This is a genomic window from Mucilaginibacter koreensis (assembly GCF_054783355.1).
In genome coordinates, this window is record NZ_BAAGQS010000001.1 from 1787279 (window position 1) to 1902621 (window position 115343).

100 protein-coding genes (2 of these 100 running past the window's edge) are annotated in these 115343 nt (G+C 45.4%); 48 read left to right on the forward strand and 52 right to left on the reverse strand.

From position 1 onward, the window contains the following. On the reverse strand, window positions 1-719 hold the 5' portion of the coding sequence (locus tag ACYVNW_RS08120; protein WP_460679349.1) for a quinone-dependent dihydroorotate dehydrogenase. Its footprint begins 325 nt before the window's first position; 719 of the gene's 1044 nt are visible here — the first part of the coding sequence; the start codon lies at window positions 717-719; its stop codon lies beyond the left edge, outside the window. An 84-nt stretch (window positions 720-803) separates the two neighbouring features. Here ACYVNW_RS08120 and ACYVNW_RS08125 point away from each other — a divergent pair, with 84 nt between their 5' ends. Further along, window positions 804-1553, forward strand: a complete 750-nt coding sequence (locus ACYVNW_RS08125; RefSeq protein ID WP_460679350.1) for an SGNH/GDSL hydrolase family protein — start codon at window positions 804-806, stop codon at window positions 1551-1553. Window positions 1554-1917: 364 nt separating this feature from the next. On the opposite strand, the gene ACYVNW_RS08130 is transcribed toward ACYVNW_RS08125, so the two are convergent. The 6 genes from ACYVNW_RS08130 to ACYVNW_RS08155 all read right to left on the reverse strand — a co-directional run bounded on the left by ACYVNW_RS08130 (window position 1918) and on the right by ACYVNW_RS08155 (window position 8518). Next, on the reverse strand, window positions 1918-2448 hold the full coding sequence (locus ACYVNW_RS08130; protein WP_460679351.1) for an acyl-CoA thioesterase: 531 nt from the start codon (window positions 2446-2448) through the stop codon (window positions 1918-1920). Between the two features lie 65 nt (window positions 2449-2513). Continuing rightward, entirely contained in the window at window positions 2514-3770 is a 1257-nt protein-coding gene (locus tag ACYVNW_RS08135) for a type IX secretion system plug protein (RefSeq protein ID WP_460679352.1), read from the reverse strand. Window positions 3771-3892: 122 nt separating this feature from the next. Next, entirely contained in the window at window positions 3893-5818 is a 1926-nt protein-coding gene (locus ACYVNW_RS08140; protein ID WP_460679353.1) for an ABC-F family ATP-binding cassette domain-containing protein, read from the reverse strand. Between the two features lie 436 nt (window positions 5819-6254). Then, window positions 6255-7238: an aldo/keto reductase gene (locus ACYVNW_RS08145; RefSeq protein ID WP_460679354.1), complete on the reverse strand. Its 984-nt coding sequence runs from the start codon at window positions 7236-7238 to the stop codon at window positions 6255-6257. Between the two features lie 3 nt (window positions 7239-7241). After that, the gene (locus tag ACYVNW_RS08150) at window positions 7242-7649 is read right to left on the reverse strand and encodes an EVE domain-containing protein (protein ID WP_460681005.1); all 408 of its coding nucleotides are present in this window, start codon (window positions 7647-7649) and stop codon (window positions 7242-7244) included. 101 nt (window positions 7650-7750) lie between these two features. Beyond that, window positions 7751-8518, reverse strand: coding sequence for a glycosyltransferase family 2 protein (locus ACYVNW_RS08155; protein WP_460679355.1), 768 nt, complete (start codon window positions 8516-8518; stop codon window positions 7751-7753). Window positions 8519-8604: 86 nt separating this feature from the next. On the opposite strand from ACYVNW_RS08155, the gene ACYVNW_RS08160 reads away from it, so the two are divergent. After that, window positions 8605-8796: a hypothetical protein gene (locus ACYVNW_RS08160; RefSeq protein ID WP_460679356.1), complete on the forward strand. Its 192-nt coding sequence runs from the start codon at window positions 8605-8607 to the stop codon at window positions 8794-8796. A gap of 159 nt (window positions 8797-8955) precedes the next feature. After that, on the forward strand, window positions 8956-11103 hold the full coding sequence (locus tag ACYVNW_RS08165) for a T9SS type B sorting domain-containing protein (RefSeq protein ID WP_460679357.1): 2148 nt from the start codon (window positions 8956-8958) through the stop codon (window positions 11101-11103). Between the two features lie 12 nt (window positions 11104-11115). Here the strand turns inward: ACYVNW_RS08165 and holA are convergent, their stop codons facing one another. After that, the gene (holA, locus tag ACYVNW_RS08170; RefSeq protein WP_460679358.1) at window positions 11116-12138 is read right to left on the reverse strand and encodes a DNA polymerase III subunit delta; all 1023 of its coding nucleotides are present in this window, start codon (window positions 12136-12138) and stop codon (window positions 11116-11118) included. Between the two features lie 67 nt (window positions 12139-12205). On the opposite strand from holA, the gene ACYVNW_RS08175 reads away from it, so the two are divergent. After that, window positions 12206-12667: a type I restriction enzyme HsdR N-terminal domain-containing protein gene (locus ACYVNW_RS08175; RefSeq protein WP_460679359.1), complete on the forward strand. Its 462-nt coding sequence runs from the start codon at window positions 12206-12208 to the stop codon at window positions 12665-12667. Here ACYVNW_RS08175 and ACYVNW_RS08180 read toward each other — a convergent pair whose 3' ends face one another. Together ACYVNW_RS08180 and ACYVNW_RS08185 are read right to left on the reverse strand one after the other, a co-directional pair. Beyond that, window positions 12668-14497, reverse strand: coding sequence for an ATP-binding protein (locus ACYVNW_RS08180; RefSeq protein WP_460679360.1), 1830 nt, complete (start codon window positions 14495-14497; stop codon window positions 12668-12670). 105 nt (window positions 14498-14602) lie between these two features. Continuing rightward, complete coding sequence (locus ACYVNW_RS08185; RefSeq protein ID WP_460679361.1) at window positions 14603-17272, reverse strand: valine--tRNA ligase; 2670 nt, start codon at window positions 17270-17272, stop codon at window positions 14603-14605. A 726-nt stretch (window positions 17273-17998) separates the two neighbouring features. Here ACYVNW_RS08185 and ACYVNW_RS08190 point away from each other — a divergent pair. Then, complete coding sequence (locus ACYVNW_RS08190; protein ID WP_460679362.1) at window positions 17999-20062, forward strand: M13 family metallopeptidase; 2064 nt, start codon at window positions 17999-18001, stop codon at window positions 20060-20062. A 162-nt stretch (window positions 20063-20224) separates the two neighbouring features. Here ACYVNW_RS08190 and ACYVNW_RS08195 read toward each other — a convergent pair whose 3' ends face one another. Next, window positions 20225-21712, reverse strand: coding sequence for an AAA family ATPase (locus tag ACYVNW_RS08195; protein WP_460679363.1), 1488 nt, complete (start codon window positions 21710-21712; stop codon window positions 20225-20227). Between the two features lie 425 nt (window positions 21713-22137). Here ACYVNW_RS08195 and ACYVNW_RS08200 point away from each other — a divergent pair, with 425 nt between their 5' ends. Further along, window positions 22138-23274, forward strand: coding sequence for a serine hydrolase domain-containing protein (locus tag ACYVNW_RS08200; RefSeq protein ID WP_460679364.1), 1137 nt, complete (start codon window positions 22138-22140; stop codon window positions 23272-23274). 61 nt (window positions 23275-23335) lie between these two features. On the opposite strand, the gene ACYVNW_RS08205 is transcribed toward ACYVNW_RS08200, so the two are convergent. After that, window positions 23336-23551: a hypothetical protein gene (locus ACYVNW_RS08205; RefSeq protein WP_460679365.1), complete on the reverse strand. Its 216-nt coding sequence runs from the start codon at window positions 23549-23551 to the stop codon at window positions 23336-23338. Between ACYVNW_RS08205 and ACYVNW_RS08210 the strand changes: the two genes are divergently transcribed. The 7 genes from ACYVNW_RS08210 (at window position 23540) to ACYVNW_RS08240 (ending at window position 29764) form a co-directional block, all read left to right on the forward strand. After that, entirely contained in the window at window positions 23540-24880 is a 1341-nt protein-coding gene (locus tag ACYVNW_RS08210; protein ID WP_460679366.1) for an MBL fold metallo-hydrolase, read from the forward strand. The genes ACYVNW_RS08205 and ACYVNW_RS08210 overlap by 12 nt on opposite strands. Further along, window positions 24880-25557 (forward strand): tRNA (5-methylaminomethyl-2-thiouridine)(34)-methyltransferase MnmC2, encoded by a 678-nt coding sequence (mnmC2, locus tag ACYVNW_RS08215; RefSeq protein WP_460679367.1) that lies wholly within the window; start codon window positions 24880-24882, stop codon window positions 25555-25557. Before ACYVNW_RS08210 ends, mnmC2 begins: the two co-directional genes overlap by 1 nt. A 210-nt stretch (window positions 25558-25767) precedes the next feature. After that, window positions 25768-26571, forward strand: a complete 804-nt coding sequence (gene mazG, locus ACYVNW_RS08220) for a nucleoside triphosphate pyrophosphohydrolase (RefSeq protein WP_460679368.1) — start codon at window positions 25768-25770, stop codon at window positions 26569-26571. 44 nt (window positions 26572-26615) lie between these two features. Beyond that, window positions 26616-27089 carry a hypothetical protein gene (locus ACYVNW_RS08225; RefSeq protein ID WP_460679369.1) on the forward strand — a complete coding sequence of 158 codons (474 nt, stop codon included), beginning with the start codon at window positions 26616-26618 and terminating at the stop codon, window positions 27087-27089. A gap of 105 nt (window positions 27090-27194) precedes the next feature. Next, window positions 27195-27749 carry an RNA polymerase sigma factor gene (locus ACYVNW_RS08230; protein ID WP_460679370.1) on the forward strand — a complete coding sequence of 185 codons (555 nt, stop codon included), beginning with the start codon at window positions 27195-27197 and terminating at the stop codon, window positions 27747-27749. After that, window positions 27742-29130, forward strand: a complete 1389-nt coding sequence (locus ACYVNW_RS08235) for a hypothetical protein (protein WP_460679371.1) — start codon at window positions 27742-27744, stop codon at window positions 29128-29130. The genes ACYVNW_RS08230 and ACYVNW_RS08235 overlap by 8 nt, the downstream gene beginning before the upstream one ends. Before the next feature lie 49 nt (window positions 29131-29179). After that, window positions 29180-29764 (forward strand): GrpB family protein, encoded by a 585-nt coding sequence (locus ACYVNW_RS08240; protein ID WP_460679372.1) that lies wholly within the window; start codon window positions 29180-29182, stop codon window positions 29762-29764. An 8-nt stretch (window positions 29765-29772) separates the two neighbouring features. Here ACYVNW_RS08240 and ACYVNW_RS08245 read toward each other — a convergent pair whose 3' ends face one another. The 9 genes from ACYVNW_RS08245 to ACYVNW_RS08285 all read right to left on the reverse strand — a co-directional run bounded on the left by ACYVNW_RS08245 (window position 29773) and on the right by ACYVNW_RS08285 (window position 40374). After that, window positions 29773-30987, reverse strand: coding sequence for an ABC transporter permease (locus ACYVNW_RS08245; protein WP_460679373.1), 1215 nt, complete (start codon window positions 30985-30987; stop codon window positions 29773-29775). Window positions 30988-31093: 106 nt separating this feature from the next. Beyond that, window positions 31094-32365 (reverse strand): rod shape-determining protein RodA, encoded by a 1272-nt coding sequence (gene rodA, locus ACYVNW_RS08250; protein WP_460679374.1) that lies wholly within the window; start codon window positions 32363-32365, stop codon window positions 31094-31096. Then, window positions 32358-34364: a penicillin-binding protein 2 gene (mrdA, locus tag ACYVNW_RS08255; protein ID WP_460679375.1), complete on the reverse strand. Its 2007-nt coding sequence runs from the start codon at window positions 34362-34364 to the stop codon at window positions 32358-32360. Before mrdA ends, rodA begins: the two co-directional genes overlap by 8 nt. Continuing rightward, window positions 34361-34879: a rod shape-determining protein MreD gene (locus tag ACYVNW_RS08260; RefSeq protein WP_460679376.1), complete on the reverse strand. Its 519-nt coding sequence runs from the start codon at window positions 34877-34879 to the stop codon at window positions 34361-34363. Before ACYVNW_RS08260 ends, mrdA begins: the two co-directional genes overlap by 4 nt. Beyond that, window positions 34872-35705 carry a rod shape-determining protein MreC gene (mreC, locus tag ACYVNW_RS08265; protein ID WP_460679377.1) on the reverse strand — a complete coding sequence of 278 codons (834 nt, stop codon included), beginning with the start codon at window positions 35703-35705 and terminating at the stop codon, window positions 34872-34874. Before mreC ends, ACYVNW_RS08260 begins: the two co-directional genes overlap by 8 nt. 101 nt (window positions 35706-35806) lie before the next feature. After that, entirely contained in the window at window positions 35807-36829 is a 1023-nt protein-coding gene (locus ACYVNW_RS08270; RefSeq protein WP_460679378.1) for a rod shape-determining protein, read from the reverse strand. A 115-nt stretch (window positions 36830-36944) separates the two neighbouring features. Next, window positions 36945-38471, reverse strand: a complete 1527-nt coding sequence (purH, locus tag ACYVNW_RS08275) for a bifunctional phosphoribosylaminoimidazolecarboxamide formyltransferase/IMP cyclohydrolase (RefSeq protein WP_460679379.1) — start codon at window positions 38469-38471, stop codon at window positions 36945-36947. 221 nt (window positions 38472-38692) lie between these two features. Further along, on the reverse strand, window positions 38693-39265 hold the full coding sequence (purN, locus tag ACYVNW_RS08280) for a phosphoribosylglycinamide formyltransferase (protein WP_460679380.1): 573 nt from the start codon (window positions 39263-39265) through the stop codon (window positions 38693-38695). Window positions 39266-39453: 188 nt separating this feature from the next. Beyond that, window positions 39454-40374, reverse strand: a complete 921-nt coding sequence (locus tag ACYVNW_RS08285) for an alpha/beta hydrolase (RefSeq protein ID WP_460679381.1) — start codon at window positions 40372-40374, stop codon at window positions 39454-39456. A gap of 124 nt (window positions 40375-40498) precedes the next feature. On the opposite strand from ACYVNW_RS08285, the gene acpS reads away from it, so the two are divergent. The 14 genes from acpS (at window position 40499) to ACYVNW_RS08355 (ending at window position 52111) form a co-directional block, all read left to right on the forward strand. Beyond that, complete coding sequence (gene acpS, locus ACYVNW_RS08290; RefSeq protein ID WP_460679382.1) at window positions 40499-40873, forward strand: holo-ACP synthase; 375 nt, start codon at window positions 40499-40501, stop codon at window positions 40871-40873. A 2-nt stretch (window positions 40874-40875) separates the two neighbouring features. Next, window positions 40876-42165, forward strand: coding sequence for a phenylacetate--CoA ligase family protein (locus ACYVNW_RS08295; protein WP_460679383.1), 1290 nt, complete (start codon window positions 40876-40878; stop codon window positions 42163-42165). A 119-nt stretch (window positions 42166-42284) separates the two neighbouring features. Then, on the forward strand, window positions 42285-42734 hold the full coding sequence (locus ACYVNW_RS08300) for a hypothetical protein (RefSeq protein WP_460679384.1): 450 nt from the start codon (window positions 42285-42287) through the stop codon (window positions 42732-42734). A 213-nt stretch (window positions 42735-42947) separates the two neighbouring features. Further along, complete coding sequence (locus tag ACYVNW_RS08305; RefSeq protein ID WP_460679385.1) at window positions 42948-43304, forward strand: hypothetical protein; 357 nt, start codon at window positions 42948-42950, stop codon at window positions 43302-43304. 129 nt (window positions 43305-43433) lie between these two features. Continuing rightward, the gene (locus tag ACYVNW_RS08310; RefSeq protein ID WP_460679386.1) at window positions 43434-43889 is read left to right on the forward strand and encodes a hypothetical protein; all 456 of its coding nucleotides are present in this window, start codon (window positions 43434-43436) and stop codon (window positions 43887-43889) included. Between the two features lie 94 nt (window positions 43890-43983). Beyond that, window positions 43984-44487 (forward strand): glycosyl-4,4'-diaponeurosporenoate acyltransferase CrtO family protein, encoded by a 504-nt coding sequence (locus ACYVNW_RS08315; RefSeq protein WP_460679387.1) that lies wholly within the window; start codon window positions 43984-43986, stop codon window positions 44485-44487. A gap of 453 nt (window positions 44488-44940) precedes the next feature. Next, on the forward strand, window positions 44941-46485 hold the full coding sequence (locus ACYVNW_RS08320; protein ID WP_460679388.1) for an HAL/PAL/TAL family ammonia-lyase: 1545 nt from the start codon (window positions 44941-44943) through the stop codon (window positions 46483-46485). A gap of 3 nt (window positions 46486-46488) precedes the next feature. Continuing rightward, a complete protein-coding gene (gene fabG / locus ACYVNW_RS08325; RefSeq protein WP_460679389.1) occupies window positions 46489-47217 on the forward strand; it encodes a 3-oxoacyl-ACP reductase FabG in 729 nt (242 codons plus the stop codon). Between the two features lie 14 nt (window positions 47218-47231). After that, the gene (locus ACYVNW_RS08330; RefSeq protein WP_460679390.1) at window positions 47232-47669 is read left to right on the forward strand and encodes a 3-hydroxyacyl-ACP dehydratase; all 438 of its coding nucleotides are present in this window, start codon (window positions 47232-47234) and stop codon (window positions 47667-47669) included. Beyond that, window positions 47666-48814 carry a beta-ketoacyl-[acyl-carrier-protein] synthase family protein gene (locus tag ACYVNW_RS08335; protein ID WP_460679391.1) on the forward strand — a complete coding sequence of 383 codons (1149 nt, stop codon included), beginning with the start codon at window positions 47666-47668 and terminating at the stop codon, window positions 48812-48814. The genes ACYVNW_RS08330 and ACYVNW_RS08335 overlap by 4 nt, the downstream gene beginning before the upstream one ends. A gap of 38 nt (window positions 48815-48852) precedes the next feature. Continuing rightward, a complete protein-coding gene (locus ACYVNW_RS08340; RefSeq protein WP_460679392.1) occupies window positions 48853-49482 on the forward strand; it encodes a hypothetical protein in 630 nt (209 codons plus the stop codon). Then, window positions 49475-50677: a beta-ketoacyl-[acyl-carrier-protein] synthase family protein gene (locus ACYVNW_RS08345; RefSeq protein WP_460679393.1), complete on the forward strand. Its 1203-nt coding sequence runs from the start codon at window positions 49475-49477 to the stop codon at window positions 50675-50677. The genes ACYVNW_RS08340 and ACYVNW_RS08345 overlap by 8 nt, the downstream gene beginning before the upstream one ends. 4 nt (window positions 50678-50681) lie before the next feature. After that, window positions 50682-51746 carry a beta-ketoacyl synthase chain length factor gene (locus ACYVNW_RS08350; protein ID WP_460679394.1) on the forward strand — a complete coding sequence of 355 codons (1065 nt, stop codon included), beginning with the start codon at window positions 50682-50684 and terminating at the stop codon, window positions 51744-51746. Beyond that, window positions 51740-52111 (forward strand): ApeI family dehydratase, encoded by a 372-nt coding sequence (locus ACYVNW_RS08355; RefSeq protein WP_460679395.1) that lies wholly within the window; start codon window positions 51740-51742, stop codon window positions 52109-52111. The genes ACYVNW_RS08350 and ACYVNW_RS08355 overlap by 7 nt, the downstream gene beginning before the upstream one ends. A gap of 108 nt (window positions 52112-52219) precedes the next feature. On the opposite strand, the gene ACYVNW_RS08360 is transcribed toward ACYVNW_RS08355, so the two are convergent. Beyond that, window positions 52220-54454 carry a sodium-translocating pyrophosphatase gene (locus tag ACYVNW_RS08360; RefSeq protein ID WP_460679396.1) on the reverse strand — a complete coding sequence of 745 codons (2235 nt, stop codon included), beginning with the start codon at window positions 54452-54454 and terminating at the stop codon, window positions 52220-52222. A gap of 143 nt (window positions 54455-54597) precedes the next feature. On the opposite strand from ACYVNW_RS08360, the gene ACYVNW_RS08365 reads away from it, so the two are divergent. Together ACYVNW_RS08365 and dacB are read left to right on the forward strand one after the other, a co-directional pair. Next, window positions 54598-56034 (forward strand): APC family permease, encoded by a 1437-nt coding sequence (locus ACYVNW_RS08365; RefSeq protein ID WP_460679397.1) that lies wholly within the window; start codon window positions 54598-54600, stop codon window positions 56032-56034. Beyond that, window positions 56006-57418: a D-alanyl-D-alanine carboxypeptidase/D-alanyl-D-alanine endopeptidase gene (gene dacB, locus ACYVNW_RS08370; RefSeq protein ID WP_460679398.1), complete on the forward strand. Its 1413-nt coding sequence runs from the start codon at window positions 56006-56008 to the stop codon at window positions 57416-57418. The genes ACYVNW_RS08365 and dacB overlap by 29 nt, the downstream gene beginning before the upstream one ends. A gap of 644 nt (window positions 57419-58062) precedes the next feature. Here dacB and ACYVNW_RS08375 read toward each other — a convergent pair. Then, window positions 58063-59901, reverse strand: coding sequence for a UbiD family decarboxylase (locus tag ACYVNW_RS08375; RefSeq protein ID WP_460679399.1), 1839 nt, complete (start codon window positions 59899-59901; stop codon window positions 58063-58065). Between the two features lie 114 nt (window positions 59902-60015). Between ACYVNW_RS08375 and ACYVNW_RS08380 the strand changes: the two genes are divergently transcribed. From ACYVNW_RS08380 to ACYVNW_RS08390, 3 genes are all read left to right on the forward strand, one after another. Beyond that, window positions 60016-60465: an SRPBCC family protein gene (locus ACYVNW_RS08380; RefSeq protein WP_460679400.1), complete on the forward strand. Its 450-nt coding sequence runs from the start codon at window positions 60016-60018 to the stop codon at window positions 60463-60465. 131 nt (window positions 60466-60596) lie between these two features. Beyond that, entirely contained in the window at window positions 60597-60968 is a 372-nt protein-coding gene (locus ACYVNW_RS08385; RefSeq protein ID WP_460679401.1) for a response regulator transcription factor, read from the forward strand. Window positions 60969-61057: 89 nt separating this feature from the next. Further along, the gene (locus ACYVNW_RS08390; RefSeq protein WP_460679402.1) at window positions 61058-61774 is read left to right on the forward strand and encodes a 3-ketoacyl-ACP reductase; all 717 of its coding nucleotides are present in this window, start codon (window positions 61058-61060) and stop codon (window positions 61772-61774) included. Between the two features lie 24 nt (window positions 61775-61798). On the opposite strand, the gene ACYVNW_RS08395 is transcribed toward ACYVNW_RS08390, so the two are convergent. After that, a complete protein-coding gene (locus ACYVNW_RS08395; protein WP_460679403.1) occupies window positions 61799-62737 on the reverse strand; it encodes a 1-phosphofructokinase family hexose kinase in 939 nt (312 codons plus the stop codon). 9 nt (window positions 62738-62746) lie between these two features. Then, window positions 62747-63805 carry a class I fructose-bisphosphate aldolase gene (locus ACYVNW_RS08400; protein WP_460679404.1) on the reverse strand — a complete coding sequence of 353 codons (1059 nt, stop codon included), beginning with the start codon at window positions 63803-63805 and terminating at the stop codon, window positions 62747-62749. Between the two features lie 167 nt (window positions 63806-63972). On the opposite strand from ACYVNW_RS08400, the gene ACYVNW_RS08405 reads away from it, so the two are divergent. The 3 genes from ACYVNW_RS08405 to ACYVNW_RS08415 all read left to right on the forward strand — a co-directional run bounded on the left by ACYVNW_RS08405 (window position 63973) and on the right by ACYVNW_RS08415 (window position 66650). After that, a complete protein-coding gene (locus ACYVNW_RS08405; protein WP_460679405.1) occupies window positions 63973-64809 on the forward strand; it encodes a sulfite exporter TauE/SafE family protein in 837 nt (278 codons plus the stop codon). A 7-nt stretch (window positions 64810-64816) separates the two neighbouring features. Continuing rightward, on the forward strand, window positions 64817-65203 hold the full coding sequence (locus tag ACYVNW_RS08410; protein WP_460679406.1) for a DUF1634 domain-containing protein: 387 nt from the start codon (window positions 64817-64819) through the stop codon (window positions 65201-65203). 163 nt (window positions 65204-65366) lie between these two features. After that, the gene (locus ACYVNW_RS08415) at window positions 65367-66650 is read left to right on the forward strand and encodes a serine aminopeptidase domain-containing protein (RefSeq protein ID WP_460679407.1); all 1284 of its coding nucleotides are present in this window, start codon (window positions 65367-65369) and stop codon (window positions 66648-66650) included. A gap of 142 nt (window positions 66651-66792) precedes the next feature. On the opposite strand, the gene ACYVNW_RS08420 is transcribed toward ACYVNW_RS08415, so the two are convergent. Further along, entirely contained in the window at window positions 66793-67266 is a 474-nt protein-coding gene (locus tag ACYVNW_RS08420) for a DinB family protein (RefSeq protein WP_460679408.1), read from the reverse strand. 92 nt (window positions 67267-67358) lie between these two features. Between ACYVNW_RS08420 and ACYVNW_RS08425 the strand changes: the two genes are divergently transcribed. Then, window positions 67359-69119 (forward strand): DUF885 domain-containing protein, encoded by a 1761-nt coding sequence (locus ACYVNW_RS08425; protein ID WP_460679409.1) that lies wholly within the window; start codon window positions 67359-67361, stop codon window positions 69117-69119. A 50-nt stretch (window positions 69120-69169) separates the two neighbouring features. Here ACYVNW_RS08425 and ACYVNW_RS08430 read toward each other — a convergent pair whose 3' ends face one another. Both ACYVNW_RS08430 and ACYVNW_RS08435 read right to left on the reverse strand, forming a co-directional pair. After that, window positions 69170-69556: a response regulator gene (locus ACYVNW_RS08430; RefSeq protein ID WP_460679410.1), complete on the reverse strand. Its 387-nt coding sequence runs from the start codon at window positions 69554-69556 to the stop codon at window positions 69170-69172. Further along, complete coding sequence (locus tag ACYVNW_RS08435) at window positions 69553-71127, reverse strand: PAS domain-containing sensor histidine kinase (RefSeq protein WP_460679411.1); 1575 nt, start codon at window positions 71125-71127, stop codon at window positions 69553-69555. The genes ACYVNW_RS08430 and ACYVNW_RS08435 overlap by 4 nt, the downstream gene beginning before the upstream one ends. Before the next feature lie 312 nt (window positions 71128-71439). On the opposite strand from ACYVNW_RS08435, the gene ligA reads away from it, so the two are divergent. From ligA to dapA, 3 genes are all read left to right on the forward strand, one after another. Next, window positions 71440-73452: an NAD-dependent DNA ligase LigA gene (gene ligA / locus ACYVNW_RS08440; protein WP_460679412.1), complete on the forward strand. Its 2013-nt coding sequence runs from the start codon at window positions 71440-71442 to the stop codon at window positions 73450-73452. A gap of 369 nt (window positions 73453-73821) precedes the next feature. Further along, a complete protein-coding gene (locus tag ACYVNW_RS08445; RefSeq protein WP_460679413.1) occupies window positions 73822-76275 on the forward strand; it encodes a DUF5686 and carboxypeptidase regulatory-like domain-containing protein in 2454 nt (817 codons plus the stop codon). Between the two features lie 103 nt (window positions 76276-76378). After that, window positions 76379-77263 carry a 4-hydroxy-tetrahydrodipicolinate synthase gene (dapA, locus tag ACYVNW_RS08450; protein WP_460679414.1) on the forward strand — a complete coding sequence of 295 codons (885 nt, stop codon included), beginning with the start codon at window positions 76379-76381 and terminating at the stop codon, window positions 77261-77263. 49 nt (window positions 77264-77312) lie between these two features. Here dapA and ACYVNW_RS08455 read toward each other — a convergent pair whose 3' ends face one another. After that, window positions 77313-77495, reverse strand: coding sequence for a histone H1 (locus ACYVNW_RS08455; protein ID WP_460679415.1), 183 nt, complete (start codon window positions 77493-77495; stop codon window positions 77313-77315). A 235-nt stretch (window positions 77496-77730) separates the two neighbouring features. Between ACYVNW_RS08455 and ACYVNW_RS08460 the strand changes: the two genes are divergently transcribed. Further along, on the forward strand, window positions 77731-78591 hold the full coding sequence (locus ACYVNW_RS08460; RefSeq protein ID WP_460679416.1) for a YitT family protein: 861 nt from the start codon (window positions 77731-77733) through the stop codon (window positions 78589-78591). A 210-nt stretch (window positions 78592-78801) separates the two neighbouring features. Here the strand turns inward: ACYVNW_RS08460 and ACYVNW_RS08465 are convergent, their stop codons facing one another. From ACYVNW_RS08465 to ACYVNW_RS08560, 20 genes are all read right to left on the reverse strand, one after another. Further along, window positions 78802-80046, reverse strand: a complete 1245-nt coding sequence (locus tag ACYVNW_RS08465) for an aminotransferase class I/II-fold pyridoxal phosphate-dependent enzyme (protein WP_460679417.1) — start codon at window positions 80044-80046, stop codon at window positions 78802-78804. Window positions 80047-80184: 138 nt separating this feature from the next. Continuing rightward, on the reverse strand, window positions 80185-81774 hold the full coding sequence (gene ftsZ, locus ACYVNW_RS08470) for a cell division protein FtsZ (RefSeq protein WP_460679418.1): 1590 nt from the start codon (window positions 81772-81774) through the stop codon (window positions 80185-80187). 158 nt (window positions 81775-81932) lie between these two features. Continuing rightward, the gene (ftsA, locus tag ACYVNW_RS08475; RefSeq protein WP_460679419.1) at window positions 81933-83282 is read right to left on the reverse strand and encodes a cell division protein FtsA; all 1350 of its coding nucleotides are present in this window, start codon (window positions 83280-83282) and stop codon (window positions 81933-81935) included. A gap of 2 nt (window positions 83283-83284) precedes the next feature. Continuing rightward, window positions 83285-84154 (reverse strand): cell division protein FtsQ/DivIB, encoded by an 870-nt coding sequence (locus tag ACYVNW_RS08480; protein WP_460679420.1) that lies wholly within the window; start codon window positions 84152-84154, stop codon window positions 83285-83287. Further along, on the reverse strand, window positions 84147-85505 hold the full coding sequence (gene murC, locus ACYVNW_RS08485; RefSeq protein ID WP_460679421.1) for a UDP-N-acetylmuramate--L-alanine ligase: 1359 nt from the start codon (window positions 85503-85505) through the stop codon (window positions 84147-84149). The genes ACYVNW_RS08480 and murC overlap by 8 nt, the downstream gene beginning before the upstream one ends. A 30-nt stretch (window positions 85506-85535) precedes the next feature. Then, entirely contained in the window at window positions 85536-86633 is a 1098-nt protein-coding gene (gene murG / locus ACYVNW_RS08490) for an undecaprenyldiphospho-muramoylpentapeptide beta-N-acetylglucosaminyltransferase (protein WP_460679422.1), read from the reverse strand. A 47-nt stretch (window positions 86634-86680) separates the two neighbouring features. Next, entirely contained in the window at window positions 86681-87844 is a 1164-nt protein-coding gene (locus ACYVNW_RS08495) for an FtsW/RodA/SpoVE family cell cycle protein (RefSeq protein WP_460679423.1), read from the reverse strand. Between the two features lie 71 nt (window positions 87845-87915). Then, entirely contained in the window at window positions 87916-89313 is a 1398-nt protein-coding gene (gene murD / locus ACYVNW_RS08500) for a UDP-N-acetylmuramoyl-L-alanine--D-glutamate ligase (protein ID WP_460679424.1), read from the reverse strand. Between the two features lie 68 nt (window positions 89314-89381). Further along, complete coding sequence (gene mraY / locus ACYVNW_RS08505) at window positions 89382-90626, reverse strand: phospho-N-acetylmuramoyl-pentapeptide-transferase (protein ID WP_460679425.1); 1245 nt, start codon at window positions 90624-90626, stop codon at window positions 89382-89384. Between the two features lie 16 nt (window positions 90627-90642). Then, window positions 90643-92106 (reverse strand): UDP-N-acetylmuramoyl-L-alanyl-D-glutamate--2,6-diaminopimelate ligase, encoded by a 1464-nt coding sequence (locus ACYVNW_RS08510; RefSeq protein ID WP_460679426.1) that lies wholly within the window; start codon window positions 92104-92106, stop codon window positions 90643-90645. After that, window positions 92103-94202, reverse strand: coding sequence for a penicillin-binding protein (locus tag ACYVNW_RS08515; RefSeq protein ID WP_460679427.1), 2100 nt, complete (start codon window positions 94200-94202; stop codon window positions 92103-92105). The genes ACYVNW_RS08510 and ACYVNW_RS08515 overlap by 4 nt, the downstream gene beginning before the upstream one ends. Then, a complete protein-coding gene (locus ACYVNW_RS08520; RefSeq protein ID WP_460679428.1) occupies window positions 94199-94606 on the reverse strand; it encodes an FtsL-like putative cell division protein in 408 nt (135 codons plus the stop codon). Before ACYVNW_RS08520 ends, ACYVNW_RS08515 begins: the two co-directional genes overlap by 4 nt. Further along, window positions 94603-95505, reverse strand: coding sequence for a 16S rRNA (cytosine(1402)-N(4))-methyltransferase RsmH (gene rsmH, locus ACYVNW_RS08525; RefSeq protein ID WP_460679429.1), 903 nt, complete (start codon window positions 95503-95505; stop codon window positions 94603-94605). Before rsmH ends, ACYVNW_RS08520 begins: the two co-directional genes overlap by 4 nt. Further along, on the reverse strand, window positions 95502-95963 hold the full coding sequence (gene mraZ / locus ACYVNW_RS08530; RefSeq protein ID WP_460679430.1) for a division/cell wall cluster transcriptional repressor MraZ: 462 nt from the start codon (window positions 95961-95963) through the stop codon (window positions 95502-95504). The genes rsmH and mraZ overlap by 4 nt, the downstream gene beginning before the upstream one ends. A 469-nt stretch (window positions 95964-96432) precedes the next feature. Next, window positions 96433-96642: a VF530 family protein gene (locus tag ACYVNW_RS08535; protein WP_460679431.1), complete on the reverse strand. Its 210-nt coding sequence runs from the start codon at window positions 96640-96642 to the stop codon at window positions 96433-96435. A 364-nt stretch (window positions 96643-97006) separates the two neighbouring features. Beyond that, a complete protein-coding gene (locus ACYVNW_RS08540) occupies window positions 97007-97720 on the reverse strand; it encodes a hypothetical protein (protein ID WP_460679432.1) in 714 nt (237 codons plus the stop codon). A gap of 408 nt (window positions 97721-98128) precedes the next feature. Then, window positions 98129-99991, reverse strand: a complete 1863-nt coding sequence (locus ACYVNW_RS08545; RefSeq protein WP_460679433.1) for a CocE/NonD family hydrolase — start codon at window positions 99989-99991, stop codon at window positions 98129-98131. A 121-nt stretch (window positions 99992-100112) separates the two neighbouring features. Continuing rightward, window positions 100113-100535, reverse strand: a complete 423-nt coding sequence (locus tag ACYVNW_RS08550) for a GNAT family N-acetyltransferase (protein ID WP_460679434.1) — start codon at window positions 100533-100535, stop codon at window positions 100113-100115. Then, the gene (locus ACYVNW_RS08555) at window positions 100532-101722 is read right to left on the reverse strand and encodes a phosphoglycerate kinase (protein WP_460679435.1); all 1191 of its coding nucleotides are present in this window, start codon (window positions 101720-101722) and stop codon (window positions 100532-100534) included. Before ACYVNW_RS08555 ends, ACYVNW_RS08550 begins: the two co-directional genes overlap by 4 nt. A gap of 93 nt (window positions 101723-101815) precedes the next feature. Further along, window positions 101816-102265 carry a GNAT family N-acetyltransferase gene (locus tag ACYVNW_RS08560; RefSeq protein ID WP_460679436.1) on the reverse strand — a complete coding sequence of 150 codons (450 nt, stop codon included), beginning with the start codon at window positions 102263-102265 and terminating at the stop codon, window positions 101816-101818. A gap of 155 nt (window positions 102266-102420) precedes the next feature. Here ACYVNW_RS08560 and ACYVNW_RS08565 point away from each other — a divergent pair, with 155 nt between their 5' ends. Continuing rightward, the gene (locus ACYVNW_RS08565) at window positions 102421-103020 is read left to right on the forward strand and encodes a hypothetical protein (RefSeq protein WP_460679437.1); all 600 of its coding nucleotides are present in this window, start codon (window positions 102421-102423) and stop codon (window positions 103018-103020) included. Here ACYVNW_RS08565 and gap read toward each other — a convergent pair. The 3 genes from gap to ACYVNW_RS08580 all read right to left on the reverse strand — a co-directional run bounded on the left by gap (window position 103017) and on the right by ACYVNW_RS08580 (window position 106015). Further along, the gene (gap, locus tag ACYVNW_RS08570) at window positions 103017-104033 is read right to left on the reverse strand and encodes a type I glyceraldehyde-3-phosphate dehydrogenase (RefSeq protein WP_460679438.1); all 1017 of its coding nucleotides are present in this window, start codon (window positions 104031-104033) and stop codon (window positions 103017-103019) included. The two genes, ACYVNW_RS08565 and gap, sit on opposite strands and share 4 nt — an antisense overlap. 72 nt (window positions 104034-104105) lie before the next feature. Continuing rightward, a complete protein-coding gene (locus ACYVNW_RS08575) occupies window positions 104106-105209 on the reverse strand; it encodes an MraY family glycosyltransferase (RefSeq protein ID WP_460679439.1) in 1104 nt (367 codons plus the stop codon). 56 nt (window positions 105210-105265) lie between these two features. Further along, window positions 105266-106015: a glycosyltransferase family 2 protein gene (locus ACYVNW_RS08580; RefSeq protein ID WP_460679440.1), complete on the reverse strand. Its 750-nt coding sequence runs from the start codon at window positions 106013-106015 to the stop codon at window positions 105266-105268. 177 nt (window positions 106016-106192) lie between these two features. Between ACYVNW_RS08580 and ACYVNW_RS08585 the strand changes: the two genes are divergently transcribed. From ACYVNW_RS08585 to ACYVNW_RS08615, 7 genes are all read left to right on the forward strand, one after another. Then, a complete protein-coding gene (locus tag ACYVNW_RS08585) occupies window positions 106193-106927 on the forward strand; it encodes a polysaccharide biosynthesis/export family protein (protein WP_460679441.1) in 735 nt (244 codons plus the stop codon). Further along, on the forward strand, window positions 106928-109348 hold the full coding sequence (locus tag ACYVNW_RS08590) for a GumC family protein (protein ID WP_460679442.1): 2421 nt from the start codon (window positions 106928-106930) through the stop codon (window positions 109346-109348). It abuts the gene before it with no gap. Window positions 109349-109359: 11 nt separating this feature from the next. Beyond that, on the forward strand, window positions 109360-109869 hold the full coding sequence (locus tag ACYVNW_RS08595) for a UpxY family transcription antiterminator (protein WP_460679443.1): 510 nt from the start codon (window positions 109360-109362) through the stop codon (window positions 109867-109869). An 81-nt stretch (window positions 109870-109950) separates the two neighbouring features. Further along, a complete protein-coding gene (gene asnB, locus ACYVNW_RS08600) occupies window positions 109951-111738 on the forward strand; it encodes an asparagine synthase (glutamine-hydrolyzing) (RefSeq protein ID WP_460679444.1) in 1788 nt (595 codons plus the stop codon). Continuing rightward, window positions 111731-112864, forward strand: a complete 1134-nt coding sequence (locus tag ACYVNW_RS08605) for a glycosyltransferase family 4 protein (protein ID WP_460679445.1) — start codon at window positions 111731-111733, stop codon at window positions 112862-112864. Before asnB ends, ACYVNW_RS08605 begins: the two co-directional genes overlap by 8 nt. Continuing rightward, on the forward strand, window positions 112857-113720 hold the full coding sequence (locus ACYVNW_RS08610) for an ABC transporter permease (protein WP_460679446.1): 864 nt from the start codon (window positions 112857-112859) through the stop codon (window positions 113718-113720). Before ACYVNW_RS08605 ends, ACYVNW_RS08610 begins: the two co-directional genes overlap by 8 nt. 23 nt (window positions 113721-113743) lie before the next feature. Further along, window positions 113744-115343: the 5' portion of an XrtY-associated glycosyltransferase XYAG1 gene (locus ACYVNW_RS08615; RefSeq protein ID WP_460679447.1), read on the forward strand. 419 nt of this gene lie beyond the right edge of the window; only the first 1600 of its 2019 coding nucleotides appear in the window; its start codon is at window positions 113744-113746; its stop codon lies off the right edge, out of view.

Here is a 115343-nt window from a genome sequence, read left to right on the forward strand (position 1 = left end):
ATCTCAATAATATCATTCAGCTGCTCATTGGTTAAATCAGGCGCTATTTTAAGCAGGATGGGTTTTTGTAAAGGCTGCTGCTTGTTAAGATATTGCAATGTGTTCAGGATATCCAGCAGCGGTCCCTTTTCCTGCAAGGCACGCAAACCGGGGGTATTGGGTGAGCTCACATTCACTACAAAGTAATCTAACACCTCGTGCAGGCGGTTAAAACATTTCACATAATCATCCACTGCCTGCTCATTGGGCGTATTTTTGTTTTTGCCGATATTGCCACCAATAATTACCGGATTTCTCTGAAATGCTTCGCTTTTGCGATAGGCTGTAATACGCGCCGCCAGTACATCTACACCTTTATTATTAAAGCCCATGCGGTTAATGAGTGCTGCATCGGCCGGCAGCCTGAACATACGGGGCTTTTCGTTACCGGGCTGCGGTAAAGGGGTTACTGTGCCTACCTCTATAAAACCAAAACCCAGGTTAGCCATTTCGGCAATCAGCTCTCCGTTTTTATCAAAACCGGCAGCCAAACCCACCGGATTTTTAAATTTAAGGCCGAATACTTCGCGCTCCAGCCGGACATCCTGCCTGCTCCAAACACCACGGCTCAGGGCTGCCCCGCCGGGTATGCGGTTGACTAACTGCAGGCCATTGGTAACGGCATGATGCACTTTCTCGGGATCAAATTTAAACAGTATGGGTTTGAGTAACGAATACATAGCACGAAGGTATAATTTATAAGGGAGTTTTGCACGAATGGTGTAAATCCTATATCTTGCCTATACTTAACCTGTTATTAACCGATGAACAACCGCCGCCATTTTATCAAAAGCGCTGCCTTAACCGCTGCCGCTTCACTCACCATTCCTGAAATTGTATCAGCTGCTGCTACTGCCCCAAGCGCAAAAAAGGTAGCGTTGAAACCGAATGATATCATCCTCTTTCAAGGCGATTCGATTACTGATTGGGGGCGCGACCGCAACAAAGCCATTCCTAATGATTTTGGCGCATTGGGCACCGGATATTCTTACCTGAGTGCTGCCGAACTGCTATGTAAATATCCTTCCTACCAATTGCACGTGTATAATCGTGGCGTAGGCGGCAACAAGGTTTACCAGCTGGCCGAACGCTGGGATGCCGATTGCCTGGCACTTAAACCTACCGTGCTCAGCATTATGATTGGGGTAAACGATTACTGGCACACCCTCACCGGCGGTTACAAAGGCACTATTGATACCTACCGCACCGACTACCGTAAGCTGTTAGACCGTACCCAGCAAGCCCTGCCCGGCATCCGCCTAATTATAGGCGAACCCTTTGCTATTAAAGGTGTAAAGGCGGTGGACGAAAAATGGTATCCGGCTTTTGATAGCTACCGCCAGGTATCGCGCGAAGTTGCCAAGGAGTACGGTGCAGCTTTCATTCCCTATCAGTCTATTATGGACAAGGCCATAGAAGATGCGCCAGCAGCTTACTGGTCGTTGGATGGGGTACATCCTTCGGTAGCTGGGGCGAAGCTGATGTCGCAGGCGTGGATGGAGACAGTGAAGTAGTTCAAATTGTAAGCAGGTTAAATAACGTCATCCTGAATTTATTTCAGGATTTCTCGTGATGAGTTCTACTTTAGTTAGTTTTTGCTGCTATCCGCTTGGGTGGTTCTGTGCTTTAATCTCCTGCAGTTTACTTTTTGCTTGATCAAAAAGTAACAAAAAATCAAGGCAGAAACAACCCTTCCTCGCGCAAGGCCACCGCATGGTCCGGGCGGTTTCTGCCAGCCCAACGCGACTAAGTGTAGATTTTTGCTCACCAATTTGTCATTCTGAGCAATAGCGAAGGACCCATAAACTTACTTTAGCGTCGCGCCTACCATCATCACTTATTATCTATCAATAAATGAACAACAGATTCTACATATCTTTACTTTCCTTCTTCAGCGTTATCAAAAAATAAAGCTTTCAACTCCTTAGCATCATCAGGTTTCATTTTACCACCTAAAATTAAACGTAACTGGCGGCGGCGCAGGGCACCGTCATACAGCGATAGATCTTCGTCGGTTTCAGGGGTTAATTCCGGAATTGGGATGGTATGGTTGTCTTTGTCCAAAGCCACAAAAGTATAATAGGCTTCGTTGCTTTTTATTTTGGTGCCTGATGGTATATTTTGTGCCCATACATCCAGCCGTACTTCTACTGAAGTGTTGAATGCACGGGTTACTTTAGATTCAATCATTACGGCATCGCCCAGCTTAATGGGATGTTTAAAAGAAACATTATCTACCGAGGCGGTTACTACAATGCGGTTGCAATGTTTTTGGGCAGCCATGGCAGCGCCAATATCCATCCAGTACAGCAGGCGGCCGCCCATCAGGTTGCCTAAAGTGTTGGTATCATTGGGTAATACCAATTCATTCATTACGGTATACGAGTCTTTAGGCGTTTTTTTGATCATAAAAGTAAATTAAGCTGCAAATATAACATTTGCCGCACCAACCGAATGCAGAAGCGGGCCGGAAACTAACGGTTAGCCGTATTCAGTAAGCGGTAGCCTACCAGCTCGTCCCAGCGGGCACCGGCCGGATGATAGTAAACCAGCAATTGATAATCATTCTCGGTCTCAAAATGGCTGCCTTCCAGCAACGTATAATCCGGTTTGTTGGTAGCTTTATCTACCCATACGTACTGGTAATCGTATATACCCTGTTTCAGAAATGTATCAGTATAAAAGCGGTTCCGAACCTGGTCGAAATCCATTTTACCAGTGGGGGTTAGCTGGTAATTGTTGAACTTACCAATGATGTAAGCATCGCCCTGCTGGTTGGTTTTGTTGGCTGCCAGGGTAAAATATACATGTGCATAGTCGGCATCCACATTCGGGTCGCGGCCATCCTGGTTACGGATGAAGAAGTTACCGTTATCATCATACTGAAAGATATAAGCCGGCTGGTTACGAGGGTAGTCATTCAGCAGCATTATAGTATTGGCTGTATCACGGTAAATTTTAGCTACCTGCTGCGAATTGAGCTTTAGGGTACGCAGGTCAATCAGCCTGAACTCGTTGCCGCCTGGAAAATCATTGGTATTTAAATCACTATACAATAACTGGTTGCCACGTATCTGAAAAGGTTGGGGCGTGAATACGGCGGTTTCGGGCCGGGCATTCTGCATCACCATCGGCTTCAAATCGGTAGTCGGGTTTTGCACATACAGGCTGCCATAATCAACCTGAAAATTAATTTTTTGATGGCTTGGCCGTAACTGCACTTCATTTGAAGGCACCATTTGGGCCAGAATATTCACCCGGGGGTTCACTACGTACATGCGCCGGGTAAGTACTGGTTGCGAGGGATTACCATCTTCATACACCTTCAGCAAATAGTTACCCGAAAACTTGGGAGCAATGTTTTGGTTGGGCACTTTTACCTCATAGTGAATATACTTTTGCAGCGTGCCTGAAGCATAAGCATAATTCAAAATACGATCTTCGGTGAAGCCCTGCAAATATTCAACCGGTTGAATATTGGACAGTGACCAGTCTGCCTCGCAGTGCTGAATGGTATAATAATACTGGCGCGAATTGTTGGTCAGGTCATCAAAACTCAGGGTAATTTGCTCACCTGAATTAAGGGCGATGAGCGGGAAAGAGCCCTCTTTACTGCTGTTATAACACTGCACGCTCTTAATTTCCGGACGGTAAACGGCATCGGTGTTGATTGTTTGGGCGTTGCAGGCGAGAGATATCAGCAGAAATGCAGCTGCAAATAGAGACCGCACTATATTAAAAGCGTCATTGCGAGGAACGAAGCAATCTCGTAGCCGTGATGGTTCGCTTTGTAAACGACGAGATTGCTTCGTTCCTCGCAATGACAACATGATATATTGTTTATTAGAAGAACTTACGCTTCCATTTCCAAAATCTGTTCAGCTAAAGTTTCCCATTGCTGCTGCACTTGCTTCAGCTCGGTTTGTTTGCGCTGGTACTGGGTATTGGTTTCTTTAAGCTTAGCCTGATTATTATAAATGTGATCATCGGCCAGTTGAGCTTCCAGGTCTTTAACCGCTTTCTCCAAATCGGCTACCTGCTGCTCCATGCGCGATAAATCCTGATTCAGTTTTTTAATCTGCTTCGATTTATCTTCAACAGGCTGTTTAGCCGCTGCGGGGTCCTTTTTTTCCTCTTTTTTAGGGGCAGGTACCGGTGCATTGGTAAACTTAGCCTGCTGCTTGCGCTTGGCCTGCCACTCCTCGTACTCGGCGTAGGTGCCGGGGTATTCTTTAATCTGCTGGTCCTCTATGTACCATATCTTATTGGCAATATTGTCGAGGAAGAAACGGTCGTGCGATACACTGATAAAGGTACCTTCGTACTGTTGCAGCGCCTGGATCAGGATATTTACCGATTGCATGTCCAGGTGGTTGGTGGGCTCATCCAGAATCAGGAAGTTGGCATCAGCAGTTAAAGCTTTAGCCAGTGCCACGCGTGATTTCTCACCACCCGACAGTACCTTAATCTTTTTAAACACATCATCGCCCGTGAACAGGAATGAACCTAAAATGGAGCGCAGCTCGGTTTCATTGTGCCGTGGCGCAAAGTGCTGTAGCTCTTGCAAAATTTCGCTCTCCAGGTGGAGTGATTCCAATTGGTGCTGTGCAAAAAAGGTGGTGGTTACGTTGTAACCGATATCACACTTTCCGGTAAAATCATGATCAGCATCAGCAATAATGCGTAGCAAAGTTGATTTACCACGGCCGTTGGCGCCAATCAGCGCAATTTTATCGCCTTTTTCAATAATAGCGCTGGCCTGCTTTAAAATGGAGAGGTTAGGATAACTTTTGGACAAGTCCTCAATGTTGATCACATTCCGGCCTGATTGTTTACCAAAGCGGAAACTAAAGTTAACGGTAGGATTATCATCATCCACATCATCCACACGCTCTAAACGATCTAAAGCTTTGATGCGTGATTGTGCCATTTTAGCTTTGGAAGCTTTGGCGCGGAAACGCTCAATCAAACGCTCTTCCTGCTTAATTTTGGCCTGCTGATTTTTAAACTCGCCACGCTGAATTTCTTCGCGCAATGCTTTCTCCTCTAAATAGAAACTATAATTACCTGCATAAACCGTTAATTTACCCTTGCGCGATTCTACCGTACGGTTAATTACCTTATCTAAAAACCAGCGGTCGTGAGATACAATAACAATGGCGCCTTCAAAATTTTTCAGGTATTCTTCCAGCCACTGAATAGAGGGTAAATCTAAGTGGTTGGTGGGCTCATCCAGTAACAAAATATCAGGTGCCTGTAACAGAATTTTAGCCAGCATTACCCGCATACGCCATCCACCCGAAAAGGTGCTTAATTTGCGTTCCTGATCTACATCGCTAAAGCCTAAACCGGCTAAAATTTCGTGAGCTTTGTATTCAATGTTATAACCATCCAGCGCTTCAAACTCACTTTGCTTATCGCTCAGCTTATTTAAAATATCCTCTGAATAATCGGATTCCAGCTTCTTTAATAAGTTTTCGATCTCCGTGTGCAGTTGGTTTTGGCGCTCAAAGGCTTCCATAGCCACGTGCAGAATGCTTTTATCTGAGGCATAAGAAAGCAAATCCTGATTGAGGTAGCCGATGGTGATATCCTTTGACATGGATATAGTACCCGAAGTAGGTTTGTAATCGCCTACAATCAGCTTTAATAATGTGGTTTTGCCGGTACCATTGGCACCAATTAAGCCTACCTTATCTCCGGGTTTAATATGCCAGTTGGCCTCGTCATACAAAGCCCGCGCACCAATCTCAAACGTGAGGTTATTTATCGAAATCATTTCACGCGAAGATACGATTTTTGAGAGAAAAATTTTCGTGCGAAATGTGGTGAAGAATCAGGATAACTGAGAATATTAAGTTGAAATGACGGTGAACCTATTGGAGGATGCAGGTTGACAGTGTCTATACTGTAAACAGTTTAACGTTTGTAATTACAGCAACTTATCTCCAGTCAACAAGAAATCTCCTCCTTGTCATTTCGACCGTAGGGAGAAATCCTCTTCGCCTAACAGGCATTCCAGTATACCGGCTTGATGAAGAAGATTTCTCCCTACGGTCGAAATGACAGCTTAGAGATTTTGATTGTATGTTGTTGAAGAATACTGTCATTGCGAGCGGCAGCGTGGCAATCGCACGGAGGCATTTACGCCTCTGCATAGCAAGCGATTGCCACGTCGTTCCTCCTCGCAATGACAGTTACATTATTCTAAACTATTAATAATGCCCCCTGATTTGAGGTTTCACCTGATCATCATAAATCCCCCTCAACTGCTGCATAACTTCAGCAGACAAGGAAGGCAGTTCAGAGGCTGCTACGTTAGAATTGACTTGTGCCACCTTAGAGGCACCTGGAATAACGGTGGTTACCTCCGGATGGTCTAATATCCAGCGGATGGCCCATTCGGCGGTGCGGTTGTCGGGCATCAACTGGGCCATTTGCCGGGCCAGCTTCACCCCTTCTTGAAACTCTATACCGGAGAAAGTTTCGCCGGCATTGAAAGATTCGCCGTTGGCGTTGAAATTACGGTGGTCATTGCTGTCAAACTGGGTATGCTCGTTGAACTTGCCGCTCAGCAAACCACTGGCCAGCGGCACCCGCACAATCACAGCAACACCTTTCTCTTTAGCTTTGGCAAAAACCTCATCGGCCACATGCTGCCTGAACAGGTTGAAAATGATTTGCAATGAGGCTAAACCCTCCTGTTCCAAACAAAGTAAGGCTTCTTCCGAAGTTTCCACACTTGCCCCGAAATAACGGATCAGCCCATCCTGCTGCAGGCGGCGCAGGTGGTCAAATACTTCGCCCCGGCGCAGTTCTTCGGTAGGGATACAATGGAGCTGCTCTAAAAATAATTTATTGAAGCCCAAGTTTTCTAATGAGCTTTCTACCTGGCGCTTCATGGCTTCATAGCTGAAGTTTTGCGGCCAGCCGTTGCCATTATCGCTGCGGCGGCCCAGCTTGGTAGCAATATGGATTTCGCCGGGCATGGTTTTCATCAGCTTGCCGATGATTTTTTCGCTTACGCCCATGCCGTATACATCGGCGGTGTCAATAAAATTGCCACCGGCTATAATGTAAGCCTGCAAAATGCGCATGGCTTCCTGCTCGTCCACCTGCCCCCAATCAGCACTGCCCAGTTGCCATGTGCCCAGGCCTACTTCGGCAATATCGATGTCTTTAAATTTTCTGTATTTCATAAGTTAGCTGTTTGCTAACTCAATAACGCGGTCAAACTCCTCTGGTTTTAAACCCATTACAGATAAACGCCCTTGCTTTACCAGCCCAATGTTCTCCAGGCGCTCATCTTTTTTAATTTGTTCCAGCGTAACCGGCTTTTTCAAAGTTTCTACCGGCGCTAAATCTACCACTACCCAGTTGGCATCATCTGTAGTAGGGTCCTGATAAAACTCCCGAACTACTTTGGCGATGCCTACAATTTCTTTACCCTCGTTGCTATGATAGTAGAGTACCAGGTCGCCCTCCTTCATGGCTTTAAGGTTATTACGTGCCTGGTAGTTACGCACGCCATCCCAAAAGGTGCGCCCCTCCTGGTTAAATTTTTCCCAACTGTATTTGAATGGCTCTGATTTTACCAGCCAGTATTGAATGCTGCTCATAGTTAATGAATAGTTTAAATTACAGGTACACTACGGGCGTTGCCCACAGTGCAAAAATAAGATTTGCCGGCAAGTACTGCCAAGTGCAAAGCTTAGCCTTTGTAAAACGCCAGCTGCCAGGTATGCTTTACTACGCGGTACACAAAACGAGGCAAAGTTACCAGGGCATTATCGGTATAAGACATGCTTTTGCGGCTTACTGTACTCGGTTCGGCCTCGGTATTGGCTTGGGTAAACAGGGCTTTAGGGTCTTTATAGATTAAAGCTTTGCCCTTGTGCTTCAAAAACGACAATGCCATCATAAACTCACCTTTATCGGAGGGTATCCCCTCGCGGTAGCGGCCGAATTTGCTCAGGAAATCAGAGCGGCGCAGGTGCGGATGATCACTGTATACATGGAACTTGCGGTCGCCCCAATACCATGGACTAAAATCCATCAGGTAAAAATCATCCTTGTAATGCTTCAGATATGGGTAAGTAAAATAGGCGTAAAAACGCACCATATCTATACTTTTGTCGGTTTGCAGGTAAGATACCGCCTGTTGCAGGTAATTATTGTAGCCATTGTTGGGGGTAAAATCCTCCTGTACATATAAGGTCAATGGAGTCGTTACCGCATCCTGGCCTTTGTTAATATTATTAGCCAAGCCCTTATTTACCGGGGTAGTTACCAGTTTAAAATTGTACTGTGCACTCAACTCTTGCAGCCTGGGCAGGTATTCATCACCGCTTCGGTCATCAGAAACTACAATGCCTCCAAAAGTAATTTGCTGAGCGGCAAAGGCTTGCAGCAATTTCTGCAGAGAGTCGGTGCGCTTGTAATGCGTAATTAACAGGGTAACGTCTGGAAAATGTGACATGGTAAAATGGTACCTTAAACTACCGCTCTAATATACAATATAAACCTTTAAAAGGATAAGCTGTTATCTTTCAAAACACATCACCCATGAAAAACGGACTATTTGAATATGGCGACCGCGTAATTATCAGCGCTACGGACGAAAAAGGAACAGTAAACTCGGCACAGGTTAACGATGGCGATCCGGTTGAAGTAGAACTGGACTCAGGAAAAGTAGACCAGTACAACGAGGATGACCTGGAGTTCGACGAAGATTTCAGGCCCGATACTGGTGAGTAAATAATCAGGCGTAACTTATTTATTACGAGTAACGGATATTTAAAGTTACACCCGAATTGCTATTCATTAATTTGTTAACTACATTTATAACCTGAGTACCCTATCAGGTTATAAATGTATCGCTTCCTTTTTATACTTATTATTTTTTTATGTGGTATAGTGGCAGTACATGCTCAATGCCCTGAAAATATTGGTTTTGAGGACGGCACGTTTGATAAATGGGAATGTTATACAGGAACGGTGCTGGGCGGGCCACTGGTTATCAGAAAGGTAGATCCTGAATTGGCGGCTATGGGCATCCTGGAAAATTCATCCCCGCAGGTTAAAGATATTTTTGGCAATTTTCCGGTAAATTGCCCTAACGGGAGTGGTTATTCTATAGTATTGGGCAACGCTGCTGCCAATGCCAAAGCCAACAGGGTAACTTATACATTTACCATTCCTCCTGACAAATTAGATTACAGTATTGTGTATTATTACGCTATTGTTTTTCAAAATCCTGCACATACGCCCGATCAACAGCCTAAGTTTACAGCTACTGTTTATAATTTAACAGATAATGAACCTGCTGGTTGCGGCTCGTTACAATTCGTATCATCGGCCGGTTTGGATGGTTTTTTTAAATCTAACCTCAACCAGGGCGGCAACCGGGCGGTTGATGTGTATTACAAGCCATGGTCGCCGGTCACCATCAATCTTGCGGGTTACCAGGGTAAAAAGATAATGATTGAGTTTACAGCTACAGACTGTACGCCCAAAGGCCATTTTTGTTATGCTTACGTTGATATAGATGAAAACTGCACACCAACTTCAACCGGCTCCCCCATCAAAGGTAATAGCTATTGTCGGGGAGCTGCCAGCGTAAACCTAAGCGCCCCGGCAGGTTTTGAAGAATACCAATGGTATAAAGGCGATGACCACTCAAAAGTTTTAGGTACCGAATCTACCTTAACCTTGCTTAATCCGCCTGCCGAGGGTACCGTTTACTCCGTGCATGTAAAGCCTGTTCCAGGCCTGGGCTGCGAAGCTACCTTTTATACTACCATACATGCTATTGACGAGCCTTATACTTTTAAAGTTAAGCCCGAAGTGTTTGGCTGTACGGCCACAGGGTACGATCTTACCCAGGCCAGCGTTAAAGCGGGCAGCAGCAGCAATTTAAAATATGAGTATTTCACTAACCCGGGCGGTACCGAGTTTTTATCTGACCCTAAAGCGGTGCTCACCAGTGGCACTTACTATATAAGGGGAACTAATGGATCGGGCTGCACCGATGTTCAGCCGGTGAAAGTAACCTTGTACCCATCGCCCACACTTGTACTGCAAGGCACACCGCTGGTGTGCAGCCCGGCCACGGTTGATTTAACCAGCCAGCAGTGGATTGCTAATTATGATGAAAAACTTACCTATACTTACTGGCAGGATGGCTTGGCTACCCAACCTTTAACCAATCCTAAAAAAATATCAGTCAGTGGGTTGTATTATATAAAAGTTGCAAATAGCACCGGCTGCTTTGATATAAAACCTATAAACGTTACCGTAGGTGCAATACCCAAAGTAGTTACCCATGATGTATTAAGCTGCCCACCGGCCAACCTAAAAGCTGCGGCGGTGACTGCCGGAAGCGACCCCGGACTTGAATACAGTTACTTTACCGATGCCGCCGGAACCAAACCACTTACAGACCCTGATAAAATAACCGTTAGCGGCACTTATTATGTACAAGGTACCTCTTCAGTTGGCTGTGGCTCTGCCTTAATGCCTGTTAAAGTAACGATTAACCCGGTGCCTGTACTGAACATTACGGACCCTGAGCCGGTAATTTACCCCACCTTGGCCGATTTGAGCCGTACTTTCCAGCATGTAGTGGGCGTTAATTACACCTATTGGAAAGACGCTGCGGCTACTGTTGCATTGGAAGATTACACCGGGGTAAAAGAAAGCGGCCGGTATTACATCAAAGCACAAAATCAATCGGGCTGTTTTGCAATTATGCCGGTAAATGCCAGTATTTATCCGCCTGCGGTACCGGTTATTTCGGGACCCAATACCTTCTCCCCTAACGGTGATGGGGTAAACGATTTGTTTAAACTGGAAATTGTTGGTATCAATACGGCCACCAAGTTTACCATATTCAACCGCTGGGGCCAGGCCATTTATGAAGTAAACAATGGTGTACCCCAATGGGATGGCACCTATAAAGGCCAGGTACAGGCTTTGGGAACCTATTATTGGCTGATAACTTACCGCGATACTTACCGGAACAAGGAGATCACCAAATCGGGATCCATCACTATTGTAAAATAGTTGCCGTTGGGCTTAGTGCAATATTTTAAACACCAGTTCCTTCATCAGTTCGCCGTGGGTAGCGCCCGAGTCTACGCCTTTGCTTTTGAGGTCATACTCTTTAAGCCAGCCGATAATTTGCATCAGCTTCCAGATATCAAATGTGCGTGAAGCCAGTTCATAATCTTTCATAAAGTAAGGGTTCACCCCCATCTCTCGCGCCGCCTCAGCCGCAGGTTTGTTGCGGATGTACTGGAACAGCAGCACCTTACTGAAAAAGCTATACAGGTTAGACAGGATGAGTACGATGGGATTAGATTTCGGGTTGGCCTCAAAGTAGTTCACAATCTGGTTGGCCTTCAGCACATCCCGGCGTATCAGTGCCGATTGCAGCTCGAACACATTGTATTCTTTGCTGATGCCGATGTTATCCTGAATATCCTTCAGCGTAATCTCTTTACCGGCCGGAATATTCAGCATCAGTTTATCCAGCTCGTTGGCTATCTTTTGTAAATCGTTACCCAGATACTCGGCCAGCATGGTAGCGGCCTGCCCACTAATAGGGTATTTCTTTTCGCTGGTGTAGCTTTCTATCCAGCCCGGTATTTTGTTATCATACAACGGTGCCGACTCAAACACCAATCCGCTTTTGCTGATGGCTTTGTATGTTTTTTTGCGCTTGTCAAACTTACCATGCTTATAGCAAAATACCAGTACAGTGCTGGGTAGGGGGTTTTCGAGGAAGGCCAAAAACGGGTTGATGCCTTTCTTGTCATCATCCTCTTTGCCCCATTTCATATCCTGCGCCTCCTTTACAATCACTACCTGGCAGTTGGCCATCATGGGATAACGTTTGGCGGCATTCAGCACCGTAACTACATCGGTATCTTTACCATACAGTACGGTTTGATTGAACCCTTTTTCCGACTCGCTGAGCAAATGGTCTTCAACATAATTGCTGATCTGGTCGATGAAGTAAGGCTCTTCGCCGTGCAGCAAGTATACCGGCTTGTATTTACCGGCTTTGAGTTCTTTTATAATTTCGGTGGCAGTCATTAAAACGAGGTGCAAATTACAAAATCTATTGTTAGGACTTGGCCAATATTATTCAGATTTTAGCCCCATGGATTTACTGCAGCCCCTCAACTTACCGCCCCACCCCTTCCGGTTAACCGAACATGAGGGCCGGCTGTACATATTTGATGAACTGCGTAAAAAAGAACTATTGCTTACGCCCGAAGAATGGGTACGTCAGCATTTTATACAGTTTCTAATCAAAGAAAAAGGTTACCCGAAGGGATTAATTAAGGTAGAGGGCGGTTTGAAGCTTAACCACATGCCCCGCCGCACCGATATAGTGGTTTATAACCGCCAGGGCGAAAAAATATTATTGGTAGAGTGCAAAGCGCCCGAAGTAAATATTACCCAAGCCGTGTTCGACCAGATTGCCCGTTATAACATGGTGCACCGGGTACCTTTGCTGTCGGTAAGCAATGGCCTGCAGCATTATTTTTGTACGGTAAACATAACAGAGAAGAGCTATCGCTTTATTGAAGGCTTGCCTCCTTACCAGGCTGAGGCCTGATTACTTCACCTCAATTAAATGCGGCGCTGCTAAATGCAGTATTTTTTCCTTTAATTCTTCGGGTTTAAAAGGCTTGGACACATAGTCATTCATACCCGAGGCAAATACACGCTCGCGTATGTCTGTTAATGCTGATGCCGTTAAGGCAATAATAGGTGTACTTGATTTTTGAGTGTCAGGCAGTTTTCTGATCTCCATGGCTGCGTCAAAGCCATTCATTACCGGCATTTGCAAATCCATCAATATAATATCGAAATTGCCATACTGCACTTTTTCTACTGCGCGCTCGCCGTTATCTGCAAAAACAGGTACCAGGCTCCACTTCGAGAACAGCTTTTTCATCAGCATTACGTTCACCGGGTTATCCTCTGCAATGAGCACTTTTAAGCTTTTAAGCACATCCATATCAGCAGCACTGCTTGCCGGCTGCGCCTGAACCTGCATAGCAGGCTCTACATATTTCTCGGTAGAAACTGTGAACTCCATATTGAAGGAAAACTCAGAGCCCTCGCCGGGCTTACTCTTCACCTGCATTTGTACATTCTGCAGTTCCAGTAAACGCTTTACAATGGCCAGTCCCAATCCGGTACCCCCATATTGGCGGGTGGTGGTGATAGACTCCTGAGTGAAGGGCTCGAAAATAGCGTTCAGGTTATCTTTATCGATGCCAATACCGGTATCCTGCACCACAAAGTTTACGGTAATGGTATTGTGGCGGTCTTCGATACTGTTTACCCGAACAAGCACGCTGCCCTGTTTGGTAAATTTAATGGCATTACTGATAAGGTTAAATATGACCTGCGTTAAGCGGGTAGGATCGCCAAACACCAGTTTACGGCGCAAAGACTCGTCTACCGACAGGTGAAATTTCAAGCCTTTTTCCTGCGCCTTGATAATTTGCCCGCCGCAAATATTACTCATCAATTCGGGCAGATTGAACTTAATGTTTTCGAATACCAGTTTACCCGACTCAATTTTATTAAAGTCAAGCACATCGTTCACAATAGCCAGCAGGTTACTGCCCGAAAACCGCAGGATATCGAGGTTCTCTTTCTGATCGGGACGGGGATTGCCCATCAGCAGCAAGTTACTCATACCAATCACCGCATTTAAAGGTGTGCGGATTTCGTGCGACATGGTAGACAAAAACTCAGACTTAGCGTGTGATGATTTTTCGGCCTTTTCAATGGCGGTTTCCAGCTTTAAATTCAGGCGGCCCTGTTCATCGGTTGTCTTTTTTAATTGCTGGATGCTCTTTACAAAAGCAAGGTAAAACTGGCTATGGATGAAAATCACCATCACAAACAGCGTAAGTGCCGCAATAATAAGGGTGGAACCATCTACCTTTTCGGGCTTCAGATCAATGAAATAGCTGTTGTCATACTCAATAATCATGAAAGCCATGGCCGGTATGATGTTGGCCAGTGAGTACCACAGGCCCCATTTGGAGCCCAGCATGTAATAACTGTATAGTATAATTAAGATGATGAGCAGTACCGTAATGATATTTACGCTCTGCATAATCACAAACACATTTAGCAAGTTAACCAGCGTGGAAAAACCCAGCAGAATGTGTGAGGTATTGCGCCAGTCGCCCTTCCAGGTGTAATATTTAAACAGTACCGGTATTAAAGCGGTAGATACACCGGCTACCAGGGTAAGCATGGGCTCGTGCTGTAAATAAACATTCACCCATAAAAATACCAGCGACAAAAACCCCAGGCACAGGGTATAATACAATAACCTGATGCGCGCCTGGTCTATAATTGACTGCTGCTTGTTAAGTAATTTGTTTACAGATAAGTTAAAAAAACTTACGCGTTGGCTCATTGGCTGGCTGGTTCAGTACTTTGGTGCTAAAAAAGATTACCTATCTTACATTAGCGCAATGAAGATAGGTAATTTTTCGAAATATTTGTACTGAACTATGTGCAATTAGTTTGCCAAAGCTGCAATATTTTCTTCTATAATTTTAAGCTTGGCTTCGGCATCTGCCTGTTTTTTGCGCTCATTTTCTACCACATCGGGTTTCGCATTATTCACAAAGCGTTCGTTGCTCAACTTAGCGTTTACTGATTTCAGGAAGCCCTGTAAGTACTCGCGTTCTTTGTGCAGGCGCTCTGTTTCGGCTGCTAAATCGAGATTATCTCCCAATTGCAGGTAAAACTCATCGGTTCCAACCAAAAAGCTTACTGCCCCTGCCGGTTTTTCGGCTACAAAGGTAAATTCGCTCAGGTTTCCGAGTTTGCTTACCAGCGATATATAATTTTTAAAATCAATACCTGATGCCGGTTTAACAGCCAATGCCAGCGCCTCTTTAGGTGAAACCTGTTTGCTTTGGCGTACATTCCTGATTTCTGTCAGCAGTTGCTGAACCACTTCTACCTCATTTAACAGGCGAGTATTGGCTTGCCCAATTTCAGGCATTTGCGCCACAATGCAACAATCAGCTTCGCTGCGCTCATCAAACACCTCATCATGCCATAGCTCTTCGGTAATAAAGGGCATATAAGGGTGTAGTACTTTTAAGATATTTTGGAAAAAGCTTAAGGTAGCTTTATAAGTTTCTTCATCAATAGGCTGCTGGTAGGCCGGTTTAATCATTTCCAGGTACCAGGCGCAGAAATCGTCCCATACCAGTTTATAGATGGACATCAGCGCATCCGACAGGCGGTACTGTTTAAAATGGGCATCTATTTCGGCAAGCGCCTGGTTAAAGCGGTTACCAAACCAATCTACCGCAATGCGGTTAGCGCCAGTTTGCTCCGGGTTGGGTTCCACCGTCCAGCCCTTTACCAGCCTAAAGGCGTTCCATATTTTATTGGCAAAATTGCGGCCCTGCTCGCAGTCTTTTTCGTCAAACATCAAGTCGTTACCCGCAGGCGATGACAACAGCATACCTACACGCACACCGTCGGCGCTGTATTTGGCAATCAGGTCTAACGGGTCTGGCGAGTTACCTAACGATTTCGACATCTTGCGGCCCTGCTTATCACGTACGATACCCGTCAGATATACATTGGTAAACGGCTTTTGCCCCCTGAACTCATGGCCTGCCATAATCATGCGCGCCACCCAGAAGAACAGAATCTCCGGTGCGGTTACCAGGTCATTGGTCGGGTAGTAATAGTTGATCTCTTCATTGTTCGGGTCTTTAAAGCCATCAAACACCGAGATAGGCCACAGCCATGAAGAGAACCAGGTATCTACCACATCTTCATCCTGCCTTAAATCCTGAGCTGTGAGATTTGAGATATTAGATGTGAGCGTTTTAGCTAATTCAAAAGCTTCCTCGCGGGTTTTGGCTACCACATGCTGGCCGTTGGGCAGGTACCAGGCCGGTATTTGCTGCCCCCACCATAGCTGGCGGCTAATGCACCAATCCTGCACGTTCTCCATCCAATGGCGGTAGGTGTTGATGAATTTTTCGGGGATGAGCTTTACCTCGCCCTCCAGCACATCGGCCAGGGCCGGTGCGGCCATCTCCTTCATTTTACAAAACCACTGCATGGAAAGCTTCGGCTCAATCACCGCATCGGTACGCTCTGAGAAACCGATTTGTGATTTATTATCCTCCACCTTTTCCAGTGCACCGGCTTCTTCCAGCAGCTTGGCAATTTTTTTACGGGCGATGAAACGATCCTCGCCTACCAGTATTTCGGCTTTCTCGTTCAGCGTACCATCATCGTTTAAAATATCAATAACCGGCAGGTGGTGTTTCTGCCCCAGTTCATAATCGTTCAGATCATGCGCGGGGGTTACCTTCAAACAGCCGGTACCGAATGCCATATCCACATAGCTATCCAGTATCACCGGAATTTCGCGGTTAATGAGCGGAATAAATACGCTTTTGCCGTGTAAATGTGTATACCTTTCATCCTCCGGGTTGATGCAAATGGCGCTATCCGCCATAATGGTTTCGGGGCGGGTAGTAGCAATGGTAAGATATGAGGGACCAGATTCTTCTTCGGCAACTGGCTCCCCGCCACCCACCACCCGGTACTTGATGTAATACAGTTTCTGGTTTACCTCCTTGCGGATCACCTCCTCATCAGATACCGCGGTTTTACCTTGCGGATCCCAGTTTACCATGCGTACGCCGCGGTAAATCCAGCCTTTTTTGTAGAGGTGGATAAAACTGTCAATTACAGCTTCAGACAGCGACTCGTCCATGGTAAAACGGGTGCGGTCCCAGTCGCAGCTGGCACCCAGCTTTTTCAGCTGGTCGAGTATGATGCCACCGTATTTTTCTTTCCACTCCCAGGCGTAGTTTAAAAACTCGGCGCGGGTGAGGTCTTTTTTGCTGATGCCGCGCTCTTTCAGCATGGCTACTACTTTGGCTTCGGTAGCAATGCTGGCATGGTCGGTACCGGGTACCCAGCAGGCGTTTTTGCCCTGCATACGGGCACGACGGATGAGTACATCCTGAATGGTATTGTTCAGCATATGACCCATGTGCAGCACGCCGGTGACGTTGGGTGGCGGAATCACAATGGTATACGGCTCGCGCTCATCAGGCACCGACCTAAAAAAGCCCTGCTGCATCCAGTAATCATACCACTTTTGTTCTACCTCATTGAACTCATATGTTTTCGAAATACTCATAGCCGGCAAATTTAAGCTTTTTAGCTTAAGGTGGAAAGGGATTGGAGACAAAGGATGGAAGGACAAAGGACAAATGATAAGCGACATTTGATTTACGGCACTCCTGCCACTAGCAGTACCGAATGACAACAAAATATTTGTGCATAGACACCTGAAAGCGAACTACCGCTGTCATGCTGAGGCACTCGAAGCATGGGTGCAGAGACCGCTCATCGGGGCAACCTGTGCGCCTATGCTTCGAGTGCCTCAGCATGACAGCGTCGGTTCGGTTGCAGAGACTTAATGTACAGGCACATGGCTTCCGCTCAACATTACACAGCTTTGAAAGTTGAAATAGTTCATCTTTTCAAAATTCTGTTCATTCGCCCCATTCCACAAATTCCGGTTCAGACCACCCGCGTTAGGGATGGCAGCGTAAAGCCCGCAGCGAGGTACGAGCGAGGACTTGCAGCAGATAGCCCGGGCCGAAGGCAACGCCCTAAGTGGTGAGTGGTGAGTGGTGAGTGGTGAGTGGTGAGAATCTGTTTTCCTGCTTGGTTGTTTCAAACCCTTTACACTTAAATGCACAAAATTTAACATCAGATATCACTATACTCCTACCTTTTACACTACAAACCAGATAGATTTACCCACATTCTTCCATCTCAGCACAAAAAACATCTCCCACCCCTTGCATCGCACTTATAAAATTCATTAATTTCAGCTTTTAAAATCCAATTAACAACCATGAGTTTTAAGTTAAGCAGTATGATGCTGGCCGGAGCAGTTTGCTTGTCGGCAAGCGTTTTTGCAACAGAGGGCGGCCCAGGCGCTAACGCCAAACCGGCCCCGCCACGCAAGTATATTGACCCTGCCAATATGGACCTTGCCGTTAAACCAGGCGACAACTTTTTTGAATATGCCAACGGTAACTGGATCAAACAGAATGCTATACCGGCCAAAGAAACCCGCTGGGGCAGTTTTAATATTCTGCGAGACGAGAATACCCAAAAGCTGTTAGGCCTGCTCAACGAGGCCAGCAAAACCAAGGGGCTGGCCAAGGGCAGCCTGAAGCAGCGCGTAGGCGATTTGTACGCCAGCGGTATGGATAGCCTCACCATTGAGCGCCGCGGTTATACCCCTATTGTGCCCGACCTGACCCGCATTAACAGCATTAAAACCCTGGACGGCGTGCTGTACGAAATGGCTTACGAGCGCGTACATGGCGAAGCCAGCCCGCTGTTTGGTTTCGGCGTGGGCGCCGACTCCAAGAACGTAAACAAAAACGTAGTGAACCTGGGCCAGGGCGGCACTTCATTGCCCGACCGCGATTACTACCTGAAAAACGATGCCCGTACACAAAAAATTCAGGATGCGTACAAGCAGTACATTGTGAACCTGTTTACGCTGGTAGGCACCAAGCCGGAAGAGGCCACTAAATATGCCAACACCATCTTCAGTATGGAAAGCCGTTTGGCCGAGGCCCAGATGAGCCGCGTAGCTATGCGCGACCCTAACAAGACCTACAACAAACTGGTGTTAAGCGAGTTTAATAAAACCACCCCGCACATGAACTGGGTGAACCTGATGGCCAAGATGAAGGTAACCGGGCAAGACACGGTGCTGGTTGGTCAGCCTGAGTTTTTTGCCAAGGTAGATAAAATGCTGGCGGATGTTTCGGTAGAGGACTGGAAAACTTACCTGAAATGGGGCATACTGCGCAATGCAGCATCGGCATTGAGCTCTCCGTTTGTGAAAGCCAACTTTGCCTACAGCAGCGTACTGAGCGGCCAGCAGGTGCAAACCCCGCGCAACGAGCGCATGTCGGGCCTGGTGGATGGCAGCCTGGGCGAGTTGCTGGGCCAGCTGTATGTAGAAAAATACTTTACCCCTGCCGCCAAGCAATACATGGTAGGCTTAGTGAATAACCTGAAAATTACCCTGGGCGACCGCATTAAACGTTTAGACTGGATGAGCGATGCCACCAAAACCCGCGCTTTAGCCAAACTGGCCGCCTTTAAAGTAAAAATCGGCTACCCCGATGTATGGCAGAAATACGAAGGCCTGAACATTGAGCGTAACGATTTCATTGGTAACCAGCGCCGCATTGCTACCTGGCGTTACAATTACAACGTAAGCCAGCTGGGCAAACCGGTAGATAAAAAACGCTGGGGCTTTACGCCGCCAACCGTAAATGCGTCTTACAGCCCAACCAATAATGAGATCACCTTTCCGGCTGGTATCCTACAGTTTCCGTTCTTTGATTTTGGGGCGGATGATGCCGTGAACTATGGCGGTATTGGCGCTGTGATTGGCCACGAGATGACCCACGGTTTTGACGACCAGGGCCGCCGCTATGATGCTGACGGTACCCTGCGCGACTGGTGGACCAAAGACGATGCCGACAAGTTTACCCAACGTGCCGACCGCGTGGTTGACCAGTACAATCAGTTTACTGTGGTGGACACCATCCATGTAAACGGCAAATTAACTTTAGGCGAAAACCTGGCCGATTTAGGCGGTTTAAATGTGGCTTACGAAGCCTTCAAGAAAACCAAGCAGGGTCAGTCGTTAACCAAAATTGACGGCTTTACACCCGATCAGCGTTTCTTCCTGTCGTGGGCACAGGTATGGAGAGGCTCGCAGCGCCCCGAGTCGGCCGCACAGCGCATCTTAACCGATCCGCACTCGCCTGAGCAGTACCGTACCAACGCCCCCATTACCAACATGGATGCCTGGTATAACGCCTTCAACATCCAACCCAGCGACAAGCTTTACAAAAAGCCTGAAGACCGGATTAAGGTTTGGTAAGCGGAGTTTTCGATACTTGATATAAATGAACAAGCCCGGCGGTTGCCGGGCTTGTTTTGGTTTGTGGATAGCATAATGCAACAAAAAAATATCAACATAGAATCTTTTATTTTGATATTAGGGCTTAGGAGGATCATAAAAAATATTTCAACATTCGATTAACTAAATTAATTGATCTATCCTCTTTCCTAATTTCTCCATTGAATCTATTTCATGTTCGACTATATACTCTGTTAAAAATGTATAAAACTCCTTTTCACTTTGGCCAATTTGATAAACTTCATTTTTCAATAGCGAAAGTAACTTTTTACCGCCTTTATCAGCTGTTACTCCAGACATTCCATCATACTCGGATAATAGATCATCTAATGTTTGTCTTTTAAAAAATGTATCTCCAAAATGATTATAAAAATCGAAATCGACATTGTCAACCAGTTTTTCTCTTAAATATTTCTCTGCACTATTGATGGGTAGAAAATAGATGTTCAGGTTTCCATGTAAGCCCTTATCAGTATATTTTCTTCTGAACTCATCTTTAATATCTCCGTCAAGAACGCTTATAACCTTTTGCCCTTGTTTAATGATATTAGATGAAATAATATCTTGATGTAAGCTAACAACATTTTCCCATCCACCTCCAGTAATGGTATGAATTAATCTTTTTTGCGTTAGACCTTTCTTCTTTAATATCCAATCAGTTATCTTTTTTGATAATTCATCTTCAACAATTATTAACAAATCATATCCATCATGTATATAAATGCTCCTAGTTGCATAAGCTGGAGAACATGGATTTTGTACTTCAACAACATTATTTAAGTGTCTTCGTAAAAAATAAATATTTTCAGACTTGATTTGCCTAATTAGCTCTATAGAATGTGTTGAGAAATAAATAGCTAATTTTCTATCTTCTGCTAAATTGGCTAGAAAAATCACTAATCTGTTTAAGGCTGAAGGATGTAAAGCCAATTCTACCTCATCTAACAATACTAAGTATTTTTCTCTATAATCTTTACTACGCCTAAGTTGATATTGAATAGAATGCAAAACAGAAATCAATAAATTTTCACCGGTACTTAGACTAAATTGACTAATTAAATGCCCATCCTCGGTTTTCAAAAAGTAAGGTGAACCTTGAAATTTAAAGACTCGTTTAACATAATCAACATAATATCTAAACAACCTTCCCTTATAATATTTCGCATTGTCATGTAGAATCAGTCCTAAACTCTGATATACAAAATCGTCCGCAGCAACTAATGAATCTTCTTTAACTTTAGTAGCTTCAAATAGAGCTTTTTGATTTGTATCTCTAAATCTATTACCATGAATGATGCTTCCTTCATAAAATCCATTAAGTTTTAATTTATTACCGCTAAAACTATATTCCCACTTTGGCTCATTTGGTTTTATAATTAGAGCATCATCTCCTAATGTGAATTTTAGATAAGTATTGAAATTTGTAGCATTAAAAAAATAACTTTTAGCAATATTCCTGTAAAATATACTTGCTAAAGCAGCCATAAGAGTACTTTTTCCTGCTGCATTTCTTCCAGTAATTGCGTAAATTCCAGGTGTCAAGTTTAGATCAAACTCAACTTTTTTAATTGATCGTAAATCTTCGAAGGTTACATGTAAATATTCGGCCATAAAATTGTGATAATCACCAAATTTAATTTATTAAGTTGAATAGGTATCAACAAATTAATTTTTTATTAATAATATTCTAATACATTGTATTATAGATAATTATCGCAATACACCTCAAACAAATAGTGAGCTTTCGATGTAAAAATAGTAACCAAACCTCTTCAGCTCTATTAGGCTAATAAAACGAAACTTAATTCTACAATTTCTTAAGCTACCAAGTTGTAACATGACCTTTTTCAAACAAATTCTCAATCCTCCACTACAAAAATGATAATTGTTTAAAATTCAAACCTACCTCCACCGACTATTCTCCCACACTCACCGAGCTTTTCATACCCCCTACCTGTATAACCTCTACAGATAAAGCATTTCATCGCATCTTGCCCAGCAAATAGTACTTAAAGTTTACTTCCATCATCCTTGCCATGAAATTGCTTTTGTTACCTGCTCTTTTATTATGCTACACCGCCATACAGGCACAGGTAAAGCGTACTGTCCCTACCGACAATCACCTGAAAATTCAACTTGATTTGGCGGTGGATAAGGCTGCGCAACGCTATATGGATACGCCGAATACCGTCGGGCTGTCCATCGGCATTTATAAAGAAGGCAAGGCTTATACGTACAATTATGGCGAAGTAGCAAAAGGTTCGGGCCGGCTGCCCGATGCCAATTTGTATTATAACTTGGGTTCGGTAGCCAAAACCTTTGTCACTACCCTGTTAGCCCAGGCGGTGGTAGAGCATAAAGCCAACCTGAATGATGATATCCGTAAATACCTGCCGGGCAATTACCCCAACCTGCAATACCAGGGGCAGCCCATCCGGCTGGTTCACCTAGCCAATCATACCTCGGGCTTACCGGGCAGTGCACATACATTTCCCAAAGCGGTGAAAGACAGCCTCCGGCAACTGCCATTGCAGGCACAGGTTGCGTATTACAGCGTTTACCGGGCCGATAGCCTGCTCAAAGACCTGCACCATTTAACGCCCGATACCCTGCCCGGCACTCTATACCGCTACAACGGCAACGGCATGATGGTGTTGCTGCTGTTGCTTGAGCGCATTTACCATCAGCCTTATGAGCAGCTGGTGACCACCTACCTGAAAACGCATTTGCACATGGCCGATACCAAAACGCAACTCACAGCGGCAGACCGTCGGCGTGCCTCGCAGGGCTATGATGCCAACCATAAACCCCAGCCCTTCCTCAACCTTATTGATTACTACAACGGCCCCAGCATGAACTCTACCGTGCATGATATGCTGTTGTACCTCAAAGCCAACCTTGCAGAAACTGACCCTGCCATTAAGCTTACGCACCAGCCCACTTTCAGCAAGCCCGATGGCACACGCATCGGTTTAGGCTGGATGATGGATACCGACTACAAAGGCACACCCATCATTTACCACGCCGGCCATACAGGTATCGGCTTCAACACCCTGTGCCTGTTTTACCCCGACAAAAATTTGGGGTATATTATCATTGTGAATGACAACATCAGCCAGCAACGCCTGAGCGATTTGCAGGAGCATATACAACGGGAATTGGATAAACCATAAATTTTCCCCGGTCTTGACAGTTTCAAACTTCTAAGTTTGATGCAGATAAATGACATCTACACTAAAAACCACTGACATATCCGTGCCACTGCTGCGCCTGCTGCGTGGTGCTGCGGGTGCTGCGCACTGCTTCAGGGTGCTGCGCCTGCTGCGTAGTGCTGCACCTGCTGCATCCGCTGCGCGCAGCACCCACGCAGCACCCTCTGCTTAATTTTGACCGCCCGCTTACCCGGCCTTTCCCGGCAATCACTATCTTTGCCGCCAAATGCTGATTCATCAATTTTATGATACCGGGCTGGCCCATGCCTCGTATGCAGTACTGCGCGCCGGCAAAATGATAGTGGTTGACCCCGGCCGCAACCCGCAACCCTACTACGATTTTGCCACCCTGCACGAAGCCGACCTGGTGGGCGTTATCGAAACCCACCCCCATGCCGACTTTGTAAGCTCGCACCTCGAAATACACGAAACCACCGGCGCTACCATTTATGTGAGCCAACTGGTGGGCGCTGCCTACCCGCACCAAACGTTTGATGAAGGCGATGTCATTACGCTCGAAGATATCCAGCTTAAAGCCATCAACACCCCCGGCCACTCGCCCGATTCTATATGCATTCTGGTCATTGATGAAACCGGCAAGGCCACTACCCTCTTCACCGGCGATACGCTGTTTGTAGGTGATGTCGGTCGCCCTGATCTGCGCGAGAAGGTAGGGAACCTCACCGCCAGTCGTGATGAACTGGCGCGCCAGCTGTACCACTCCACCCGCCAAAAGTTAATGACTTTGCCCGAGGATGTGGTGGTGTACCCTGCCCATGGCCCCGGCTCACTGTGCGGCAAAAACATCAGTCCGGATTTGAGCACCACCATCGGCCGCGAACTGCGCGAGAACTACGCCCTGCAACTGATGGACGAACTACAGTTTGTACAAACCATTACCACCGGCAGCCACTTCACCCCGCGTTATTTCGGGTACGATGTGGAATTGAATCGCCGTGGGGCTTCTGCACTGTCGGAGAGCATCAACCAAGTATCACGTTTAAACAGTGTTGCTGAATTACAACCCAATACATTAATCATCGATACCCGCCCTAACGAACAATTTACCAAAGGGCATTTGAAAGGTGCTATTAACCTGCAAAACGGCGGTAAATTTGAAACCTGGCTGGGCTCGGTAGTCAACCCCGATGAACCATTTTACCTGCTGGCCGCCAGCGCCGAGCAATTGGATGCCGTAATTGCCAAAACCGCAAAAATTGGATATGAGAAAAACATTGAAGGTGCATTAGTGGCCTCTGAGGGTGGTACAGAAACTACCGCCGAACTGGATTTGGAACACTTCAAAGCCAACCCTAACGCCTATACCATCCTAGATGTACGCAACCCGGCTGAGGTAAGCGAAGGCCTGCATTTTGACCATGCCATTGCCATTGCCCTGCCCGAACTGCGCGAGCGACTAGCTGAAATACCGGCTAACAAACCTATTGTGGTACATTGTGCCGCCGGTTACCGCTCGGCGGCAGCCAGCAGCATTGTACAGCATTTTAGCGGCGTGCAGGTACCGGTATATGATTTGGGCGAGGCGATATACCAGTTCGTTAGATAATGAGTAACCTGCAACTCGTAACCACGGCCGATGGGTCTAAAACCATTTACAATCCCGAGGTGGGCGAAAACTACCACTCACGACACGGGGCCTTGCAGGAAAGTCAGCATGTGTTTTTAAACGCCGGTCTGCGTTATTACCTGGCTGGTACCGAGGCCACAAAGGTAAGCATACTTGAAGTTGGCTTCGGCACGGGGCTCAACTTCCTGCTCAGCGCCGATTTTTGTACCGGCACCGAAATAAAGCTCCGCTATACCGGCATTGAAGCTTACCCGCTTACCGAGGCCATGATTGGCCAAACGGGTTATGAGGCCTATATATCGCCTGCCTTATGGCAAAGCTTTTTACAACAATACCAACAAGCTTTACAACAGCCGCTACAACTTAATACCTGCAACAACTTATACATCGCCCATACACCGTTGTTGGACTTTAACGACGATTGCTTATACGATGTCATTTATTTTGATGCCTTTGCCTCTATCCACCAGCCAGAGATGTGGAACGCGCAAGCCATCACCCATACCCTTCAGTTTTTAAAACCCGGCGGCGTATTTGTCACCTACGCCATCACCGGCGACCTGAAACGCCTCATCAAATCCCTTGGCCTTAAAGTGGAGAAAGCCCCCGGTGCACCCGGTAAGCGGGAGATGTTGAGAGCCGTAAAGCCCCTGTAGAAGAGCCAAGAGGCAAGAATCAAGAGCCAAGACGAACCTTACGAAATACATTACGAGAAAGGACAAAAGATGAGGGAGTTATATCCTTTATCTTTTGTCCCTTCTCGTTCTACCCAAAGCTTCTCTTGGCTCTTGATTCTTGCCTCTTGATTCTCCCCTTCTCTACGCCTTCATTATTTTATTCCTACTTTTGCTCCAAACTATATCCATATGCCTATTACTGCTCCTGTTACGGCTGGTACGCCTTCGGCGGCGTTTGAGCGTTTGCTCACCATCATGAATGATTTGCGCGAAAACTGCCCCTGGGACAAGAAGCAAACCATGGAAAGCCTTCGCCACCTCACCATTGAGGAAACTTACGAGCTTTCGGATGCCATTTTAGGTAACGATATGCAGGAAGTTAAAAAGGAACTGGGCGATGTAATGATGCACCTTACTTTTTATGCCCGTATTGCCTCAGAAACCCACCAGTTCACCATTACCGATGTGCTCAACAGCGTATGCGATAAACTCATTAACCGTCACCCGCATATCTACGCCGAAACCGAGGTGCAGAATGAGGAAGACGTAAAACGCAACTGGGAAAAAATCAAACTGCAGGAAGGTAACAAATCAGTACTGGGCGGCGTACCTGCATCATTACCGGCGCTGGTAAAGGCGGCCCGCATACAAGAAAAAGCCCGCGGCATTGGTTTCGATTGGGAGAACAAAGAGCAGGTATGGGAGAAAGTAGAAGAAGAAATGCAGGAGTTTAAAACCGAACTGGATGCCAGCGCATCTGATGCCGGCGCTGCCGAAAAAGCAGAGGAAGAGTTCGGAGATTTACTGTTCTCTCTCATCAACTATGCCCGTTTTGTAAATATCAATCCCGAAAACGCGCTCGAAAAAACTAACCGAAAGTTCATTCAGCGTTTTCAATACCTGGAAAGCAAGGCCAAAGAGCAGGGCAAGCAGTTACAAGACATGACGCTGGCCGAAATGGATGTTTACTGGAATGAAGCTAAACGAAAATAATTTACGCAAGGTGTAGCGTATACTGCGCAGGTTGCGTAATAGATATGACTAAAGAATTTATAGTGATGAAAAAGCATTTACTTTTATTATTGGGCTTTGTGGGAATGATGTCTGCGGGATGCCTCAAAAAATCTGAACCGGCTCCTGCCCCTGCCGCTCCTACCGGCACTTTTACAGGCCAATTTATCCGTTACCATAAAAAACTGGTAAATAACGCCTACCAGTACGACACCTTACGCACCAACGTAACAGTGAAATTAACCAGCGATGGTTATAAATATAATATGACAGGCGATACCACCATCCACTCGGGTAGTAACGGAACTTTTGCTTATGATGCCAATTATATTCGTTTTAACGATGTATTGTTGCCCAGCAATTTAGCTACAGAACCCGTAAAACCACACCTGGTAGGTTTATATGCTTATGCTTATGACGGTACTAATTTTATTTTGGAACGTGCTTACCAGCCTGATACACTGCGTTTGCGCTACAACCTGAAAAAAACCGCTAACTAATAAACTTACATTCCGGCCGCAGCAGGCGGCCGGAATACCTGTTCCTTTCACCCTGTAAATACCGGTTCCCCTTTACACCGGCATTGATTATACCGTAGCTTATACATGCGTTTCAAAGCTCCTGTAAGCGAGCAGCAAATCATCAGCGAATGCAAAAAAGGCAGCCTCAAGCACCAGGAGCTGCTTTATAAGCAATTTTATGGATTTGCTACAGGGGTTTGCCTGCGCTACAGTTTAAGTGAGGATGACGCACTGGAGGCGGTGAATGATGCCTTTATTAAAGTGTTTAATGCCATTCATTTATATAACGAATCCAATCCGTTTAAAGCCTGGCTGCGCAGCATTGTAGTGAATACAGCTATCGACAGGCGACGTAAAGAGATGAAATACCACCTGCAGGCCGAAATTAACGACGCCCTGCCGGTAATTGAACCCGAATATATCAGCAGCCATTTAAACGCACAGGATATTTTAAAAATGATGGATACCCTGCCACCACTGCACCGCACAGTATTTAACCTGTACGAAATAGATGGTTACAGCCACGATGAGATTGGCCAGATGCTGGATTTACCGGCCAGTTCGTCGAGGGTTTATTTGAGCAGGGCTAAAGAGAAGTTAAAAAAGGTAATTAAATCCGAATCGGCAAAGCATGGATGATCAGCGCAATAACGATTTAAGAAACCGCATCAACGAGGTGTTTGACCGGTTTGAAGTGCCCGCGGGCGCTGCTGATGCCGGCTGGACTGAACTTCGCAAACGCTTTCCGGCCCAACAGCGCCGTAATGCGGCTGCCTGGTGGTGGAGCAGCGCTGCAGCAGTTTTACTACTGATTGGATTAGGCCTATGGCTTTACCAACCTACCGCACCAGCAAAAAATCAATTAGCACAGCATCAGCCCAAACAACCTGTTCAACAATCGCCTTCGGTAAAAGACAGTGCTATTCATACTGAACTGCCAACAGCTTCAACACAACAACTGGCAGCTCAAAATCCGCAGCATCAACCCGATTATTACCCGGAGTTGAAACCAACCGATCAGGCAGTTGATCAAATTAAAACAACTTATCCCGCCTATACAGCTGCAACAAAACAACCATACAAGAGCATTGATACCAGCACAAGCAGTAACCCTATTGTTATCGCCATGCAGCCGGTAATGCCGTCATCAGGCAAAATGCTATCGGTAGATAGCGTTGAGACTGTCAATACTTTAGCTACTGCCACTCCAGCTACAGAAACAAAAGCGGATGCAAATTCAATAAAGAACGCTGAAGCTAAAACGGGTATGGATGCCTTGTTTGCTCGTGAAGCCACCATGGCTAAAAATGCAGAGTCCAAAACCAAACCAAAAACAGCTGCCGACCAGCGCCTGGCGCTCAGTGTTTATGCCGGTACTTATATTAATTATGCCAAGGGCAGCAGCAACGAGGTGAATGTAGGTGCAGGTATATCTTCTGATATTAAACTGGCCAAACGCTTTAAGCTGGTTACCGGCATTGCCATTGCTCAAAATAAATTAAGCTATGATAATCAGCCAACTGATGCCAGAGTTTACGCCGCAGCCGTAGCTGCCACCGGCGGGCACGATATCAGTGTATTTAACAGTGCCAGTCCCGCATTTTTTGCACCGGCGGTGAATGCGCGTAACACTACGCAAATTTTGGGTTACAATGCCAGCTTTACCGGGCTCGATATTCCGGTAAATATCAAATATGATTTTGGTTCGGGCAATAGTGATACTTATGTATTGGCAGGTATCAGCTCTGGCACTTTTATCAACGAAACTTACCAGTACAATTACAGCAGTAGCGCATTCAACAGCATCAGCCAAACTGCCGAAACACAAGCCAAATTCAGCACCTTTGATTTTGCACGTACCCTAAACTTCGCCTTTGGCGTGGGCACACCGGTTGGCAAAACCAACCGACTTATTATTGAGCCTTTCCTTAAGTATCCAATCAACGGTATGGGTTCACAGCAAATCCGTTTCGGGGCCAGCGGCATCAATTTAAAATTTAAATTTTTATCGTATAAATAAATCATTAAAGCGCTTGTAGCCATTCTACTTAAACAATTATTATTGTTCTATGAATGAAAGAACACTTCAAGACCTGACTAAGGAAGAAATAGGGCAACTCTTCCCTGTTGAAATCAGCTCTTACAGTGAAAGTTGGTCAACGTTGTTTGAAAACGAAAGAAAGCGGATTGCTGACACCCTTGAAGAAGGCCTGTTTCACCGGATAGCGCATTTTGGAAGTACTTCAATTCCTAGAATTGCAGCTAAGAATACCATTGATATTCTATTAGAAGTAGAATATGGGGAAGAGAAAAATCAAAAACTCATTCTACAAATGAAAGCTTTAGGCTATGATTTTAACTGGCAAAATGAAGGCAACCAGCCTCATATGATATTTATCAGAGGATATGACTTAGCAAACCCTAAAGAGCAGACTTATCATATACATGCTGGTCCTAAAAATCATCCTATATGGGACAGGCTACTTTTTAGAGACTTCCTAATCGAACATCCGCAGATTGCGAAGCAATACGAACAATTAAAACTCAAGCTATCAATTGAATTTAAACATGACCGGGTTGCTTATCGCATTGCTAAAACGGATTTTATCAAAGAATTCACAGACAAGGCAAAGCTATTTTATCAGCTCAAATAAGCATTGCCTTACTTAAACCTAATGGCCCTTACCGGCGATATGCGGCTTACCAGCGTGGAAGGAATAAGCAGCACCAGCAAGCATAATAGCAGTGTACCGATATTTAACAAAAGCACATCGGTAAACTTAATTTCGATAGGCACAAAGTTCATGTAATAGGAAGCCTGATCCAGTTTGAAGAAGTGGGTAATTTGCTGGAAGTAGCCCAAGCCCAAGCCCAGCAGATTACCCAGCAACAAGCCCATCCCAATCAGGAAGGCGGCGTTGTACAAAAATATTTTCTGAATACTCCAGTTATCAGCGCCCATGGCCTTAAACATACCTATAGTGCTGGTGCGCTCTAAAATCATGATGAGCAGGGCGGATATCATGTTAATGACTGCTACCAGCAGCATCAGTACCAGCATTACCTGGGTGTTTACATCCAGCAGTTTCAGCCACTCAAATATGGTTGAGTAATTTTCTTCTACCGTATATGCATGCAGCTGGGCGGGCATTACTTCGCCTAACTCATCAAAAGCAGCATCCAGGTGGTCAAAATCAGTAGTGCGTACCTCGTACCCGCCCGTGGTGTTGGCCGCCCAGTTGTTAATGCCGCGCACTAACTGCAAATCGCTGATGACAAAAGTTTTGTCTACTTCATCTACCCCAACATTGAATATGCCGCAAATGGTAAACTTACGCCGCTTTAAAGGCTCTTGTACGAAATACATCAAAAAGCTATCGCCCAGTTTTAGTTTCAACCGCGCGGCGGTATAACTCGAAATCATGATTTCATGCTTGGTGGAATCTTTAAACCCAAGCACCCTGCCCTTTACCAGCGCCTGGTTGAAAAACCTCCAGTCGTAACTGGCATCTACCCCTTTGAGCACCACACCCTCAATTTCGCCGTTGGCTTTTATGATGCCCGGTTTGGTGGCATAGGGCATAATGCGCTGTATCAGCGGCTGTTTTTCGGCCTTCTTTAAAAAGGCGGCATCTATATCAAACGGGGTATTTTCATACGAGTTGTTGAGATCGAACTTTACCACCTGGATATCGCCGGCAAAGCCGCGTACTTTTTCCCGTATTTCCTGCTTAAAGCCTTTTACAATGGCTACCGATAAAATCATTACCCCCAAACCCAGCATAATGCCGATAATGGCAATACGCACAATCAGTTTAGAAAAAGTACGTTTGGATTGAAAAGTAATGCGCCCTGCAACAAAGGAGGAAAAGCTCATGCGCAAATTTAGTGAATTGTGAGTTGTGAATAGTGAGTTGTCGGTTCTGATCAGAAAATAGTTTATAACTACTTATAACATGCGTTTTAACTCATTATACACTAACCTATTGCATTAGGAAACCCATGCGGTTAGAGTCGAGCTTAATCAGAATGAACAGCAGTGTGGTAAAACTCAGCAATGATGATCCACCATAGCTGATGAAGGGCAAAGGTATACCAATTACGGGCACCAAACCTATGGTCATGCCCACATTGATCACGACGTGAAAGAAAAGCACAGAAGCTACCCCGTACCCATAAATACGCGAAAACGGCGCACGCTGCCGCTCAGCTACCATTACAATACGCAATAACAGAAACATGTATAAACCAATGACCACTACTGAGCCCACAAAGCCCCACTCCTCGCCTATAGTACAGAATATAAAGTCGGTACTCTGCGCAGGTACAAACGAATACTTGGTTTGTGTACCCTGTAAATAGCCTTTCCCCCACAATTCGCCGGAACCGATGGCAATCTTCGATTGGTTTACGTTATAACCTTTACCCCTTAAATCTTTAGTGATACCCAGCAATATATCAATACGTGTTTTTTGATGGGGTTTAAGTACATGGTTATAGATAAAATTAACGCTGAAAATAAAGGCCACACACATCACCAAACCAGCCAAGGTAACCAGTATCATTTGCCGGTAACGGCGCACCATATACATCACTATCAAAGCAATAATCACCAGTGCGATAATCAGGTACAGCTGGTTTAGCAACAATGAGGCCACAAATAAAGCAATAGCTACACCAATAACCACTAAAAACAGTGGCGATAAACCCTCGCGGTACAACACGAAGATGAGTGAGCAAAATACCAGCGTTGAGCCGGTATCGGGCTGCAGCATAATGAGCAGCATCGGGAAACCGATAATGGCCGCTGCGGTAAGAAATGATTTAAATTCGGTAATTTTGATATTGGTACTGCTGAGGTAACGGGCCAGCAGCAAACAGGTACTAAATTTGGCAAACTCCGAGGGTTGAAGCCTGAAGCTGCCTATGGGAATCCATGCCTGGTTACCGCCTACATTGCGCCCCACTACCAATACGGCCAGCAGCAGCAACACCGTAATACCATAAAATGCAGGTGCCAAGGCAGTAAAAAAGCGGCTATCCAGCAAAATAATCACTAAACCTACCACCATTGATACAATGATAAACATAAACTGCTTACCATAATTGGTATCCAAATCCACAATGCTGGGGTGAAGCGGATCAAACACCGCAGCATGAATATTAAACCAGCCAATGGTGCATAGCGCCAGGTACAAGAATACCATCAGCCAGTCTACATTAAAAAATAAGCTGCGCTGTGGTTGGTTATTCATTTTCCTTTCGCTTTAACTGGGCGGTTAAAAACGGCCGCTTAGCACTGTCCTGCCGGTTATGGTTCGAGGCTGATTTCAAATCAATCGGTTTTTTAACCGTAGTATCTTCTTTATCCTGCTTTTTGCCGCTATCAGCCTGGGTTACCGGCTTTTTCGGCTTTACCGGCGGTTTCCATCCCGGAGGTGGAGGCAGCAGGTTGGCATTCATAATATATTCTACCTGCGATCTCGGTTTAGATATGGTATTGCGCAGATATTTCTCTACCATATAACTGGCAATAGGCGCCGCCCATGAGGCACCGTACCCCCCATTTTCTACCACTACAGCAATGGCAATTTTAGGGTTGTTGCGCGGTGCAAAGGCCACAAACACCGAGTGGTTTTTGCCCCGGTTGTTTTGCACCGTACCGGTTTTACCACACATTACAATCCCGGGTATGGCTACCTCACGCGCGGTACCACTTTCCACTACCTGCTGCATGCCATCTATAACCGGCTCAAAATATTCAGAATCTATACCAACGTAATTCTTTTTAACATACTCTGAGCGAATTACATTTTTATCGCCGATAGCTTTTATCAAATGTGGTTTGTAAAAATAGCCGCGATTAGCAATGGTGCATTCTATGTTGGCCATTTGTAAAGGTGTTGCGCTTAATTCACCCTGACCGATTGCCAACGACATGATGGTAGCCGCACGCCAACGGTTCTTACCAAATTTTTTGTCATAATCTGATGATGTAGGTACCAGGCCTCTGCGTTCACTGGGCAAATCCACATCAAGCTTTACCCCAAAACCGAACTTATTTACACTTTGCCTCCAGGCTGCATAAGTGGCGTTGGTTTTTTTCGCGCCGTTGTGAGTAATGAGCTGACTGAATACATTACAAAAATAAGTATTGCAGGATTGAGCAATACCCTTACGCAAATCGGTATTACCATCAAAGTGTTCGCACTTTACTCGGCTGCGCCCATTTTGGTAATAATGTGGGCAGAAATAAGTGGTTTGCGGCGTAATGATGCCTTCCTGCAAAGCAATCAGCGCATCCAACGGTTTAAAAGATGAACCTGGCGAATAGTAGGCCTGTATCGGACGTATAAACAGCGGGTTATACGGGTTTTTGTACATGGCCATCATGTTGTTGCCACGCTCGCGACCTACCATCAGGTTAGGATCATAGGTGGGGCTGCTCACAAAGGCCAGTATCTCGCCGGTGGAAGGTTCAATGGCTACAATACTGCCTACCTTGTTGCGCATCAGTTGCTCGCCCAATTTTTGTATACGGATGTCCAGTGATGAAATTAAACGTTCACCAGCTACGGCAGTAGTATCATAATATCCATTTTCATATTTTCCTTTGGATATTCCGCGCGAATCTACCATTTCGTTGCGTACCCCACGCTGGCCGCGCAGTACAGACTCGTAAGATTTCTCCACGCCGGATATACCGATCTGGTCGCCCAAGTGATAGTAGCCATTAGAATTTTTAATGGCATTTGGGCTGGCCTCACCCACATAACCTAAAAAGTGTGCCGCCACTGAGTCGGGGTAGATGCGCTTGGTATTGGGCTGCAACTCGAAACCTTTAAACTCAAAAATACGCTCATTTAGAGCCGCTCCACGCTGTATGGATAACTGCCGCTCAAATGGCGACCGAAGCGCGCGGGAATATTTAACAGCTTTTGAGAATTGCTTATCGAATTGCGCCCTGTCAATATCCAGCAGCTTGCAAAATTCTACGGTATCAAATGGCTTTACATTTTTAGGCGTTACCATTACATCGTATACCGGCTCGTTCTGTACCAGCACCTTGCCGTTGCGGTCCAGTATAGGCCCCCGGGCCGGGTAGTCAATAAACTGGCGGATAACGTTGTTTTTTGCAAATACAGCATAGCGGTCATCCACCACCTGCATGTAAAACAGCTGAGCCAGCAACACCAGTAAAAGGGTAATAAAAATACCGGCCACTACATAGCGCCGTACGAAATAACTGTTCATTTACGTTCTTTTCTCCTGTAAAACAAGAAGCTGGTAATGAGTACCAAAAATAAGGTAAATACCGAGCTTAATAAGAAACGGATAAGTGTGTATTGTATTTCAGAAAACCGAAATACTTCGAGGTTGAAAAGTGCAAAGTGATGGAACAGGATGAGCACCAAACTGTAGGTAAAAAACCACCGGAAACCCATATTGCTCAACGTAGGGTCGGGCTCATTATCAAAACCTTCTTTCTGTACCGTAATGCTGATAAATGTTACACGCACAAAGGCCAGTAAGGTACAGGCGGCGGCGTGCAGGCCCGGCGTGTTATAAAACATATCAATGGTGAGGCCCATTAAAAACGACAGCAAAAACAGCAGCACATTAGGCGTTTCAAAAGGCAGCAACAGTATGAACAGGATGTACAAATACGGCGTGGTTAAGTTATACAGCGTTATATTCTGCAATAAAAAAACCTGTAAAAACACCAGTACCACAAACCGGATAGCATTAATGAGCAGCACCCTAATCATCTTTTTTCTCCTGGGCCTCCAGTCCCTGCTGCTCTAAGGCAAACTTGTTTTTTACCACATATACGTATTGCAGTTTACTAAAATCAACTGCCAGTTTAACTTCCATGTTTAAAAAGAAACCGCCGCCCTTGGCATGCAGGTTTACAATTTTACCAATGGGTAACCCTACCGGGTATAAAGAAGTATTTGCGGTAACCACATCCTCACTCAGGTGGGGCTTGGCATGGTTAGGTACATCAATCAGCAAACCTTTGGTGGGGTCAAGGTCATCGCCCCAAATATAAAAACCGGGGTCGCGGGTATCAGCCAGCATGGCGCTCACCCGGGCATCTTTATGCAGCAGGGTTTGTATTATGGAGTAGTGCGGCGAGGTTTGCACCACCAGGCCCACCACCCCATTGCTTGATATTACCCCCATATCTTTAGTGATACCATCATTACTGCCCCGGCTTATGGTAATGTAATTATTGCGCATGCTGATGGTGCTTTTAATCACCTTGGCCGGAATGTAGGTATACTGCTGTTTGTAGTTGGTATCCACCACGGTTTGCTGCGCGCCGGTATCAATAAACATCGAGCTTTTGAGCTCACTGCGTAAACGGGAATTCTCAAGCGCCAGGCTATCGTTTACCTCCTTTAAAGAGAGATAGCTGTTCAGTTGATCGGCCTGGGCATAAGCGCGGCCTGCTACCACATTAGTAGTGTTGATGAAAGTAGCTTTCTGGAAAGAATTGTATTTAATGTAAGTAACCAGCGCAATCACCTCAAAAATCAGAAACAGAAAAAATGCGTTGTACTTGCTGATAAATATCAATAGGTTACGCATTGGTTAGTGAGTTATGAATAGTGGGTGGTTAAGTAGTAAGTTGCAAATAATGAATTGCAAGGAGCTAACTACTCACAATTCACTATTCACAACTCACCAGCTTACTGCATTAAAAATTTATAGCTTCCGATGTTTTTGAGGGCAGTACCGGTTCCGCGTACTACGGCACGAAGCGGATCTTCGGCTACGTGTACAGGTAGTTTGGTTTTGGCAGCCACACGTTTATCCAAACCGCGCAGCAAAGCGCCACCACCGGTTAAATAGATACCGGTTTGGTAAATATCTGCTGAAAGTTCGGGCGGCGTAATTTCCAGTGCTTTTAAAATCGCTTCCTCAATTTTAGAGATGGATTTATCCAAGCAATGGGCAATTTCGGTATAAGACACCGTGATTTGCTTAGGCACACCAGTCATTAAATCACGGCCTTGTACGGCAAAATCAGCAGGCGGGTCTACCAGTTCGGGCAGGGCGGCGCCTACTTCAATTTTAATTTTCTCGGCAGTACGATCACCAATCATGATGTTGTGCTGGCGGCGGATATACTGAACGATATCAGAGTCGAAGTTATCTCCCGCTACGCGGATTGATTGGTCGCACACAATACCCGACAGGGCAATTACCGCAATTTCGGTAGTACCACCGCCAATATCAATAATCATGTTACCCATCGGCTCCTCCACGTCAATACCGATACCTACGGCAGCGGCCATCGGCTCATGGATGAGGTAAACCTCTTTGGCACCGGCAATCTCGGCCGAGTCGCGCACGGCACGTTTCTCTACCTCGGTAATGCCCGAAGGTATACAGATCACCATACGCAGCGAAGGGAAAAACCAGCCTTTGCCTTTATTGATCATTTTAATCATGCCGCGTATCATGTGCTCGGCTGCATTAAAATCGGCAATTACGCCGTCTTTCAGTGGGCGGATGGTTTTAATATTATCGTGCGTTTTGCCTTCCATTTGCATGGCCTGGCGCCCAATAGCAATCACCTTACCGGTGGTACGGTCAATGGCTACGATGGATGGTTCGTCAACCACCACCTTATCGTTATGTATAATGAGGGTATTTGCTGTACCTAAATCGATAGCAATCTCTTGTGTGAAAAAGTTAAATAAACCCATTTAATGCGTATTTCGGAGTAATCTGCAAAGTTTATAAAAAATCGTGTAATATTCTTACTACTTAACTGCTTTTAAAGCGTTTGATTGCCAATTTTATTGTATCCGCTTTAAAACTTTAGTGTTTAAAGTGACGTATGCCCGTGGTAACCATTGCAATACCTTTGGTATTTGACATATCAACCGATTTTTGGTCGTTGATAGAACCGCCCGGCTGCAATACGGCAGTAATACCGGCATCAGCTGCAATTTCTACACAATCAGGGAACGGAAAGAATGCATCCGAAGCCATTACGGCTCCGTTTAAATCAAAACCAAAAGCGTGTGCTTTTTCAATAGCCTGCCTTAATGCATCCACGCGTGAGGTTTGCCCCACGCCGCTGGCCATTAACTGATTGTTTTTAGCCAGTACTACGGTATTTGATTTGGTATGTTTCACCACCTTGTTGGCAAAAAACAAATCTTTCAGTTCCGCCTCGGTAGGTTGCTTGTCGGTAACGGCAGTCATTTGGTCCGGGCCTTCAATTATGTTGTCTTTATCCTGCTCGATTACACCGTTCAATAAAGTTTTAAATTGCTTTACCGGCAACTCTACACCCTGGCGAATCAAGATAATACGGTTCTTTTTTTGCTGCAGCACGGCCAAAGCCTCATCAGTATAAGCAGGTGCAATCAGCACCTCGAAGAATATTTTGCTGACCTCTACCGCTGTTTCCTCATTAATTTCATCATTGGCGATAATAACACCTCCGAAAGCCGAAACCGGATCGCAGGCCAAGGCATCCATCCAGGCATCTTTAATATGGGTACGGGTAGCAATACCGCAGGCGTTGGTATGTTTCAGGATGGCGATAGTAGGGTCGGTAAACTCATCAATCAGGGCCACGGCGGCATCCACATCTACCAGGTTATTGTACGATAATTCTTTGCCGTGCAGCTTGGTGAACATTTCGCTTAAATCGCCATAGAACACGCCTTGCTGGTGCGGGTTTTCTCCGTAGCGCAATACCTGACTGGTTTGTATGCTTTGCTTAAATACCGGCAGGGCTTCTTCCTGGTTAAAATAGTTGAAGATGGCAGTATCGTAGTTGGAACTGATGTTGAACGCCTTTTGTGCAAACTTGCGGCGCTGCTCCAGCTCTAAATCACCATTTTGCTGTTGCAGGATGCTGGTCAGTTCCTGATAGTCATCTTTTGAGGCGATGATGGTAACATCTTTATAATTTTTAGCGGCAGCGCGGATAAGCGAAATACCACCAATATCAATCTTTTCAATCACATCATCGTGCCCGGCACCTGAACGTACGGTTTCTTCGAACGGATACAGGTCTACAATCACCAAATCAATCTGCGGGATATCGAACTGGTCCAGTTGCTGCTCGTCGCTTTCAAAGCTACGACGGGCCAAAATACCGCCGAATACTTTAGGGTGCAGCGTTTTTACGCGGCCGCCCAGTATAGAAGGATAACCGGTTAAATCTTCAACGGCAACTACATCCGCACCTAAACTGCGGATAAAGGTTTCCGTTCCGCCGGTGGAATAAATACGTACACCAAGGCGTTTTAACTCCTGAATAACCGGCTCGAGGTTATCTTTGTAATATACTGAAATAAGGGCATTTTTAAGCTGAACGGGCTGGCTCATGAGGTGGCTGTGTTTTAAGCCGCAAAGGTAGGTATTTAGGATGAAGGATAAAAGGACAAAGGCGCAAGGAAAATGAGGTAGGAATTCATTATAGTGGAAACAATATCGAATTATGAATATTGAATTTTGAATGATGAAGGTGTGTTACTTCACTTCGGCATTCATCATTCAAAATTCTTTATTCGATATTAATTTTATTATCAGCTATATTAACTTCTATATCAACTCTTATCCACCAGCATTTCTACCACCCGCGGCAAATGATAATGTTCTAATTGCTGGCCTTTCAGTTTGATTATTTCCAGCGTATCGCCGGGTTCAATTTTGTATTTGGCCTGGTGGATTACTTCACCTTCATCAAAATGCTCGTTTACAAAATGGATGGTGATGCCGCCCTCAGTGTCTTTGGCTGCCATCACAGCGTGATGCACATGGTCGCCGTACATGCCCTTGCCGCCATGTTTGGGTAACAGCGAGGGATGAATGTTGATGATTTTATTGGGAAATGCTTTGAGCAGCGATTCAGGAATGAGCCACAGAAAACCAGCCAGCACAATCAAATCTACCTGCAGGTGTTTGAGCAGGCGCACCACCTCATCGGTTTGATAAAAATCGTGGCGGTTGAACACATGGGTAGGAATTTCGAAGTTATCGGCCCGCTGCAGTACGTAGGCGTTGGGGTTGTTGGCCAGCACCAGCACCACTTCGGCTTTATCATGGTGCTGAAAGTGCTCCATCACCTTCTGGGCGTTTGACCCCGAGCCTGAAGCAAAAATGGCAATCCGTTTTTTCAAGGTATAGAGGTTTTTGCGGGCAAATATAGGGCTTACAGGTGAAACCCGCGTTAAAAAACATATAACCACTTGTCATGCTGAACTTGTTTCAGCATCTCTCCGGACAAGCAAAGCGATAAGTTCGCCGCATACTTAGCATGTGGGATGCTGAAACAAGTTCAGCATGACAAATTGATGGGCGTAGCTAACTACTTCCTCATCACCCTCTCATACAAAAAATCGGCAGCAAATTGCCCGGCTTCAGCCCAGCGCTCCTGCGTTTCTTTACTATAGGAGAAAATAGGGTTGAAATGCTTTTGCAACTGGTGGGCATAACCTTCAAACGGTTTCAGGGCATTAGGTATCTTCAAGGCATCAGCCTCCTGCTGTATGGCCTTGCTGCCGTAGATGCCGCCTTTTTCGTCTACCTTTTGGGTGAAGGGCACGTTGCCATCTTCAGTACCATGGGCACTTACAATAGGTACACGGGCATTTTTCAGGTAATTGATATCGAATAAAGCGCCCCAAAAGTTAATTACAGCTACTGCCTTTACCCGGCCGCCAACCGGCTCTTTTGGGTTAATCCCCTGCCCTAACTGGGCCAAATCTGCCGGGGTACAATAGGCCGCCTGCAAAGCCATCATGCCCCCGGCCGAGTTACCGGCCAAAATAACTTTGGTGGTGTCAATGCGGTAACGGGCAGCGTTAGCCTTGAAGTAAGCAATAGCCTCTTTTAAATCTCCTATGGCGGTATAGCAGTTCTTTTTCAATCCTTCATAGTTGAAAGACAGGCTTTTATTGAGCGTGTAATTAATAGAGGCACATACATATCCCCTCTGGGCAAAGGTGCGGCTCCACAGCGTTACATCCTTATCGTTTTTAGAACCGAACTTAAAGCCGCCGCCATGCATCCAAATGATGAGCGGGCGTTTCATCAGCTTGTCGCCGGTGGGCTGGTAAAAGTCGTACTGGTTGGTTTTATTGGTCGGGTTATCGGGCACATAGCTTTGATTTTCATCTATTTTTACCTGGGCAAAAACCAGGTCTTTATAGCGCTGGCCTACCATTTTTTGGGCGTTGGCTAATGGTGCGGTAATGATAATTCCGAACAGCAAAATGTATTTAAGCATCGTTTTCAAGTATAAACTAATTTTTGTTTCCCCTGCCCTATCTCCTATGCTTTAACGGCCCGTATACCATCACCTTTATGTTTTTTACTACATTTGGGTAGCAGAACCATTTGCCGCCGTATACATGATTGCAGGACTGGGCATCGATTTAATTGAGGTGGAACGCATTGCCAACAAAATCAAAAGAAACAACGGTTTCCGCGACTTAGTGTTTTCGCAAAGCGAAATCAGCTATTGTGAGCGGCAGGCCCGTCCGCACGAAAGCTATGCCGCCCGCTTTGCGGCCAAAGAAGCTTTTTTTAAGGCTTTGGGCACAGGCTGGCTCAGTGGTACGGCTTTTAACGAAGTGGAAATTATCCACGATCAGGATGGCAAGCCGAAGGTGAACTTTTTGGGCGAAACCGCGCAACTGATGCAAACCATCGGCATTACCAATGTAATGGTCTCGTTAACACACGTTAAAGAAATGGCGGCTGCTACCGTAATTATAGAAAAGTAAACATGTTTTTATCTGATACGCATATCCTCAACCCTATTACCAAAGCACAGCAGGAAGAAAAGCTGCAGCAATTGCTCACTTATTTAGCGGCCAATTCTCCGTTTTACCAGGAGCTGTTTGCACAGCACCAAGTAGATATTAGCCGGATAAAAACGCTGGAAGACCTGCCCCTGCTGCCCACTACCACCAAGGAAGATTTGCAGCGCCGCAACTGGGATTTTTTGTGCGTACCCCGCGGGCAGGTGGTTGAATATACTTCTACCTCAGGTACCCTGGGCGGCCCGGTCACCATTGCTTTAACGGATAATGATTTAAACCGACTGGCTTATAACGAATTTCTGTCGTTCAGCTGTGCTGATGGCAAAGCTGGTGATTTGTACCAGCTGATGCTCACTTTAGACCGCCAGTTTATGGCCGGTATTGCCTATTACATGGGCTTGCGGCGTATGGGTGCGGGCATTATCCGCCTCGGCCCGGGCGTACCGGCCCTGCAATGGGAAACCATTAAGCGCCTGCAACCTACGGCTATTGTAGCCGTCCCCTCGTTTATGCTGAAGCTGATGCAGTATGCTAAAGACAATGGCATTGATATTAACCAAAGCTCAGTGAAGAAAGCCATTTGCATTGGCGAGAACATCAGGAATACCGATTTTAGTCTGAATATTTTGGGTAAGAAAATTACGGATGCCTGGAATATCCAGCTGTTCTCTACTTATGCCTCTACCGAGATGCAAACCGCCTTTACCGAATGCGGACAGGGCATGGGCGGCCACCACCAGCCCGAACTGGTAATTGCCGAACTGCTGGATGATAACGACCAGCCCGTACCTGCCCACACCCCTGGCGAACTTACCATTACCACGCTGGGCGTAGAGGGCATGCCCCTGCTGCGCTACAAGACCGGCGACATTTGCATGTACCTTGACGAGCCCTGCGCCTGCGGCCGTACCGGCCTGCGCCTGAGCCCTATTATGGGCCGCAAAAAGCAGATGATTAAGTTTAAGGGCACCACCCTGTACCCCCCCGCCCTGTTCGACCTGCTGAACGAGCGCGACGAGATTTTGGATTATGTGGTGGAAGTATACAGCAACGAAGTAGGCTTGGATGAAGTACTGCTGCACCTGGTACCCGCTGAAACCACCGAAGAATGCGACCACCGCATCCGCGCCTACCTGCAGGCCCGCCTGCGGGTAAGCCCGCATATTAAATATGTAACTACGGAGGAAATCCAAAAAATGCAGTTCCCGGAAATGATGCGTAAGGCGGTGAAGTTTGTGGATAGAAGGGGGTAAGTGATTTGTAGCCGGTAGTCATAGACTACCTGCATAGGGCTTCGAAGTTTCCAACTTCGAAGAACTTAGGAGAGTGTTATTCACAGACTAAAAAGGAAAATAAAAATCAGTGAAAATCAATGATAAGTGAAATCGAACAAGAAACATTGGATTTTAGTTGGTTCTTTACCAATGGCGAAAAAATAGGCTTTGTAGCCTCGGGTGGTGGGAAGTTGCCAAACTCGATTGCTAATCAAACACATGAAGCAATTGCTGAGTTGGCATCGTATTTTGAAGCCTTACCACCTATAAGCAGTGTAATTGTGAATCCGGCTATTAATAAACTTATTACACCAGGCACTAATAAGCATGTTTATATTTCATTCTTCGCCGAGATGGCTGAAAGAGGCATTTATGCTTTTGACAAAACGGCTTGTAATAATTTTTTAAACACTAATTATCATTGGGTTGCATATCCTGCTACACTTCTAAAGCTTAGCCATTTACCAGCAAACATTGCAACAAGAGTAATGCAAACAACTTTTACAGGGGATTTCAATGCTGATTTAGATTTAAAGCATTTCAACTAGTGAAATGACTTTTACTGGTTTAAGTCTTCCACAGGAGGACTTAAATCTAAACTTAGTACTCTTCTTCCGCTCAAGCGTCTACGCTTGAGCAACTTGTAGCAGAGCCACTTGTAGAATGCTCAAGCGGGGATGCTTGAGCGGAAGAAGAGAATAAAAACGACCACCAACAAACAACTCAGACGAGTCAGGAATATTTACCATCACTTCAAAGCCATGGATACACCAGTGAAAAGTGAGGAAAACTGGATAATGAAAAACATCGGTATACTTAAGCTTATTGGAACAATACTTATAAGCGGTTCAATTTTATTATTAAGTAAGTATTATTGGCCTAGCAGCGCTGAGATTATTTTGAAACGGGCTATTCCGTTGGATTTCCATGGAAAAGTTGATTCTGTTTATCGTGATGAACAAAATCATAATGTGATGTATGTTATTTTATCAACTGGTTATGTGTATGCAGTATATGCTGATTGGGAAAATAAAATTAGACTTGGCGATTCATTATCAAAAAACAAGGTAGCACACAGGTTCAAGTATTTAGAAAAAATCATGTTTCAGATACATTAGATTACAAAGTACTTGTAAAAGGCTTGAAATAATCGCACTTTTTTTCTGCTCAAACGTCCACGCTTGAGCAGAAAAAGGGAACTAATCAGAATTTTAGAATCTATCACAGACTTTAAATTATTCTAATAAATGACAGATTTAAAGATTAAATATAAAATTGATTTCTATTTACTTTTTAAGAACAACTTATTGCTCACGGTAATACTTATAGTAGTTGGTATGTTTTTTAGGATCACTTGGATAGAAAGATTTGTGATTGTTTGTGTGATAATGATGACTGTTTGTGTCAAAATTGCATTTTCAAAAAAAATGATTTCAATAGTCTTCGATGAAGAGTATTCTCAAATTAGTATAATTTTATCAGGTATTTTCGTTACAAAAAAGATGTTGAATCTTCACTTTAATGAAGTAAAATACTATTATGCAGAAGAGATTGTTGGGCGTGGAATAAAGAGTCTAGTTTTAGCTTTGTATAAAATGGACGATGAAATAATTAAATTGAAACCATCATCAAGCGGTTTTAGTCAAGATACAATTGCTGAAATAGAACATAATTTAAAAATTATTGGAGCAAGGAAAATTTAAACCAGTAAAAGGGGGGCATTCATCGCAAACAAATACATCCCACATTTGCGATATTATCTAAGATTTGATACCTTGCTTAGGTCAACCCCTTTAAATGATTATCAAATACCTAACCTTTGCTGTCAGCATTTCATTTATATCCTGGATAATAGGGATCATTGTTGGTGCTGTACTCGTCAAAACGCCGTATTACAACCGGTACTTTTCAAATTTAAACTTCATCACCAATGCCCGTTTAAATAAATACATGGGCATCAACGTGTTCAGGTGGATAATTATCCATTCGTTCTTCAAGTATTTTAATCCGAAGTTGTCCATGCCCAAAACCATCAAGGCAAGCGATTTAGCTGAGCTGAGAAAAGAAATGACGGTTGCCGAACTGAACCACCTGGCCGCCTTTGTGTTCGTACTGGTTTTTGTAGTTGCAAAACTTTGGAAGGGCGAAATACTTTTTGCTGCTATTATTATGCTGGTAAACATCATCATGAACCTGTACCCCAGTTTACTGCAACAACAAAACAAAAGGCGTATAGATAGATACGGCAAGTTCCTCACTCGGAGTAAACCATTAGCTAATCAAACGCCTTCGTTGGTTTAATTTTAGCACAACTTCATATTGTTGCCGAAATATTACTATCCGAGTTGTCATTTTGACCGTAGGGAGAAATCTTCTTCACCAAGCCGGTCTGTTATAGACTTATCGTCCGAAGAAGATTTCTCGCTACGGCCGAAATGACAAATTGAAATATTTAACAAGCGTTCATGAACGTTCACGGGTGTTCACGCCTGTTCACGAGCGTTCACGCTCATCAAGTTTAACCATGAGTGAATTTTACGATTTTCATATACTATTCTAAATATCAGCACCTTAAGTAGCATTTTAATTTTCATCAGTTAAATTTCACTTACTTAAACGTCATAAAAAGCGTTCACAAGTGTTCACGACACATGAACGTGAACACTTGCACTTTTCGGCTTCGTACTTACCTCATATTTTTTAACTTTACCGCCTGCAAGTTTATACGTACATCTTAATTAATCTATCAAGCCCATGGCAAGTGTTGCTGCGCACACGCTTTCATTAGAGACTTTTTTTAACATCCTCTACCATAACCAGGAATTCACGCCTGATGCCGCTGCCCTTGAAAAGGTAGCCGCCAGTTTTGAATTTCTTACCCAGTTTTCTTCCAACAAACTCATTTACGGTATCAATACCGGCTTCGGCCCCATGGCCCAGTACAAGGTGAGCGAAGAAAATTTGCTGCAACTGCAATACAACCTCATCCGCAGTCATTCATCCGGCAGCGGTAAATTGATACCGGCCCACCTGGCCAAAGCGCTGATGGTGGCCCGCCTCAACAGCTTTTTGCAAGGCTTTTCAGGCGTGCATACCGATGTGATAACACTGTTAACCACCCTCATCAACAAAGGCATTACCCCCTGCATCTACGAGCATGGCGGCGTAGGTGCCAGCGGCGATTTGGTGCAGCTGGCCCACCTGGGCCTGATGCTGATTGGCGAGGGTGAAGTAGAGTTTGAGGGCAACATCTACCCTGCCGCCGAGTTATTCGCGCAGCAAGGCATCCAACCGCTTACCATCCGCCTGCGCGAAGGACTGGCCATATTGAACGGCACTTCGGCCATGACGGGTATTGGCCTCATCAACGTCATCCAGGCGCAAAAGTTGCTGGTATGGCAGGTAATTTTATCTGCCCTCACCAACGAGGTAGTAGAGGCTTATAACGACCACTTTTCGCACGAACTGAACCGCGTAAAGCTGCACCCCGGTCAGCAGCGCATTGCTACCATGATGCAGGAAGCCCTGCATGACAGCCAAATGATCCGCGACCGCTCGGAGCACTTGTACGACCCCGAAAAACTGGATAAGGAAGTATTTGAAGATAAAGTGCAGGAGTATTACTCCCTGCGCTGCATTACCCAGGTGCTGGGCCCGGTGTACGATACCATTACCCAAACACGTGAGGTATTGGTAAACGAACTGAACTCCGCCAATGATAACCCGGTGGTGGATGTAGAGAACCAGCATGTATACCACGGCGGCAACTTCCACGGCGATTATGTGTCGCTGGAGATGGATAAACTGAAAATTGCCATTACCCGCCTGTCTATGCTATCCGAGCGGCAGCTCAACTACCTGCTCAATGAGAAGCTGAACGGTAAGTTCCCTCCGTTTTTAAATTTGGGCGTATTGGGCTTAAACTTTGGTATGCAGGGCGTGCAGTTCACAGCGGTATCTACTGTGGCCGAAAACCAAACCCTGTCGTACCCCATGTACCTGCACAGCATTCCGAATAATAACGATAACCAAGACATTGTAAGCATGGGCTGCAATGCGGCGCTGATGACCCACAGGGTAATTAATAACGCTTATGAGGTATTGACTATCCAGTTAATGACCCTGCTGCAAGCCGTTGATTACCTGAATTGCCAGGAGCGGTTATCTAACCAATCTAAAACCGTTTATCATGAGGCCCGCGCCAGCTTCCCTAAATTTGTGGAGGATAGTCCGCGGTATGCCGATTTGAAAAAAGTGCGTGAGTATTTGGAAATTACCGAACCCGCCTTAAAATTTTAAACCATGAAGTGTGCATTAGTAACCGGAGGATCGAGGGGCATAGGCCGCGCCATTTGCCTCGAACTGGCCAAACAAGGCTATTATGTGCTCATTAACTATAAAAGCAACCAGGCCGAAGCCGAGCAAACTCTAAACTTGCTGCAAATGGAAGGCGAAAGCGGCGAGCTGCTCCAGTTTGACGTGGCCGATAAAGAAGCCATCCGGCAAGCTTTGGGCGGATGGATGGAAGCCAACCCTGACGAAATCATTGAAATTCTGGTGAACAACGCCGGCATACGCGAAGATGCCCTATTTTCGTGGATGACGGATGAGCAGTGGGACAATGTATTGAACACCAACCTCAATAGCTTTTTTTACACCACCCGCCTGGTATTGGGCGAGATGCAGGAAAACCGCTATGGCCGTATCATCAACGTGGTATCATTATCCGGCCTGAAGGGCCATGCCGGGCAAACCAATTATTCGGCTGCCAAAGCCGGCGTCATCGGTGCCACCAAGGCCCTGGCGCAAGAGGTTGCCCGCAGCGGCATTACCGTAAACGCCCTGGCCCCCGGCTTCATCAAAACCGATATGACCGAAGGCCTGGACGAAAAGGAGCTGCGCAACCTCGTTCCCGCCCGCCGCTTCGGCAAACCCGAAGAGGTGGCATATGCCGCAGCCTTCCTGGCATCGCCGCAGGCAGCTTACATTACTGGGCAAGTACTGTCTATTAATGGTGGTTTATATTCTTAAAGCTTCATCATACCATGCTGCCTGATAAAAACGTTATCCAAATAATCCCCCAGCGTCCGCCCTTTATAATGATTGGCGAGTTACTGAGTAAGGATGAACACATTACACGCAGCAGTTTTGCAATACCGGCAGACAACGTTCTGGCAGCAAACGGCTATTTCACCGAAGCTGGCATCATAGAAAACATAGCCCAAACCGCGGCTGCGCGGGCAGGTTATGAAGCACAGCAGCAAAACCAACCGGTGGCTGTGGGGTTTATCACGCTGGTAAAAAATCTGGAAATTATCAGGCTGCCAAAGGCTGGACAAACGCTGCTCACTGAGGTGGAAATTCAGGATCAGATTTTTAATACAACTTTAATTAGTGGCAAAGTTTGGTGCAATAAAGAGCTGATTGCCCAATGCAATATGAGTATTATGATACAGGAGCCAGGTATAGAGGAAGAAGCATGAGTGAGACCGCAACAGAAGTAAAAGACGTTTATATTATAGCCGATAACATTTTATCGCCCTTAGGCGGCACAACAGAGCAAAACTTTGAAGCGCTAAAGCAAGGCCGCTCATCTGTACAAATACACCACAATGCTGCAATTTCGGCTAATCCAGTTGCCGCCTCTTTGTTTCAGCCAAATGAAAGCTTTTTGGCTGATGCAGAGCAGTACACTAAATATGAACAATTGCTCATCGCTTCGCTACAAGAAGCCTTACAGCACTGTGATTTGAATATCACTAACCCTGATACCATACTCATCATCTGCTCCACCAAAGGCAACATCAGCCTGCTCGAAACCGAACCCCATACCGAAGCATTGAACCAGCGCATGGCGCTGCATACATCCGCAAAACTGGTGGCTGATTACTTTGGCTTTGTCAATATACCTATTGTAGTGTCCAACGCTTGTATCTCGGGCGTATTGGGCATACTCAATGGAATGCGGTTACTGCAAAGCGGCAAATACAAACAGGCCGTGGTTACCGGAGCCGATGTCATTTCCAAATTTGTAGTGTCGGGCTTTCAATCCTTTCAAGCCCTGAGCGCAGAGCGCTGTAAGCCTTTCGATAAAGATCGAACCGGACTGAATTTAGGTGAAGGTGCAGGCACCGTAATTTTATCCACTAAAGGTCAATCACCTGCCAATATCCGAGTTACCGGCGGGGCTACCAGCAACGATGCCAACCATATTTCCGGCCCCTCGCGCACCGGTCAAGAATTGGGCTTTGCCATTACGCAGGCCATAAAAGGTGCGGGCATCAAACCCGCTGATATTGGCCTGATTTCTGCCCACGGCACCGCCACACCTTACAATGATGAGATGGAGGCTAACGCGATAGCTATTGCAGAGGTGACCCGGTCGCCCCTGTTCAGTTTAAAACCTAATTATGGCCATACCTTGGGGGCAGCCGGTTTAATTGAAACCGTGGCCGCAGTGAGGTGCCTGCAGGAGAACATCATACTACCTTCGTTAAACTTTAACGAATTGGGCGTTAGCCGCAAACTTAACGTGACCACTGCACTACAGCATACACCGGTTAAGCATGCACTTAAAACCGCCTCGGGTTTTGGCGGCTGCAATGCGGCACTGGTGCTGAGCAAATAAAACCGTATTTTTGAAGATACATTTAACCAGATACGCTCTTGTTCAATCATCCATCTATTACCGGCACTTGTATCATCCGTAACCATCGGGTTTACCTCAACGGAGAAGTGGTATACCAATCAGATGCTGCGGATGCGCCTGCGTTTTTACTCTCGGTTTATCAGCACTTCCGGTTCAATTACCCCAAGTTTTATAAAATGGATAATTTGAGCAAGCTGGGCTGGTTAACAGCCGAAGTACTACTGCAACAGCACAACCTGACTAACCGCTATCCCCCCGAGCAGATTGGCCTGGTATTGAGCAACGCCAGTTCCAGTTTAGATGCCGATTTGCGGTATTTAAATACCATGAATGAGGCCGCCAGTCCCGCCCTGTTTGTGTATACGCTACCCAATATTGTTATCGGCGAAATCAGTATACGGCATAAGTTAAAAGGCGAAAATGCTTTTTTCATTAGTGAGAAATTTGATGCTGATTTGTTAGAAACTCAAGTGAATTTATTGCTGGATAATCACGTACTGCAAAGCTGCCTTTGCGGCTGGGTAGAACTCTTGGGCAACAATTATAATGCAGCATTATTCGTGGTGGAAAATAATAGCGGTATTGATACGGCACTGCCTTTTTCAGCAGTCCAATTAACCCAATTAGTTAGCAGCATTCATGAATAATAACCCTGTTTACATAGCCGGTGCAGGCGCTGTTACGGCCATTGGCCATAACCTAAACGAATGCCTGGCAGCTTTCGAACGCGAAGAAGCTGGCATGGCCGGTATCAGCTACCTGGAAACCGCCCACCAAGGCATCATTCCGGTTGCTGAAGTAAAGCTAAGCAACGAAGAACTGGCTGCGCCGCTGGGTGTATCACCTCGGTTAAGCCGTACCGCATTGTTGAGCTTAACCGCAGCCACAGAAGCGTTAGCTGATGCGGACATTAGCAATATTAAAAGCTTACGCACCGGTTTCATTTCGGCCAATACTGTTGGCGGGATGGATAAAACCGAGCAGTTCTTTAGCCGCTTCATGAGCAACTATCAGCAAGGCCACCTTCGCGATGTAGTAAATCATGAATGCGGGGCTGTAACCAAAGTGGTGGCTGATGCCCTGCAAATTCAAGATTATATTACCACCATTAATACCGCCTGCTCCTCCTCTGCCAATGCTATCTTTTTAGCAGCACGCATGATTAAGCAAGATTTACTGGATGTAGCTATTGCAGGCGGTACAGACGCGCTCACCCGCTTTACGCTCAACGGTTTTAATACCCTGATGATTTTAGACCGCGAGTTTTGCCGCCCTTTTGATGAGAACCGTAACGGCTTGAACTTAGGAGAAGGCGCGGGTTATGTGGTGCTGGTATCAGACCGCGTAGCACAAAATTTGAGTAAACTGTCCTATGCTCTGCTGAGTGGCTATGCCAATGCCAATGACGCTTACCACCAAACAGCTTCCTCGCCCGATGGGAACGGCTCTTACCTGGCCATGACGGGCGCTTTAAAACGCGCCAACCTTCAGCCTGCCGATATCAACTACATCAACCTGCATGGCACCGGCACTCAAAACAACGATCAGGCCGAGGGTACGGCCATTCGCCGGGTATTTGGAGAAATATTGCCTGCGTTAAGTTCCACCAAATCCTTCACCGGCCATACGCTGGGCGCCTGCGGCGGACTGGAAGCTGTATTTTCAGTAATGGCTATTCAAAAAGGCATCATCTACCCTAACCTCCGTTTTAAGACCCCTATCAGCGGTTTGGACATTGTACCCGAAACACGTTTTCAAAAGAATGTAAAAGTGGAGCATGTGTTGTCAAACTCATTTGGCTTTGGGGGTAATTGTTCATCCTTGATCTTTTCTAAAATTTAAGCTGATGAAAATTTATATCCGTTCCGCCGCCTGCATATCGCCACAGTCCACTTTCAATCAGCAAAGTTTATTGCCGGAACCTCTAAGCACAGTAACTAACCGCCTGAAGGTAATAGAGCCTGATTACAAAGCTTACATAGATGCCAAACTCATCCGGCGTATGAGCCGCATTATCCGTATGGGCGTATCGACAGCTTTACAGTGCTTACGCGATGCGCAGCTTGATATGCCTGATGCCATTGTCACCGGCACGGCCTACGGCTGTTTAGAAGATACCGGCATATTCTTAACCCGTATTGAAGAGCAGCAAGAGGAAATGCTGTCGCCCACAGCTTTTATTCAATCTACCCATAATACGGTGGGTGCGCAAATTGCCTTAACGCTGCAATGCCATAACTATAACAACACATTCACCCAGCAGGGCCACTCGTTTGAAAGTGCTTTATTGGATGCCATATTACTCTTGAAAGAAGGAGAAATCAATAATGCCCTGGTAGGCAGTGCCGACGAACTAACCGATATCAGCTTTGACATACTTAGCCGCTTTGGATTATACCGCCGCCAGCCTATTGACAATCTAAGCCTGATTCAACACTCTGGCCAAGGCACCATCGCCGGTGAAGGCACCGCTTTCTTTACACTTACTCACCAGGCCACAGAAGAGAACGCAGCCGAACTGCAAGGCCTGGACACCTTTTATACACAGGCAAAGCCCGAAGATATTGCAGCCCATATTCAGGCCTTTTTGACTAAGCAAGAGGTTGATTTAAACGATATTGACCTGGTGCTACTGGGCAACAACGGCGATATACAAAATGATGAGGTATATCCCCATTTACAGCAAACCCTGTTTAATAACACTTCGGTTGCCGGCTATAAGCATTTATGCGGTGAATATCCTACCGCTATTTCGTTTGCCCTATGGCTGGGTTCCTGTGTTATAAAATATGGTCAGGTTCCTGATGTTTTAGTTGTGCAGCCACCATTACCATCACCTCCAAAATCGGTGCTGATTTACAATCATTACCAGCACCAGTATCATACTTTAATTCTGTTGGGCAAATGTTAAACGGAGCGCTTTACCGTATTGTTGACCTACAGGCTACCGAAGGTAACATTGATGTGCAACTAAGTTTCAACCCGTCACATGCCATTTTCGGCGGTCACTTCCCCGGTCAGCCGGTGGTGCCGGGGGTGTGTTTAATGCAGATGGTGAAAGAAGTTTTGGAATTGGCAATTACTCAACAACTACAGCTCAAGAAAGCCGATTATTTGAAGTTTGTAATGCCGGTGGTACCTGTGGAGGATGAAGTATTAGTGTTGAAAGTTAAGTATTCGACTGTTGAGGACGAGTTAGTGAAAGCTACCGCTGTATTAAGTAAAGATGCGGTGTATTTTAAGTTTCAGGGGGTGTTTATCGAATTTAAATCGTAAACTCTGTCATTGCGAGCGATAGCGTGGCAACCGCTTGCTATATAGAGGCGCAGATGCCTCTGTGCGGTTGCCACGTCGTTCCTCCTCGCAATGACAGAGTTTAACTTCTTAGCTTTTCGCTTCTCCCCGCACCGTGTGCGTAATCAACGATTGCTTTTGAATTTCCTTTTGAATACGCCCGTTGGTGTTTACCTCTTTATGCAAGTGCGGGGCAATCACCAGTGATACAATCGACATCAGTTTGATTAGGATATTCATGGATGGGCCTGAAGTGTCTTTAAAAGGATCGCCCACGGTATCGCCGGTTACCGACGCTTTGTGTGGTTCTGATTTTTTATAATAAATCTCGCCGTTGATTTCCACCCCTTTTTCGAAAGATTTTTTGGCATTATCCCAGGCACCGCCGGCATTGCTTTGGAAAATACCCATCAATACCCCTGCCACCGTTACACCGGCCAGCAAGCCGCCCAATACTTCGGGGCCAAAAGCAAAGCCGATGACAATAGGCGTAATCAGTGCAATAGCGCCCGGTGCAATCATTTCGCGGATGGAAGCCTGCGTAGAAATAGCCACGCATTTTTCATACTCCGGCTTACCGGTATAATCCATAATGCCTGGTATATCCCTGAACTGCCGCCTTACCTCCTGAACCATCGCCATGGCGGCACGGCCTACGGCCGAAATACACAGTGCCGAGAAGATAAACGGAATCATACCACCCACAAACAGGCCGGCCAGTACATCGGCTTTGTATATATCAATATGGTCAATGCCTGCCACGCCCACAAAAGCCGCAAACAGGGCCAGGGAAGTTAAGGCCGCAGAGGCAATAGCAAAACCTTTGCCGGTAGCTGCAGTAGTGTTACCTACGGCATCCAGGTTATCGGTGCGGTGGCGCACTTCTTCGGGCAACTGGTTCATTTCGGCAATACCACCGGCGTTATCAGCAATAGGCCCAAAGGCGTCAATCGCTAATTGCATGGCGGTAGTGGCCATCATACCGGCGGCGGCAATGGCTACGCCGTATAAACCTGCAAAATGATAAGAACCATAAATGCCTGCTGCCAACACCAGGATAGGAAAAACAGTGGACTCCATACCCACAGCCAAACCGCCAATAATATTGGTAGCATGCCCGGTGGACGATTGCCGGATGATACTCATTACCGGTCGTTTACCCATAGCGGTATAATATTCAGTAATTAACGACATCAAAGTACCCACCACCAGGCCCACAACAATAGACAGGAATACACCGGTTTTGTTGAACACCAGTGCACCTTCTTTTACATGACCATCTACCACATCGCGGGTTAAATACAGATCACCTTCGGGCAGCATCCAGCGCACTAAAAAGAAGGTGGTAATGGCCGTAAGCACAATAGAAGCCCAGTTACCAAAGTTCAGGGCCCTTTGTACACTATCAGTTTCTTTATTGATGCTTACAAACGAGGCGCTGATAATAGAAAAAATCAACCCTAACCCTGCAATCACCATCGGTAACAAAATAGGCGCAATCCCGCCAAAGTTATCGTGTGATACAATCTCGCGGCCCAGCACCATGGTTGCCAGAATAGTAGCTACATAAGAGCCAAACAAATCGGCACCCATACCGGCCACATCGCCTACGTTATCGCCCACGTTATCGGCAATGGTGGCTGGGTTACGCACATCATCTTCGGGGATGCCTGCCTCCACTTTACCTACCAAGTCGGCGCCCACGTCGGCCGCTTTGGTGTAAATACCTCCGCCTACACGGGCAAAGAGAGCGATAGATTCGGCACCCAATGAAAAGCCGGCCAACACTTCCAAAGCTTTTTGCATGGCCTCACCATTTACATCGCCGCCGGTTTTAACCACGTATAACTGGTAGAATACAATAAACAATGAACCTAAGCCCAAAACCGCTAAACCGGCCACGCCAAGCCCCATCACGGTACCGCCGGTAAACGAAACTTTTAAAGCTTTGGCTAAACTGGTTTTGGCTGCCTCGGTGGTGCGCACGTTAGCCTTGGTGGCTATGCGCATACCCAGGTAACCGGCAAAAGCCGACAAAAAAGCGCCCACCAGGAAAGATACGGCAATAACCGGGCTGGAGGTAGCCACCGTAGTACCCGAATAAGCGAGTAAAATTACGGCAATCACCGCAAAATAACTCAGTACCTTCCACTCGGCTTTCAAAAAAGCCATGGCACCGGAGGCAATGTAACCGGAGAGTTCAGTCATGCGGGCATCGCCGGCAGGTTGCTGTTTTACCCAGGCCGATTTAATGGCCATCACGGCAATCCCCACCAACCCAAATACAGGGATCAGGTAGATTAAGTAATCGTTCAAAAAGCTCATAAGAAATTGGTTTAGAATAAATTGGTTAAAACGAATGTTGGAATTTAAATCGGTGTTTACAAGTAGCAACACTTATAAATTTATGTATGTCTACGGGTAATTCATTTTTTTAGTTAGTTTAGGAACTTAAAACCCCGCCATTAATGAAACCTAACGATACACAGCCACACCTGAAGCACGAACTTGGTTTACTGGACGGCACCATGCTGGTAGCCGGCTCAATGATTGGTTCCGGTATTTTTATTGTGAGCGCCGATATTACTCGCAACGTGGGCTCGGCAGGCTGGCTGATTGTGGTATGGCTGATTACCGGTTTCATGACCCTTACCGCCGCCGTAAGTTACGGCGAACTGAGCGCCATGTTCCCGAAAGCAGGTGGGCAGTATGTGTACCTCAAAGAAGCTTATAATAAGCTGATTGCCTTTTTATACGGCTGGAGCTTTTTCGCCGTGATACAAACGGGTACCATTGCGGCGGTGGGCGTGGCGTTCTCCAAATTTACCGCCTATTTTATACCGGCTGTAAGCGAGGATAAAGTATTGTTTTCTGTCGGCAGCTTCCATATTTCGCCGGCGCAGGTACTGTCGATTGTTACCATCATTCTGCTAACTTACATCAATACACGCGGGGTAAAGGGAGGCAAAATCATTCAGACCACGTTCACTTTGACTAAACTGCTCAGTTTGTTTGGTTTGATCATCTTCGGCCTGATTGCCCTGAAAAGCAATGTATGGCATGCCAATTGGAGCAACGCCTGGCACCTGCAAAAACTGAACACCGATGGCAGCTTTGCTGCTTACACCACGGCTGCGGCGCTGGGTGCCATTGCCGCCTCTATGGTGGGTTCTATCTTTAGCAGCGATGCCTGGAACAACGTAACCTTTATTGCCGGCGAAATGAAAAATCCGCAGCGTAATGTAGGCTTAAGCTTGTTTTTGGGTACGCTGATTGTAACGCTGATTTACGTTTCGGCCAACGTAATGTACACCGCCGTATTACCCCTGCACGAGATTGCGACCGCCGAGAAGGACCGCGTAGCTGTGGCCGCTTCACAGGTAATTTTTGGTGATGTGGGCACTATAGTAATTGCGGTGATGATTATGATTTCCACCTTTGGCTGCAACAATGGTTTAATATTGGCTGGTGCGCGCGTGTATTATACGATGGCGAAAGACGGCCTCTTCTTCAAAAAAGCTGGAACATTAAATAATAATGCCGTTCCCGAATTTGGCCTGTGGATACAGTGCGTAGTCGCTTCTATCCTTTGCCTGAGTGGCCGCTACGGCGATTTGCTGGATATGATCTCTTTTGTGGTAGTAATATTTTATGTATTGACCATTTTAGGCATTTACATTTTGCGCGCCAAACGCCCGGATGCAGAGCGCCCCTACAAAGCTTTCGGTTACCCCATTCTACCGGCCATTTATATACTGATGGGCCTGGCGTTTTGCACATTGCTTATCATTTACAAACCCAACTTTACCTGGCCCGGCCTGATTATTGTACTCATCGGCATTCCAATTTATTATATATCGCAACGGAACGTAAAAGATGAAGATACGGCAACTCTTACTACTTAATTTATTATTACTAACCGGCTTTGCCAAAGCGCAAAGCTTAACACAACAGATACAAACAGCGCTCGGCCGTTTGCAGGAGGATAGTAACTGTAAATATGCCTCTATCTCGTTAACCGTGCTGGATGCCAAAACCGGTGAAACGGTGTTTGCCTCCAACCCTAACATGGGCTTGGCCACAGCATCTACCTTAAAAGTAATTACCTCGGTTACGGCGTTTAACATACTGGGTAAAGAGTTTCAATACCAAACCCAACTGCGTTATACTGGCAGCCTTACTACCGATGGTACGCTAAACGGCGACGTTATCATCCAAGGCGGCGGCGACCCTACCCTGGGCAGCTGGCGCTGGGACAGTACCAAAGAAAATGTGGTGCTGGATAAAATGGTAGCCGCCTTAAAACAAGCCGGTATTAAACGCATTAATGGCCGTGTGATTGGCGATGACAGCCTGTTTGGTACTCAATCCATTCCCGACGGCTGGATTTGGCAGGATTTGGGTAATTATTATGGTGCGGGTACCTCAGCCCTGTGCTGGCGCGAAAATTCCTTTGATATAAAACTACGTACCGGTACAGTGGATAGTCCGGTGGAGATTTTACGCGCCGTACCAGCCACCCCTTACCTGAGTTTTCGTAGTGAATTATTGACTGCATCTTCGGGTACCGGCGACCGCTCTTACGCTTACCTGCCAGTGGGCAGCAAAGCCATGTATTTGCGCGGCAGCTATGCCACCGACCAAAGCAAGAAAAGCATTTCTGTAGCCCTGCCCGATGCTGCTTACGATGCCGCCTATCGTTTAGAAGACACACTAAAACGCCTGGGGATCAGCATCAGCGGTCAGCCAGAATCTACCACTACCTTAACCGTACAGCACCAACCTATGCCCACCGGCGGCCAAACGCTGGCTACCCTTACTTCGCCCGAGTTGAGCAGCATTGTTTATTGGCTGAACAAAAAAAGCATTAACCTATATGCCGAGCAACTGCTAAAAACCATTGCATGGAAATCGGGCCGCAGGCCAACCACCTTGAACGGTGTAGATGTAGTACAACATTTTTGGCGTGATAAAGGCATCGATATAGCCGCTCTGAATATTTATGATGGCAGCGGCCTTTCACCCGGCGATAGAGTAACTACCCTGACCATGGCGCGTGTGCTGCAATCGGCCGTAGGCCAGCCCTGGTACAACGACCTGTATAACAGCCTGCCCATTTATAACAACATGCACATGAAAAGCGGCACCATTGCCGATGTACTGGCCTATGCCGGCTACCAAACGCACGATGGCCGCCAGCTGTGCTTTTCCATCATGGTCAACAATTACAGCGGTGGTACCGGCGCCATGCGGGAAAAGATGTTTAAAGTGCTGGATGCGTTAAAGTAGCTTTTTTATTTTTGTGCTGCTATGCGCTTGCTTTATGGTTCGGTGCTTTTTTGAATGTCTGTTTACTTTTTGCTTGATACAAAAGAACCAAAAAATCAAGTGCAGCCCGCTTAGGCTTTTTGCCGCACGGGGCCCTGGCTGCAAAGGCGGTCAGCACCACAGGCTGTTTAGTGTTTGCGTATGAACAGGCTATACTTTGTTTACTGGCAGTGCAAACACTAAAAGGCCTCTCCCTGCGCGCAGGGCCAATGAGTGCTGCCCGCCTTTCGCCCAAAGCTGAGGGGCTGACAGGGAAAAAAGGAGAGTCAAGAGCAAAGAGCCAAGAAACAGAGATTAAGAAGGAACAAACAACGTACACAGATTAATCCACCGTCATTGCGAGGAACGGGCGCCATCTCTATACGTCGAGTAAAGGCATTGAACAGAGAGATTGCTTCGTTCCTCGCAATGACGTGCTTGAGGGAGGGAATGCATCTTCACCCAGGTGCGGTGGGATGGTAGAAACCGCCCGGGCCATGCGGTGGCCTTGTGCGGGTGAAGGATTGTTTCTGCCTTGATTTTTTGTTACTTTTTGATCAAGCAAAAAATAAACTAACATTCATTAAAGCTCAAACTCTAACAATGCGAATAGCAGCACTAAATAATTAAATTACGCCGTACAACTCACCACCCTTTACCCCCATCGCATCTACGCGGCGTTCAACGGCCGGGTCGCGTTCCAGTACAGGGGCATGGTGTGGTTTAATTCGGGCATCAATGATGAGTGGGCCGCGGCACCCCCAGTGCTTGTGCTCGATAAAGGCATTAATGCCCCATATATCATGCGAAGGGTTACTGCGGGTAAACGTTACCCATATTAGGTTATTGATAGTTTGGGCTGTAAAACCGGCATCATCACATAATACCATTAAAGGCAGGCGGTTCAGGTCCTGGTCTTTCAGGTAGTCTTTTAAAATTTGCACCTGCTGTTCGGTTTCGGCCTCGTTCACATATTTTGGCGCTTCTATAGCCAGCACGCCCGGCATAGCCATTTTAAAATTGCTGAATGGACGCGGCAAATTAAAACCGGCCGGGAGTTCGGTAAACAACTCACGCTTTTGCTCACCAGCTACGGTAACCGCCAGTTTGCTGCCCGAGTTCAGGCCACTGCCGCTATAGTCGAGGGTATCAATAGTGGTTTTGGTGTAGAAGTGTAGGTCACGGGTGAGGTCAACCCGTTCCAGCATATGCTTCAAAAATCCACCTATATCGTTTACATTCAAGGCCGGGTTATCTTCTTTGGCAGCAATAAACAAATACTTCGCCAGGCTCAACTGGTTTTTGCCTAAAATATGATTGGCAATAGTTAATATCTCCTGTGGGCGACGCTCTTTTAAGTAAGGTGTATACCGCTCGCTGCCAATAGCAAAAAGCAGCGGGTGCACCCCGGCCGCATCAACCGCATTTACGGCATGAAGTCCGGGGATTTCTTTAGGCAAGGCCGAACCGGTAATTTTGTGTATTAACGCTCCAAAGCTGGTATCCTCCTGCGGTGGCCGGCCAACTACCGTGAACGACCATATAGGATTTTTACGGTGATACACATTATGCACCTTCATTAGCGGGAAAGGGTGCGTTAAGCTGTAATAGCCCAAGTGGTCGCCAAATGGACCTTCAGGTTTATTCTGATGCGGCATTACCGTGCCGGTAATTACAAAATCAGCATCGGCAGAAATACAAAACCCTTCTTTATCATAAAAATAACGGAAACGGCGGTTGCCCAATGCGCCGGCGAAGGTCATTTCTGATAAGCCTTCGGGCAAAGGCATTACCGCGGCTACCGGATGCGAGGGTGGGCCGCCTACAAATATGCTCACCTTTAGTGGCTGACCTAAAGCATTGGCCTTGGTTTGGTGTACGCCAATACCGCGGTGCAGCTGGTAATGCAAGCCAATTTCCTGATCCTGTACATAATCGTTACCGCCCAGCTGAATACGGTACATCCCCAGGTTGGCGTTCATGATGCCGGGCCGGTCGGCATCTTCGGTATATACCTGCGGCATGGTCACAAAGGGACCACCATCCATAGGCCAGTTTATTACCTGCGGCAACTCGCTGATTTGAGTACGCCCAAAATTAATTGGCGCATTACGCCCTACCCGCATCGGCAATGCTGAAAGCGCAGTTAGCGCCACGTTAGCGTATTTAAAGGGTTGCTTAATGGCTTTCACCGGGTCGGTTTTCAACTCCACCAGCGTTTTAATTTTATCAAGCGTATCCCTGAAAATAAACTCCGAACGCTGGAGGGTACCAAACAGGTTAGAGACCGCCGGAAATTTACTGCCTTTTACATTTTCGAACAGAATGGCCGGTCCTTCGTGCTCAAATACACGCAGGTGGATGGCGGCCATTTCCAGGTAAGGGTCTACTTCCTTTTTAATGCGGATGAGGTGTCCGTGGTTCTCTAAATCAGTAAGGCAGGCTTGTAAACTGGCGTATCCCATTCGGCTAAATATTATAGCAGCAAAGTTATTGAAATGCAGCTAAAATCAATCACACTTAACTTATTTGAAACTTATTTAACTTTAATATGTGGTATAATATTAAAACAGATACCTATGCAAACGGAAGAAACAAAAGTAACTGCCGAAAAGGAGTTTTCGGTACTTGCAGAAAGATTATATGAAGCGTGGATTACGCCTGAAGATTTAAAGCAATGGTGGAAACCTTCGGAAAACCAGCTGAAAGAAGTAGAACTGGACAATAAAGAAGGTGGCCGAATTAAGTATGTATTTGTAACCAAAGAAGGCCAGCCGGCTATTACCATTACCGGCGAATACAAAGAGGTGAAACCTAACGAAAAATTAGTATACACCTGGAATTGGGATTTAGCCAGCGAAAACACTAAAAAAAGCGACCACCAGCTTACCATTGAGTTTAGTGCCGCCGACCAGGGTAGTAAAATAAATGTAACTCAGGAAAACTTTCAGGACGGTGAAGCTGTTGAACCCCACGAGCAGGGCTGGCAAAAAGCGCTTGAAGATTTAAGCAGCTATTTAAGCAAATAACTTTCATTGAAGTTAAACCTGCGCTAATCGCATTAGTCAAATAATACATAAACCCCGATAAAGCCGGTATACCGGCTTTATTTTTAGTGTTTAAACTTCTATAATTGCAGGCTTTAATTTTAAACCGATAAATGACTCAATATAAAATATTAATTGCTGATGATGACCCTGGCATTGTGGATGTGCTGCGCTTAATGCTTGAGTTGGAAGGTTATGAAGTAAGCCACACCTACACCGGAGACATCCTGCTGAATTTGATTGACAATATGCCCGACCTTATTTTGCTTGATATTAATTTAGGCAGATATGATGGCCGGGAGATTTGTCATTACCTCAAATCGAACGAAGGTACCAAAGATATTCCGGTACTGATGATATCAGCTAATTACAACATTGGCCCATCGGCCAAAGAATCAGGCGCTGATGACTTTATTCCAAAACCGTTTGATATGGATGATCTGCTCAACAAAGTAGCAGGCTTATTATCCAACAGGGCAGCTTAACTATACAGCGGGTGAATGTAAAATATGACATTCACCCGCTATTTTGTTTTTTACTACCCCTTAATTTAGCTGCATCATTTATTTAGCTTATGGAAACATTAAAAGGCAAAACAGCGCTTATTACCGGCGCAGGCAAAGGTATTGGTAAAGCATTAGCTATAGCACTGGCTAACGAAGGCGTTAATATTGCCCTGATGGCCCGAACTGAAGCTGATTTACAGCAGGTGGCCGCTGAAGTAAAAAAAGCAGGCATACAAACTGCCATTGCCACTGCTGATGTAGCGGATATCAACGCAGTTAATACTGCGGTTGCAAGTTTAAAGCAACAGTTAGGCAATATTGATATTTTAGTTAATAACGCAGGCACCGCCGCATTCGGTGGTTTTTTAGAACTGGAGCCCGAAGTTTGGGAGAACATTATAAAGGTAAACCTGCTGGGGGTATATTATGTAACACGCGCCGTGTTACCAGAAATGATTGAGCGCAAAAGCGGCGATGTGATTAACATTTCATCAACTGCCGGGCAGCGTGGAGCGCCGGTTACCAGCGCTTATACGGCTTCGAAGGCTGGCTTAATTGGCTTATCTGAATCTTTGATGCAGGAGGTGCGTAAGCACAACATCAGAGTAACTTCATATACACCAAGCACCATTGCTACCGATTTGGCGGTTGATTTAAAACTAACCGATGGCAACCCGGATAAGGTAATGCAGCCTGAAGACTTTGCAGAGCTGATTGTAAGCAATCTTAAATTGAACCGCCGCGTGTTTGTTAAAGAGGCCGGCCTTTGGTCTACCAACCCCTAAAATTCAACTCAGCAATTATCAGCCTTATTTTAATTTAGCTGATAATTGCTCATATAAGCGCATGGCATCCTCGCGTTTAAAAAGTTCGGTGCCGGGGTTCATGGTGGCTGCGCTGCCACAAGCCACACCCATACGTGCCATTAGTTTTACGTCCAGGCTTTTCTCGCAGCCGTATACCAGGCCGGCCACCATACTATCGCCGGCTCCAACGGTGCTGCGCTTAGGTACTTGTGGCGCTTCAATGAGTTCGCTGTAGGTTTTGGTAGCTACATAAGCGCCCTTTTCCCCCATCGAAACCACTATCATTTCGCATTTGCCCTTGTCTATAATCTGATGAGCGGCTTCCGCTACTGCTTTTTCATCATCGGCTTTAATACCGGTAAGCTTCCCCAACTCATTTTGATTGGGTTTTAATAAGAATACACCTTCTTCCACTGCATGTTGCAGGGCTTCGCCAGATGTATCTACTATCAGCTTGGCATCATCCTGTTTGGCAATGCGGGCTACTTTAGCAATAAAATCATCGCTTACCCCCGGGGGCATACTGCCGCTTACCACAATAAACTTAGGCTTGGGCGATAATTGCCGGATGGCGCTTAGTATTTCACGCTCTTCTTTCTGATGTAAGGCCACAGCAGGCATTCCAAAGCGGTACTGCTCTCCCGAAGCACGATCTACCACAATAAAGTTTTGCCGGGTTAAATTTTCGGTGCAGATGGATTGGTGATTGATCCGCTCTTCTTTCAGCAGGTTTTCCAGCATTTGGCCGGTTAAGCCGCCCGACGGAAATATGGCTACTGAATTTACATTTAACCGTTTAAGCGCCCTCGATACATTGATGCCACCACCACCCGGTTCAAATTTGGCCGGTTCGCAGGCCAGTTTCTGGTCGGGTACCAGGTGTTCAACACTGGTGCTTTTATCAATGGTAGGGCTTAGGGTGATGGTGACAATATGCTTCATTAGGCTGGTTTATGCTAAATCAATTTCTTTAGCCAAATATACATCTTGAATGGTTTGTAAAAACTCCACGCCTTCGGCAAACGGGCGCTGGAAAGCACGGCGGCCTAAAATCAGGCCTGTACCACCTGCACGTTTATTGATAACGGCATTGGCTACTGAATCGGCCAAATCACCAGGGCCTTTTGACTCACCACCGGAATTGATCAGGCCAGCACGGCCCATGTAACAATTGGCCAACTGGTAACGGCACATATCAATTACATGGTTGGATGACATTTGGCTGTACATCAGCGGATCACTTTTCGAAAAGTTGATTGCCGTAAAGCCACCATTCACATCCGGCATTTTTTGCTTAATGATATCGGCCTGAATGGTTACACCAATGTGGTTGGCCTGGCCTGTAATGTCGGCAGCGGTTTCATAATTTACACCATCCTTTTTAAAATCGTTGTTGCGGGTATAGCACCACAGTACGGTAACCATACCCAGCTCATGCGCACGCTCAAAAGCCTGCGAAACCTCGATAATCTGCCGGCTTGAATCTTCTGATCCGAAATAAATAGTGGCACCAACAGCCGCTGCACCCAAATTCCAGGCGTCATCTACCGAACCGAACATAATCTGGTTATACTTGGTGGGATAAGTTAACAGCTCGTTATGGTTGATTTTTACCAGGAAAGGTATTTTGTGGGCATATTTACGCGACATCATGGCCAAGTTACCAAAGGTGGTAGCCACTGCGTTTGAGCCGCCTTCAATAGCCAGCGTAATGATATTTTCAGGGTCAAAATATAATGGGTTCTTGGCAAACGAAGCGCCCGCAGTATGCTCAATCCCTTGGTCGATAGGCAGAATGGACAAGTAACCCGTACCGGCCAGGCGGCCATGGTTGCGTATGGCGGCCAGGTTGCGCAACACCTGCGGATTGCGGTTGGTATCTACAAATACCTTGTCGATAAAATCAGGCGAAGGTGTGTGAAGTAAATCTTTTGAAAATGTATTGCTTTTATGTTGCAGCAAATCATCTGCGCGGTCGCCTAAAAGGTCTAATATTTTTTGAAAGGCCATGTTTTTACAATTTTGGGGTAACTGTACGTATAACACCTGCTACTTTTTATTGTTGCAGCAAATACTGTTTTATTGAATTGAAATGATGTTAATATTACACCTAAGTTTTGTACTCATCTTCTATTAGCAACTATCACCACCAAAACTAATTGTTAACTTAGCCGCCAATGTCGGTTTTAATTCTTACACTCATCATTCTGGCAGGTGCGTACGCCGCCGGTTTATTGGGTTCGCTTACAGGCCTGGGCGGTGGTGTGGTCATTATACCGCTGCTCACTATTGTGCTGCACATCAATATCCATTATGCCATCGGGGCTTCTCTTATTTCGGTAATTGCTACCTCATCCGGTTCGGCCGCAGCTTATGTAAAGGAAGGCATCACTAACATTCGCATTGGTATGTTTCTGGAAATTGCCACTACCATAGGCGCTTTTGTGGGCGCTTTACTGGCTTTGTATGTACACCCGGGTTTTATTGCGGTGCTATTCGGGGTGATTTTAATTTTTTCGGCTTTTATGTCGCTAAAAAAGAAAAAAGAAATCATCAACCCTGTTCCCAGTAAAGCAGCCGCTTACCTGAAATTAGATGGCAGCTATCCATCCGGTAATGGAACCGTGCAGTACGGGGTACAAAAAGTGGGAGGCGGCTTTGCGATGATGCTGTTTGCCGGCATCATTTCCGGCTTGCTGGGCATTGGCTCAGGCGCCTTAAAAGTGGTAGCTATGGATGGCATTATGCGCATTCCGTTCAAAGTATCTACCACCACCAGTAATTTTATGATTGGTGTTACCGCAGCGGCCAGCGCCGTGGTTTACCTGCAGCGCGGTTATATTGACCCGGGGCTGTCTATGCCGGTAGTAATTGGCGTATTATTAGGCGCACTTACCGGCTCTAAAATACTGGTACACACACAAAACTCCCGCTGGCTGCGCTGGATGTTTGCCATAGTGGTTACGTTTTTAGCAGTACAAATGATGTACAACGGCGCTACCGGGAAAATTTAAAGTATTTATGATGGCATCAAAATTTAAAGACACCGACGTACAGAGCATCATTGGCTGGATATTGCGCGCCGGGGTATTCATTTCTATGCTCATTGTAATTATTGGCGGTGTATTTTATATCTACCGCCATGGCGCAGAGGTGAATGATTATACTCAGTTTAAAGGCGTACCCGAATTTATAAGTTCGCCATCGGGCATCTGGCATGGCATTTTAACCATCAGAGGCAGGGCCATCATTCAGGCTGGCATTGTTCTGCTTATCCTCACCCCTGTGTTGCGCGTTGTAGTATCAGGCATTGGTTTTTTGCTTGAGAAAGACTATTTGTATACAGGGATATCATTACTGGTATTACTGGTTATCATTTTTAGTGCAATAAGTGGGCATGGGGGATAGTTCATTAGTTCATTAGTTCATTAGTTCATTAGTTCATTAGTTCATTAGTTCATTAGTTCGCAACTCATACTCGTGAATGCTGTTTTTGAATTTTGACTTTTTACTTTTGACTTCTACCCCCTCTGTCAGGAATATTTTTAAGTTTGTATAAGATATTTAAATCATGAAGAAAACGTTGCTTTTGCTGGGATGGCTTTGCATTGGCCTGCAGGCCTTTTGCCAAACCGAACCGGTTAATTACCGTACGGCTGTAAACCGGTTTATTCACTTTTATAACCAAAATCAGCCGGATAGTCTTTACACCTTATTCTCTCCCACCGTTACGGGTAAAATGACGGCTGCACAAAATCGCGCCAGCATTACCCAGTTACAAGCCAGCCTGGGCCTGCTGAATAAAGCTACTTTCGTTCGTATTGATAGCGGTGTGGCCAGCTATAATACTGATTTTGCCAAGGCATCGGCTACCATGCGCATACAACTCAATAAAAGCAACCAGTTTGAGGGCTTGCTTTTTTCTAATTACCAGGCAAAAGAAACAGCAGTATCAGCCGGCAACCCATATGTAAGTGAGAGCCCGTTTACATATAAAGGTTTGAACGCCACCATCAATGGCACTTTAACTTTGCCTAAAAACGCCAGCGGTAAAATTCCGGTGGTATTAATCATTGCCGGTTCTGGCCCTACTGACCGCAACGGTAACAGCAGTGCAGGTTTAAATACCAATACGTACAAACTATTAGCTTATGAATTAGGCAAAAACGGCATTGCCGCCCTGCGGTACGATAAGCGCATCATCGGCCAGGCCGTAACCCCTGCCAGCGAAAAGGTATTGCGCTTTGATAACTTTGTAGATGACGCTGTAGGATTAATTACCCAACTGCATGATGACCCTCGTTTTTCTAAAGTAATTGTATTTGGCCATAGCGAAGGTTCATTGGTGGGTATGCTTTCCGTGGTGGATGAACCTGCTGCCGGCTTTATTTCAGCTGCCGGTGCCGGTGTAATGGCTGATAAAGTGGTAACAGAGCAACTAAAATCGCAGCCCGACTTTATCAAAAATAACTTTAAGGCCGTGTTAGATACCATGCGCCGTGGTAAGATTAATGAAAATGTGGATCCGGCTTTATACAGCGTTATCCGCCCCAGCGTACAACCTTATTTGATGTCGTGGTTTAGGTTTGACCCGGCTAAAGAGATTAAAAAAGTGAAAGTACCGGTATTGATTATTCAGGGTAATAATGATGTTCAGGTAAGTGTTGACAATGCCGAGAAACTGAAAAAAGCCAAATCAGAAGCGCAATTGGTCATCATACCCGGCATGAACCATATTTTAAAACAGGCCCCGCTCCCGCGCGACCAAAACCTGTTGACTTATACCAACCCTGACCTACCGATTGACCCAACGCTGGTAAGCGCGGTTGTAGGGTTTGTGAATAAATTGAATTAGAAGTTTTTATTCACGTAGAAAATTTCAAACACGTCATTGCGAGGAACGAAGCAATCTCTCTACGCATACCCTAGACAGGGATCAGAGAGATTGCTTCGTTCCTCGCAATGACGTGTTTTTTTAATGCGATTACGCAACCCTTCTAACTCTTCCAGCAATTCAATAAACGCCTTATTACAATAATTTCTGCGGTATGATAGGCATTATGGTCGGCCATTTGCAGCGCCTCGCGCAGTAAAGTTTGCCCCTCACCGTGTGGTAACTTGTGGTACAAATCTCCGCTTTTTAATAAGGCAATAAACTCCTCTCTATCTTTGCCAATTTGCGCCACAGTTTTTGCGAAAGCTGATTGATCCGCAGGTTCCGCCTCTTTGGGCCAGTAATCATCAGGCCATTTGGGCGACTTGTGGTTGGCGTCCTTACAAAACTCCAGCATATCCCACTGCGCAATGCGAATATGCTCGGCAAGCTGCCATATACTGTAAGGCAGGTGGTAAGGCCGCTGCCCAATGGCTGTATCGGGTATACCACTCAAGGCATCATCCAAAGTGGCATGGGCACCGCCACCTTCCAATAATTTAATCAGTTCATCAATGAGAAATTGCTCGTTATCCATTTTGTATTATTTTTAACAGCTGATGTTTATTTAATTTACATACGGCATAAAAGTTTTATGTTTATACATCATAAATTGATTCACCTTTCACCGTGTTAAAAAAATTATTCCCACTGGCTGTCATAGCCTGTATATTTTCGGCCTGTAAAAAGGATGGCATGAGCAGCGGCCCGCAACTTACACATGATGATGCCGCTTTTGCCCGTTATGAAGAAAACTTTTTAGATGCGCTATGGAAACTACAGCCCACCCGCGCTACTGAAACCGGTTACCATAAATACGACAGCCTATTGATTGCGCCCGATGCCGGCTACATCAAAAAGCAAGTCAACTTTGCCCGCGCCCAGGCCGATTCGCTGAGCCATTATGAAGGCAATAAGTTGTCTGAGAGCAATAAAATCGATTACCACCTAATTCAGGATGAAACCGATAAAATGCTATGGGAGTTGCAAACCCTTAAGGAGTACGAGTGGAACCCTACTTATTACAACCTCATCGGCACCTTTGCCTATATGCTGAATGAGAAATATGCACCGCTGAATAAACGTTTAACGGCTATGTACCAGCGAATGGCATTTGTACCTGCTTATTACAAAGAAGCCCAAAAACAGGTTAAAAACCCGGTGCCTGAGTTTACACAACTGGCCATTGAACAGCTCAACGGCAGCCTCAGCATTCTGGATGATAACTTTGCCGATTCGCTTAAAAAGTCAACTCTTCCGGCAGCCGAACAAACCAAAATGCTGGAGCGGGCCAAATTGGCTGTACAGGCTATTAAAGGATATACGGGCTGGTTGCAAACACTGAAAAACGACCGCCCGCGTAGTTTCAGGCTGGGCAGGCAGTTGTATGTAGATAAATTTAAATACAACATCCAATCGCAAAGTACGCCACAGCAGGTGTACAACGCTGCGATGGAGCGCAAAAAGTACCTGCACCGCGAAATGGCGAAAATCAGCCGTAAATTGTGGAGTAAATATTTTGGTACGCAAGCGCAGCCTAAAGACAGCCTGGAGCTGATTGCCGAAGTAATTGATACCATTGCTTCAAAACATGTGGCACCAGCTGAATTTCAATCGGCTATTGAAAAACAGATACCCAAGCTAACTGAGTTTGTAAAATCTAAAAACTTGCTTACCCTTGACCCCACCAAACCTTTGATTGTACGCCGTGAACCTGCTTACATGGCCGGCGTGGCCGGAGCTTCGGTAAGCGCCCCTGGCCCTTATGACAAGGGCGGCAACACCTATTTTAATGTAGGCAGCCTGAACGGCTGGAGCGCGGCCAAAGCGGAAAGCTATTTACGCGAGTACAATAATTATACCTTACAAATTTTATGTAATCATGAAGCTATACCCGGCCATTATACCCAATTGGTGTATGCCAATCAATCGCCAAGCTTAATCAAATCTGTATTGGGCAACGGCGCTATGATAGAGGGATGGGCTGTATACAGCGAGCAGATGATGCTGGAAGCCGGCTATGGTAATGACCAGCCCGAAATGTGGCTAATGTGGTATAAATGGAATTTACGCTCGGTATGCAATATGATACTGGATTACAGCGTGCATACCATGAACATGAGCCGCCAGGATGCCCTTAACCTGCTTACCCGCGAAGCTTTTCAGGAGCAAACCGAAGCCGAAAACAAATGGAAACGTGTAACCCTTAGCAGCGTTCAGCTTAGCAGCTACTACACCGGTTACAAAGAAATTATTGATTTGCGCGAAGCCTACAAGAAAAAACAGGCCGACAAGTACAAGGTAAAAGACTTTAACGAAAAGTTTTTAAGCTATGGAAATGCCCCTGTACAATACATCAGGGAATTGATGATGGAGAAGAAAGGGGACTAAAAAGCGAATGTCATGCTGAAATTATTTCAGCATGACATTTTTAAATTTAATTAATTCTGTACAAAAAAACTATCGTTCTCGGTTAAATTCTGCACCTGGCTGATCAGTTTATCCAAATCGAATGGCTTGGGTATAAATTCATCAGCGCCAGCTTCGCCGGCAATACGGCGTCCATCTGTACTGGCTGATATAACAATAATAGGAATGAATTGAGTTTTAGGGCTGCTTTTCAGTTGTTTCACTACCTGATCGCCAGAGAGTACCGGCATCCATAAATCAATAAGCAAGAGGTCTGGTCTTTCGCGGTCAATCACTTGATATACATTCAGGCTGTTAGCTTCTGATATTACTTCATAGCCGCTGTCTTCGAGCACCATTACCATCATGTCCAGGATGCCTTCGTCGTCATCACAAATTAAAATCTTTTTGGTGCTCATTCCGCAATCCCTTCTTCTGTACCTTCTGCCTCTGTTCCCTGCAAAGGCAGTGTAAAGCTAAATGTTGATCCTTTTCCTATTTCACTGTCTACCCAAAGCGATCCGCCATGGTTTTTAATTATCTGGTCGCAAACGTATAAGCCAATGCCCATACCCGGGAAGCGCTGCTGCACCTCGCCCACCCTGTAAAAACGGTCAAATATGCGCTTCTGGTCATCAGAAGTAATGCCCATACCATAATCGGTAACCGATACTTTGATGTAATCACTCACCAAAGACACATATACTAAAACCTCTTTAGCGTCAGGAGCATATTTAACTGCATTTGAAAGCAGGTTACTCATCACCTGTACAATATGCGATTCATCACCATACACATCTACACCGGCCTTACCTTTTATCACTATCTGGTGCGAAGGTGTGGCTGCTTGTATGCCTTCCACCGTCTCGCTAACCACTTCATCAAAGTTAAACGGCTCTTTATGCAAACTTAACTGCCCCGATTGCAGGCGGGATACATCCAGTAGTTCGGCAATCAGTTCATTCAGGCGGTCAACGTGTAGGGCAGTTTTATCTACAATACCTTTAAACTTCTCGCTGGCATCAGTTGGCATAAAACGGGCCATCATTTGTACAAAGCCCTTCACGGTAGTTAAAGGCGTTTTCAGTTCATGGCTGGCTACCGATAAAAAGTCGTCCTTGCGTTTTTCTATTTCGCGGCGGTCGGTAATATCTTCTATCGCAATCAGGATGCGGTCTTTAAAATTTCCCTCAAACTCAATCCTGAACGCATTAAGCAGCATTAGTTTCCGGCCAATATGCGGGAAATCATGCTCCACCTCAAAATCAAGTACCGGGTTGCTGGTTGGCAATACCTTTTCCAGCAGTTCGCGCAGCTTGGCAATGCTCCACTGGCGGTTGCCTAATTCGTATAAAGACTTGCCCTCCGTTTCCTCTCTCGAAACTTTGAAAGTGCGTAAAAAGTGCTCATTAACACTCAATACATTAAGTGTAGGGTCAAGTACAATTAAACTTTCACGTACGGTTTGCACAATACTGCTCAGGTACTCTTCGTTTTCGCGCAGGCTTTTGGTGCGTTCTTCTATACGCTTTTCCATCAGGTCCTGCTGCTGGCGCAGTTCGCGCTCGGCTTGTTTACGGCGGCTGATGTCATGCTGTACACCTACAAAGTGGGTTACTGTACCTTTTTCGTCTTTGATAGGCGACATGTAAAGTTCGTTCCAGAACAGAGCGCCATTCTTTTTGTAATTCCTGATTTCTACCACACAATCTTTACCCTGCTCTATAGCCTTTTTAATCATATCACGCTCAGGCTGATTACGGTCTTCCTTCTGCAAAAAGCGGCAATTGTGCCCGATGATTTCTTTGCGCACATAACCTGTCATGCGTTCAAAAGCCGCATTACAATAGATAATTGGATTATCAGGTAACTGATTATCAGTAATAATGATGCCAGTAATATTGGCATCCAAAGCTTTGTTCAACAGATCAAAGTCTTTAGTAAGACTATCATGAGAGAATGTAAAATCCCCTTTACTATTAATGCTCAAGTGAGTAACTATTTAACAATATGTATAAGTATCAGATATTATAATTGAACCAACCTGTAAATACATAAAATTTACTGCATATAAACGCAGCAAACGCTGTTTAATCAGGTACGATGTTTAACAATAGCAATTGGGGGATGTTTCAAATATAGCATTTTTATGTGTTGTAACGTAAATGGCTGAAAGTGCAAATTTGAAATAAACTTACCACTTTGAGTTGTAAACCAAACCGGCACAACACAGTGAATGCAGCTTCGGCTTATTAGCAAAATGTTTTTCCGCCCTATCACGCTATCCCCTATCTTAGCGGCTATGTTAGCCCCCGAAGCACAGCAACGCATTGCCGCCTTAGCGGCCGAACTGAAGCAGCATAATTACAATTATTATGTACTGGCCCAGCCCACCATTACCGACTATGATTTCGACCAGAAACTGGCTGAACTGGCCCGGCTGGAAAAAGAGTTTCCTGAGTTTTTAGATCCTTCCTCGCCTACCCAAAAAGTAGGTGGTGAGGTTACCAAAGAATTTAAAACGGTAAAGCACCGCTGGCCAATGCTATCGCTGGGTAACACCTACAACGAGCAGGAACTACATGATTTCGACCAACGTATTCGCAAAGCTATTGGCGATAATTTCGAATATGTGTGCGAACTTAAGTTTGACGGCCTTTCTATGAGTATGACCTATGAACAGGGCCAGTTGGTACGGGCCGTTACCCGTGGCAACGGCGTAGAAGGCGACGATGTAACTACCAACGTACGCACTATACACAGCGTGCCCAAAAGACTGGAAAGAGGCGACTACCCTAATTTTTTTGAAATACGCGGCGAAGTACTGATGCACCGCAAGGCTTTTGAGCGATTGAATAACGAACGTATTGAGAACGGTGAAGTGGCTTACGCCAATCCGCGCAATTTTGCATCGGGCACCATGAAGCTGCAGGATTCGGCCGAGGTAGCCCGCCGTCCGCTGGATTGCTTTTTATATTTTCTGTACACAGATAAGCCCTTATTTAAAACCCATTGGGACAGCCTTCAGGCGGTAAAAAAATGGGGCTTTCATGTAAGTGAGCATACCCGCTTATGCAAAAGCTTACCAGAAGTACTTGAATTTATTAACGAGTGGGAGCAAAAACGCTTTGACCTTAGTTTTGATATTGATGGTATTGTACTGAAGGTGAATAATTACGCCCAGCAGGAAGAACTGGGTTTTACCGCCAAAGTACCGCGTTGGGCCATTGCCTATAAATATGCTGCCGAACGGGTAGAAACCATATTAGAAAATATTGAATACAACGTGGGCCGCACCGGAGCTGTTACCCCTGTAGCGCACCTGAAACCGGTATTACTGGCCGGCACTACCGTAAAACGTGCCACCCTGCATAACGCCAACGAAATCTTACGCCTTAACCTGCACGAAGGCGACACTGTTTACGTAGAAAAAGGTGGTGAGATTATCCCCAAAATTATCAGTGTAAATTTAGATAAGCGCAAGCCGGGTGCAGCACCCATAGCTTACCGTACCACCTGCCCGGCCTGTGGTACACCACTGGAGCGCAAAGAAGGCGAAGCCGCTTTTTATTGCCCTAATGATGAAGCCTGCCCGCCACAAATAGTCAGCAAAATGCAGCATTTTGTGGGCCGTAAAGCGATGGACATTGACGGGTTGGGCGATGAAACCATTGAAACATTATATCAGAAAGGCTTTTTAAAGCACATTAGTGATATTTATGAACTGCACCTGCGCCAGGATGAATTAAAGCAGATGGACCGCTTTGGAGAGAAATCAATCACTAATATGCTGGAGGGTATCGATAAATCGAAACAGATGCCGTTTGAAAAGGTGCTGTTTGGTTTGGGTATCCGTTACATTGGTGAAACGGTGGCCCGCAAACTGGTGGCTTATTTTAAAACCATTGACAACTTAAAAGCAGCCACGCTGGAAGAACTCACCGCTGTAGACGAAATTGGCGGCCGCATTGCCGAAAGCCTGCTCACCTACTTTAGCGGAGACATCCACTGGCAGGAAATTGAAAAGCTGCGCAGTCAGGGTTTGCAGTTTGTCAGCGAAGTTAAAGAGGTGGTACTGGCCAGCGAGGCGTTTGCAGGTAAAACATTTATTATTTCAGGCACTTTTGAAAAACACTCTCGCGAGGAACTGAAAGAAATTATTGAGCAGAATGGCGGTAAAATACTCAGCAGCATTTCGGCCAAGTTAAACTACCTGGTGGCCGGTGATAATATGGGCCCATCAAAATTAGAGAAAGCCAATAAATTGAATATCCCGATGATTAGTGAAGATGAGTTAGTAGGGATGTTAGGATAAGCCATCATTTCATCCTAAGTAATAGCGGTTGAACCTGAACAGTGTACTGCACTTTACAGATTCAACCGCTTATATATTCACACTTCATTAAAACCATTGCCCATTTGCACCTGCGTTGTCACCCTGAGGTACTCGAAGGGTAGTTGCAGAGCCATTCATAACATCGGCCTGTGCACCCATGCTTCGAGTGCCTCAGCATGACAAGCGTTAGTTCATATGTATTGAGTCGGCGCATAGGCGCTTTGCTATTGTTCAGCATAATGGCAAAAGGTAAATTGCTTACAGGCAGAATTGAGCGAGCCAACATTTAACACTTCTTAACCTTGAAACCCGCAATAAATTAGCATCTTTAGGCATCATCACGCCTATATGAAATATTTTGTTGCTGTACTGCTATCTTTTTTTGCCCTTACCTCATTTGCCCAGCAGGTTACCCTAAGCGGAATTGTAACCACCGAAGGCGGCAAGCCTGTACCCTTTGCCAGCATTGTAATAAAAGGCACCAGTAAAGGTACCTCGGCCAATAGTGATGGGCATTATGCGTTTAACATTGCCCCCGGCAATTACGAATTGTTTTATAAAGCGATTGGCTACAAACAGGTCAACCGTAAAATAGAGCTTACTACTAATCGCACGGTGAACGTTACCCTGCCAGCCGAAACCTACCAGTTAAACGGCGTGGTGATCAGTTCGGGTGGCGAAGACCCGGCTTATGGCATTATTCGTAAAGCTATCCGCAAGCGCAGTTATTACCTTAATCAAATTAAAAATTACAGTTGCTATACCTACATTAAAGTATTGCAGCGTTCGCTGGATGCGCCTAAAAAATTTATGGGGCGCGATTTAAATCAGTTTGGCCGCGAAGCCGGATTAGACAGCAACCGCAGGGGCATCATGTACTTTTCAGAATCGCAATCCAAACTGGATTTTAAGCAGCCCGATCTGTTTCATGAAGAATTGATTTCATCTAAGGTATCGGGTGCGAGCAATATCCCCAGCTTTAACCGGGCTTATGCTTTGCAAATCAACTTTTACCAAAATCAGCAAAACTGGCCTGGTTTAAGCAACCGGGGTGTGGTATCTCCTATAGCCGATAATGCCCTCAGCTATTATAAATACAAACTGATTGGCACCATTGAAGAAAACGGCATGACCATTAATAAAATACAGGTAATGGCCAAACGTAATTACGACCCTGTTTTTGAAGGCTACGTGTACATTATTGACGGCAGTTGGCGGTTGTATAGCGCCAACCTTACCATCACCAAAAAGGCTGGCATTAACTTTTTAGACACACTGAGTATTAAAGAGCAGTTTGTGACAGTAAAGCGCGACACCTGGGTACCCTCTAATATCGAAATCAACTTTACGGGTGGTTTTTTGAAGTTTAGGTTCGGTGGCTACTTGGTTTCATTTTACCGAGATTATGACCTCAATCCTAAATTTGACGACAAAGAGTTTCAGGAAAAGGTGCGCATTACCAACGAGGTAATGCGGAAAGACAGCAGCTACTGGAACAGCCAGCGCCCTATCCCGCTTACTGACGAAGAGCATACCGATTATGAACGCAAAGCCATTTTAGAAAAACGGCATCAATCCAAAGAATACCTCGATTCGGTGGATAAAGCCAATAATAAGATAGGTCCGGTTAATATATTGGCTACCGGTATTAATGTGCAAAACCGTTACCGGCAGGAGTTTTTCCGGGTGAAATCCATCGGGCAGTCCTTGTTTTACAATACGGTTGAAGGTGCGGGTATTAATTATGGCGCTACTTATATAAAAAAGATAGATTCCACCACCAGCCGTTTCATTACCCTGAACGGTAATTTGCGCTATGGCTTTGTCAACAAGCTATTCCATGCCAATGTTAACGGCAGCTTCCCCGTGGGTGAGTTCCGGTTTGGTTTCAACCTGGGTTCTGATGTGATGGATATAAACAACCAACAACCCTTATCACCTCAATTCAATAGCATTTACAGCCTGCTGTTCAGGGAAAATTACCTGAAACTATACGACAAGCATTTTGGTGCATTCAGCGTTTCACGGCGCATTACAGGTGCCTGGCAGGCCTCGGCAACAGTTGAATATGCCAACCGTAAATGGTTACCCAACACTTCGTTTTATAGCTTCTTCAACCGGGATAAGCAATATACTTCCAATAATCCATTTACGCCGCAACAGGAATATACGCCACTGTTCCCTGAAAACCAATCGTTTAAAATTAACTTGAGCACCAGTTATGATTTCAGCAGGCAGTATGTTACTTATCCGGCCGGCCGTTTTTACCTGCCATCCAAATATCCACGCATCGAGGTATCTTACACTAAGGCCATCCCCAATGTTTTTGGCTCTGATGCCGATTATGATCTGTTAACAGCCAGTGTAAGTAAAGCCGATGTGGTGCTGGGCAACTATGGTAAGTTCTCGTTCTTTTTAGGTGCAGGTAAATTTTTGCGTACCAACAACCTGTATTATACAGATTATAAGCATTTTAACGGCAGTCAGATCGTTTTTAATAAATCCAATCTGAACAGTTTCCTGCTGCTTGACTATTATGATTACAGTACATCTGACAAGTACGTAGAGGCTCACCTGGAGCATAACTTTTCGGGCATCTTCTTGTCGCGTATACCACTGCTGCAAAAATTGAAGCTACAGGAAATTGTGAATTTCAATTATTTGAGCACACCGCAACTAAAAAACTATAGCGAACTGGGTGTAGGTTTACAGTATTTTGCTTTCAGGGCGATGTATGGCTGGTCATTCAACCGGCAAAATAATGCGGCACAAGCCATCAGGTTAAGTGTTACCTTCAGATAGATACGAAACGGAAAAATTGCAGATAAAAGTAATCTACTTTTCAAGTCGGGTTTTATCAGTTGGATGCAAATAACTAACTTGGGCCCTCTTGAAATTCAAACCCATGAACAAATTTTACGGTACCGGTGTAGCCATGGTCACCCCGTTTAACAATGACGGCGAAGTAGATTACAACGGACTCAGAAACCTGATTAACCACCTGATTGAGGGTGGCATTGAATACCTGGTATCATTAGGTACCACCGGCGAAAGTGCAACACTATCGGCCGATGAAAAGAAGAAAATCTGGGAGTTTACCGCTGAGGTGAACCAGGGGCGCGTGCCATTGGTAGCCGGCATAGGTGGTAACGATACCCGCAAAGTAGCCACCGAGGTAAAGCAGTTTGCCGCTATACAAGGTTACGATGCTATACTCTCTGCCAGCCCTTACTATAATAAACCCGTACAGGAAGGCATTTACCAGCATTACAAAGCTGTAGCCGAAAGCACCGATCTACCCGTAATTTTATATAACGTACCGGGCCGCACCGGCAGCAATGTAAGCGCCGATGTAATTGTACGGCTGGCACATGATGTAAAAAACATCATCGCCGTAAAAGAGGCTTCCGGTAATTTTGACCAGTTTAACCAGATTATGCGCGATAAACCGGAAGATTTCCTGTTCATTTCGGGTGATGACCCGGTTACTTTGCCAATGATGGCCATGGGTGCCGTAGGCGTAATCTCAGTAGTTGGTAATGCCCTGCCCCGACAGTTTTCTGACATGGTTCGCCTGTGCCTCAACGGCGACTTTAAAACGGCTCAAAAGGCGCATTATCAGTTAATCGAATTTACCCGTCTCATATTTGCCGACGGCAGTCCGGGTGGCATTAAAGCAGCCCTGGCTCATTTGGGTATTTGCAGCGATGCTGTTCGTTTACCGTTAGTAAATGTAAACCCTGGCATAGCCGAAAAGATAATTGCACAAACGCAGCAAATTTTAGCTTAACAAAAAAGCCCGGTAATAACCGGGCTTTTTCATTGCTATAGAATGCAAATTACTTTGCTTCTTTGTTTTTGGTTTCCTGTACTTCAGTACGGATTTCCTGAGCCAGGTTTTTCAGATCTTGCATACCTTTACGTAAACGGGTGCCAGCAGCGCTGTTACCTTTAGCGTAGAACTTGTCTGCATCACCTTCTAATGAAGCAATTAACTCTTTTACTTTGCTGAATTTTTCCATGGTCTTATAATTTTAAGATTGAGGTTTATTGTTTTATAGCGGCTAATCTATAAACCTTTTTTGATTATAAAAACAATTCGGCCCAAAAACTGCGTTTTTGATGCGTTTAGCCGTATTTAGAATAGTTGAAGTAGAAAATGTGTTGTACAAGTTAAGCGAAATAGCATTACGCGTTACAACTGATAAGATTTAGTCAAACTCAATGCCTATCTTGGGGGTGCACCTATTTACTACTATGAAATTAAACAATGCACTTAAAGATGCGGGGCTAATTGCAGCCGGTATTCTATCCGCCGCATTAGGATTGAAAGGCTTTTTGCTCTCCAGCCGCTTTATTGATGGCGGTGTTACCGGTATTTCCATGCTGGTATCTGATGTAACTGCCGTTCCGCTATCAATTCTGCTGTTTGCTTTTAACCTGCCCTTCTTGTTTTTAGGCTACCGCCGGATGGGCAAAACCTTTGCGATTAAAAGCATTTTATCTATTGCCGGCTTGTCGCTTTGCCTGGCGTTTATTCACTTCCCTGATATTACGCCTGACAAACTGTTAACGGCTGTATTTGGCGGCTTTTTCATTGGCGTAGGTATCGGGCTGGCTATACGCGGCGGTGCCGTGTTGGATGGCACTGAGATTGCCGCTTTGTTATTAAGCAAACGCATCACCCTATTTAAAGTGAGTGACCTGATATTGGTGCTCAATGTATTTATCTTCTCATTAGCTGCCTTCGTGCTGGATATTGAGTCGGCTTTATATTCCATCCTCACTTACCTGGCCGCCTCCAAAATGATTGATTTCATTTTAAACGGCATTGAGCAATATACCGGCGTTACTATTATATCGGCGCATAGCGATATATTAAAGCCCATCATCACCAACAAACTGGGCTTAGGCATTACCATTTACCAGGGTAAATTAGGCTATGGTAAAGTAGGCCATATTGATGACCCACGGGACATTATTTTTACCATTGCAACACGCTTAGAAATACCCGGCCTAAAGCAGGCGGTATTGAAAGTTGACCCGGCTGCATTTATCATCCAACAAAATATTGATGATGCAACGGGTGGGTTAGTGAATAAAAAGGTATTGCATTAAGTTTTTTGTGTTGTGAGGAAGGAAGGCAATCAATCATTAAGCTACCCTCCGCCACGTCATTGCGAGGTACGAAGCAATCCCCTACTTACAGAGTCAACATACAAGAGTTGCAAATCGAGGATTGCTTCGTACCTCGCAATGACGTGGTAATATAAAACAACAAAGCCCTTCATTTAATGAAGGGCTTTGTTGTTTTATCTATAGAGCAACTTACGCTACTTCCATTTTCGCTTCTTTATAAGCGCCTGATTTCAGTTTATCTGATACCTCGGCAAAAGCATCTAGTGAGCGCTGTACATCTTCTAAAGTGTGCACGGCAGTTGGAATCAAGCGCAGCTCAATTAAACCTTTAGGAATCACCGGGTAAACTACGATTGAACAGAAGATACCATAGTTCTCGCGCAAGTCGCGGGTTAGGGTGGTTGCTTCGTTCAGGTCACCTTTCAGGAAAACCGGGGTTACCATGGTGTTGGTGATACCGATATCAAAGCCACGTTCTTTTAAGCCGTTTTGCAAGGCGCGGGCAATGGTCCACAGCTTCTCGCGCAGCTCCGGACTGTTTTTCAACAGTTCGAAACGCTTTTTAAGCCCCAATACCATTGGCATAGGCAAAGCCTTGGCAAAGGTTTGTGAGCGCATGTTGTAGCGCAGGTAATTAATAATCTGGCGGTCGGCCGCTACAAAGGCGCCTATACCGGCCATTGATTTAGCGAAAGTACCGAAATACACATCTACCCCTTCTATACAATCTTGTTCTTCGTGGGTACCCGCTCCGGTTGGGCCCATGGTACCAAAACCGTGTGCATCATCAATCAATATGCGGAACTTGAATTTATCTTTAAGCTCTAAAATTTCCTTGATTTTACCCTGCGCGCCCGACATTCCGAATACACCCTCGGTAATAACCAATATACCACCGCCGGTTTGGTCGGTAATGCGTTTGGCACGCTCCAGTTGCTTTTCGCAGCTGGTTACATCATTGTGCTGGTATACAAAGCGCTTGCCCATATGCAGGCGTACGCCATCAATAATACAGGCATGAGATTCGGCATCATATACAATTACATCATTACGATCTACTAAAGCATCAATAATAGATACCATGCCCTGGTAACCGTAATTCAATAAAAATGCAGCTTCTTTACCTACAAAGGTTCCTAAGTTTTGCTCCAGTTCTTCATGGTGGCGTGAGTTGCCCGACATCATGCGTGCACCCATTGGGTAAGCCATACCGAACTCTGCCGCCGCTTTCGCGTCAGCTTCCCGTACTTCGGGATGGTTAGCCAAACCCAAATAATTATTAAGGCTCCAAACTAAATGCTCTTTACCATTAAAATACATATGAGGCGCTATCTCGCCATCCAGCTTGGGAAAAGAGAAATATCCGTGCGACCACTCCTGATGCTGGCCGATAGGCCCTCCCATCGTTTTCGATATTTTGTCAAATAAATCCAAAGTCTATACTATATGCAGTTAAGATACAAAGATAATTTATAAAAAAGGCTATGCAAAGGTTATAACTTTTTATAATGGCTTATAACAAGAAAGCCTTTGTAGTTTTACAAAGGCTTTACAATATGGTTCGAATTAAGCTTAATCTACGTTATCGTGCAAAAACGAATTGTTGTTGCGTAATTCCGTGGTGCCATCATTATCTGATAATGAGAAGCGTGAAATCTGGCTTTCGTTTGAGGCCGGTGTTTGTTGCAGGGCAATCTCTTTACGCTTATAAGCCGGAATGTTTTCCATCTCCTGGATATTACCGGTGCGCAGTTTCATGCTCAGCTCTTTCAGTTTCAAAATACGGTCGCGTGAGCGGATCAGCTGCTCTTCCATCGACTCATCTGTTTTGTTATCATCCGGACCGGCAACGGGCTGAGGTTCTGGTTCAGGCTCTGGCTGGCGTACCGGCTCAAAATTCATTACCGTTTCAGTGACCTTCAGGGTAAGCTCGCCCGGTTCAGGCTCGGCTGATTGCTGCATTGGCTCATCCATTAAAGAATGTTTGATCACTTGCGGCTCCTCATTGCGGGCAAACAAATCGAACATACTGCTTGACTGTTGCCTTGCAGTTACCTCCTGTTGCTTTACATAAGGCTCATTGGCACTTTCAGTTTTAGCAGCATTAGGGCTGATAAATTCATTTACTGGTTTTACCAGTGGTGCATTTTCAGGTGTCAACACAGAAATGATTTTCTTGTTGCTCATCTCCTTCTCGCGCTCATCTTTGGTTTGGAAACCGGTAGCAATAATAGTTACCAGAATTTTATCGCCCAAGGCTTCATCCTTACAGTTACCCCAAATCAGATCGGCAGCTAAACCAGCTTCTTCCTGAATGTAGTCGGTAATAACGCTTACCTCATCCATAGTTACTTCCTGGTCGCCAGAGCTGATATTTAATAGAATATAGCGAGCACCTTCAATTTCGTTATCTTTCAACAACGGAGAAGATAAAGCACCTTCTACAGCACGCAGTGCGCGGTTTTCACCTTCGGCCGCATGGCTGCCCATAATGGCTACGCCACTGTCTTTCATTACAGTGCGCACGTCTTTGAAATCGACGTTGATATAGCCGGGCAGGGTAATAATCTCGGCAATACCTTTAGCAGCTGTGGTTAAAATATTATCAGCCTGTGCAAAAGCAGCACCCAAAGTTAAGTTACCGAATATGTTACGCAAACGGTCATTCGAAATTACCAGGAATGAGTCTACATACTTCTTCAGTTCTTCTAAACCTTCTTCAGCCTGTAGCTTACGGCGTTTGCCTTCAAACGAAAAAGGCGTGGTAATGATACCCACGGTTAAAATATCAAGCTCGCGTGCAGCTTTGGCAATAATAGGGCTTGCACCGGTACCGGTACCACCACCCATGCCGGCAGTGATAAACAGCATCTTGGTGTTCGCACCCAGCATCTGCTTAATATCTTCAATATTTTCAATAGCTGAGTTCTTACCCACTTCGGGAATGGAACCCGCACCCATACCTTCTGTTAAACTGGCGCCTAACTGTACTTTGTTTGGAATCGGGCTCAGTTCAAGTGCCTGTGCATCGGTGTTACAGATAATGAAATCCACACCGCTGATTCCCTGCTTGTACATATGGTTAACCGCGTTGCCGCCGCCACCGCCAACCCCAATCACTTTGATGATTGACGATTTTTCTTTTAACATCTCAAACTGCATGATTTTGATTTCCAGCTATATATATGGGTGATGAATGATTGAATTAGTAACTGTAATAATATCACTTTTTCCAGAGATAATGCTGTAGATTTTTAATTTATATTAAAAAATCTTTTATCTGGCTGGTAAATAATATTATAGCGCGTTTTCTTGCGGTATTACTTTAAAAAATCTTCGTCTTTTATATCGTCTTTAATAAATTTCTTACCTGTCTCTAAAATTTTCCCTAACAAGCCCAGGCGGCGATCGTCGGTATAGCGTGCCGGCTTTTCGGCTTTCACTTCGGGCTGCTTAGTGTACGGAATGCTGTCATACTCCATCTTCTGGATACCCTTAATAAGCAGGCCGATACCGGTAGCATACATTGGGCTTTGCATTTCCTCGTAGATGTTTTTAGGTAACACTTCGTTTTTGGCCAGGTGCTCGTTCGGTAAACCGATACGGCAATCCAAACCGGTTACATATTCTACCAGTTGCGATAAATGCTTTAACTGCGCACCACCACCGGTGATGACAATACCGGCAATCAGTTTCTTTTCATAACCCGAAGATTTGATTTCATAATACACATGCTCAATAATCTCCTCCATACGGGCCTGAATAATGTAAGCCAGGTTTTTTACTGAGATTTCTTTTGACTCGCGGCCTCTTAAGCCGGGTACGCATACAATCTCGTTCTCCTTGTTCTCATCGGCCAGGGCAGAACCAAACCGTACTTTCAACTGCTCAGCAATGTTGCGCATTACCGAACAACCTTCGCGGATATCTTCAGTTACGCTGTTACCACCGAAAGGAATTACGGCTGTATGGCGGATGATGCCTTCATGGAAAATAGCTACATCCGTTGTACCACCGCCAATATCTACCAATACCACACCGGCTTCTTTTTCCTCTTCGCTCAATACAGATTCAGCAGAGGCCAGGGGCTCTAAAATCAATTCCTGGCTTTCCAGCTGGGCTTTGGTTACACACTTTACAATATTTTTGATAGCCGTTACCTGGCCCGAAATGATATGGAAGTTGGCTTCAAGACGTACACCGGCCATACCGATAGGATCTTTGATACCGGGCTCGTTATCTACAGTAAACTCCTGCGGCAACACATGGATAATTTCTTCACCGGGAGGCATTACCAGGTTATACATATCTTCAATCAGCTTATCGATATCCTTGCGGCCAATTTCGCTGTTTAAATCGCGGCGGGTAATCATGCCGCGGTGCTGCAGGCTTTTAATGTGCTGGCCGGCAATACCTACGTTTACCACACGCACCTCAACGTTTGATTGTGCGCTGGCTACGTCTACCGCCTGTGCAATGCCCTGCACTGTTTTATCGATATTAGATACCATGCCACGGGTAACGCCTGCCGACTCGGCTTTACCAATGCCCAATACCTCTATCTTTCCGTTTTTGCTTCTGCGGCCTACAATTACGCAGATTTTTGTTGTGCCGATGTCCAATCCAACCACGATTGGAGAGCTTTTTTCCTGTGCTGAGCTTTTTTCCATGATTAATGCAGTATTTGAGCTGTATCCTGTGTAAATTTTGTTGTGTCTTTTGCTGGTGCGGCTTTTTGTTTAGCAGCTGTGTCTGCAGCTAAGCCATCGCTTTTAATGCCTACCACTTGGTTGGCGTATTTAATATTAATTACCTTATAAGTGTCCCATCCTACCACCGGCAGCGCCTTTTGGTAAAACAGTTTCAGGTTATGAAACTTAGTTTCCAGCGAGTCGGCATCACCCAGCAAAATGCGGTGGTTGCCTACGCGCGGAATGAGTTCTATCTCGCGATCCTGGTTAACGTAGATCTGTGCAATCTGGGCATCCCATAGCGAGTCCTTGCGGATGAAATCGGCTGTTTTAAACAGATTTTTGGCTAAAGCCGTATGCAATGTATCTACCTTATTGCCAAACACCTCGTCAATGTACCCATTGGCGGCCAGTACCCGTGCGGTAAAGTTGTTAGACAGCGGAAGTTTGATGCCATACTTGTCTACATAGTAGTCCTGGTCAAACCGGTTCATGATGCGCATAATGGGCTGGCGCTGGCTTACCTCTACCCATATCACCCCATCCATGTCGGCATACACCTTGGCGAATTCAATAAATGGATTTGCCTTCAATTTGTTTTCCAGTTGATGAATATTTATGAGCTCCATTTTACGCCCGATTAAGGTATGGCTGCTCATGCCTAAAATATTATCCACCTCCTGCTTATCAATAAAATACTGGCTGCCCGGAATGTACACCCGTACCGCCTTGCATACTACGCCATCTTTTTTAAACTCAATGAAACTCATGAGCGCCACCAGTGCACCCAGGCTTATCGCCCAGCAAAAGCCCGCAAAAATACGTTTCCACAACGTTTTATTTTTAAACATTTTGCAATACTTGTTTCAAAGGTTCTACCATCTGGTCAATATCTCCTGCACCTACCGTAAGCAGCAGTTCGGGCCGCGCAGTACTTACACGGTTTACAATCTCCTGGCGGCTCATCATGTATTTATCCTTCAGCTGCATCTGGCTCAAAATGGTTTCGGAACTGATGCCTTCAATCGGCAGTTCCCGTGCCGGGTAAATATCCATCAGCAGCAGTTCATCGGCCATATCCAGTGCGGCGGCAAAGCCAGGTGCAAAATCACGGGTGCGTGTATACAAATGCGGCTGGAATACTACCGTAAGCTTACGATGTGGGTATAACTTTTTTACCGATGCCAAACAGGCCTGCAGCTCGGCAGGATGATGGGCGTAGTCATCAATAAAAACATGTGCCTCTGTTTTAATAATATATTCAAAGCGGCGCTTTACCCCAGCAAATGAGCCCAGGGCATCTTTAATTTTTTCAGCATCCACACCGAGGTACAGGGCGGCCTGTATGGCAGCTACTGCGTTCTCAATATTATGTAATCCGGGTATGCCCATCCGGATATTGCGGATACTGATATCATTGTTTTTAAAATCAAAGTAGAAGTCGCCGTCTTCAACGCAAATATTATAGGCCATAGCTTCGGCATCCTGCCCGTTGGCTGAATAGTAATGTGCGCCATTAATCTGCAAGCCCTGCATTACAATCAGTTTTCCTTCTGGTTTCAATTGAGAAGCAAACAGCCGGAACGACTCCTGTAAATGTGAATGATCACCGTAAATATCTAAATGATCGGCATCCATTGAGGTGATAATAGCTACATCGGGGTGCAGGGTTAAAAACGAGCGGTCGTATTCATCAGCTTCAACCACCATTACGTTGCTGCTGCCGTACAATACATTACTTTGGTAATTGGTAGCAATGCCACCTAAGAAGGCAGAGCAATCCACACCCGAAGATTTCAGTACATAGGCAATCATGCAAGAGGTAGTGGTTTTACCATGCGTACCTGCCACAGCCACCGTATAGCTGCCTTTGCTGATAATACCTAATACCTGTGAGCGCTTATATAACTCGAAACCCCGCTGCTGAAAAGCGTTCAGGATAACTGAGTTTTTAGGGATGGCCGGTGTATAAATGACCAGCGTTTCTTCATTGGGCTGGTTAAACTGCGCCGGGATAGCCGCAACCTCATCATCAAAAGTGATAGTTATGCCTTCCTGCTCTAATTCTGTGGTTAACGGGGTCGAAGTTTTATCATAACCAAACACAGCGCAGCCTAAATGACAGAAATAGCGGGCAAGGCCACTCATGCCTATGCCGCCAATACCAATCAGGTACACTTGTTTTATCATGTTCAACTCCATTATCAATTACTATTATTAGTACTTATAGGTTTATTTAGCCAGTTGCAGCACTTGTTGTGCAATCACTTCATCGGCATTGGGCAGGGCCAGCTTGCCGATGTTCTGGCTTAATATCTTTTGTTGGTTCGTATCTTTTAATAATGCTAATGCCTTGCCGACTAATTGTGCCTCCGCATCTTTATCAGCAACAAATACCGCTGCATTTTCATTCACCAGCGCCAGGGCATTTTTAGTCTGATGATCTTCGGCCACGTTGGGCGAAGGCACCAGAATAACCGGCTTTTGTATCACACACAATTCGGCTATAGTGCCGGCGCCTGCACGCGAGATGATCACATCTGCCGCGGCATAAGCCATGTCCATCCCGTTCAAAAACTCCAGAACTTTGATATTCGGATTGATGCTATCACCTAATTGATCGGTGATGCTTTTATAATAAAACTTACCGGTTTGCCAGATCACCTGCACATCGGCTGCTATCAGCTGCTGCAAGCCGGCCAGTATGCTTTGATTGAGCGTACGTGCGCCCAAGCTGCCACCGGTAACCAATATGGTTTGCTTTGCAGTAGACAGGCCAAACGAGGCCAATGCCGCCTCGCGTTTGCCGGCAATAGCTACAGATTCCTTACGTATTGGGTTACCGGTTTTAATAATTTTATCAGCGGGGAAAAACTGCTCCATGCCATCAAAGGCCACGCATATTTTTTGCGCTTTCTTCCCCAATATTTTATTGGTAATACCCGCATAAGAGTTTTGCTCTTGTATAAGCGTTGGTATACCCTTTTGCGAAGCTGCATACAGCAAGGGGCCGGAGGCATAACCACCCACACCCACCGCAGCATCGGGCTTAAAATCTTTGATGATTTGCTTGGCCTTACTTACGCTTTTTAACAGCTTAATAGGAAACAGCAGATTTTTCAGGATGGATTTACGTTGAATGCCCTGAATATCCAAACCAATAATTTGATAACCGGCAGCAGGTACTTTTTCCATTTCCATGCGGCCGTTGGCCCCTACAAACAATATTTCGGTAGCAGGGTCAATACGTTTTAAAGCATTGGCAATAGCAACCGCCGGGAAGATGTGCCCCCCGGTGCCGCCGCCGCTAATGATAATTCGTTTTGCCATGCTTATATAAATAATTAAACTAAAAGACTAAGATTAAACTGATTGGTTTAGGCCATAGCCACTTCCCTGATTTCGCCGACCACCACTTTTTTACTGGCCTCGTTTTCATCAATATGCCGGCTAACCGACAGGATGATACCGAAGGCAATGCTGGTGAACAATATGGATGTCCCCCCCATGCTGATTAACGGCAAAGGGACACCCGTTACCGGCCCCAGCCCTACCGCAATAGCCATGTTGGCAAAAGCCTGTATAGTAATACTAAAACTTAAACCGCAGGCCAGCAAAGCACCAAAGGCTTTGGGCGCTTTAGTTACAATTTTTACGCACCTGTATAGCAAGAAAAGGTAGATACCCACTACAAAGGCACCTCCAATCATGCCGTATTCCTCAATAATAATGGCGAAAATCTCATCAGAATAAGCTTCGGGCAAAAAGTTGCGCTCGGTGCTGTTGCCCGGCCCTTTGCCAAATAAGCCACCTGTAGCAATGGCAATTTTAGCGTGATCAGACTGGAAAGACTTATCAGCATCTACTTTATCATGGTGCAAAAAGGTATTTACACGTGAGATATACGTTTTACGGCGCGGACCTAAAAAGATAACACCCGCCAGTAACACCGCTCCGGCTAAACAAACCACTGCAATTTGTTTTACGCTGATACGACCTATGATGAGCAGCAATATACTTACACCGAACAACATTAATGCGGTAGACAAGTTGGCTAATGCAATCAGAATGAAAACCACACATACGGCCCCCATAATAGGCAAAAAGGACTCTTTTACATCTTTAATGTTTTCCTGCTTACGCGATAAGGTTCGGGCCAGGTAAGTAATGAGCGCCAGCTTGGCCAAATCTGAAGTTTGGAAACTAAGGCCGGTACCCGGAATGGCAATCCAGCGGCTGGCACCATTTACATGGCTACCAAACAGCAGCGTAAACAGTAGCAGCGGGATAGTAACCATGATGAGTATTTTACTCAAACCTGCATAGTAACGGTAATCCAGTTTGTGCGAGATGTACATCAGCGCCAAACCGCCTACCATCATCAGCAGGTGCTTCATTAAAATAGATTCGGTAGCCTTGCCCTGCTTATAAGCCAGCGTACCACTCGAGCTATACACGGCCAGCAGGGAAATTACCGATAATAAAATCACAATCAACCAAATCCAGCGGTCGCCCTGGGTTTTACTGAGGATGCGGTTCATTTATGTAAAATTCTATCAAATATTTTAAACGGATCAGTTAATTTAAAAACACACCTTACAGCGGCGGCAGCCTACAATTGCTTCACCGCATCTTTAAACTGGCGGCCACGGTCTTCGTAGTTTTTAAACAAATCGAAGCTGGCGCAGGCCGGTGATAACAATACCGTATCACCTTTGGCAGCCAGGTGGTAGGCCACGTTTACGGCCTCGGTGGCGGAGGTGGTATTAACTACCATATCTACCTCATCGTCAAAAGCTTCGTGAATGCGCTTGTTATCTTTGCCGAGGCATACGATGGCTTTCACTTTTTGTTTCACCAAATCCTTCAGCATGTTGTAGTCGTTGCCTTTATCAACGCCGCCCAATATCAGCACCACCTTATCGGTCATGCTTTCCAAGGCGTACCAGGTAGAGTTTACGTTGGTGGCTTTTGAATCATTAACAAAGCTGATGCCGCCAATTTGCCCAACGGCTTCCAAACGGTGCTCAATGCCTTTAAACTCACCCATGCTCTCTCTTACGCTTTGGTTGCGCAAGTGCAAAATCTTTCCCACTATACCTGATGCCATTGAGTTATAGGTATTGTGTTTACCCTGTAATCCTAAATCGTTAGTTGCCATTTGGAATTCTTCGTTAGGTGTGTGAATAATAATATTTTGTTGTTCGTCCAGGTATGCGCCCGGCTTTACTTGTTTCTCAATACTAAAAGGCAGCAACTGTGCATTAAAGCTGCGGCCCTGCATGCCGTTTAGCGTTTCCGCATCATCGGCACAATAGATAAAATAATCCTCCGCTGTTTGATTCTGCGCAATGCGGAATTTGGAGGCGGCGTAATTTTCCAGTTTGTAATCGTAGCGGTCCAGATGGTCGGGCGTAATGTTCAATAACACCGCAATATTCACCCTAAACTCGTACATGTCATCCAGCATAAAACTGCTTAGTTCGAGCACATAATAGTCGAACTGCTCAGTAGCTACCTGGTAGGCAAAGCTTTTACCAATGTTGCCGGCCAGGCCCACATTTAAACCGCTATGCTTTAATATCTCATAGGTAAGGCTGGTGGTGGTAGTTTTCCCGTTAGAACCGGTAATACCAATAATAGTCGCATTGGTATACCGCCCGGCAAACTCAATCTCCGAAATTACAGGCGTACCCTGTGCGCGCAGCTTTTTTACCAGTGGCGCCTTTTCGGGTATACCCGGACTTTTAACTACTTCAACCGCACCTAAAATTTCAGCCTCAGTGTGCTGATTTTCTTCGAAGCGGATATTCCACTCCTGCAGTTGTTGTTTATATTTTTCGGCAATAGCACCAAAATCAGAAACAAACACATCATACCCCTGCTGCTTGGCCAAGTAGGCTGCCCCTACGCCGCTTTCGCCTGCGCCCAGGATAGCCAACCTCTCCCCGGCCCTCTCCAAAGGAGAGGGAGCATTATGCTTAGTGGATATGTTGCTTTTTTCGTTCATGTACTATTTTATTCAATTTTTATCCCCCTTTAATTTTCTCCTCCCCATCGGGGAGGCCGGGAGGGGTATCATCTTAACTTTAAAGTAATTACCGCAATGATGGCCAGCATAATGCCCACAATCCAGAAGCGGGTTACAATCTTCGCTTCGTGGAAACCGCGTTTTTGGTAATGGTGATGCAAGGGCGCCATCAAAAAAATCCGCCGGCCTTCGCCAAAGCGTTTTTTGGTGAACTTGAACCAGCCTACCTGCATCAATACTGATATGTTTTCAATCAGGAAAACACCGCACAGTACCGGCAATAGTAATTCTTTCCGAATCATGATAGCGAACACGGCGATGATACCACCAATAGCTAAACTGCCGGTATCGCCCATGAAAACCTGTGCCGGGTAAGAGTTATACCATAAAAAGCCCACACAAGCACCCACAAAGGCACCAGCAAAAATTACCAGTTCGCCCGAGTTGGGGATATACATAATGTTCAGGTAATCGGCAATCACGGTATTACCCGATACATAGGCCAGTATAGCCAGCGTAATACCTATAATGGCCGAGGTACCGGTGGCCAGGCCATCGATACCATCAGTTATATTAGCCCCATTGGAAATGAAGGTGATAATAAAGATTACAAAGACCATAAATACCAGCAGTGCATAATGCTCACCAAATGCCGGACTAATGAATTTGAGCACTTTGGCGTAATCAAATTCATTGTTTTTATAAAACGGCATCGTGGTTTTTGTAGAGCGCACATCCTGCGTGTAAACCGGGGTATTGCCTTTCATGTGGTAATTTACGGGCGCATCATATTTTACCGGCAACTTTACTTCCTGGCGGATGATGATATCGCTGTTGAAATACATGGTCCAGCCTACAATAATGGACAAGCCTATCTGACCTACAATTTTGAAGCGGCCGGCCAGGCCTTCTTTGTTCTTTTTGAATACTTTAATATAATCATCCAAAAAGCCAATAGTACCTAGCCAAATGGTGGTTACCAGCATCAGTATGATATAAATATTATCCAAACGGGCAAACAACAACGTAGGCACCAGTATACCCAGCAAAATGATAACACCACCCATAGTAGGCGTGCCAGCTTTTTGCATCTGCCCTTCTAATCCCAGGTTACGTACCGTTTCGCCTACTTGTTTGAAGCGAAGAAAATCAATCAGCCTGCGGCCAAAAACGGTAGTTACAATTAACGATACAATTACCGCCATAGCCATACGGAACGTCAAATACTGGAACACACCTGCCCCGGGTATATTGTAGTTCTTGTTTAAATAGCTAAATAAGTAGTAAAGCATCGGCTGTTCTATATAGTTAATTGGCTAATAGGTTAAATTGATTCGTCAACTCTTCTTTGTCGTCAAAATGGGTTTTCACACCATTAATTTCCTGGTATTTTTCATGGCCTTTACCAGCCAATAAGATGATATCGCCCGGCTGTGCCAAATGCACCGCAGTTCTGATCGCTTCTCTTCTGTCGGTAATACTCAAAGTTTTGCGCTGGCTGGCAGCATCCACCCCAGCCTGCATATCTTTTATAATCTGCTCCGGGCTTTCGGTGCGCGGGTTATCAGAGGTCAGGATCACCTTATCGCTCCAATCGCAAGCAGTTTTAGCCATAATGGGGCGCTTGGTTTTATCGCGGTCGCCGCCGCAACCAATTACCGTAATTACCTGTTCGGTACCTTTACGGATATCTTTAATGGTGCTCAGCACATTTTGCACCGCATCGGGCGTATGGGCGTAATCTACAATACCAATAATTTTATTGGGCGAAATGACATAATCAAAACGGCCCTCAGCACCGGTGAGCTTGCTTAGTGCAGTCAGCACAGTAGCTTTATCCTGCTCTAATAATAAAGCGGTGGCATATACTGCCAGCAGGTTGTAAGCATTAAAGCTGCCCACCAGTTTAAACCATACCTCTTCGCCATCAATGTTCAGCAGCAAACCACTGAATTCATTTTCCAACATTTTCACCCGGTAATCGGCCATGCTTTTTAAACCGTAGCTTTTTTTGTAAGCCTTGGTGTTTTGCAGCATTACGTTACCGTTGCGGTCATCGGCATTGGTTAAGGCGAAAGCGCTTTTAGGCAAGCCATCAAAAAATGCTTTTTTTGCCTTAATATAATTATCAAAGGTTTTATGATAATCCAGGTGATCGTGCGTAAGGTTGGAGAAGATACCGCCGGTAAAATTTAAGCCGGCAATACGGTGCTGGGCTACGGCATGCGAGCTTACTTCCATAAAGCAATAATCGCAGCCTTTGGCTACCATTTCATCCAGCAGCTGGTTCAACTCTACCGGGTTTGGCGTGGTATGCGTTGACGGTACCACCTGCCCGTTGATCTGATTTTCAACCGTAGATAATAAACCGCATTTGTAACCCAACTCGCGGAACAACTTATATAACAATGTAGCAATGGTGGTTTTACCATTAGTACCGGTTACACCTACCAGCTTAAGCTTTTCTGAAGGACGGTCATAAAAATTAGAAGCGATGATACCCAAAGCCTCGGCCGAATCATGCACCATCAGGAAATCGGCACCAGTAGCGGTATGGCCGGGCAGCTCCTCGCAAATGACTGCAACAGCGCCATCGGCTACGGCCTGCTCTATATAATCATGACCATCAACTGCGGTACCCCGAACTGCCACAAACAAACAACCGGGCCGTACCTTGCGCGAGTCAAATACCACGGCATTGATCTCCACATCGGCACTGCCCTGCAGTTCGGTAAAGGCTACGCCTTCTATGATTTCGCTCAAATACTTCATTGCAGTTCCAGTGTTATTTTCGATCCTTTCGGGATCAGGCTTCCGCCGGTTACAGATTGATTTTTTACCATGCCGCTTCCGCGCACGCTTACTTTGTAACCTGCATTACCCATTACATAAAGGGCGTCACTCAGGCCCATGCCGGTTACGTTTGGCACCGTGCCTGATTTATATTTTACCTCCTGATAAGGGATACCGTTGCTGGTATCAATGGTAGAAGCATTGCTGGCGTACTGTGCTTTGATACCCAGTTTACCATATACCTGCTTAACCGCTTTAAAATTGCCTTCTTTAATTTTTGGTGGCTGAGTGTTACCCACCAGGTGCTGCGCCGGTGCCGCTTGCTTAATGCCAAAATCGGCTGCATAAACTTTATCCGCAATTTCGCGGAAGGCCGGGCCTGCTACCTGTGCTGCATAATAGCCGTTCTTAGGATCGTTGATAACCACGATTAAAGAATACTTAGGCTTATCTGACGGGAAATAACCACAAAACGAAGCCTGATACTGGCGGCGGGCCTTATAACCATTACGGCCATCAGCCACCTGTGCAGTACCAGTTTTACCAGAAATTTGGTACAGCGGGTTATTGATGATACCCTTACCGGTACCCTCTGATACCACACCACGCAGCATTTCCTGCATTTTTTTCAGCGTTACATCCGAGCAGATTTTAGGATTAATTACCCGCGCTTCAAAATGCTCAATCGGGTTACCTAAACGGCGGATTTCGCGCACAAAGATGGGTGCAATGTATTTACCGTTGTTGGCTACTGCGTTGTAGAACGACAGCATTTTCAAAGGCGTTAATTGCATCTCGTAACCGTAAGCCATTTGCGGCAAAGTCAGGTACTTGTTCCAGCTGGTGTTTTTTGGTGATTTTACTACAGGTTGAGCCTCGCCCGGAATTTGCAGCTGTAATTTTTCATTCAAGCCCCAATCCATCAAATGGTCGGTAAACTGCGACTGGTTATTGTGATAAGATGAGTTGATTAAATAAGCAATAGCCGCGTTTGATGATTCCTCAAAAGCCTTTTTAGCACTTACACGACCTACAACACCATGCGAATCTTTTACGGTTTTGGTGGTATGCGGCACTGGGTAGTAGCCAATGTTGACTAAAGTATTAGTATCAATCTTTTTATCTTCCAGCAATGCCATATAGGAAGCCACTTTGAAAGTAGAGCCCGGATCCTGGTTACCGGCAATGGCATAGTTGAACTGCTCGGTAAAATCACCATCCTTGGTACGGGTATAGTTAGCTACGGCTCTTACCTCACCGGTATTTACCTCCATGAGTATGGCGGTACCGTGCTCAGCCATGCTGGTAATCAGCGCTTTTTTCAGGGCGCTTTGTACCACATCCTGAAAGTTAATATCAATAGTCGACATGATGTCGGCACCATCTTTAGGCGCTACTTCATCATCCTGGTTTACCGGCATCCATACGCCGCCGGCTATGCGTTGCATCAAGCGTTTACCGGTTTCACCTTCAATATAATCAGCATAAGCGCCCTCCAAACCCACCGGGTTTTTTACGTTTTCGTTTTTATAGCCAATGGTACGGGCAGCCAGTGTACGGAAAGGCAGGATTCGCTTGTTTTTCTGCACCACAATCAATCCGCCTTTGTATTTACCCATATTAAAAATCGGGAACTTGCGGATTTGCTTCAGCTCCTGGTAACCCACCTTACGGCGAATTAACTGGTAACGGGAACTATCCCTGCGGGCATCGCGCAGCAGCATACCGTACTCGCGGATAGACTTATCGCCAAAAAACTGCGATAGCTTTAAGGCCAGCGAATCTACTTTCTCATAAAATATTTTATCATCGGCAATGCCACCGGCCAGCATATCCATATGCAACTCATACTCGGGTACAGAGGTAGCCAGCAGGCTGCCATCCACCGCGAAAATATTGCCGCGGGCAGCTTCCACGTTTACATAACGGGTAGACAAGCTATCGGCCATGGCGCGCCATCTTTTACCCTGACCGATTTGCACATGGCCCATCTGCAGCATTACGGCTACTGCCAATACCACAATAAGGCCGAAGGCCAGATATACGCGCAGCAATATATTGGTACGTATATTCATCGCGCTTCCTCCTGTTCGGTTAGCTTTTGAGGCGGCTCTACCGGCTGTTTAATGCCCAGGGTATCGGCACGCTTGGCCACTTCGGTTAACGTGCTTTTAAAAGCAAATTCAGCCTTGGTGCTTTTATAGTCCCAAGATAACTCCTTTACTTCTTTGCTTAGTTTATCAATATCGCGCAGGTTATTTTCGGCCAAATGGCGATTGCCGATATATACCATGCCCAGCAGCGCCAAAAAGAAAATAAAAGGCAGCGCTTTGGTGGCCGTTTCGGTGGTAATTACACCTTTAGCCATCAAATTGGTAAAGAAATTTTCCGGAGCCTCAGCTCTCGGCTTTTCTTCAACAATCAGCTCCTTTTCTGCTTCTTGTTCTTCCTGAATTTCTGTACGTAAACGGTTGCTCATTTTTTTACAGCTATTCTTAATTTGGCGCTACGTGCCCGGTTATTTAATTTAATCTCTTCTTCTGTGGCCGTAATCGCGCCGCGGCTTACAGCCTCGAGCGGACGGTTATCATTGCCATATATATCTTTTTCCAACTCGCCGCTGAACTTGCCTTTGGCGATAAAGTTTTTTACCAGCCTATCCTCCAGTGAGTGATAAGACATCACCACCAATCGGCCGCCGGTGGCCAGCACCTCGGCCGATTGCATTAAAAAATCCTTCAATGCTTCCAGCTCCTGGTTCACTTCAATGCGCAAAGCCTGAAATACCTGCGCCAGGTATTTATTTTCTTTGCCGCGGGGTATCAGGCCACTAATCACATTCTTTAAATCAGCCACCGTGGTAATCGGCTTGTTTAAACGCGCCGTTGCTATGGTACGGGCCAGTGATTTCGCATTTTGAATTTCGCCGTACACCCCAAAAATGCGGTGCAGTTCGGCTTCCTCATAATTATTAACCACTTCTTTGGCAGTCAGCTCGGCCGACTGGTTCATGCGCATATCCAGCTCTGCATCAAAACGAATGGAGAAGCCCCGGTCCGGCTGATCGAACTGGTAGGATGACACGCCTAAATCGGCCAGTATACCATCCACCGGTACGGCATCGTGCAGGCGGCAATAGTTTTTCAGGTACCTGAAATTTTGCTCCACCAATTCGAAGCGCTCATCATCAATGCTGTTTTGCACCGCATCCGCATCCTGGTCAAAGGCCAGCAGGCGACCATCTTTGCCCAGGTGCTTGATAATTTCGCGCGAGTGACCACCACCACCGAAAGTTACATCTACATAGGTACCCTTAGGCTTAATAGCTAAACCTTCAATGCATTCCTGCAGCATTACCGGGGTATGATACTCGCTCATTCCACCCTCCTTCCGATGCCGCCCATTACATCCTCAGCCAAATTGGCGAAGTTTTCAGGGGCATTGTCCATCTGCGCATCATACGCTTTCTGATCCCAAACCTCAATTTTATTAAACTGACAGGCCAGCACCACATCGGCACTAATACCCGCATACTCCAGCAGTGCCTTGGGCAGCAATACGCGGTTATTGGCATCCAATGCCAATTCAGAAGCACCACGAGTAAAATATCTTATAAATTCGCGGGTTCTTTTTTCGTATTGATTCAATTTGCTCAAATCATCCACTATTTTATCCCACTCTTTTCGGGTGTAAATCACCAGGTGCTTTTCAAAGCCGCGATTGATCACCAAGCCCTCACGCTCAGCTTCAGGAAGCTGACGTTTGAGGCCAGCAGGGATCATCATGCGTCCTTTGGCATCCAGTTTACACTCAAATTCTCCTAAAAAGTGGGACATGTAGTCAGTTAGGGTAAAATTCAATTGTAAAAGTAACAAGCAACTTCCACTTTCCTCCACTTTTTCCCACAAAAAAGTTATCCACACTAATTAACATCTGAAAATGAGCACATTTATTTTCGACGCTCTATTTTGAGTTGAATTAGTAAGGAATGAATTAAGTTTATTTCTTAAAAATAAACTTAATTTTAAGAAAAGGGACATACAGACTTAGCCATAAACAACTATAAGTCAAAGCTATATGACATTACATCAAGTGATATACCTGATTTTGACAGCCAAGTGGGAGAAAAATTCAACCAATGGCTGTAATTGGAAGCAAAGTGGGAGAAATTTTCGGCTGAGGGTAGCAATTTGTCTAATTGCGTCATTTTCGATGTACGGAAGCCATCACTCTGCAAATTCCCTGGTTAAGTGCATAGAGATGGCGCCCATTCCTCGCAATAACGTGGTGGGAATATCTGCTCGCTTACAATGAATCAATATACAGCTCCTCTACCTTTTTACGCGCCCAATCGGTTTTGCGCAAAAATTTGAGGCTTGATTTAACGGAAGGGTTATCTATAAAACAATTGATGCGGATGCGTGCCGCCAGCCCCTCCCAACCGTAACGCTGTTGCAGTTCAGTCACAATAGCTTCGAGGGTTTTGCCATGTAGGGGATTATTGGGCTGCTCCATACGTGCAAAGAAACGAAGATGAGGGGGAAATATACGCTCTGTGTAATAATTAAAATCTGTTATGAAGAGCAGTAGCGCGGCACAAGTACATAAACCGCTGCCAGCGAACCAACACTGTGTCATGCTGAGGCACTCGAAGCATGGGCGCACAGGCTGTACCGATGAACGTTTCTACACCTACCCTTCGAGTACCTCAGGGTGACAGCGATGGTTAACCTTTTATGAACTGTTGTAGTTGAAGCACTGCCAGCATTTAAGGTCCTGAGTACACCACATAGCACTGATTTGTAAAAAGTTAAATCAAACATTTGATAACAAGGCACAACTCTTTCGCTATCGCTCAAGATGACAAATAGTGGGTAAATTACATCTTATCTTCCTGCGGATTGATGTACACTGAACTGATGACAGAAGCACCTGGTTTGAATACGAACAGCATTACGCCCTGATCAGACGGAGCGCTACCCCTGATGACGGCCCAGGCCTGCACAATATCTATCGGTTTCTTATCCGATGCTCGGGTGCCTTTGGTATGTTGCAAGGCCACTAACTGATACGCTTGTACACCACCAATATTGGCATCGGCCCGGCGAAATACATTGATGATACTGCTGATATCCAAGCCCGGCTCCATCAGCGGCTGCAGGTTTTGGTATTGGCGAGATTGTACCACGCTTAAAAAGCGGGATACCTGCTGCTCATACATCTTATTTTTGGGCAAGTAGGCTGATTTATAATCTAAAGTAGCCGCCACATCAGCGCCCGATTTAATGATGATACGGAAAACGTCTGGCAATTTATCTTTCGCCTCTTGTGCCAGCTTGTAGGCGGTATTGGCGCTGCGGTAAGCCGCGTTTAGTAACTCCAGTTTGCCGGTAGGCGCATGGGTAGTATAGTCGAGTGTGATTTCCTTTTTGGTACCGTTAAAACCACCCACATTCGCCTCTGCCCCATCAGTAATGTGTACGGCCTGCGGTTTGAGCTCCGATTTGATGGTATCTGATATTTGCTTGTTGGTCTTGATGTTCATGGTACAAGCCCCAAGCAATAACACAGCGGCAAAGAAAATGCGTTTCATTGAGTTACAGGTTTAGGTGGTATAAGCAAGAAGATAGCTATTTTGTTTGCTTTGCAGGTATTACATGTCTGCTGCTGTAAGTAATAATACCTACAACAGGCAGTGAATGTAATATTTTACTAATAATTGATTCATTGAAGTTTCTCACTTGAGCCTATTGTAAGCGGCTCTGCCTGTGTGCGATTGCTTCGTTCCCCGCAATAACGTGGTGGAACGGAAACTGGTTTATATTCCGCTCTTCGAAGTTTCCAACTTCGAAATTGTATATAAGTAGATTAATCTACCAAAAAACTACTGACGCGTTTATGCCACTGCTGCGTGGTGCTGCGGGTGCTGCGCACTGCTTCAGGGTGCTGCGTAGTGCTGCGCCTGCTGCACCCGCTGCGCGCAGCACCCGCGCAGCACCCCTTACATTACCCGTACCTTTAAAAAGCTAGGGTGCTCTTTAGAGGTGTAGATACGCTCGGTTTCCTTCTTGAAGTCGGTATTTTTGGCCTTCATGATGTCCTGAAACTGCTGGGTATTGCGGTCAATAAGCGGGAACCAGGTGCTTTGCACCTGCACCATAATGCGGTGACCTTTCTTAAACGTGTGCAGCACATCCTGCAGCTCGAAGTTCACCGGCGTTACCTGGTTGGGCACAAAGGCCTGGGGCTTATCAAACCCGTTGCGGAACTTGCCGCGCATAGCCTCGCTACGTACCATTTGCTGGTAGCCGCTTAGTTGCTGGTTTTTACCGGTCCACTTGTTGTTCTGGGTAGAGTCAGGGTATACGTCAATTACTTTCACCACGTAATCGGCATCGGTGCCAGTGGTGGCTACCTTCATGTTAGCCCAGATGTTGCCGGCCAGGGTGATGTCTTTGTCCAATACTTCGGTTTGGTAGGTGAGTACATCGGGGCGGCGTGAGGCAAAGCGCTGGTCGCCGGTCATATACTCGCGGGTCATGTCGTTATCAATGCCTTCGTAAAAAGGTACCGGGTGGGCAGGATCAGATACATACTCATCAAACACATTGCCGGCAGCAGCCGGTGCAGTAAAAGACAGTTTCCCACCGGGTAAAAAGTACAGGTTTTTCTCCTCTGCTTCCTGCGGCGGCCATACGTTGTAATTTTTCCACTGATTGGCACCGGTTTCAAAGGTGGATACTTTAGGCAAGTTTTTCAGCTCCGTTCCTTTCAAGTAATGATTAAAGAAATTAAATTCAATATTCTCGCGGTAGTATGGACCGGTAGGGCCGCCAAAATCCACATCGCCCAGGTGGTCACCAGCACCACGTGCCCAGCCGCCATGCACCCAGGGTCCCATCGCAAAGTATACAGGCGTTTTCGGGTTTTTGGCTACCAGTGTTTTGTAGGTATTAATGGCACCGTATAAATCCTCGGCATCGTACCAGCCGCCGGTGACCAGTACAGCGGTTTTAATATCGTGCAGGTGCGGCAGCACGTTGCGGTCTTTCCAATGCTGATCGTAGTTCGGATGATCTAGCATTTCGTTCCACAGGCGGATGGTATCTTTATAATACAAAGTATTGGTATTCTTCACCGAACCCATGTGCAGGAAAAAATCATAACCATCATTAGTACCGGCATCAAAACCGCGAGCACGGCGCTGGGTGGGTTTATCATCCTGGCGGTTGGTAAAGCCGGGGTAAAAGCCAAAGTTGGCTACCAGCATAAAAGCACCATTATGGAAAGCATCATCGCGGTACAAATCGGCAATAGGTGCCTGCGGTGAGGCAGCTACCAATGCCGGGTGGCGGCTCAATAACGAAGTAGTAGTATAGAAACCAGGATATGAGATGCCCCACACGCCTACTTTTCCATTGTTATTCGGGATGTTTTTCAGCAGCCAGTCAATAGTATCATAGGTATCGGTACCCTCATCTACATCCTGCTTGGTTTTGTGCACTTCTTTTTCGGGGGTCATTTCTTCGTAGATACCTTCGCTCATCCAGCGGCCGCGCACATCTTGGTATACAAAAATGTAACCATCGTGCAAAAACAACGGCGATGGGCCCAAGCTGCCTTTGTATCTGTCCGTTCCGTAAGGCGCTACGCTGTAACAGGTACGGTCCATTATGAAAGGGTATTTTTTACTTTGATCTTTGGGCATATATACTGAGGTAAACAGCTTTTTGCCATCGCGCATGGGTATCTGGTACTCATACTTAGTATAATTTTCCTTTACGTAGGCCGCATCGGGGTTATTGGGCTGTGCGCATGCGGTAATGGTAGCAAAACAGAACAAAATAAGGAGTAGCTTCTTCATGAAATCGGATTGTATCTTATAAAGATGATAACTGAGTTGATTGAGCCACGAATATAATAACAAAAGCCACCTGTAGGGGTGGCTTTTGTTGTAACTATGTTGATAGTAAAGATTTGTTAACTTAATTGAGTTGCAGTACTATATATTCACCCAAATCATCGCCGCCTTCATCAATGGCTATCCAGCCCTGAGCGGTGTAAAATGCCAGCGCATTTTCGTTGCGCTTAAGGCATTTGAGTGTAAGCGGTTTGCCATAGTAACCTAAACAGGCATCAAGCAAGGCCTCACCTATCCCTTCGCGGTGATGGTCGGGTGTTACATACAAATGATGGATGAAGTTGTCGGGCAGCCATACGGCAGCAAAACCAACTATGGAACCATTCAATTCAGCCACCCATATTTCCTCTTCATCGGTTTGCTGATCAAAATCCGACAGGTTAAACTGGTCTGGGTTAAGCCAATGAAAAGCCTGCCGGCGCGATGCTAAAAACAGCGGCCGTAGCAGGGCACGGTCACCTGCGGCAATGGGCCGAACTACAATCACTCATTAATGGCTTTTACACCCGGTAATTCTTTGCCTTCCATATATTCAAGCAAGGCACCACCACCGGTTGATACATAACTCACGTCATCTACCAAACCAAATTTGGCTACGGCTGCGGCAGAATCGCCACCACCAATTAAGGAGAACGCACCATTCTGAGTAGCCTTCACTACCGCATCGGCAACGGCCTTGGTACCTTTTTCAAATTTTTCCATTTCGAATACGCCCATCGGTCCGTTCCATAAAATGGTTTTTGACTCCTCTACTACCTTACTGAATGCAGCTATGGTGTCCGGACCAATGTCTAAACCCATCCAGCCTTCTTTAATCTTGTTATTAGGTGCAGTGTCGGTGTTCGCATCGTTAGAAAAATTATCTGCAATTACCGAATCGGTAGGCAGTAACAAGTTTACACCTTTGGCTTTTGCTTTTTCAATCAAGCTGTTGGCCAACTCCAATTTATCTTCTTCTACCAGTGATTTACCAATCTGGCCGCCCTGCGCTTTGGCAAAAGTATAGGCCATACCGCCGCCCACAATCAGGTTATCAACTTTCTCCAATAAGCTTTCAATCAATTCAATTTTGTCAGATACCTTGGCGCCGCCCATAATAGCGGTGAAAGGTTTAGCTGCACCGTTCAACACTTTTTCAGCATTTTCCAGTTCGGCTGCCATCAGGTAGCCAAAATATTTTTCGTTAGGGAAGAATTGTGCAATAATAGCGGTTGAAGCGTGCGCACGGTGGGCCGTGCCAAAGGCATCGTTTACATATACATCGCCCAGTTTAGCCAGCTTTTCGGCAAAAGCTTGGTCACCTTTCTCTTCTTCTTTGTAAAAGCGCAGATTTTCCAGCAATAATACTTGTCCGCTTTGCAAAGCAGCAGCTTTTTCAGTAGCCTGCTCACCAATGCAGTCATCGGCAAACTGTACGTGCTGACCTAATAGCTCAGACAGGTGGCTTACCAAATGTTTCAATGAATACTTTTCAGTAGGGCCTTCTTTAGGGCGGCCCAGGTGCGACATTAAAATTACAGCACCACCATCGGCCAAAATCTTTTTAATGGTAGGCAGAGCAGCGGTAATACGCTTGTCATCAGTAATGTTATATTCCTTATCCAGCGGTACGTTAAAATCTACCCGTACTACGGCTTTCTTCCCGGCAAAATTGGTTTGATCTATTGTTTTCATTGTATGCGTTGAGGTCATCTTAGTGATTAACGGCTGCCAAATTCAGAAAAATATATGTAATTACCGAATGCAGCGTGTAATGTTGATATGACATCAATGGCCGGTATTTGTTTTCAAATCAAGATACATGGCATAATGCGGCCCAATGCCGGGCACCTCAAATTCATCAGAAACAATGGCAAAACCCAGGCGCTCATAAAACTTCATTGCTTTTTTACGGGCATTGCACCATACATAATCTGCTTCCTTTTGCTTTAGTTCTGCTATAGCAAAAGTTACCAGTTTACTGCCTATACCGCTGCCCTGATAACCGGGCGCAGTAGCCATACCTCTCAACTGATAACCTGTTCCCTCTTTACCTGCATAAGACTGAACATGAAAAGATGCAATGCACACCAGTTGTTCTTCATCAAAACTACCTACGTGAAAGCTGCCGGGTAAATCGTCGGTTGCAAAGCGGCATTCTTCTAAAGTTAACTTGCCCTCGCGCAATACCTGGTTACGCAGCGGTAACACATCGCTGCTCGATATCAATTTTATCATTATTTGTGAGTAATAAATTCTACAAGCTCAATCTTTGTATAGTTCAATATCGTATAATAGCTATTATTGCAGGGCAAATTACAACTCTGGCTACTATTTTATGCAGAGGCATTAAAATTGCACTACAATTTGCCGTTACAGAAAGACAATAACAGATGAAATACTTTTTATTAGGAATATGCCTGTGTGTGATGGCCAGCAGTTGCCAGAAAAAAAGCACACCTGATGGAGATAAAACTACCAGCCTTGAGCCTACCAAACAATATGACGTAAAGATAAAAGCTGATAACCAGCGTGTGGTAGTAGACAACTTTCAGCAGAAGGATACGGTGTTAAGCTTCACCTATTACGACCGTGTGGCGCTGATTGTACGTTCTGATGATTATGCCAACGCTTGGGGAATACGTTTTGAGGAAAGCTTTAAAGACTCGAAACTGAACGGTATTTTATTTACTACGCCTAATAAAGAGGGCGCATATGTATATAATTACCTGGAATCGAATTTGAACAACATCACCCTGCAATCCAAATCAGATACGGTGATTAATGGCAATACCTACACGAATTTAAAGATTTCGAGAGTGATTACTTTCCTACAGGGTTATCCGGCTGGCAAAGCTGCGGCGGATGCTGCCCGAAACGAGTTTTTACAGCGTACCGGAGACAAAGTAAATTATAATACTTACTTCACCGACGACGGCTTAAACTCGGTTCCGGTAACCGGCACCGCCAATATTATCTATGTAAGGCCTTAATTTAAGGCCTTTTTTTGTGAACCCGCTTCCTGTATGCGCTTAACCAAATCGGCCAGGCGGCTGGAGTAGCCCATTTCGTTATCATACCAACCTACTACTTTTACCAAATCACCTACCACCGAAGTTAGCTTTGAGTCGAAGATGCAACTGTGCGGGTTATCTAGAATATCATTAGATACAATTGGATCTTCAGTATACTCCAATATATTTTGCATTGGACCATTGGCCGCCTCAAGAAAAGCCTGGTTAATTTCTTCTACCGTGGCCGGTTTGAGCAGTGTACAGGTAAAATCAGTTAACGACCCATTAAGTACCGGTACCCGAATACCCGCACCACCCAATTTACCATCCAATTGCGGAAAAATAGTGGTAATCGCTTTTGCGGCCCCTGTAGTGGTGGGTATAATGGATGCCGATGCTGCACGGGCCCGGCGTAAATCCTTATGCGGTGCATCATGCAGGTTTTGGTCGCCTGTCATGGAATGCACGGTGGTAATGTAACCATCTTTAATCCCCCAGGTATCATGCAATACCTTTACCATAGTAGCCACATTATTGGTGGTACAAGAGGCGTTGGAAATAATGGGCGATGTAAAGTCAATCTCACTATCATTTACACCCAATACTACGGCAGGCACATCTTTAGTGGTGCTTGGCGCCGATATTATTACCTGCCGGGCACCGGCTTGCAAATGCAGTTCTGCCCCTTGCCGCGAGGTGAATTTTCCTGTAGATTCAACTACCAGGTCAATTTCCAGTTCTTTCCAGGGCAATTGAGCCGGATCCTTTTCTGCCAATACCTGAATGGCTTTTCCATTTACAATCAAGTGCGTGTCATCCGCACTTACTGTGCCTTGAAACCTGCGGTGTACCGAATCATACTTAAACAGGTGAGCTAGCGTATGGGTATCGGTAATATCATTGATAGCAATAACTTCTGTATCCGGTTGTGTTAAAATATTTCTCAGGAAGATGCGGCCTATGCGGCCGAATCCGTTAATAGCAATCCTCATTATAAGTAAAATAAGGCCGCAAATTTACGCAAATAAAAAACGGACTTCCAGATGAAAGCGTGGGGATACAAATTAAGCAAACAGATTGCGCAGGGCCAGGTTCTCGCGCTTTTTTGAACGCAGCACAAAAGTAAGCAGCCAGTTGAGCAGCAGGTAACTTACTACCAAGCCCGATATTTCTAACAAAGCATTGTGCATACCGGTAGCCAGCACCAGCACAATAGCCACGATATTGATGCTTACCAATAACAATGTAGACTGCAAATGAGTTAAACCCAATTTTAACAGGCGGTGATGTATGTGGTTGCGGTCGGCTTTAAAAGGTGAATTGCCTGCAGCCACCCTGAAAATAAATACACGTGTAGTATCAAACAAAGGAGTAATAAAAGCGGCAGCTACCAGGGCCGGTACCGAAAACCAATGCATACCCAGTGCCTGAACAGCACCTCCTGCGTTTAGCATTTCTATACCCATGATGACTGAAATAAGACCAACCAGCAAGGAACCGGTATCGCCCATGAAAATTTTTGCAGGAGTAATATTAAACTTCAGAAAGCCGAATATAGCGCCTACAATGGCCAGGGCCACAGCAGCTAACTGGTATTGCCCCAGGTAAATGAACAAAGCAGCAAAGGTGCAATTGCACATTAAGCCTAAGGTTGCCGCAAGGCCGTCAATGCCATCAATTAAATTAAACGCGTTTACTACCAGTATAATACAAAACAGCGTAAGTAATATGCTAAATACATAAGGCAGTTGTGTAATACCCAATATGCCATGCAGGCTATGAATGCGTATGTCGCCGCAAATAGTTACAATAACAGCAACTAAAAATTGAATAACAAACTTTGTGGAAGGGTTAACACCATGCAGATCGTCCTTTAAACCCATAGCCAGCAGTACGATGCAGGCAGATATCAGACAATTGATAGGCAGTACTTTATCGGCAATGCCGAACATCAATACAGTAATGGTAAAACTTACAAATACGGCTACACCACCCAGGCGGGGTATGCCCTGGTCGTGCTGTTTTCTGAAATGCCCCAAATCATCATATAAATGACGCTTGCGCGCTACGTGTAATATTGATGGTATAGCAATAAGTGCAATTGATGCTGCGCATAGCAGTATCATACCGTAATACAACAACTGGTGGGTATACAAGTAGTTCAGCATAACATTAATTAGGGCGATTGATATGCACCACAATAATAGTAAAATACTTTATCATATTAAGGAAAATACTGGTGTAGCTTCCTTAATGGCTTAAATAATATTGTTATAAGCGGAAATTTAATACCGTTTATCCGCATGGCGCGGTAATCGTGCCTAAGTGCTTTTACGCGAGCTGAAATGTTTTTGTTGCTTGCACCACCGGTTAACATGTGTACCAGCGTCATATCAAGGTAATAAACCCGTATTTTTTTGCGGTGCATAAAACGCAGCATCAGCTCATAATCAGCTGCACTTCCATAATCCAACCGGTAGTTGCCCATGCGCTCAAACAAATTATATTTGGCATAAAATACCGGATGCGGCGGCATCCATCCCCAGTCAAAATCCCCCCCGCTGTAATTTCCTGACCTCCACCTACGTATAACTTGCTGCTGCGGATTTACATAATTTAAATTTCCATAAACAATATCAGCCCCCGATTGTAAAAAGGCGTTTGCAATTGCGCTTACGCATTGCTGGTTTACCAAATAATCATCTGCATTTAAAATTCCCACCACATGGCCGGTAGCCAAGGCCAAGCCTTTGTTCATGGCATCGTATATTCCATCGTCAGGTTCAGAAACCAACCGGCTTATGCCCTTTCCGTAACTTTTAATTATAGCTAAAGTATGATCAGTAGAACCACCATCAATTATAATGTATTCCAAATGCTGGTAATCCTGACTGATTACCGATTCAATACATTTACTTATGGTGTGCGCTGCGTTAAAGCAAACAGTAATGATGGAAATTTTAAGGGGTAGCACAGGGCATGTATAATTTATGGTCACTATTCAACAGATGCTCACTTGGCGGCGCAAATATGAAAGAACTTCAATCTGTTAAAATTTTATAAAATCAAATATATATTTTTGAATTCTTAATTAAATGTTCGGTTGCGGAATAAGGCTATGCGTTTGCTCAATTGTGTGTATTGTTTACTGGTGATTTTGGTTGGAGTTGTGATGCTGAGCTCATGCGCTGTAAAGCAGCATCAGTTATTATTTCAAACCCAGCAACCCCTTGCCGATTCGGCACAGGTGATGCCCGCAGCTGGCATCTACCGTATCAAGCCTTATGATATTTTGCAACTGCGCAACTTGCAAAATATGGCATCTATTTCGGGCGAAAGTGCTGCAGGCGCTGCTGCTTCAAGCCAGGGCCAAAGCTACCAGGTAGAGGATGACGGCACAGTGGCGCTTCCGGTAATTGGCCATATTAAAGTAGCCGGCCTCACCCGCTACGAAGCAGAGCAACAAATAGAAGATCTTTACCGTAAAAAATTATTGAAAGACCCAATTATCGAGCTAAAAATAACCAACCTGAAGGTAACGCTTTTAGGAGAGGTAAGATCGCAGGGAAACTTTCCTTTGGTAAAGGAGCAGACAACATTGATTGACATGATTGGCGCAGCTGGCGGCTTAACCGATAAGGCTAACGAAAAGAATATAAAAATTGTACGGGGCAACAAAGCACACCCTCAAATCATCTGGGCTGATTTAAGCCAGGTGAAAACCCTGGGTGACCCGCGCCTGGTTTTGCAGAACGATGATATTGTTTATGTGGAGCAAAGCAAACGTGCTGCGCGCAGCGAAAATTTGCAATATATTTCTACTCTGGTACAACCGGCCTTACTGCTCCTGAATACGGGTTTGCTTATTTTTTCATTTTCACGGTAGATGCAAGAAATCAACAAGCAGGAAAACAAACTGCCACACCAGGAAATTGATTATTTTAAAATAGGCAGAATCATTATAAGCCGCTGGTACTGGATAGCGGCTTCAGTAGCCATTTGTTATTTTATTGCGCATGTTTACTTGTGGTATACCCCAAAAACTTATGCCACCTCGTCTACGCTGAAACTTGAAGACAAAAAGCCCGAACTTACAGATATCAGTGGTACGGTAAGTACTCCGGAGCGGGGATTTTCAAGGGTACAAAGTGAAAGCTTCGTTATACAGAGCCGGCAGGTAATTCTGAATGCTATTAAAGATATTGATTACCGCATCAGTTTTTTTTTGGAAGGCCGTGTACGCACCAGTGAGCTTTACCCTCATAAACCACTGGATATAGAATTATTGAAGTTTGATACGCTTAATTTTTATCATGACCTGATAAAGTTTAAGGGCATCAATGCCAGGCAATACAGCCTGAGCTACAAAGAAGGTATTAAGGAAATAACCAAAAACTGTACTTACAATACGCCTGTAAACGTTGGCCCAACGGCATTCAGCATCAGAAGCTCGGTCATACCTGGCGATAAAGCGATCTACTTATTTAAGTTTAACAACCCCGACGATTTTGTGGGCCGTGTACAGGGCGGCTTGCACACCAGCGAAGTGATGAAGAACTCCAACATTATTTCGCTTCAGGAAACAGATTCCAACCCCCAATTTGCGGCCGACATCCTCAACGCTATCATGCTGGAATATCTGAATTTCGACCGGAATCAAAAAACCCGGTCGGCAACCCAGATGATCAGCTTTATTGATAATCAGCTGGATTATCTTTCGGGAGAGGTAAATTCTTCTGCAAAATCATTAATTAATTTTCAGCGGAAAAATAAGATTCTGGATGTAAACACCTCCGCCACCAATGCCATGAGCAAAGCCAAAGACCTTGAAGGGCAGCGCTCAGAACTGAATTTACAATTGATTGCCATTGACCAGCTGAAGCAGCAGGTAATGCACGACAAGGAGAATGTGAGCCTTAACCTGAACATGGCCGGTACACTTGACCCTTTGATTAGCAGCCTGGTTGGTAATTTAAACGGGCTTATTGCACAAAGAAGAACTTTGCTGAAAACTTATAACGCCAATTCGGAGCCTATAAGTGATATTAACCAGCAAATTCTACAAATAAAAAATGCGGTATTGAATAACCTGGATGCCAACAAAGGCCGCATGTTAAGTAACAAAAGATACTTAGAAACCCAGCTGAACCAGGCTAACCAGCAAATATCAGCCCTACCCTCGGCGCAGCGCGATTTGGTGGTGATTAACCGTGGCAATGATATCAATGAAAAGGTATATTCGTTTTTATCGGAAAAAAAGTTGGGTGCGCAAATCAGCCGTTCGGCTATTTTACCCGGCGCCACCATTGTAGAACAGGCCCAGGCCAATTTTGGCCCCATATCGCCCAACGAACATGACATTTATCGCAGTGCTATCATTTTTGGTTTAGCCATTGGCTTTGGTATTATCGTATTGATACGCATACTTAACCCTTACATTTACGATAAAGAAACGATTGAAAGCTTAACCACGGTGCCTATCATTGGGGTAATACGCAAATTTCCGCATGCAGTAGATGAAGACAATACCCAGGTGCTGGCTCTGAGCGAACCAAAGTCTGTATTTGCCGAATCCATACGCTCGGTGCGGACCAATCTTAATTTCCTGGCGTCAGAAAAGCAAAGCAAAATCATTTGCATCACCTCCGAGGTAGCGGGCGAAGGTAAATCATTTGTAGCCGTTAACTTATCCAGCACCATATCTTTAATTGATAAAAAGGTAATTTTGATTGCAGCCGACCTTCGTCGCTCCAAGCTACACAGAACCTTTAAAACTCCTAATGACAAAGGCCTGAGCACTTATCTTTCCAACCAGCACACATTGGATGAAGTACTGTATAAAGCCGAAAACAATTATTTCGATTTTATCCCTTCGGGACCGGTACCACCTAACCCTTCGGAGCTGCTGCACAACGACCGCATGAAAAGCCTGTTGGATGAACTGAAGCAAACTTATGATATCATCATGATTGATACCGCCCCTATCGGTTTAGTGTCAGACTCCATACCGCTCATCAGGCTGAGTGATATCAATGTATTTGTCATTCGCTCTGGCAAATCCAAATACTATGCAGCTACTATACCGCAGCGGGTGGCCGCCGAGTATCATTTAAATAATACGGTGATTATCCTGAATGCTTACGAAGAGGACTTACTGCACTCCAGATATTATACCACCAAGTTTACCGGTGAAAATTACGGCTCGCGTTATTATTATTACTCCGACTACAGCGGCTACAGCGGATCGGGGTATTATGTAGATGAGCCGAAATCACGATGGTGGGACATCAGGCGTTGGTTTAAATAAACCGAATACAAATGAAGGCAACCACGGTTGAAAAAAAACAATGGTATCCGGTTTACACCAGTGCCCGTGCCGAAAAAAAGGCTTATGAAGCGCTAAGCAAAAAAGGGATAGAAGCCTACCTGCCGCTGCAGCGGCAGCTTAAACAATGGAGCGACCGTAAAAAGTGGGTGGATGAGCCACTGATTAAATCTTACCTGTTTGTGCGTATCAACGAAGCACAAAAAACAGAGGTACTGATGACTAAGGGAATTGTGCGCTTCATTTACTTTTCGGGCAAAACGGCCACCATGCCCGATAAACATATACACGAACTGCAACTGCTGCTGGCCAGTTCGTATGAATTAGAAATAACCGAAGAAGCCTTACAGCCAGGCGAGCAGGTGAAAATTAAGGCCGGCCCCCTAAAAGGTTTGTTGGCTGAAGTGGTCTCTTACCGTTCGCAAAAACAACTGGCTTTACGCCTGGGCGATTTGGGCTCGGTAATTATATATGTAGCCGCCTCTTTTATAGAGCGGCTTTAAATATACTTCAATGATTATTAATAAGTTACATTCAACCTTTGTGACTTACGCGGCGAAGCTGCGGAATTTTTCGAGAACTGCATGTGCAGAATAGCCGGCATCATCAATAAACAACTACCCTTAGCTGATTTAAAGCAAAAGGCAGCCCGCTTGTGCGCCACATTACAGCACGGTGGCCCCGATGATGAAGGCTTGTACACTAATGCAGCTGCTGGTTTATGTCTGGGTCATCGCCGCCTTTCCATTATTGACCTGAGTGCCAATGGCCACCAGCCCATGGCAGACGCACAGCAACAAGTCTGGCTGAGCTTTAACGGAGAAATATATAACTATCTTTCTTTAAAAGCTGAATTGCTGCAAGCAGGGGCTTTGTTTAAATCGGCTACAGACACCGAGGTAATTATTCAGGCTTACTTGCAATGGGGTGTAGCTGCCTTTGGCAGATTGCAGGGCATGTTTGCCTTTGCACTGCATGATACCCGCCGGCAACTCACTTACCTGGTACGCGATACCAGCGGTATTAAGCCTTTATATTATCATATTCATAAAGGGCAGCTCAGCTTTGCATCAGAGGTGAAAGCATTGAGGGAAGCCGGCATTGCCACTGAAACAGACCAAGATTGGCGGGTGCGTTTTCTTGCTTTCGGCCACGTTCCGGAGCCGTATACTACACTGAAAGATGTTCTTCATCTGCCTAAAAGCCACTACTTGTGCTGGAACCATGCAAACGGTGCTTTTACAATCACCGATTATCGTACTCAACTTGAAACTACATTAATAACTAATGAACATGAGGCGCAGGCTCTAATAGAAAAAAGCCTGAGAGCCGCAGTTGAACGTCAACTGATAGCCGATGCCCCGATTGGCGTATTTTTGAGCGGAGGCATTGATTCGAGCTTGCTGGCTATGCTGGCCAACCAATCCAGCCACCAACAGTTAAAATACATTTCCATTTATTTTAATGAAGCTGCTTACAATGAACGCAGCTATCAGGAACTGGTTGGCCGCCGGTTGCAAGGGCAGCGGCACGAACACTTGGTTACCTATACCGATTTTGAAGAAAGCATGCCCGCCGTATTGCGAAGTATGGATACCCCAACTACCGACGGCATCAATACCTGGTTTATCAGTAAATATGCCCGGCAAAGCGGCTTAAAAGCAGTACTATCTGGCCTGGGCGGCGATGAGCAATTTGGTGGTTATCCATCATTCAGGCGAGCACAATACATTAAATATTTGAAGTTGCTGCCTGTAGGTTTGATTGGGCGGCTTTTATCAGCTAACCCATCGGGTTATAAGCGCATCAGTTATCTGGCAGATGATCACCCGGTAGCCGAATACCTCTTTCTGAGGGGCATATTCACCATTTCAGAAATTTCCGAATTACTCAATATTTCACAAAAGCATGTAAAAGAAGTTTTATATGCTTTACCCCTGCTTATACCAACAGGCATGAGCGCCGCGGTTAAAGCCGGTTGGATGGAAACCAATTTGTACATGCAGAACCAGCTGCTGCGCGATACTGATGTGATGAGCATGAGCCACGGCCTTGAAGTGCGGGTACCCTTTTTAGACGAGCAGTTTATGCGCGATGCAGCCCGTATACACCCGGCGTTGCGACTGGCCGGCTCCCCACCTAAAAAAATACTTTCAGACAGCTTTAAGCATTTACTGCCGGATGCTATCTGGAACCGGCCAAAAATGGGGTTCAGCTTTCCGCTACAGGAATGGATGCAACGCTATCAGGCGATCAACAGCGAAACACAATACGATACACCTGCTGCAAAACAAGTCATACGGCGCTTTAACCAGGGCAAAATGCATTGGTCAAAAGCATTTGCACTTTATCAGCTACAGCATTATGCCTAAACCGCTTATACGCTTATTAACGCTGCAAACCTTTAGTACTACGGGCGGCATTCAAAAAATGACCCGAACGTTAGGCTATTCCCTGCAAAAGCTGGCCGATGCTAATCATTGCCATTTCCAGTTGTGGTCATTACACGATCCGCAATCCACCCTGCTGCCGCAATATGTTGCTGAAAGCAGTTTTACAGGGTTTAAAAATGCCCGAATCAAATTTGTACTCAGCAACCTGCTATCCTGCAGGCAAACACATAGTCTTATTCTGAGCCATGTTAATCTGGCATTGGTTGGTGTATTGGTTAAGTTTCTCCGTCCAGAGTGCCAGGTTTATCTCATTGCTCATGGTATTGAGGTATGGCGCCCCTTAAGCTTTGTACAAAAGCTGCTGCTGAAAAAATGCGACCTTATATTTTGTGTAAGCAGTTTTACCCAAAGCCGCCTGCAGCACTTGCACCAGGTACCAAACAACAAAATGCAGGTACTAAATAATGCGCTGGATCCTTTAATGCAATTTCCGGCTGTGTTTACCAAACCCCGCTACCTGCAGCAACGGTATAACTTAGGAGAACAACACCAAGTAATATTTACGCTTACCCGCCTGGCTTCAACAGAACAGTATAAAGGGTACGAGCAAGTGATTAAGGCCGTATCAAAGCTTTGCACCACTCATCCGCAGCTTAAATATATACTGGCCGGGCCGTATGATAGCGCCGAAGAGGAACGCATACACCGCCTCATTGCGCAGCACCAGGTACAAAACCATGTGATTGTAACCGGATTTATTGAAAATAAAGAATTAACAGATCATTTTTTATTAGCCGATTTATTTGTTTTGCCAAGTAAAAAAGAAGGCTTTGGGCTGGTGTTTATCGAAGCATTGGCCTGCGGCCTCCCGGTCATTAGCGGCAATGCCGATGGCAGCGCCGATGCCCTGAAAAACGGTGAACTGGGTGAATGCATTGATGCCGACAGTACAGATGAGTTGATGCAGGCCATTAAGCGCTGCCTTGCCTACCCTTTATCTACTGAAAAAAGAAAGCTGTTGCAAAGCAAATGTATCACCTACTTTAACGAAACAAACTACCGGAACAAATTGTGGCAAACCTTAACTACCAATGCAAATGAGTGAACAATCGCCCGACTATTGGGACTATGAAATAAAAGCAGAATCCAGCATTTTCAACCTCAAACTAAAAGAAACCTGGGCGTACCGCGACTTATTGTTCTTGCTGGTAAGGCGCGATTTTGTTTCTTTCTACAAGCAGACCATATTAGGGCCCTTGTGGTTTTTCATACAACCGGTAGCCACTATTATTATTTATACTATTGTGTTTGGCAACCTGGCCGGTATTTCAACCAGCGGCTTGCCCAAACCTTTGTTTTACCTGGCCGGCACCATATTATGGAACTATTTTTCAGACTGCCTAAGCAAAACCTCAGGTGTATTCAGGGATAATGCTGGTATGATGGGCAAAGTGTATTTTCCCAGGCTGATTATGCCATTGAGTGTGGTATGTTCCAGTTTAATTAAACTGGGTGTACAATTTGTGCTGTTTGTTTGCCTTCTGCTTTACTTCAAAATTAACGGTTATACTTTTACGCCTAACGGTTATATTCTTTTATTCCCGTTGCTCATCCTGATACTGGCCGGTTTGGGTTTAGGTCTGGGTATGATTTTATCGGCGGTAACTACTAAATACCGCGATTTATCGTTTGTAATTTCGTTTGGCATTCCTTTGTTAATGTATACCACCACGGTAATCTATCCGCTATCAGAAATCACTAAAAAGTATTCGGCCTATAAGGGACTGATTCTATACAACCCGATTACTTCGATTATTGAAACCTTCAGGTACGGTTTTTTAGGTACGGCAACTTTCAGCTGGCAATTGCTGGGATACAGCTGTGTGTTTACACTGGTTACTCTGATAGTGGGTACCATTATATTTAACAAAGTTGAACGCTCTTTTATTGATACGATATAAAGCTTCCACCTGAGTAACCCCTATTGAAAGTATTGCAAATTATTGCCGCTTATAAACCGGCTTATATTTACGGCGGCCCCACCATGTCGGTAGCTGAACTGAGCGAGCAGTTACAAGCAGCCGGATGCCAAATATCAGTATTTGCCACCACTGCCAACGGTAATACCGAGCTAAATGTGGCTGCAGGCAAACCGCTTTCCGTCAATGGGGTAACGGTTACTTATTTTAAACGCATCACTAAAGATCACACCCATTTTTCGCCTGCCTTACTTAAGGCTTTTTGGCGAACGGCAAAGCAATATGATGTGATACATATCCATGCCTGGTGGAACCTGGTTTCGGTATTTTCAGCTGTAATTGCCATATGGCGAAAGGTGCCTGTTATCATTTCGCCACGGGGTACATTAAGCGCTTACTCTTTTCAGCACCGAAACAGCAAATTCAAACAAGCTGGTCATGAACTGCTGAAACGGTGGGTATTAAGCCACTGCCATATACATGCCACTTCGGCGCAGGAAGAAAATGAATTAAAGCAGACTATTCGGGCTAAGAGCTTTTTTGTGTTGCCCAACTTTGTACAATTGCCCGAGCGGTCTGGTTATGTTAAGGCGAATTTAGCTGCGCCACTCCGCTTGCTGTTTTACTCGCGTATAGATGCTAAAAAAGGGTTGAATTTATTATTGCAGGCCTTGCCCTTGGTTCAGTTTCCGTATCACCTCACTATTGCCGGTTCAGGTGACGAAGCGTACATCAAAGAGCTGCAAGCGCTAAGCCAGAAAAACGGTACAGCTAATTATATTAATTGGGCGGGATTTGTATCAGAACGCAAATTTGACCTGCTTAAGGAGCACGATGTAATGGTGCTCCCCTCCTACAACGAAAATTTTGGCAATGTAGTGGTAGAAAGCCTGAGTGTAGGTACAGCAGTATTAATCAGCAAGCATGTTGGCTTAGCTGATTATGTGAAACAACAACAGTTGGGCTGGATTTGCGATACCACACCGGAAAGCATTGCCAACCAAATTAATTTGATTACCCAAAACCAAGAACGGCTGTACACTATCGGTCAGAAAGCCATTGATCTGGTATATCATGACTTTACTGGTGATAAATTAGCACAGGCTTACATCAGCCATTACCGGCAACTCGTTAAAGAAAAAACTAAGCGCTTGCTCGCAGTACCATTTTCCTTCATTGTACTTACTTATAACGAAGAGCTGCATTTGCCGCGTTTGCTGCAGTCTATAGCAGGGCTTAATGCGCCGCTGTATATTTTAGATTCGGGCAGTACTGATGGCACTTTAAGTATTGCCGATAGTTATCAGGCACAGGTTTTGCAGCATACGTTTGTCAATCATCCGCAACAATGGCATTATGCCTTAACGCATTTTCATATTACCACCCCTTGGGTGATTTGCCTGGATGCTGATCATATGGTTACCCCTGAACTTTACCGGTTGCTGGCTGATTTTAAAGAAGCCGAATATGAAGGCATCAACGGTATATATTTTAACCGCAAAAATTATTTTAAGGGCAAATGGATAAAACATGGCGGTTACTACCCGTTCTACCTGCTCAAAATGTTCAGATACGGTGCGGGCCATTCGGATTTGAATGAGAACA

Excerpts from the sequence above, each read along its gene's own strand:
- ACYVNW_RS08125 (WP_460679350.1), top strand. The coding sequence starts at position 804 with ATGAACAACCGCCGCCATTTTATCAAAAGCGCTGCCTTAACCGCTGCC.
- ACYVNW_RS08130 (WP_460679351.1), bottom strand. The coding sequence starts at position 2,448 with ATGATCAAAAAAACGCCTAAAGACTCGTATACCGTAATGAATGAATTG.
- ACYVNW_RS08140 (WP_460679353.1), bottom strand. The coding sequence starts at position 5,818 with ATGATTTCGATAAATAACCTCACGTTTGAGATTGGTGCGCGGGCTTTG.
- ACYVNW_RS08145 (WP_460679354.1), bottom strand. The coding sequence starts at position 7,238 with ATGAAATACAGAAAATTTAAAGACATCGATATTGCCGAAGTAGGCCTG.
- ACYVNW_RS08155 (WP_460679355.1), bottom strand. The coding sequence starts at position 8,518 with ATGTCACATTTTCCAGACGTTACCCTGTTAATTACGCATTACAAGCGC.
- ACYVNW_RS08160 (WP_460679356.1), top strand. The coding sequence starts at position 8,605 with ATGAAAAACGGACTATTTGAATATGGCGACCGCGTAATTATCAGCGCT.
- holA (WP_460679358.1), bottom strand. The coding sequence starts at position 12,138 with ATGACTGCCACCGAAATTATAAAAGAACTCAAAGCCGGTAAATACAAG.
- ACYVNW_RS08175 (WP_460679359.1), top strand. The coding sequence starts at position 12,206 with ATGGATTTACTGCAGCCCCTCAACTTACCGCCCCACCCCTTCCGGTTA.
- ACYVNW_RS08180 (WP_460679360.1), bottom strand. The coding sequence starts at position 14,497 with ATGAGCCAACGCGTAAGTTTTTTTAACTTATCTGTAAACAAATTACTT.
- ACYVNW_RS08185 (WP_460679361.1), bottom strand. The coding sequence starts at position 17,272 with ATGAGTATTTCGAAAACATATGAGTTCAATGAGGTAGAACAAAAGTGG.
- ACYVNW_RS08190 (WP_460679362.1), top strand. The coding sequence starts at position 17,999 with ATGAGTTTTAAGTTAAGCAGTATGATGCTGGCCGGAGCAGTTTGCTTG.
- ACYVNW_RS08195 (WP_460679363.1), bottom strand. The coding sequence starts at position 21,712 with ATGGCCGAATATTTACATGTAACCTTCGAAGATTTACGATCAATTAAA.
- ACYVNW_RS08200 (WP_460679364.1), top strand. The coding sequence starts at position 22,138 with ATGAAATTGCTTTTGTTACCTGCTCTTTTATTATGCTACACCGCCATA.
- ACYVNW_RS08210 (WP_460679366.1), top strand. The coding sequence starts at position 23,540 with ATGCTGATTCATCAATTTTATGATACCGGGCTGGCCCATGCCTCGTAT.
- ACYVNW_RS08205 (WP_460679365.1), bottom strand. The coding sequence starts at position 23,551 with ATGAATCAGCATTTGGCGGCAAAGATAGTGATTGCCGGGAAAGGCCGG.
- mnmC2 (WP_460679367.1), top strand. The coding sequence starts at position 24,880 with ATGAGTAACCTGCAACTCGTAACCACGGCCGATGGGTCTAAAACCATT.
- mazG (WP_460679368.1), top strand. The coding sequence starts at position 25,768 with ATGCCTATTACTGCTCCTGTTACGGCTGGTACGCCTTCGGCGGCGTTT.
- ACYVNW_RS08225 (WP_460679369.1), top strand. The coding sequence starts at position 26,616 with ATGACTAAAGAATTTATAGTGATGAAAAAGCATTTACTTTTATTATTG.
- ACYVNW_RS08230 (WP_460679370.1), top strand. The coding sequence starts at position 27,195 with ATGCGTTTCAAAGCTCCTGTAAGCGAGCAGCAAATCATCAGCGAATGC.
- ACYVNW_RS08235 (WP_460679371.1), top strand. The coding sequence starts at position 27,742 with ATGGATGATCAGCGCAATAACGATTTAAGAAACCGCATCAACGAGGTG.
- ACYVNW_RS08240 (WP_460679372.1), top strand. The coding sequence starts at position 29,180 with ATGAATGAAAGAACACTTCAAGACCTGACTAAGGAAGAAATAGGGCAA.
- ACYVNW_RS08245 (WP_460679373.1), bottom strand. The coding sequence starts at position 30,987 with ATGAGCTTTTCCTCCTTTGTTGCAGGGCGCATTACTTTTCAATCCAAA.
- rodA (WP_460679374.1), bottom strand. The coding sequence starts at position 32,365 with ATGAATAACCAACCACAGCGCAGCTTATTTTTTAATGTAGACTGGCTG.
- mrdA (WP_460679375.1), bottom strand. The coding sequence starts at position 34,364 with ATGAACAGTTATTTCGTACGGCGCTATGTAGTGGCCGGTATTTTTATT.
- ACYVNW_RS08260 (WP_460679376.1), bottom strand. The coding sequence starts at position 34,879 with ATGATTAGGGTGCTGCTCATTAATGCTATCCGGTTTGTGGTACTGGTG.
- mreC (WP_460679377.1), bottom strand. The coding sequence starts at position 35,705 with ATGCGTAACCTATTGATATTTATCAGCAAGTACAACGCATTTTTTCTG.
- ACYVNW_RS08270 (WP_460679378.1), bottom strand. The coding sequence starts at position 36,829 with ATGGGTTTATTTAACTTTTTCACACAAGAGATTGCTATCGATTTAGGT.
- purH (WP_460679379.1), bottom strand. The coding sequence starts at position 38,471 with ATGAGCCAGCCCGTTCAGCTTAAAAATGCCCTTATTTCAGTATATTAC.
- ACYVNW_RS08285 (WP_460679381.1), bottom strand. The coding sequence starts at position 40,374 with ATGCTTAAATACATTTTGCTGTTCGGAATTATCATTACCGCACCATTA.
- acpS (WP_460679382.1), top strand. The coding sequence starts at position 40,499 with ATGATTGCAGGACTGGGCATCGATTTAATTGAGGTGGAACGCATTGCC.
- ACYVNW_RS08295 (WP_460679383.1), top strand. The coding sequence starts at position 40,876 with ATGTTTTTATCTGATACGCATATCCTCAACCCTATTACCAAAGCACAG.
- ACYVNW_RS08300 (WP_460679384.1), top strand. The coding sequence starts at position 42,285 with ATGATAAGTGAAATCGAACAAGAAACATTGGATTTTAGTTGGTTCTTT.
- ACYVNW_RS08305 (WP_460679385.1), top strand. The coding sequence starts at position 42,948 with ATGGATACACCAGTGAAAAGTGAGGAAAACTGGATAATGAAAAACATC.
- ACYVNW_RS08310 (WP_460679386.1), top strand. The coding sequence starts at position 43,434 with ATGACAGATTTAAAGATTAAATATAAAATTGATTTCTATTTACTTTTT.
- ACYVNW_RS08315 (WP_460679387.1), top strand. The coding sequence starts at position 43,984 with ATGATTATCAAATACCTAACCTTTGCTGTCAGCATTTCATTTATATCC.
- ACYVNW_RS08320 (WP_460679388.1), top strand. The coding sequence starts at position 44,941 with ATGGCAAGTGTTGCTGCGCACACGCTTTCATTAGAGACTTTTTTTAAC.
- fabG (WP_460679389.1), top strand. The coding sequence starts at position 46,489 with ATGAAGTGTGCATTAGTAACCGGAGGATCGAGGGGCATAGGCCGCGCC.
- ACYVNW_RS08330 (WP_460679390.1), top strand. The coding sequence starts at position 47,232 with ATGCTGCCTGATAAAAACGTTATCCAAATAATCCCCCAGCGTCCGCCC.
- ACYVNW_RS08335 (WP_460679391.1), top strand. The coding sequence starts at position 47,666 with ATGAGTGAGACCGCAACAGAAGTAAAAGACGTTTATATTATAGCCGAT.
- ACYVNW_RS08345 (WP_460679393.1), top strand. The coding sequence starts at position 49,475 with ATGAATAATAACCCTGTTTACATAGCCGGTGCAGGCGCTGTTACGGCC.
- ACYVNW_RS08350 (WP_460679394.1), top strand. The coding sequence starts at position 50,682 with ATGAAAATTTATATCCGTTCCGCCGCCTGCATATCGCCACAGTCCACT.
- ACYVNW_RS08355 (WP_460679395.1), top strand. The coding sequence starts at position 51,740 with ATGTTAAACGGAGCGCTTTACCGTATTGTTGACCTACAGGCTACCGAA.
- ACYVNW_RS08360 (WP_460679396.1), bottom strand. The coding sequence starts at position 54,454 with ATGAGCTTTTTGAACGATTACTTAATCTACCTGATCCCTGTATTTGGG.
- ACYVNW_RS08365 (WP_460679397.1), top strand. The coding sequence starts at position 54,598 with ATGAAACCTAACGATACACAGCCACACCTGAAGCACGAACTTGGTTTA.
- dacB (WP_460679398.1), top strand. The coding sequence starts at position 56,006 with ATGAAGATACGGCAACTCTTACTACTTAATTTATTATTACTAACCGGC.
- ACYVNW_RS08375 (WP_460679399.1), bottom strand. The coding sequence starts at position 59,901 with ATGGGATACGCCAGTTTACAAGCCTGCCTTACTGATTTAGAGAACCAC.
- ACYVNW_RS08380 (WP_460679400.1), top strand. The coding sequence starts at position 60,016 with ATGCAAACGGAAGAAACAAAAGTAACTGCCGAAAAGGAGTTTTCGGTA.
- ACYVNW_RS08385 (WP_460679401.1), top strand. The coding sequence starts at position 60,597 with ATGACTCAATATAAAATATTAATTGCTGATGATGACCCTGGCATTGTG.
- ACYVNW_RS08390 (WP_460679402.1), top strand. The coding sequence starts at position 61,058 with ATGGAAACATTAAAAGGCAAAACAGCGCTTATTACCGGCGCAGGCAAA.
- ACYVNW_RS08395 (WP_460679403.1), bottom strand. The coding sequence starts at position 62,737 with ATGAAGCATATTGTCACCATCACCCTAAGCCCTACCATTGATAAAAGC.
- ACYVNW_RS08400 (WP_460679404.1), bottom strand. The coding sequence starts at position 63,805 with ATGGCCTTTCAAAAAATATTAGACCTTTTAGGCGACCGCGCAGATGAT.
- ACYVNW_RS08405 (WP_460679405.1), top strand. The coding sequence starts at position 63,973 with ATGTCGGTTTTAATTCTTACACTCATCATTCTGGCAGGTGCGTACGCC.
- ACYVNW_RS08410 (WP_460679406.1), top strand. The coding sequence starts at position 64,817 with ATGATGGCATCAAAATTTAAAGACACCGACGTACAGAGCATCATTGGC.
- ACYVNW_RS08415 (WP_460679407.1), top strand. The coding sequence starts at position 65,367 with ATGAAGAAAACGTTGCTTTTGCTGGGATGGCTTTGCATTGGCCTGCAG.
- ACYVNW_RS08420 (WP_460679408.1), bottom strand. The coding sequence starts at position 67,266 with ATGGATAACGAGCAATTTCTCATTGATGAACTGATTAAATTATTGGAA.
- ACYVNW_RS08430 (WP_460679410.1), bottom strand. The coding sequence starts at position 69,556 with ATGAGCACCAAAAAGATTTTAATTTGTGATGACGACGAAGGCATCCTG.
- ligA (WP_460679412.1), top strand. The coding sequence starts at position 71,440 with ATGTTAGCCCCCGAAGCACAGCAACGCATTGCCGCCTTAGCGGCCGAA.
- ACYVNW_RS08445 (WP_460679413.1), top strand. The coding sequence starts at position 73,822 with ATGAAATATTTTGTTGCTGTACTGCTATCTTTTTTTGCCCTTACCTCA.
- dapA (WP_460679414.1), top strand. The coding sequence starts at position 76,379 with ATGAACAAATTTTACGGTACCGGTGTAGCCATGGTCACCCCGTTTAAC.
- ACYVNW_RS08455 (WP_460679415.1), bottom strand. The coding sequence starts at position 77,495 with ATGGAAAAATTCAGCAAAGTAAAAGAGTTAATTGCTTCATTAGAAGGT.
- ACYVNW_RS08460 (WP_460679416.1), top strand. The coding sequence starts at position 77,731 with ATGAAATTAAACAATGCACTTAAAGATGCGGGGCTAATTGCAGCCGGT.
- ftsZ (WP_460679418.1), bottom strand. The coding sequence starts at position 81,774 with ATGCAGTTTGAGATGTTAAAAGAAAAATCGTCAATCATCAAAGTGATT.
- ftsA (WP_460679419.1), bottom strand. The coding sequence starts at position 83,282 with ATGGAAAAAAGCTCAGCACAGGAAAAAAGCTCTCCAATCGTGGTTGGA.
- ACYVNW_RS08480 (WP_460679420.1), bottom strand. The coding sequence starts at position 84,154 with ATGTTTAAAAATAAAACGTTGTGGAAACGTATTTTTGCGGGCTTTTGC.
- murC (WP_460679421.1), bottom strand. The coding sequence starts at position 85,505 with ATGGAGTTGAACATGATAAAACAAGTGTACCTGATTGGTATTGGCGGC.
- murG (WP_460679422.1), bottom strand. The coding sequence starts at position 86,633 with ATGGCAAAACGAATTATCATTAGCGGCGGCGGCACCGGGGGGCACATC.
- ACYVNW_RS08495 (WP_460679423.1), bottom strand. The coding sequence starts at position 87,844 with ATGAACCGCATCCTCAGTAAAACCCAGGGCGACCGCTGGATTTGGTTG.
- murD (WP_460679424.1), bottom strand. The coding sequence starts at position 89,313 with ATGAACGAAAAAAGCAACATATCCACTAAGCATAATGCTCCCTCTCCT.
- mraY (WP_460679425.1), bottom strand. The coding sequence starts at position 90,626 with ATGCTTTACTACTTATTTAGCTATTTAAACAAGAACTACAATATACCC.
- ACYVNW_RS08510 (WP_460679426.1), bottom strand. The coding sequence starts at position 92,106 with ATGAAGTATTTGAGCGAAATCATAGAAGGCGTAGCCTTTACCGAACTG.
- ACYVNW_RS08515 (WP_460679427.1), bottom strand. The coding sequence starts at position 94,202 with ATGAATATACGTACCAATATATTGCTGCGCGTATATCTGGCCTTCGGC.
- ACYVNW_RS08520 (WP_460679428.1), bottom strand. The coding sequence starts at position 94,606 with ATGAGCAACCGTTTACGTACAGAAATTCAGGAAGAACAAGAAGCAGAA.
- rsmH (WP_460679429.1), bottom strand. The coding sequence starts at position 95,505 with ATGAGCGAGTATCATACCCCGGTAATGCTGCAGGAATGCATTGAAGGT.
- mraZ (WP_460679430.1), bottom strand. The coding sequence starts at position 95,963 with ATGTCCCACTTTTTAGGAGAATTTGAGTGTAAACTGGATGCCAAAGGA.
- ACYVNW_RS08535 (WP_460679431.1), bottom strand. The coding sequence starts at position 96,642 with ATGGAGCAGCCCAATAATCCCCTACATGGCAAAACCCTCGAAGCTATT.
- ACYVNW_RS08540 (WP_460679432.1), bottom strand. The coding sequence starts at position 97,720 with ATGAAACGCATTTTCTTTGCCGCTGTGTTATTGCTTGGGGCTTGTACC.
- ACYVNW_RS08545 (WP_460679433.1), bottom strand. The coding sequence starts at position 99,991 with ATGAAGAAGCTACTCCTTATTTTGTTCTGTTTTGCTACCATTACCGCA.
- ACYVNW_RS08555 (WP_460679435.1), bottom strand. The coding sequence starts at position 101,722 with ATGAAAACAATAGATCAAACCAATTTTGCCGGGAAGAAAGCCGTAGTA.
- ACYVNW_RS08560 (WP_460679436.1), bottom strand. The coding sequence starts at position 102,265 with ATGATAAAATTGATATCGAGCAGCGATGTGTTACCGCTGCGTAACCAG.
- ACYVNW_RS08565 (WP_460679437.1), top strand. The coding sequence starts at position 102,421 with ATGAAATACTTTTTATTAGGAATATGCCTGTGTGTGATGGCCAGCAGT.
- gap (WP_460679438.1), bottom strand. The coding sequence starts at position 104,033 with ATGAGGATTGCTATTAACGGATTCGGCCGCATAGGCCGCATCTTCCTG.
- ACYVNW_RS08575 (WP_460679439.1), bottom strand. The coding sequence starts at position 105,209 with ATGCTGAACTACTTGTATACCCACCAGTTGTTGTATTACGGTATGATA.
- ACYVNW_RS08590 (WP_460679442.1), top strand. The coding sequence starts at position 106,928 with ATGCAAGAAATCAACAAGCAGGAAAACAAACTGCCACACCAGGAAATT.
- ACYVNW_RS08595 (WP_460679443.1), top strand. The coding sequence starts at position 109,360 with ATGAAGGCAACCACGGTTGAAAAAAAACAATGGTATCCGGTTTACACC.
- asnB (WP_460679444.1), top strand. The coding sequence starts at position 109,951 with ATGTGCAGAATAGCCGGCATCATCAATAAACAACTACCCTTAGCTGAT.
- ACYVNW_RS08605 (WP_460679445.1), top strand. The coding sequence starts at position 111,731 with ATGCCTAAACCGCTTATACGCTTATTAACGCTGCAAACCTTTAGTACT.
- ACYVNW_RS08610 (WP_460679446.1), top strand. The coding sequence starts at position 112,857 with ATGAGTGAACAATCGCCCGACTATTGGGACTATGAAATAAAAGCAGAA.